Here is an 84,488-nt window from a genome sequence, read left to right as displayed (position 1 = left end):
AGTTCTTCCTGGCCATAGTTCTCGGATCATCTCGCTTCCCCAGCACCAGGTGCTGGATTCAGCGTGTCCAAGAACCGGGGTCAGGCCCCACCATCGCCGACCTGCAGGCCGGACTCGATGAGTACCGCGTCGCGAACAACACCCGCCGACGTGTCTACCTCCAGGGCCTCACACCCCAGCAGCGCTACGAGCTGGGACCCCTGGACAGCCCCACCGGAGCAGGCTTCACCATGCCGCTGATCGTGACCGACAAGCCCTCCACCGATAGCGGCAACATCACGGTCAACAACCACCTCGTCGGACTGGGGCGAGCCTGGGCCAGAAAGACCATGACCGTATTCCAACAGAACAACCAGGTCACGGTGTTCCATGGCAACCAGCTCGTTGTCGAGTTCGAAGCAACAACCCAACGACGCGTCTATCAATCAGCCAACCCAAGTGGCACAGTGTCCGCGAAGTCCTGAGCCGAATGTGTCCGCGATGTCCTGAGACATCACAGCGGCCCCGGCGCCCCGCTGACACTCACAACTCCAGGCACTACCGTCGGACCATGGCACGCGCGCTGATCGTGGTCGACGTCCAGAACGACTTCTGCGAGGGCGGGTCGCTGCCTGTCGCGGGTGGGGCTCAGATCGCCCACGACATCGCAGAGCTGCTGCGGGCCCGCAGCCAGGCGCTGCCAGGGGCGTCCAGCTACGACCGCGTGGTCGCGACGAAGGACCACCACGTCAACCCCGGGCACCATTTCGGCAACCCGCCGGACTTCGTCGACACCTGGCCGGCACACTGCGTGGTGGGCACCGACGGTGAGGCCTTCCACCCCAACCTGGACCCGGAGCCGTTCGACCAGATCTTCCGCAAGGGCGAGCACCAGGCCGCCTACTCCGGCTTCGAGGGCACCACCCCGGACGGCATCGCTCTTGGCGCCTGGCTGCGCGCGAAGGGCATCACCGAGGTTGACGTGTGCGGCCTGGCCACGGACTACTGCGTGCGTGCCACCGCTCTCGACGCCCAGCGTCAGGGGTTCGGCACGCGCGTGCTGACCGCGCTCAGCGCTGGCGTCGCGCCCGAGACCACCCAGCGGGCGCTGGCAGAGATGGCCGCGGCCGGCGTGGCGGTCGTCTGAGCCAGGCCCCTTCGCCGGCACCGCGTACGACCCTTGCGAGATAGATAGGCAAGGTATATAGTTTCTCAATGTGACTGACTCGAGTGGTGAGCTCGTCCTCCTGGCCGGCAAGCTGATCCGGCAACTGCGCCGTGACGTCAACATGCCGGCCGCCTACCGCGTGCTCGCCACGCTCGACGACCTGGGCTCGGCCGGCATCAGCCAGCTCGCCGCCGCCGACGGCATCTCACAGCCGACGATGAGCACCCAGGTCGCGGCCCTCGTCCAGGAGGGGTACGTCGCCAAGGCGCCCCACCCGACCGACGCCCGCGCGCAGGTGCTGAGCCTCACCGACTCCGGCCGCGCGTACCTGCGGGAGAACCGCCAGCGTCTCGCCGAGAGCATCCGCGGCCGTCTCAGCACACACACGGAGAGCGACGTCGCGACCGCGATCGCCGTCCTCAAGAGCCTCACCGAGAAAGGAAACGCGTGAACTCCCCCGCTATGCAGCCCGCGACATCCACGGGCTCGCTCCTCCACCAACCGCGCGCCGTGTGGGCCGTCGCCTTCGCGTGCGTCGTCTCCTTCATGGGCCTCGGCCTGGTCGACCCGATCCTGGCCTCTCTGAAGGAGAGCCTCGGCGCCACCACCGGCCAGATCTCGCTGCTGTTCACCTCCTACCTGGTCGTGACGGCGGTGGCGATGCTGATCACCGGCTTCGTCTCCAGCCGGATCGGGGTGAAGCACACCCTGCTGCTGGGCCTGGCGATCATCGTCGTCTTCTCCGCCATCGGCGGCTGCATGAACAGCGTCGGCGGCATCGTCATCGCCCGTGCCTTCTGGGGCCTGGGCAACGCCCTGTTCATCGCCACCTCGCTGGCCACGATCGTCTCGCTGTCCGCCGGCTCCCTGAAGCAGGCCGTGCTGCTCTACGAGTCCGCGCTCGGCATCGGCATCGGCCTGGGCCCGATCGTGGGCGGCCAGCTCGGCCAGCACATCAGCTGGCGCGGCCCGTTCTTCGGCGTGGCGGTCCTGATGTTCATCGGCCTCGTCGCCACCTTCTTCCTGCTGCCGGCCACCCCGAAGCCGGAGGCCAGGACCTCGATCGCCGACCCGATCAGGGCGCTGCGCTACCCCGGCCTGCTGGTGGTCTCGCTGGTCTCGCTGCTCTACAACTTCGGCTTCTTCACCCTGATGGCGGTGGCTCCCTACCCGCTGCAGATGTCACCGGCCGGCGTCGGCTGGGTCTTCTTCGGCTGGGGCGCCGCACTGGCGTTCACCTCGATCTGGGGCGCGCCGTGGCTGGAGAGCAAGATCGGCACCATCGCCGCGATCGTGTCCGCCCTGCTCGGCTTCGCGATCATCCTGGCCGCGATGGGCCTCTTCTCGGCGCACCACACCGTGCTGATCGTCTGCATCGTGCTCGCCGGTCTGTGCCTGGGCATCAACAACACCGTCATCACCACGCTGGTGATGGGTGCGGCACCGGTCCCGCGGCCGGTCGCGTCCGCGGCGTACTCCTTCGTCCGGTTCTTCGGCGGTGCCGTCGGCGCGTACGTCGCCGGCAAGCTCGCCGAGCACAGCTTCCACACGCCGTTCTACCTCGGTGCCGGCGTCACGCTGGTCGCGCTGGTGCTCCTGCTCTCCTTCCGCCACCTCATCCCGACCTCCAGCGCACCGAGCCACGGCTCGGAGCAGGAGGCCGAGGTCCTGGAGACGGCCGACATCGACTGAGACGTCGAAAGGTCACCTTCGGCGGCTCGAGAGGTCCCCTTCGGCGGGTTGAGTGTCCACTTCGACATTCGGCCCGCCGAAACTGACCTCTCGGCCCGCCGAAACTGACCTCTCGGCCCGCCGAAGGTGACCTCTCGGCCCGCCGAAACTGACCTCTCGGCCCGCCGAAGGTGACCTCTCGGCCTAGGAAGAACGGCGCTCGGCCGCCCACTCCCGGATCCGTTCGATCCGCGAGCGCAGCTGGTCGCTGGTGGCCACCGCAGCGGCCGGACCTCCGCACTCCCGCCGCAGGGCGGCGTGCGTGATGCCGTGCGCCTGCCCGGTGCGGTGGTGCCAGGCCGCTACCAGCCCGTTGAGCTCGCGGCGCAGCACCGCCAACTGCTCATGGGTGGAGGTCTCCGCCAGTCCATCGGCGGCTGCCCGCCGTCGGGCCTCCTCCAGCCCGTCACCGCGCGCCTTCTGCTGCTTGGCCCGGTCGCTCTGCCGCTGCTGGAGCAGCTGCCGCATCTGGTCCGGCTCAAGCAGCCCCGGAATGCCGAGGAAGTCCATCTCCTCCTCCGATCCGACGTGCACCTCACCGGCGTGGCCGAACTCACCGCCGTCGAAGAGCACCCGGTCGAAGCGGGCCTCCGAACCGAGCGCCTCCCAGGGGCCCATGGCCTCGTCGGACGAGGCCGCCTCCGACGCGTTGGCCTGGGCCATCAGCGCGTCCTCGGCGGCGAAGATGTCGCCGTCGTCGTTGATCTTCTTGCCCAGCACGTGGTCGCGGGCGACCTCCATCTCGGAGGCGAAGCCGAGCAGGTTCGGCACCGACGGCAGGAAGACCGACGCCGTCTCCCCCCGCGTGCGGGCACGCACGAAGCGGCCGATGGCCTGGGCGAAGAACAGTGGCGTCGACGTGGTGGTGGCGTAGACGCCGACCGCCAGCCGAGGTACGTCGACGCCTTCGGAGACCATCCTGACCGCGACCATCCAGCGGTCCTCGCTCGTGGAGAAGGCAGCGATCTTCTTCGAGGCGTCCTTCTCGTCGGAGAGCACCACAGTGGGCGACTCGCCGGTGATGCCCTTGATCGTCTTGGCATAGGCCCGCGCCGAGTCCTGGTCGGTCGCGATCACCAGCGCACCCGCGTCGGGCACGTGCCGCCGGACCTCGGAGAGTCGCTTGTCCGCCGCCTCGAGGACGGCCGGCATCCACGACCCCTTGGGGTCGAGCGCGGTGCGCAGCGCCTGCTGGGTCAGGTCCTTGGTGAGTGGTTCGCCCAGGTGAGCGGCGATCTCGTCGCCCGCACGGGTCCGCCAGGTCATCTGCCCGGAGTAGGCCATGAACAGCACCGGTCGCACGACGTGGTCGGCGAGGGCCTCGGCGTACCCGTAGGTGAAGTCGGCCACCGAGCGCGGGATGCCGTCCTCGCCGGGCGCGTAGGTGACGAACGGGATCGGGTTGATGTCGGAGCGGAACGGCGTGCCGGTCAGGCACAGCCGCCGGGTGGCCTCCTCGAAGGCCTCGCGGACGCCCTCGCCCCACGAGAGTGCATCGCCGGCGTGGTGCACCTCGTCGAGGATCACCAACGTCTTGAAGCGCTCGGTGCGGATCCGCATCGCGAGCGGGTTGACCGCCACACCGGCGTAGGTGACGGCCACGCCGACGAACTCACCCGAGGTCCTGCCCTGGCCCGCGGAGTAGTTGGGGTCGATCGGGATGCCGGCACGACCGGCCGCCTCGGCCCACTGGGTCTTGAGGTGCTCGGTGGGAGCGACGATGATCACCCGGTCAACGATGCGCCGGCCGAGAAGCTCGGCGGCGACCGTCAGCGCGAAGGTCGTCTTGCCGGCCCCCGGCGTCGCCACCGCGAGGAAGTCGCGCGGCTGCTCGTCGACGTACTGCTGCATGGCAGCGGCCTGCCAGGCACGCAGGGACGGAGCTGTCCCCCACGCGGCCTTGTTGGGCCACGCCGGACTGAGGTTGTTCACTCGTCTCCCTCGGGAGGTAGCGACTCCCAGATCTCCTTGCAGTCCGGGCACACGGGGAACTTCGTACCGTCCCGGCTGGGCACCCAGACCTTGCCGCACAGGGCGATGACGGGCGTGCCCATCACCATCGCCTCGGTGAGCTTGTCCTTCTCGACGAAGTGCGAGAAGCGGTCGTGGTCGCCGTCCTCGGTCGGGATCGTCTCCTCGAGCTCTCCCACCTTCTCCTTGACGGCGGTGTCAGTGCCGCCCGAGTTACCGAAGCCGAGGAATCCCATGCCAGCGAGTTTACGCGAGATCTCAGTTCGACTCGGGGTCGGCGGGCCGCGTCGACTGCCAGGCGAGCTCCCCCGGCTGGCGCCGTAGCACGTCGCTCCACAGCGACTCGACGGAGGGCCTGAAGACGTCCTCCCGCCGCGCAGGTACGACGAACCAGCTGCCCTCGGCGATCTCGTCCGCAAGCTGCTCGGCGCCCCATCCGGCGTACCCCGCGAAGATCCTCAGCCCACTGAGGCTGCCCTCGACCAGCTCCGGCGGCGTGTCGAGGTCAAGCAGGCCCAGGCGGCCGTGGATGGCATGGAAGCCGACCGGTACGTCGCCGACGTCGCGCAGCAGCCCGACCGCCAGAGCTGCCTCGGTCCGCACCGGGCCGCCCTCGAAGAGCACCGGCGGCGCGGCGACACCGTCCTCCCACGGCTCGAGAACCTCGCCCACACCCAGCTCACCGGGCCGGTTGAGCACCACCCCGACCGCACCCTCGTCGTCGATGTCGACCATCAGCACCACCGTGCGGAAGAAGTTGGGGTCGCGCAGCGCCGGCGTGGCAACGAGGAGGTGACCCGGCGCGATCTCCATGTCCGTCATCATCGCACCGGTCTCCAGCCGGGCCGAGACACATCGACCCCGGCCCCGCGCGTGGGAGGAGGGAGGGGGCCGCGGCCGAAGCAGCGGTGGTGCGCCAGCACCGAGGTCGACGTGGGATGAATGCCCGATCAGGCGGCGAGGGCCGCCCGGATCCGGCCGAGCAGCGTGGGCCGCTCCGAGGCGCGGCGCGGAGCCGGGACGTACGACGCTCGCGCCGCGGCCTCGATCCGCGCTCCGGCCGGGGCGGTGAGCTGGTCCTGCGGAGCGCCGCGCCCGGCCATGGCGGCCATGAACATCCGCTCCTTGGCGACCGCCTTGCCGAAGGCCTGCGCCATCCGCTCGTCGGCCGGGTTCTGCATGTAGTGATCCAGCACGGCGCGCACGCCGGGCAGCTCGTCGCACACGGCATGCCAGGCGGCGATGACGGCGCCCTCCAGGTCCATCGGCTGGAGGTCGAGCTCGCGCTCGATCCGGCCGGAGAAGGTGGTGTGCCACCTCAGCTGCAGCGCGCCGAGCAGGTCCAGCTCGTTGGCGAACGTGTCGCTCACGCCGTCGACATCCATCGGGAGGCGGCCGTCGCGACGTTCGTCGACCGCCGCGATGACAGCGCGGAGAACCTCTCCGCGGTTGTGGTAGCTCGTCCAGGTCATGGTTCAGCCCCTACGTTGATTGAGTACTCACATACCGTGAGTACGTAACGACGGTACGGTTCATACCGACGGTATGCCAATCTCGCCGCGGGTGATCCTGACCACTTCCGCAGCGACCGAGTGACTAAAGTGACCCGGTGGCCAAGTCCGTCAGCAAGTTCGTGCCGAAAGTGCCGCCGCTGCCGGGCGTGCCCGGGGTGACGCGCCGGCAGCAGTACTCCGCGTCCACCAAGAAGGCGCTCCTGGAGGTGGCCACGCGCCTCTTCGCCGAGAACGGGTACGCCGGAGCCTCGCTGGACGCGATCGTGGCCGGCGCCAAGGTCACCAAGGGCGCGCTGTACCACCACTTCAGCGGCAAGCAGGCGCTCTTCGACGCCGTCTTCGTCGAGGTCGAGACCGGCACCACCAAGTGGATCCGTCAGCAGATCAAGGGCGTCAAGGACCCGTGGGAGCAGGCGCTGATCGGCCTGCGCGCCTTCCTCACCGCTGTGCAGCAGCCGGCGTACCGACGCATCGTCATCCAGGACGGTCCGGCTGTGCTCGGCTACGAGCGCTACCGCGAACAGGAGGAGCGCTCGGCCTTCACGGTCGTCGAGGACATCGTCAAGACCGTGCTGCGCGCCGCCGGGCAGGTCGTGGACGAGGAGATGAACGCGACCTTCGCCAGGATCTTCTTCGGTGCCCTCTCCTCAGTGGGCGACACCGTCGCCGATGCCACCGACCGGGCTGCCGCGGCGCGCCGGGTCGAGGAGGCGATCAGCTACATCCTGGCCGGCATCCAGGCGCTGTCGGCGCAGGGCGTGCACCTGGGCAGCACGGCAGCCGAGGGCAGCGAGACTCCTGACGACGACTGAATCGTCCGTTCACGTCCGCCTAGCCTGTCGAGGCACCTCGACAGGCTCGGCGGACGTTTCTGCAGTCTCGGCGGACGTTTCTGCAGTCTCGGCGAACGGGGTTGGTCAGAGCGTCACTTGGACCAGCTGACGGAGCCGGCCGAGACCGCCTCGCCGCCCTTGGGCACCAGTGCGATCCACACGTGGCCGGCCGGGACCTTGACGGGCGTGCCGTCCTTGGCGGTGAAGGTCGGCAGACCCTCGACGCCGTCCTTGCTCCACTTGACCTTCTCGAGCTTGCCGCCGTGGAAGATCACGGCCTTGCCGTGGCCCTCGAAGTGGGTCACGGGGACGGGGTTGCCCGCAGGATCCTTGTACGGCGCGAGGCTCGTCTTGACCGTGATCGCGACGACGGTGTCAGGGTTGTAGACGCTGGCGCGGTCCATGTAGCTGTTCTGCAGGACGTACTTGCCGGCGGTGTACTTCCACACGTCGTTGCTGCCCGGCGCGTTGCCGATCTTGGTGTTGACGGTGGTGGCGTTGCCGGTGCCCTGGAAGTCCGCGTCGGTGCCCCACTGGAAGAAGTCCTGCGGGCGGGCCGCCTGCTTCTGGGTGCTGCTCGTAGCCAGCTTGCTCAGGTTGGCCTGCACGCTGTGCAGGGTGTCGTGGGTGCCGTCGAGCACGCGACGCACGTTCGGGTTGTTCATGTCGATGAACTTCACGCCCGCCTTGGCCAGGCCGTTGAGCGTCACCGCGGCGGCGCCCGAGGTGACCAGCTTCGCGTTGAGCGGCTTGGCCACACCGATGTCGGTCAGACGCATCGAGCGGATCGGCCCGACCTTGTCGGGCAGCTTGGAGTAGAAGAACACCGCGAGACGGGTGATCCCGCCCTCGACCAGCTCCTGGGTGACCATGTCAGCCTGGCCGATGCCGTACTGCGGCTTGCTGTCGTAGGTGTTGTCGATCTTGGCGATGTAGACAGAGTGCTTGGTCTCCGAGGCACCGTTGGGGGCCGAGAGGCCGGTCAGCGGCCAGGTCGTGGGCGTCGGAGCCGCCGTCGACGACGACGCACCCGAGGAGGCGGCCGGGGACGCCGGGTCGGCGCTGTCCTTGCTGCCGCTGCCGCAGCCGGTCAGCACGACGCTGCCCAGAGCAAGCGGAACGATGGCACGCACGAGGGCGCGGGAAGTGCGCATGGGAAGACTCCAAACGATTCGACACGGGGAATGCGGCACCAGTGTCGCTGATGGACCGACCAGGTGACGAAGGCGCGCCAGCGGCCGCGTCACCTGGTCAGGTCGGAGCACTGCCCGTGACAGGGCCCCACGGGGCGATCAGCCGAGGGTGACGCCGCCGTCGACGTACAGGGTCTGGCCGGTGATGTACGACGACTCGTCGCTGGCCAGGAACGCGGCGGCAGCGGCGATGTCCTCGGGGAATCCGACCCGGCGGACCGGGTTGTGCTCGGCGGCGGCCTTGCGGAAGTCCTCGACCGACATGCCGAGGCGAGCGGCGGTCTGGTCGGTCATCTCGGTGGCGATGAAGCCCGGCGCGATCGCGTTGACGTTGATGCCGAAGGGGCCGAGCTCGATGCCGAGGGTGCGGGTGAAGCCCTGCAGACCCATCTTGGCCGCGGAGTAGTTGGCCTGGCCGCGGTTGCCCAGCGCCGAGGTCGAGGAGACGTTGATGATCTTGCCGTACTTCTGCGCCACGAAGTGCTTCTGAGCGGCCTTGGTCATCAGGAACGAGCCCTTGAGGTGCACGTTCATGACCAGGTCCCAGTCATCCTCGGACATCTTGAACAGCAGGTTGTCGCGGGTGATGCCGGCGTTGTTCATCAGGATGTGGATCCCGCCGAGCTCGGCCACGACGCGCTCGATGGCGGCCTCGACCGAGGCGCCGTCGCCGACGTTGGCACCGATGCCGACGTGCTTGGCGCTGGATCCCTCGGGTGTCGGGAGCTTCGCGGCGGCCTCGGCTGCGGCGGACTCGTCGAGGTCGACGACCGCGACCGACGCGCCCTCCTCGGCGAAGCGGGTGGCTACCCCGAAGCCGATGCCGCGCGCAGCACCGGTGATCACGGCTACCCGTCCGTCGAAACGACCCATGGTGAGACTCCTTCTGCTGTGGTGTCCGGCTGTCTTGTGGTTACCAGCGTCACTGTAACGATGCCCGCAGACGCTCGGCGTACGTCGTCGCCTCGTGATCATCGGCGTAGGTCTGTCGGGGCCAGAAGAACCCGCGCAGGCCGTCGCCCTTGGTACGCGGGACCACGTGCAGGTGCAGGTGCGCGACCGACTGACTGACCGTGTTGTTGTTGGCCACGAAGCTGCCCTGCGCGTCCAGGCCCTCGACCATCGCGGTGGCCAGCCGCTGGGCGTGGGCGAGGAAGCCGTCGCGCAGCCGAGCCGGCAGATCGGGCAGTGTGACGACGTGCTCGCGCGGCATCAGCAGCACGTGACCCTTGAAGACCGGGCGCTTGTCCAGGAACGCCACGAAGTCGTCGTCCTCGATCACCAGCTGAGCCGCGAGCTGGCCCGTGGCGATGTCGCAGAAGACGCAGTCGGGCCGGTCCGATGAGGGCATGGCGCCACCGTAACCTGGGTCACATGACCGCAGACCCGACGCCGGCCTACCTCGCCGATGCCGCACTCGCCGATCGCGAGGACGTGCTCCGCGACCTGTCCCAGTACCTCGCCACCGCCTGGGACTCCTTCGACCGTCCCCGACTCGACGAACCGCACGCCGACCCCGACCTGATCGCCCGGCTGGGCACCGCGCTGCCGGCCGAGCCGTCCGAGCTGCACGCCGCGTTGAGCGACGCGGTCCGGGTGCTCGACGCGAGCCACTCCCCCTCCCGGCCGCTGTTCGTCGCCTACGTCGGCTCCAGCGGGCTGCACACCGGCGTACTGGCCTCCGCGCTGTCGGCGGCGTACGACGCGAACCTCGCCATCTCGGCCGGGGCCGCGGACCTGCTCGACCGGCAGGCGCTGCGCTGGCTGGCCGAGTTCGTCGGGTATCCCGTCGCCGAGGGGCACTTCACCTCTGGCGGCCAGACCTCGAACCTGACCGCGCTGCTCGCCGCCCGCGAGGCCGCCCTGCCAGGCACCCGGGAGAACGGCGTGGACGGGGCTCGCGCGACCGTCTACTGCTCGGACGAGGCCCACCACTCGATCGTGCGCGCCATCGAGGCGGCCGGGCTGGGCAGCCGGGCGCTGCGCCGGATCCCGCTCGACGAGCAGCGCCGGATGTCGGTGCCCGCCCTGACCGACGCCATCTCCCGGGACCGGGCCGCCGGCTTCACCCCGGTCGCCGTCGTCGCCACCGCCGGTACGACGCTGACCGGCGCGGTCGATCCGATGGACACCATCGCTGCCGTCTGCGCCACCGAGGACGTGTGGCTGCACGTCGACGGCGCCTACGGGCTGCCGGCCGCGGCGACCGCCACCGCCGGGCACTGGTTCGCCGGGCTGGTGCAGGCCGACTCGGTCACCGTCGACGCGCACAAGTGGCTGGGGCTGCCGAAGAGCTGCAGCGCCGTCCTGCTGCGCCGGCCCGGCGCCCTGCGGGCGGCGTTCGGCCACGAGGAGCGCTACATGCTGCACGAAGGTGACGTCGCCAACCCGGTCGACACGACCTTCGAGTACTCCCGGCCGTTCCGGTCGCTGCGGCTGTGGCTGTCGATGCGCGTGCACGGGGCCGACCAGTTCCGCGCGTGGCTCGAGGGATCGCTGCACCTGGCGCGGGTGCTGGCCGGCGCCGTACGGGAGGATCCCGAGTTCGAGCTGCTGCACGACCCGATGCTGTCCACGGTCTGCTTCCGGCACCTGGTGCCGGGGCTGACCGAGGAGGAGCTGAACACCCACAACGACCAGCTGGCGCGCACGATGCAGGCGGACGGACGGGTCTTCATCGCCCCCGCCGACGTCGATGGCCGCACGTGCCTGCGGGCCTGCTTCGTGAACTTCCGGACCACGCCCGATGACGTCGGTTTTCTGCTGGAGGTGGCGCGTGAGCTGGGCCAACGATCCTGAGGACGATACGGTGCATCCCGAAGAGCAACCTGTTCAGGAGAGATCGATGACGGACATCAGCAGCAACGAGCAGCACTTCGGCGGCTTCGAGCACAACGCTTACCAGGCGAACATGCACACGCTCGCGATGATCTCGCTGTGGCTGATCATCATCGCCGGCGTGGCCTGCGGCATCTTCGGCTTCTTCTGGGGCCTGTCTCACTGAGCTCCGCGCGGCGCCCATCGGGCAGCCGCGACCCTGATGCCGTCAGGCATTCTCGCCGCCCTGACGTGCGCTGCGTCGTCAGCATGGAGCGGCCCGCGATCGTCGTTGGCCCGCGCCTTGCTGACGCCCAGCCCGGCACGGGCTCGAGGCTGTCCGCGTCGAGCGCCTGAGGTGCGGGAGTCCGAACGTTCACGGCCCGACCTGACAGCGGCCACGATCCTTCTCCGAGACGACCCAGCGCCTATCGCGTCATGACTCGGGCCCGACATCGTCCCTGATCGGGGACGGTTGAAGGGTCCTGCGCATGGAGCACCTGCCGGAGCGCCGAGCGCGGGACAACACATCGGTCTCCCATGCCCTCGACACGGGTGGCCCTGTCCGGAACGGGATATCCGTGTAGCACCGAACGGAGATCCCTCATGTCCGCACCATGCCTCCCCAACACCGGAGCCCCTGGCAACCTGTTGCTGCTGACAGCGCTCGGCATCCTCCTGCTCCTCGCGGGGGTAGCCCTGCTCGTCAAGGCCCGTTCCCGAGCGCAGGTGATCACCACGCTGGTGCTGCTCGTCATGGTCGGAGGCGTCGTGATGTCCGTGGTCGCCACGAACGGTCCGGCCTCGGCCGTGACCGACTCGGCCTGCTCGACCGGGCAGCGCGACCCGTCCGATGGTCACGGCAGCAGCGGTAGCCACACGCCGAAGGCGAGCCCGACGTCCGCGTCGTCTCAGAGCTCGTCTCCGGTGGCGAGCCCGATGTCCACCTCGTCGCCGACCGCGGGCCCGACAGGCTCGCCCACCGCAAGTCCCTCGCCGACCGATACCGGAAGCCCCAGCACCACCTCGTCACCGACCGGCGCCCCGACTGATGGCGGCGGCGCGACTGCGACCGTCACCCCCTCGCCGAGCGACACACCCACGGACGGTGGCGACGACGGCAGCGGCGGAGGCGGCAACAACGGAGGCGGCAACGGCGGCGGCAGCAGCGGTGGGAACAGCTGAGTCCATGCTCGACCGAGAACCCACGCCAGCACCATCGCATATCGGCGTCCGTGTCGAAGAGGGCACCGAATGATTGAGAAGCACGTCGCCATGGCAAACCGTTCTGGCCGATCTGTCGCAACGGCAGGCGCCATCATGGCCGTACTTGCCCTCGCCGGCTGCGGTGGCGGCGCCACGGGCAAGGACCACGCCGACACCTCGAGCAGCGGCTCGACCTCGTCCGTCTCGTCCTCCAGCGTCACCTCGCCCGCTCCGGGCGCGGACGCGTCGACCGATGCCGGGAGCGGTACCGGCAGCCTCGTCGACGCCATGGCGAAGACGATGAACGACGGCAAGAGCGCGCACGTCACCATCACCGTGGGCAGTGCCGGATCCGGCGAGGGCGACATCGTCTTCAGCGGCAAGGACACGGCCATGCAGATGAAGATCAAGACCGCCGGCCAGGACGTCGAGATGCGGTTCGTGGACGGCGCCCTCTATGTCGGTGCGCCGGGCCAGCCGGGCAAATGGATGAAGATGGACGCCGCCCAGATCGGGTCGACGCTCAGCGTCGATCCCGCCCAGACGCTCAAGCAGATCGAGAGCTCAGACGGTGCCGCGAAGAGTCGCGGCAACGGACACTGGCAGATCAGCACGGCAGGTGTGACCACCGACGTCCAGGTCGGCACCGACGGCTACTTGGACAAGGTCAACGTCGCGGGCGGCGCCACCGGAACAATCAGCATGACCTACTCCGACTGGGGCGAGCGGGTGTCCGTCGAGGCTCCGCCCACGTCGGACATCATCGCCACCCCCAGCTCATGACGAGTGCCGAGAGCGCGCGCTGACACTGCACGAGCGAACGCCGCACAGAGCTGGCTCGGGTCGGTCTGTGCGGCGTCGGTCCAAGAGGACGACGCGCGCGGTGCGATGGTGAGGTGATTCTCCTTCGCGGTCGGCCGGCTGCGTCTTCTAGGGACCGACTGGGGCGCCGGGGGCGTCGCCACGGACCCGCTTGCGCATCTCACGCCTTCGCCGGAGCCGCAGGGTCTCGATCGGCATCGCCGCCTCGGTCGCCGAGTCAGCCAGCAACTCGTCGACACGCTCCCACAGCACTCTCGGCGTCAGGCCGAAGCGCTCGAGCGCCAGCTCCTCACGGCGTGCCGGGTAGCGGATCACCGCAGCAGCGAGAGCGAGCACCTCGCGATCTGCGACGGGAAAGGGACGAGCGCCCGCCCCGGCGTGGCCGAGGGGGTGGGGTGCGGCGACCGCGTCGGGCTCCACGTAGGTCTCCTTCCGGCGGGATAGGCACCCGACCGTGGTGGAGACGCGGAGTGACGCAGATCATGACGCGAACAGCACGCCCCGGCGGCGCCGCGCTGGGCGGCGCAGGCGGAGCGTACGTCGTGACGTCCGACTCGCGAGTGCGGCAGCGCCTCAGCGAGGCTCGAGGGGAAGCACGCTGCGGATGAGCTTCTTGTTGATGAACTCCTCGATCCCGAGAGCGCCCATCTCACGTCCGAACCCGGAGCGCTTGATGCCGCCGAACGGCAGCTCGGCACCGTCGAGCAGGACGCCGTTGACGAAGACCATGCCGGCCTCGATCCGGTCGGCCACCCGGATCGCCTGTGCCGGGTCGGTGGTGAAGACGTAGGAGCCGAGCCCGTAGGGAGTGTCGTTGGCGAGCTCTACGGCCTCCTCCTCCGAGTCGACCCGGAAGACCATCGCGACCGGACCGAACAGCTCCTGGTAGTAGACCGCGTTGTCGCGATCGACGTCGGTCAGGACACCGGCCGGAACGTAGGCACCGTGCCGCTCCCCCGCAGCGGCGTACGACGCCCCGTCCGCGACGGCCTGCTCGATCTGGGCCTGGAGGCGGTCGGCGGCGGCGACCGAGGAGAGCGGCGTCAGCCCCTCCGCATGCGCGAGCACCGCCGCGGTGAACTTCTGCACGAACGGCTCGTAGAGGTCCGCGGCGACGATGAACCGCTTGGCGGCGTTGCAGGACTGCCCGGTGTTGTCCATCCGGGCAGCCAGGCCGCGCTCGACGGCGGCATCCAGGTCGTCGGTCGAGAGCAGGATGAACGGATCCGAGCCGCCCAGCTCCAGCACCACCTTCTTCAGGTTGCGGCCCGCGATCTCGGCCACTGCCGCCCCGGCCCGCTCCGACCCGGTCAGCGACACCCCTGCCACCCGCGGGTCGGCGATCAGCGTCGCGACCTGGTCGTTGGTGGCGTAGATGTTGGCGTAGGCACCGGGCTCGAGCCCGGCGTCGTCGAAGATCCGCTGGATCGCCTCGGCCGACTCCGGGCACTGCGGCGCGTGCTTGAGCAGCACCGTGTTGCCCACGCACAGGTTCGGGCCGGCGAAGCGGGCGACCTGGTAGTAGGGGAAGTTCCACGGCATGATCCCCAGCAGCACACCGTAGGGGCTCTTCCGTACGAACGCCGTGCCCTCCCCCGCCAGCAGCTCGATCGGCGCGTCGGCCAGCAGCCGCACGGCGTTGTCGGCGTAGTAGCGGAAGATGGCCGCGGCGAAGTCCACCTCGCCGAGCGCATCGGCCAGCGGCTTGCCCATCTCCCGCACGATGATCGCCGCCAGCTCCTCGCGACGCTCCTCGTGCAGGTCCGCCACCCGCGCCACCACCGCGGCGCGCTCGGCGACGGTCGTCCGACGTGCCCAGCCCTTGCTCGCCGCGGTCGCCGAGGCCAGCGCGGCCTCCAGCTCGCCGTCGGTGGCGGTCGGGTACTTCTGGACGATCTCGCCCGTCGCCGGGTCGGTCACCGCATACTCGGTCACTGCATCGCTCACGTCGCTCATCCTTCTTCAGGGACTCGGCTCGGGGGTCGGCTCGGGCTGGTGCTCAGGCCGAGGCGCTGGCCTCGGCGATCGCCTCGCCGAGGGTGCCGATGGCCTCCTCGACGAGCTCCGCGGCGGTGTTGAGCGGTGGCACGAGGTGGATCCGGTTGTAGTTGACGAACGGGAGAAGCCCGCGCTTCTTGCAGCCCGCGACGATGCTGTTCATCGCGTCGCTCGACCCGCCGTACGGCGCCAGCGGCTCCCGGGTGCTCGGGTCCGAGACGAGCTCGATCGCCCAGAACGCGCCGGTGCCGCGCACCTCGCCGATCCAATCGTGTGCGCCGGCGAGCTCGGCCAGCCTCGGGGCGAAGACGTCCTCGCCGAGGGCCGCGGCGTGCTCGACGACCGACTCGTCCTCCATCGCCCGGATGGTGGCGACCGCGGCCGCGGAGGCGAGCGGGTGACCGGAGTAGGTCAGGCCGCCGGGGTAGACCCGGTCATCGAAGGTGGCCGCGATCTCCTCGTTGATCGCGACGCCGCCCATCGGGACGTAGCCGGAGTTGACGCCCTTGGCGAAGGTCAGCAGGTCAGGTACGACGCCCTCGGCGTGCTCGATCGCGAACCACTTGCCGGCGCGGCCGAAGCCGGCCATCACCTCGTCGGCGATCAGCACGATGCCGTGCTGGTCGCACAGGGCCCGCACGCCGGCGAGGTAGCCCGGCGGCGGGATCATGATGCCGGCGGTGCCGGGGATCGACTCGAGCACGATGGCGGCGATCGTGCCCGGACCCTCCAGCGTCACCACCTGCTCGAGGTGGGCCAGCGCGCGCTCGCACTCCTCGGCCTCGGTGGTGGCGTGGAACGCGCTGCGGTAGAGGAAGGGCCCGAAGAAGTGCACGGTGCCGGTCGAGCCGTTGTCACTGGCCCAGCGGCGCGGGTCGCCGGTCACGTTGACGGCGAGATGGGTGCCCCCGTGATACGAGCGGTACGTCGAGAGCACCTTCGTCCGGCCGGTGTGCAGCCGGGCCATCCGGATGGCGTGCTCGTTGGCGTCGGCGCCGCCGTTGGTGAAGAACACCTTGTCCAGGCCGTCCGGCGTGTGGCTGGCGATCAGCCGGGCCGCCTCGGAGCGGGCCGCGTTGACGTAGCCGGGCGCGACGGTGCACAGCTCGGCGGCCTGCTCCTGGATCGCCCGCACGATCCGCGGATGCTGGTGACCCATGTTGGTGAAGACCAGCTGGGAGGTGAAGTCCAGCAGCCGGTTGCCATCGCCGTCCCAGACGTAGGAGCCCTCGGCGCGGGTGACCACCATCGGCTTGATCTGCGCCTGGGCGGACCAGGAGTGGAAGACGTGCCGGCGGTCGAGCTCGTAGGCGCGCTCGGCCGACGGGTCGACCAGCTCGCTGAGGGACGGGACGGCGAGAGTCGTGTCAGTCATTGCGCGGGAACCCCAGCTCGAGGCCACCCTCGGGGCGGTTGGCCGGATCGATCCACCGGGTGGTGACCACCTTGCGGCGGGTGAAGAAGTGCACGCCCTCGGCGCCGTACGCGTGCGTGTCCCCGAACAGCGAGCGCTTCCAGCCGCCGAAGGAGTAGTAGGCCACCGGCACCGGGATCGGCACGTTGACGCCGATCATGCCGACCTCCACGTCCGCCTCGAAGCGCCGGGCGGCGCCACCGTCGTTGGTGAAGACGGCCGTGCCGTTGCCGTAGGGGTTCGCGTTGATCAGCTCGACAGCGTCGGCGTAGGTCTCGACCCGCACCACCGAGAGCACCGGCCCGAAGATCTCTTCGCGGTAGATCTCCATCTCGGGGCTGACGTGGTCGAACAGCGTCGGCCCGAGCCAGAAGCCGTCCTGACCGCCCCGCGCCTGGACGTCGCGGCCATCGACGACGACCTTGGCACCCTCGCGCTCGCCGGAGTCGATGAAGGAGGCCACCTTGTCGCGGTGGGCCTGCGTGACCAGCGGCCCCATGTCGGCCTCGCGACCGTCGGCACCCTCGGAGGTCGCTGCCACCGAGCCGTCACCGATCAGCAGCGTCCGGGTGCGGTCCGCGATCCGCGCGACCAACTCGTCGGCCACCGCGCCGACCGCCACCAGCACGCTGATCGCCATGCAGCGCTCGCCCGCGCTGCCGTAGCCGGCGTTGACAGCGGCGTCGGCGGCCAGGTCGAGGTCGGCATCGGGCAGCACGACCATGTGGTTCTTCGCGCCACCGAGGGCCTGCACGCGCTTGCCGGCCTTCGAGGCGCGCTCGTAGACGTACTCGGCGATGGGGGTCGACCCGACGAAGCTGATCGCCTGCACCCGGGGACTGTCGAGCAGTGCGTCGACCGCCTCCTTGTCACCCTGCAGCACGTTGAAGACGCCGTCCGGCAGACCGGCCTCGCGCCACAGCTCGGCGAGCCACAGCGAGGAGGAGGGATCCTTCTCGCTCGGCTTGACCACTACGGTGTTGCCCGCGGCGATCGCGACGGGGAAGAACCACATCGGGACCATCGCCGGGAAGTTGAACGGGCTGATGATGCCCACCACGCCCAGCGGCTCGAGCTTGGAGTGCACGTCGACCCCGGTCGAGGCCTGCTCCGAGTGGCCGCCCTTGAGCAGGTGCCCGATGCCACACGCGAACTCCACGACCTCCAGGCCGCGGGCGATCTCACCGAGGGCATCGGAGTGCACCTTGCCGTGCTCGGCCGTGATGATCTCGGCCAGCTCCTCGCGACGCGCGTGGAGCAGCTCGCGGAAGGCGAAAAGCACCTGCGTACGGCGGGCGAGCGACGTAGTGCCCCACGCCTTGGCCGCCGCCGCGGCGACGTCGATGACGTGCTGGGCATCAGCGGCGGAGGCGAGCGCCACCTCGCCGGTGACGGCGCCGGTCGCGGGATTGGTGACGGGAGCGGTGCGTTCGCTCGCGCCCTCGAAGCTGCGGCCTGCGGCCCAGTGGGCAATGGTGCGCGACATGGTGTCCTCTCAAGACGGGTCGCCTCCGATCATCGTCTGGCCGAGTCGGATCAAGGCCCGTCGTTCTGTAGGATTCGACTCTCTTGACCGACGCTTTGACGGGACATCCAGATGGCGATCACAGTGGCAGATGTGCTGCGGATGCCCGCAGTGCGCGGGGCGGACCCAGAGATGCTGGGCGGCGCGGGCGGCCTCGACCGACCGGTGCGCTGGGTGCACACCACCGAGCTGCCCGACATCGCCGAGCTGCTCCGCGATGGCGACCTCGTGCTCACCACGGGCATCGCACTGCCCGAGGGTGTCGCGCAGCTGGCATCCTTCGCCACCAGCCTGGCGGAGTCCGGCGCGGCCGGGCTCTTCATCGAGCTCGGCCGACGGTGGCAGCAGGTCCCCGGATCGCTGGTCGAGGCCTGCGAGCACGCCGGCCTGCCACTCGTCGCGCTGCGGCGCGAGGTGCGCTTCGCCAGCGTGGCCCAGAGCATCGGCGAGCGGATCGTCGACCAGCAGCTCACCGAGCTGCGGGAGGCCCAGCAGGTGCACGACACCTTCACCACCCTCAGCGTCGCCGAGGCGGGCCCGGGCGAGATCCTCTCCGCCGTGGCCACGCTGGCCGCCACGACCGCCGTGCTCGAGAGCGAGGACCGCCGGGTTCTCGACTATGTCGCCGGGCCGCGCGATGCCGCCGCGTTCCTGGAGGACTGGCAGCGCCGTTCGCTGGCGGTACGGCCGCGGACACGCACCGAGTGGGACGCCAGCAGTGGCTGGCTGATCGCCAGGATCGGCAAGCCCGAGCGCGGCTGGGGCAGGCTCGTGATCGACTGTCCCGCTCCCCCGACCCAGCGCCTGGTCGCCGTCGCCGAGCGCGGCGCGGCAGCGCTGGCGATGCACATGCTGCACGACCGACAGCGGGTCAACCGCGACCGGCAGCTGCACCACGAGCTGCTCGTCGCACTGCTCGCCGACCCGTCGGCGCCCGACGTGGAGCGGCGGTGCCGGCTGGCCGGCCTGCCGACCGCCAACCGGAGCTTCGTGGCGCTCGCGCTGCGGACGGCCGGGCGGCCGACCGCGACCGAGGAGCTGGTCGCGGCGCTGGTGCACGCGACGGCGACGCGGCGTACTCCTGCCTTGATCGCCGCCGTGGGCGGGATCGTGCAGGTGCTGCTCTCACTTCCGCGCCGCGCCGCCACCCGAGCGATCGACGACCTGGTCGCGGCGATCCCGCCGCGACTCGGGTTCGTCGCTGCCGCCGGCACCGCCGTCACCGACTTCGCCGCCGTCGACCGCACCATGCGCGAGGCCCATCAGGTGATGTCCGCGCTGGCCGACGGGGCGGTCGAGCGTCGGGTGCACCACCTGGAGGACGTGCACCTGCGCGGGCTGCTGACGCTGCTGGCCGATGACGAGCGGCTCTCGACCTTCAGCGACCGCGAGCTGCATGCACTCCGGTCCGCCGACGAGGACGGTCGCCTCGAGGCCGCCCTGCGTGCGGTGCTGCGCCACCCGACCAGCAAGTCGACGGCCGCGGCGAGCCTGGCGGTGTCGCGTCCGGTGCTCTACGAGCGCCTCGCGCGCGTCGCGGCGGTGCTGGGCGCCGACCTCGACGACGGCGAGACCCGGGCGTCGCTGCACGTGGCCCTGCTCAGCGCCGACCTTCGCGCCGCAGCTCAGCCGGGATCGCTCACCCCACCGTGATCGCGGGCGCCTCGGGCTGCGCCTCCTCGATCACCGCGGTCGGTACGGCGAGGGCGCGGCGCAGCCGCCGCTGGCTCGACACGGCCAGCACGACGGCGACCGCCATCGCGCTCACCGTCACCGCGAAGGCCGCGGTGTGACCGTGCTCGTCGGCGAGCCGGCCGGCCAGGCTGGAGCCGGATGCGTAGCCGAGGCCGGTCGCGCTGGCGAGCAACGTCATCGCCGTCGCCACCCGGCTCGGTGCGACCACCCGCTCGGCGGTGCTGAACACGGCGATCATGAACGGCGCCACGGCACAGCCGAGGATCGCCACCACCGGTACCAGGGTGGGCAGGCCACCGACCAGCAGCAGGGGCAGCGAGAGCACGAACAGGGCGCTGGCGGCCGCCAGCATCCGGCGCTCGGGGCCGATCCGCTCGGGGATGAACGCGGTGCCGACGCCGGCGAGCGCGCTGCCGACGCCGAGAGTGGCGTGCACCAGACCTGCCACGCCGGGCGTGCCCGCCTCGGTGGCCAGCACCGTCGTACCGGTCTGGGTGGCGCCGAACAGCATGCCGATGAGCAGCTGGGCGAGGAGCAGGACCAGCAGCACGGGCGTCAGCAGCCGCCCAGCGTGCCCGGCGCCGCCCACATGGCGCTCGGTGCGCGCGGTGCGATGCAGCGCGAACCCGGTCCCGAAGACGGCCAGCATCGCCGCGGCCAGGATCAGCGCACCGCCGGGCGAGATCGCGACCGCGCCGAGGCCGACCAGTGCCGGGCCGACCGCGAACGACGCCTCGTCGGCGGCACCCTCGTAGGCGAACGCGACGTCGACGAGTCGACGCTGGTCGGCGCCGCAGCCAGCGGTGATCGGCCGCCAGCGCACCCGCGCGAGCGGGCCCACCTGCGGCATCGTCAGCCCGGCGAGCGCCGCGACGGCGACCACGGCCGGGTCCGGGGCACCGGCATGCACCAGCATCACCAGCAGGACGAGCGAGACGGCGCCGGCCAGCGACTGGGCCAGCACCACGTGGCGCTGCCCCAGCCGATCGGCGAGCGCTCCGGCATACGGCGCTCCGAGGGCGTTGCCGACGGCGAGCGCACCGGCGGCGAGGCCGCCGAGGCCGTAGCTGCCGGTCGCGTTGGAGACCAGGAGCAGGGCGCCGAGCTGGCTCATGGCCAGCGGGAGTCTGGCCAGGAACGCGATCACGACGTACGGCGTCCCGGCCAGCTGGAAGAGCCGGCCGTACCAGGCGAAGGGTGACACGAGAGGGGCCTTTCGGGTGCGTCGAACGACGCGCCGAACCCACCTCCAAGACGCGTGAAACCCTCTACATGTTCAGGCCTCGATTGTGCCTGTGCCCGGCGGCACGGAGCAACTGCTCAGGCCAGGGCCGCGTCCAGCAGCGCCTCCGCCGTCTTGCGTGCGGTCGCAGCGACCGTCGCCTCGTGGTCCATCCGGGCCGTCTGCTGGGCGCCGTCGTAGACCAGGTGCAGCTGGAGGGAGAGCGTGTCCGGATCCGCCACCCCGGCCTGCGCGGCGAGGTCGCGGAAGATCTCGCGGACATAGCTGCGGTAGAGCCGGCTCTTCTCCTCGGTCGGCGAGCCCGCCGGCCCCTCGGCGGTCGCGGCGGCGAACGCGCAGCCCCGGAAGTCGGGGGACGCGAACAGCGCCGCCTGGGAGTCGAAGATCGCCAGGATCTGCTCGCGCGGGTCGTCTGCCGAGGCCAGTGCCCGGCTGATCCGGGCGACCTGGCGATCGTGCCGTTGGTCGAGGTAGGCAGCGATCAGCGCGTCCTTGCTGCCGAACGTCTTGTAGAGCGACGCCTTGGCGACGCCTGCCTCCTCGATGATCCGGTCGATGCCGACGGTGTGGACGCCCTCGGCGTAGAACAGTCGGCTCGCCGTCTCGAGGATGCGTTCACGCGCGCCCTGCTTGGCCGTGCTGGTGGGCATCGCCCCTCCTGGTAGACAGATCTGTACAGCACAACCCCCCACGGAGCCGAATTGTTCCGAATCTTCGCGTTCCCGGAATAGTAGACAGGTCTGTCCACCTTGATAGGTGTACAGACCTGTCTACCTACCGTCGGAGGCCCCGATGAGCACCAACGCAGCACCTGTGCAGCACATGCCGGTCCAGGCAGAGGGCTCGGTCGCTCGGCTGGCCCTGCTGGCCTCGATCGTCATCTCCTTCCTCGCGGCCTCGGCTGCTCCGACTCCGCTCTACCAGCACTACGACCTGGTGTGGCACGGCACCGCCCTCACCACCACCGAGGCGTTCGGCGTCTACGCCTTCGCCGTCCTGGCCGGCCTGCTGATCCTCGGCGAGCTCTCGAACCACGTCGGGCGTCGGCCCGTCCTGCTCACCGCCATCGCCCTGCAGGTCGTCTCGGTGCTCCTCTTCGCGACCGCCGGATCCTTCGAGCCGCTCTTCGCCGGCCGAATCCTGCAGGGCGTCGCCGCGGGAGCGGCGCTCGGCACCCTCGGCGCCGCGATGATCGAGGCGCACCGCGAGCACGGGACCGTCGCCAGCTCGGCCGCACCGGGTGCCGGCACCGGCTTCGGTGCCCTGGCCGCCGGTCTGACGGTCTCCTTCCTGCCGTGGCCCACCCACCTGATCTACGTCGCGCTGGTCGCGGTCTTTGCTGCCCAGGCGGTGGGCGTGCTGCTGCTGATCGAGGCCAACCAGACCCGGCCCGGACTGGTCGCCAGCCTGCGCCCGACACTCTCGGTCCCTCCAGCGGCCCGCAGCACGTTCGCCGCCGCAGCACCCGCACTGTTCGCGGTCTGGGCACTCGCCGGGCTCTACGGCTCGCTGGGCCCCGCACTGGTGCGCCAGCTCTCCTCGAACGGCTCGGCCGCGCTCGGCGGTCTCGCCCTGTTCGTCCTGGCCGGCGCGGCCTCGGCGACGACGGTCGTACGGCGCCAGCACGAGGCGCGGGCCCAGCTCACCGGGGGCATCGTCGCGCTGGTGGCAGGCGTCGCCGTCACCCTGGTCGCGGTCGGCACCCACAGCCTGTGGGTCTTCCTGCTGGGCACGCTCCTGGCCGGGATCGGGTTCGGCAGCGGGCTGCAGGGCGCCGTACGCGGGACGGTGGGTCTGGTGACCCCGGAGGAGCGGCCTGGCCTGCTCTCGGCGGTCTACCTGGTCTCCTACGCCGGGATGGGCGCACCCGCTGTCGTCGCCGGCTTCCTGGTCAGCCGGGGCCTGGGCCTGACCGAGGTCACGGTCGGGTACGGCGTGGCGCTCGTGGCGCTCGCGTTGGTGGCCCTGGTCCAGCTCGTCCGGACCGCACCGAGTCGCTAGGCGGGCGCGCCCTCGGCCAGGAGCTCGGCGGCGAAGAACTCCAGCGCCGTCTTGGTCTTGGTCTGCTGCTCTCCGCCCACCGGGATGCCGTGGGAGTCCAGGAAGGCTCGGCTGGCGACGGCGACCTTGATGACATCGTCCGGGAGGCACTTGGTCGAGAGCTCGACCACCCGGGAGCCGTCGGGATAGGTCCACAGCTCCACCACGAGACGCTGGCCGAAGCCCTCGGCCTGGAACTTCACCTTGAGCACCAGGATCGGCCCCAGCACCGACAGGTCGTCGAGAGCGACACCATCCGGAGCATGCGCCGCGTAGAACGCCCGCTGCTCCTTGGAGAACAGCTTGCGCAGCGGCTGCCGGCCCGCCGTGGCGTCCAGGACGGCACGGGGTGTGACGACGCGCTTCATCGATCCCGAGCAGACGTAGCCGCCCGGCATCGTGTCGACCTCGACGTTGAACTGTGCCGAAGTGCGGAACGCCTTGGCCACGTCGCTCGGCACGAGCGGCCGCAGCTTGACGACCGAGTCCCCGTCACGCCCCTGGATGCGCCGGGCCCGCACCACGAGGCCTGCTCGGTTGAGGGCCAGATCCGGCGTGTCGAAGAAGTACACCTGTCGGATCTGTGCCGCCAGCGGGTCGAACGCGAGCGCCTTCGCGGCCGGGCGGTAGGAGCCGGGCGGAACTGTCAGCTTGAGCTCGATGCTGTCGGACTCCGCGGCCAGCGCCAGGATCTGCAGCAGCTCCTTCGGGAGGAGCGCGGGTGAGGTGGTCATTCCAAGGTTCCTTTCAAGCGGTTCCGAGCGCGCCGAAGCGCTCGGCGAGCACGCCGTAGCGCAGCCCTCGGTCGCTCACGGTGAGCGAGTCGGCCCCGAGCTTGTCGAGCACCGTGCGCACGACGCAGGCACCGGCGAGGATGACCTCGGCCCGTGCCGGCTGCAGCCCGACGATGTCGCGCCGTTCCTCGGCCGTGCGGGAGCGGAAGAGCTCGATCTGCCGATGGATCTCGTCGCGGTCAAGCACGCTGCCCTGGACGACGTCGGCGTCGTACTCGACGAGGCCGTGCTTGATCGCGGTGAGGTTGGTGACGGCGCCGCCCATGCCCAGCACGCTGTCGGGGACCGGCCTGCCGTCCAGCCGCTCGAGATCGGCGGCGGCCGCGGCCAGCGCCTGCGCGAGTGTCTCCTCGGACACCACGCCGTCGAGGCCGAACTGCTCGGTCAGCCGCACCGCGCCCAGGCCGATGCTGAACCGCTCGTCCACGCGGGCGCCGTACCCGAACGTGAACTGGGAGCTGCCGCCGCCAGTGTCGAAGACGACGCGTGTGCCCTCCCCGGGCAGCGCTGCGATCGCCGCGCGATAGGCCAGCCGCGCCTCGTCCTCGCCGGAGATCACTTCGATCCGGACGCCGCTACTCGCCCGGACGGCGTGGATGAAGTCAGCTGCGTTCGAGGCGACCCGCAGGCCGGCTGTCCCGACCGCGGCGATGGCCGCGACCTGGTGCTCGTGGGCGTCGTCGGCCATCCGGGCGATCGCGGCGGTGGTCCGGGTCATCGCCTCCTCGCTCAGCCGGCCCGTCTGCTGCAGCCCATCGCCGAGCCGGACCACATCGGAGCGGTCGAGGAGGGTGCGCCACTCCCCGGCCGGGCTCCGTTCGGCGACGTGCAGCTTCACCGAGTTCGTGCCCACGTCGATGACGGCGAAGCGCTCGGCGCTCGACCGGTCCATGACCTTCAGGCCGACGTCGTAGTTGAGGTTCGGTCGCCCGGCGAGCCCGTGCCTGTCGAGTACGGCGAGGACCTGCGCCGGATCGGCCGACTCCACAGCGATCGTGTCGGTCCGTACGCCGTCGGCGCTGACGACCGTCACCTCGGCCAGGCAGCCGTCGATCTGACGGCGCACCCGGTGCTTGTGCACCGGGACCGCACGGAGTCCGGGGTGGGTCGCGACGACGTCCGCCAGGAGTGCTTCGAGGGTGAGACCGGCCTCGTCGACCGACGGCGCCGGGATCCCCCAGGCCTCGGCGACGCGGCCGAGTGCCGTCGCATCGAGCGGGAAGGAGGCCTTGAGCACCGGCGCCCACTGCTCGAGACCATCGTCTCCCACCTGCTCGAGCCGCTTGACGTCCATCAGGCCGTCGCGCACCTTGACCAGACCGTCGCCGGCGGACGAGAGCACGTAGACCTCGTCACTGTCCACGATCTGCTGGACCGGGAGGCGGCCGAACGCGGTCGCGACGTCGGTCAGGTCGTCACCGAAGGTCCGCCACTCCCAGCGGGGCACCACCGTCGCCATGGGATCCTCCCGGCGAGGGACCCGGCACACACCCGGTCGACCCCGCTCTCCCGATGCTGCTCCCTGCCTCGGGACGTGTCCAGCGCCTGCTCCCGGTGCCGGCGGATCTCACCCGTTACGGGCTACCCCAGTGTCCGGGCGGCGCCCGAGGACACCCCGAGCAGACCCCGAGCAGACCCCGAGCAGACCCCGAGCAGACCCCGAGCAGACCCGAGCAGACCCGAGCAGACCCGAGCAGACCCGAGCAGACACAGCGTTGGCCCGAAACCGGTGAGCCGATGCGCCGTCAGGCAGGTGAGCCTGGGGGCACCATCCACGGGACAGCAGGAGGCAGGCGACATGAGCACTGGTGCCAATCGGCGTTGGCGCGCCGACGACAACGAGACGGCATGGGCGCAGGGCATCGCGCTGTTCGCGGGTGTCTCCCTCGCCATCCTGGGCCTGTTCCAGTTCCTCGAGGGCCTCGTCGCGGCGTTGAAGGACGACGTCTTCGTCTCCACGCCCAACTACGTGGTGAAGTTCAACCTCACCACCTGGGGCTGGATCCACATGGTCGTCGGAGCGATCGCCGTCGCCGTCGGCATCCTGATCATCGCCGCGAAGCGCTGGGGCTACGGACTCGGGATAGCTGTCGCCGGCCTCTCCGCGATCGTCAGCTTCGCGTTCATGCCCTACTACCCGTGGTGGTCGCTGGTCGTGATCCTCTTCGACGTCGCCGTCGTCTGGTCGCTGTGCACGCTCTGGAGCCAGGGTGCACGTCACCGGTGAGGTGGCGTTCGTCGTCAGACTTCTCCCGATCCGAGGACGCTGAGGCCGATCAGGCCCGAGCATGGGCCGGTGATCACTCTCAGGACCCTCGGCGAGCGACGCCCTGACCGGTCGACGCGTCACGGCAGCACCCGCCTGACCGGTGCCCTGGTGGCGATCGCCGCGCTCGGCACGCTGGTCGGCACGCTGGTCGGCGCGGTGGCCTCCGATCCGGCCGTGGCGGCGCACGGTGGCAGTGCTGGTGCTGCCGGCAACTACGGCTCAGCGATCAGTACGCCGCGGGTCGACTCCTACTACCCGGCCCACGGCAACGACGTCGTCGACGCGCTGCACTACGGGCTCGACCTGACCTGGCACCCCCACAAGCGGTCGCTGAGCGGCACCGAGAGGTTGGTCTTCCGCGCGGCCAAGGACGCCGATGCCATCCCGCTCGACCTCTCCAACGCCCTCACCGTGACCTCGGCCGCCGTGGATGGCCACGCCGTACGGGCGACGCGGAGCACGGACCACCTGAGTCTCCCTGTCGCGATCACCGCCGGCCAGGTCCACACCGTCACGCTGAGCTACGCCGGCGTACCGCGCCCGGTGGCGGCTCCGGGCACCCGCAGCGACGAGTCGGTGCTCGGATTCATCAGCAAGCGCGACGGCCGCGCCTACGCCATGCAGGAGCCGTACGGCGCGTTCACGTGGTACGCGGTCAACGACCAGCCGGCAGACAAGGCGCTCTACGACTTCAGCCTGCACGTGCCGGCGCCGTACGTCGGCATCGCCAACGGTCGGCTGACGCATCGTCACACCGGCCACGGCGTCACCACCACCCGCTGGCACCTGGCCTCGCCCGCCGCGTCGTACCTGACGACCATCGCGTTCGGCAACTACCAGCAGACCCGGCTCGGCAAGGTGCACGGCACCCCACTGTCCTACTGGACGCCCACCGATCGGCCCGAGCTGGTCTCGTGGCTGCGCTTCATGGCCAAGGACTTCCGCTGGCTCGAGCACCTGCTGGGCCCCTACCCGTTCGACACGCTCTCCCTCGTGGTGGTCCCCAGCAAGAGCGCGATGGAGACCCAGACCATGATCAGCGAGGGCGACACCCGCGGCGCGCTGGACGAGCAGGACGTCGTCCACGAGATGTCGCACCAGTGGTACGGCGACCAGGTGACGCCGAACGACTGGCGCGACGTGTGGATGAGCGAGGGCATGGCGATGTACGTCCAGTACCGCTGGCTCGATCACGTCGGCGGCTACAGGACCGGGACGTGGGTCGACACCGAGACCTCCCGCTACGACGCGACGTACCTGTCCGAGTACGGCCCGATGGGCGCCTACAACCCCGCGGACTTCGCTTCCTCGAACGTCTACCTGCCGCCCGCCCGGATGTGGTGGACGCTGTCCAAGATGCTCGGGAAGGCCCGGTTCGACGATCTGCTCCGCCGCTGGCCCGCGAGCCACCCGCACTCCTCGCAGAGCCGCGAGGCGCTCGAGGACTGGTGGAGTGCGGCGTCGGGACGCGACCTGCACCCGTTCTTCCAGCGCTGGCTGAGCGCGACGCGGGATCCGTCGTAGCGCGCGCCTGCCTGGCGGGGCCGCGCTAGATCCAGCGGCGCCGGCGGAAGACCACGTAGAGCGTGACGTTGACCAGGAGCATCAGCCCGAGGGCGACGAAGTAGCCGTAGTGCCAGTGCAGCTCGGGCATGTTCTCGAAGTTCATGCCGTAGACCGTGCCGACCAGCGTGGGAGCGAACAGGATCGCCGCCCAGCTGGAGATCTTCTTGACCTCGTCGTTCTGCTGCACGCTGAGCTCGCTCAGCGCCTTCATCTCCTCGTTCTGCTGCTGAGCGACGAGGGTGGCGTTGACGGTGAGGATGTCGCGCAGCAGGTGCCGGAACTCGTCGACCTGTTCGACCACCTGGGTGAGGTGGTCCTCCACGTCGCGCAGATAGCGCTGGAGCTCCTCGTCGGTGCGGTACTTCTCGAAGCCGTTCATCAAGGCCCGTACTACCTGGAGCAGCGGACGGGTGGCCCGCTGGAAGTCCACCACCTCGCGGCTGAGCTCGTGGATCCGTCGTGAGACGTGCGTCTGACCGCTGAACATCTCGGTCTCGATCTCGTCGATGTCGTTCGCAAGGCCGGCGACCACCGGGGCGTAGCCGTCGACGACCCGGTCGAGGATGGCGTAGAGGATCGCCTCGGGCCCCAGCCGGAGAAGGTCGGGATTGCTCTCCATCCGCCGGCGTACGGGTGAGATGTCGGGCTGGTCGCCGTGCCGGACGGTGAGCACGAAGTCGCGACCGACGAAGACGTGCAGCTCGCCGAACTCGACATCCTCGGTCTCGTCCACATACCAGGCGGCGCGCAGGACGACGAACAGGGTGTCGTCGTAGCGCTCGATCTTGGGGCGCTGATGGGCCAGGATCGCGTCCTCGACGGCAAGCTCGTGCAGCCCGAACTCATCGGCCAACGAGCCGAGCTCGTGCTGGCTGGGCTTGTACAGCCCGATCCACGCCATCGCCTTCTCGTGGCTGTGCAGCGAGCGATACGTCTCGGCGAGCGTGGTGGGCGATTCGATGCGGTCCCCGTCGAGGTAGATCGCGCTGTCGACCAGGCTCGAGACGGCTGCGGCCGGCTCGACGCCGTGGACGGGAGCGATCGCGCCGGGAGCGATGGCGGAGACCGGCGCGGGCCGGCGCAGCTTGGCCAGCGAACGGAGGGACCTGAAGGTGTGATCAGACATGACGAACCTCCCCCGACGACACGGGGACAGCAGACGGAACGGGACGGGCGCGCGAAGGCGCGATCGATCTGCCTACGAACCCGGTGGGGGTCGCCGTACGCCGTCCGGCGCGTCGAGGCTCGATCGATCAGAGGAGCGAGGAGCGACAACTAGGGGGCTCGCCATCCATGGCTACCACCCCTCTCCCGTCTCGCTCAGCCGCACTCCCGGCTGCTGCCTTGGAGGATAGCCCTCGATCGCGCTCTCGCCTCAACCGACGTGTCCGCCTCACTGCACCACGGTGAGCACGCCGGCGACGAGGAACCCGAAGACGGTGAGCAGCCCGACCGAGCGGCCGCCGTGCTCGAACGCCTCGGGCATCATCGAGTCGGAGAGCATGACGAGCACCGCTCCCCCGGCGAACGCCTCCGCATCGAGGCCCGGCGTGGGCAGCTGGTCGGAGAGCAGGTAGCCGGCGAGCGAGACGATCGCGCAGGCCACGGTGAGAGCACCCCACATCACGGTGATCCGGCCGTTCGTGTAGCCGGCTTCGCGGAGACTGGTGGTGCCCGCCAGCCCCTGCGGCACGTTCGAGACGAAGATCGCGGCGAGGAAGGCGAGGTTGATGGTCCCGCCGGCGGCCAGCGTGATGCCCAGGATCAGTGCCTCCGGTACGCCGTCGAGCAGCGCGCCGATGAACATCGCAGCGCCCGAGCCGCTGGGCGGAGCCCCGTCGATCGCCTGTCGATCGGCACCTCCACCCTGGTCGACGAGACGATCACCGACGTAGTAGGCGAGCGCCCCGATCAGGCAGCTGACGCCGACCGACAGGCCGTGCTTGAGGTTGGACTCCGGGATCAGCTCGTAGGCGACGGCACTGAGCATCGTGCCGGCCCCGAAGCCCATCATCAGCCCGACCCGACGAGGCGAGCGGCCCAGCGGGCCGGCCAGCCACTGCCCGATGAAGAGCGACGCCGACGACAGCGCTCCCCACCCGAGTGCGGCCCACGCGGTCGACACCTGCCACCGCCTACGTCGGCCCGGGGCTGCGCACGTCAGGCCCGCAAGACATATCCGGAGGCTGGCGGACCCAGCGGCGGGCGTGCTCCCCCGAACCAGGTGACCGAGCGATTCCGTCCGAGTGCTCGACCAGCCCGCACGCTCTCGCCGTCATCATCTACGTGTGGTAATACTTAGATAACAATACTAGTCAGGTGATCTGCCGGAAGCTGGACGCCCGAGACACGCGCCCGGCCCTGGACGATCACAACCGCAACCGGGGGGATGCGTGGGCATGAAGAAGTGGATCGGACTCATCATGGCGACGACAGGAGCAGTCGCCACGATGCTCAGTTCGGGAGGGGCGGCACAGGCACGTCCCGTCCCGCATTCGATCTGGGTCGTGACGAGCGTCGGCAGCCCCTATACGACATATGGGGCATGGCACGCTTGTTATGTGGTCACGCCTAGAAAGAGCAAGCACGTGGCGACATGTACGGTCAGTCGGACGGTCTCGAACACTGTTTCCGGCGACGTCAACGTCAGTTACGCAGTCTTGAATTCCCACGTCGGCTTCAACACGACGCGGAGCACGACCGCCACCGGTGGCGCCCAATACACGATCCCCGCCAACGCAGGCGGCACGATCTACTGGCGTGCCGTCTACTCGACCAAGACTGTCCACGAGACGCACTATCACTACGACATGGTCGGACACCGAACCACGATCGGCACGGCAACGGTCAAGGCGTCGAAGTACGTGACGATCACCACGATGTACTCCAAGTGAAGCCATGATGCGGAGCCGACACCCACAAGCACTGGCATCCGTCGTCGGGCTGGCCATGGCAGGCCTTGCGCTGTCGGCTTGCGGCTCGGGGGCGGATCAGCAAGGAGAGCTGGCCGCGGTCACGACATCGGGGACACCCATCGTGCCGGCCGCACATGGCACCGGGAACCGCGATCTAGGCACATTCTCCGGGACCGGACGCGTGAGCGTCACCGTCAGCTGCGTCGGGCCGGGGGTCGTGCACGTGACCTTGAGCGGGATCGACCTGACGGTCGGCGCGCCATGTGTTCCAGCACGATCGGACAGCGGAGGGTCGCAGAGCGCAACCGCTCGTGTCGCCGTTCCTCCGAACTCGACATTCAGGGTGCGGGTCGCCGGAGGATCTGCCGACCACTGGGTGGTCGCGGTTTCGGAAGATGAAGCGTCGCCTGCCTCATAGCCCTGATCGACACGGATTCGGCGTGCTCCGAACGACCTTCACAGCATCTCACGACGATTGACCCGAGATTGACGTAGAACGAGAACTGCCCCTGACTCGCGCTGTTTGCGCAGGTCAGAGGCAGTCTACGAGAGTGGAGCTGCGGGGAATCGAACCCCGGTCCTCGAGCGTCGATCCAGGTCTTCTCCGGGTGCAGTCTGCGCTATCGCTTTTCTCGGCCCCGATGCTCGCACAGACACGTCATCGACAGGCTCAGTCAGCTAAATGTCCCTAGCGGCCCGCTGACGCAGCGCGCGAGGTGAGTCTTCTAGTCGACGCCTGGATCCGGGCCGAAGACGGATACCCGGTCAGACGCTTCGATCACCGCTCAGGCGGCGAGAGCGAAGGAACTGCGCTTAGCGTTGGCAGTTATAGGTTTCCAGCGATCGTTTACGAGATGACGCTGGCTTCTCGACCCGCTTCCCCTGGAACTAACGTCCCAAGTCGAAACCGATCAGCCCCTCTTGAGTTGTAGCGACCAGTCTACCGGTCGCGCGGTGGCGTTGCCGACCGGGTTTCACCGAACAGTTTCGCACCGTTGTCCCAACACACCGACCGCAGCCATTGTTCCCCGAGGTCGAGGCCCTCCAGCGCCTCGAGCTGGTGCAGGTAGGGGTAGGGGATCGTCGGGAAGTCGGTGCCGAGCAGCACCCTGTCGCCCAGGTCGTGCAGCCGCGGCAGCAGCTCCGAGGGGTACGCCGCAGAGGCCTCGCTGAAGAACTCCGTGAAGACCATCGTGGTGTCCAGCCGCACCTCGGGGTAGCGCTCGGCGAGCTCCAGGAACTCGAGATACTCCGGCGCGCCCATGTGCGCCACGATCACCCGCAGCCGCGGGTAGCTGGCCAGCACCCGGCGCAGCGGCTCCGGCCCGGTGAAGGCGTTCGCGACCGGACCGGAGCCGACGTGGATCACCACCGGCGTACCGGCGTCCTCGAGCAGCCCCCAGACCGGGTCGAGCAGCGGATCGTTCAGGTGGAAGTCGCCGACCTGCACGTGCACCTTGAAGATCTCGACGCCGGCCGCGATCAGCTCACCGACATAGCCCGGAGCTGACTCCTCGGGGTAGAGCGTCGCGGACCACAGCGACTCGGGCACCCGCGCGGCGAAGTCCCGCGCCCAGTCGTTGAGGAACTCAGCGACCCCCGGCTTGTGCGCATACGACAGTGCCGAGAACCGCCGTACGCCCATCGTCCGCAGGAGTTCGACCCGATCCTCGTCGGCGAGGCGATAGCGGATCGGCCACGGGCGCCCGACCTTCGGCCCGGCGCTGTCGAACACCTCCCACACCGCCCGCTGAACGCGCGGAGCCATGAAGTGCACGTGTACGTCGAACAGCCCCGGCAAACCGTGTCGCTGCCACCACGAGGCGACGTCGGCGGCATCGGAGGTCAGGTCACGAGGCTCGGCCATGCGCCCATCATGCCGGTCGCGGGTCCACGGTCAGACGGCCGACCAGCCCGACCAGCGCCGCACCTCGATGAGGATGAACGGCCCCGCGGGCACATGGTCGGCGTACTGCGGGTAGCGCCCGGCCAACGCATCGACCAGCTCGGGGGCGACCGAGTCCGCCGACACCACCGCTGCGTCGCCGTCGGCGCGGGCCCACCACAGCTGCGACCAGTCCTCGTCGTACTCGTCGACGAGGACCGACACGGCGGGCGAGGACTCGATGTTGGCCAGCCGGCGCAGCCTGGTCGTGGACTTCGGCTTGTGGTCGACGGCCGTGACGATCACCGAGCCGACGACGGCGAAGACGACGGGCACCAGGTGCGGCTCCCCCGCCGCCGAGACGGTGGCCAGTCGCGCCACCCGCGCGCCCGCGAACCGCGCGCGGGCCCACGGGGCCGACCGGCTCGCCATCGGGCGTCAGTCCTGCATGCCCTTGAGGTGTCGCCCGAGTGCCTGCTCCTTCTCCCGGTCCGCGGTGCGCTCGGCGATGGCCTGGCGCTTATCCCAGGACTTCTTGCCCTTGGCCAGCGCGATCTCGATCTTGGCGCGGCCGTCGTTGAAGTAGAGCGCGAGCGGCACGATCGTCAGGCCGCGCTCGGAGACCCGGCGTTCGATCTTCTCGATCTCGGCGCGGTGCAGCAGCAGCTTGCGCTTGCGGCGGGCGGCGTGGTTGGTCCAGGAGCCGTTGAGGTATTCCGGGATGTAGACGGCGTGCAGCCAAGCCTCGCCGCCGTCGATGTCGACGAAGCCGTCGACGAGGGAGGCACGTCCCTCACGCAGCGACTTGACCTCGGTGCCCTGGAGCACGAGTCCGGCCTCGTAGGTGTCCTCGAGGTGGTAGTCGTGCCGCGCCTTCTTGTTCTGCGCGATCATCTTGCGGCCCTGCTCCTTCGGCATCCCACCATCATCCCAAAGCCGGGCAAGGGGTTATGACTCGCCGTGCCGTCCTTCGCCCGCGGCGAACCTCGCCGCTCCCCCGACGCCGTCGGCGGTGAGCGACTCCAGCCCGATCGCGAACTCGTAGGCCATCGCCTCACGCGTGGTCCGGCCCTCGGCGTGGCGCACCGAGAGACGGTCGTTGCGCAAGCACGTCTGCGGCAGCGCGGCGAGCTCGGCGGCCAACACCTCGGCCGCCGCCCGCGCGGTCCCGGGCTCGACCAGCCGGTTGACCAGGCCCATGTCGTAGGCCTCGTCGGCGCGCACTCCACGGCCGGTCAGGATCATGTCCATCGCCCGCGAGGTGCCGATCAGTGCCGGCAGCCGAACGGTGCCACCGTCGATGAGGGGTACGCCGAAGCGCCGGCAGAACACACCGAGCACGGCATCATCGGCGGCCACGCGGAGGTCGCACCAGAGAGCCAGCTCCAGGCCACCCGCGACGGCATGGCCCTCGATCGCGGCGATCACCGGCTTGCCGAGCTCAAGCCGGGACAGGCCCATCGGCGCGTCGGCATCGGGGTCGAGGAGGTTCTGCCGCGGCGTACCGAACGCCTTGAGGTCGGCGCCGGCACAGAACGTGCCGCCGGCGCCGTACAGGACGGCGACGCAAGCCGACTCATCGGCGTCGAACGCGCGGAACGCCTCCGCGAGTGCTTCGGCTGTGGGGCGGTCGACGGCGTTGCGCGCCTCGGGCCGATCCAGGATCACCGTGGTGACCGGGCCGGACCGCTCGACGCGAACGCTCACCGGCTCAGCCCAGGACCGTCATCGGGTCGATGGCCGTGCCGTTCTTCATGATCGTGAAGTGCAGGTGGCAGGCCGTCGACCATCCGGTCGTGCCGGCCAGCGCGATCGTCTGACCCTGATCCACGACCTGGCCGACCCGGGCCTTGTACTCCCCGTCCTCGATGTGGTTGTAGATCGCGGTGTACTGGGCGCCGTTGATGGTGCCGAGATCGAGGTAGAGCCGGTTGCCCCAGACGCTGGAGTAGTACTCCGAGACGACCCGACCGGTGCCGACCGCCACCTCATGGGTGCCACACGGCGCGTGGAAGTCGTCGCCGTCGTGCAGGCCCCAGTAATGGTAGATCGGGTGGATCCGCCAGCCGTAGGGCGAGGTGATGTAGGTGTTCGCCACCGGCTTCTGGAACATCCCGCTGGTGGAGGAGACGTGACGCATGTTCCCGTGCTTCGCCGCGTCGGCCAGGATCTGCTGGGTGATCTTCTGCTCCTGGGACTTCGCCTGCTGGAGCTGCTTCTCGTCGTCCTTCCTCGTCTGCCGGGCGGCCGCCTTGGCTGTCGCGGCCTGGGCGACGAGGCCCGCGACCGAGGTCTCCGCGGCGGTGGCCTGCTGCTGCAGGTCCTGCACCTCGGTGAGGTGCTCGGCAGCGACCTGCTCCTGCTCGGCGACCTTCTCCTTGGCCGCAGCCAGGTTCTGCTTCTTGACCTTGAGCACGACCTCGGCCGACTGCAGCGCCTTGTAGGTGTTGGTCTCGGCCGTGGACACGACCTGGCCGTACGACAGCTGCCGGACGATGTCGGAGGGCGAGGTCGCGTCGAGCAGCTGCCCGACCTCCAGCAGGGCCGGATCGCCGGCGGTGTACGTCGATAGCACGGTCTGCTTGACCTCGTCCCGCTGCGTGTCGACGGCCTGCTGGCCGGCGTCGAGGTCCGCGCTCGCCTGGGTCAGCGCCGCCTGAGCCTGGGTCAGCGCGGCCTGGGCCTGGGCCTCCACCTGCTTCGCCGTGGCCAGCTGACCGTTGACGTCGGCGAGGTGCGCCTGGGCCTTGACCAGCTGAGCCTTCGCGTCGGCCAGCTGCTTGGTGGCCTTCTGCAGGGCGGCACTGGAGTCGTCCAGGTCGTTCTGCACCGTGGCGACGTGCTGCTGGGCCTGCTTCTGCTGCTGCTTGAGGTGCCGGCTGTGATCGCTGGCGTAGGCGACGGGGACGGTCAGCCCACCGACGGCGGTCGCGGCAAGGGTTGCCGCGAGCACGCGTCGGCGGACGGTACGGGGGAAGATGCGCACCGGTTCTGCCTTACGAGTCGTTCGGGGAAGTGAACTCCTCGACCGTACGTGACGCGGATCAGACTTTGAGGTATTTGCGGGTCAGCAGGAGTGTCGGCAGCAAGGTGAGCGCCACGCCGAGGACCGCGATCACGCCGGCAGCGACCCAATAGTCGTGCCAGCCGATCCAGGCGTCGAACTTCACCCTCGCCAGCCGATCGTTGACGCCGAACTGCATGACCGCCGCCAACGCCCCGGCGGAGAGCACGACGCCGACCACCGCGGTGACCAACGCCTCGAGCAGGAACGGCAGCGCGATGTAGAGCGTGGAGGCACCCACCAACCGCATGATCGCGATCTCGCGCCGACGGGCGAACGCCGCCAGCCGGATGGTGTTGGCGACCATCAGCAGCGCGGCCACCACGAGCAGCACCGCTGCCACAATCGCGCCGTTGCGCAGCCCGTCGATGGTGCCGAGGATCTTGCCCATCAGGTTGTGCAGGTCCTGCACGCTCTCGACGCCGTCGAGACCCTGCACGGACTCCTTGATCGATGCCGCCTGGTGCGGGTCCTTCATCGTGATCCAGTAGGACTCCGGCATGTCGGAGACCTTGATCGCCGGGTCCGGGCCCTTGAAGCTGCTGGCCGGCACGTTGAGGTGCTGGATGCGGTCGTAGGCCTCCTGCTGGCTCTCGAGCCGGAAGGAGTCGACGTCCTTGTTCTCGGTGAGGACCTTCTCGATCGCCTGCTTCTGGGCGTCGGTCACCGGACCGACGCACGACGGGGAGGTGTCAGTGGTGCCGTTGCACAGGAAGACGGTGATCTGGAGCTGGCTGCCCCACTGCTTGGCGGTCTTGTCGGCCTCCTGGTGCAGGAGGACGCCGACGCCGACCAGCGTCAGCGAGACGAGGAGGGTGAGCACCACCGCGAGGTGCATCGACAGGTTGCGGCGCAGGCCCTGGCGGAGCTCGGTGAAGACATAACGAAGCTGCATGCTCGGCTCTCTTGTGGGGAGTCGGAGGGATGGATCAGTGCTGGAAGCCGTAGACGCCCTGGGCCTGGTCGCGCACGACCCGACCGCCGTCCAGCTCCACGACGCGCTTGCGCATCTGGTCGACGATGCTGGCGTCGTGGGTCGCCATGACCACCGTCGTCCCGGTCCGGTTGATCCGGTCGAGCAGCTTCATGATCCCGACACTGGTGGTCGGGTCGAGGTTTCCGGTGGGCTCGTCGGCGATCAGGATCATCGGCCGGTTGACGAAGGCGCGCGCGATCGCGACGCGCTGCTGCTCGCCACCGGAGAGCTCGTCGGGCATGCGCTCGGCCTTGCCCTCCAAGCCGACCAGCTCGAGGGTCTCGGGCACCCGCTCGGTGATCTCGCCGCGGGAGTGGCCGGTCACCTGCAGCGCGAACGCCACGTTCTCGGCGACGGTCTTGTTCTGCAGCAGGCGGAAGTCCTGGAAGACGGTGCCGATCTGGCGACGCAGTCGGGGAACCTTCCAGCCGGCGAGCCGATTGATCTCCTTGCCGGCGACGTAGACCCGGCCACTGGAAGGGCGGGTCTCACGCAGGATCAGGCGCAGCGCGGTGGACTTGCCCGAGCCCGACTGGCCGACGAGGAAGACGAACTCGCCCTTCTCCACGTCCACGGAGACCTGGTCGAGGGCGGGCTTCCCGATGCCGGGGTAGGTCTTGGTGACCTTCTCGAAGCGAATCACCCGGTCGAGGTTAGTCGACGCAGTGAACCGTTAGGGTCTCCGCGTGCCGTCGCCGATCCAGTCTTTGCCCTTCAAGGCGCTTCTCGCTGTGATATTGACGGCCGTCTGCGTCGGGATCGGCGTGGCGAGGACCACACCGGCGAAGCACGCACCGACCAATCCCCTGGCCACCCGACTCGCGTCGGTGGACACCACCGCCCTGACCGTACGACGCGCCGCGTTCTGCACAGCGCTCCCCGACGCCACGGCCGCAGCCGCCCTCGGCGGCCCGGTGACGCAGAAGGCCTCCTGGCGGCCCGGCCAGACGGTGCAGCTGAGCGAGAAGGTCAAGGACGTGGCCGACGAGTACGGCTGCTCGTGGACCTCGGCAGCCGGCGGCCTCGCCCGAGCCTGGGTCTTCGCTCCCCCGGTCACGGCAGCCCGGGCCGCGAAGCTGGCCGGCGACAAGCCGACGGGCTGCACGCCTCTGACGAGCACGCCGCCGCCCGCCTACGGCTCGCCGACCGATGCGCTGACCTGTGGCGACAGCACGCTGCTGCGCGGGCTGTTCGGCGACGCGTGGCTCAGCTGCGAGTTGTCGAGCCACGACCTCGACCTGGTCGGTCGCTGGTGCGTGGCGGTGGCGCGGGCCGCAGGCTGATCGGCGTGCACTGCGCCGTCTTGTGAGGCTCGGCGTGATCCTTAGCTCACGCTCGGCCTCACAAGTCAGTTGCGCATTTGTCGATCTTTGTCTAGTATTTCAATTGTCTTACATAGCAATGAGCGTGAGGAGGCGGCATGACGCAGCAGCACGACGCCCTCGGCGGCGTCACCCAGCACCCGACGTACGACCCAGCGGCCAGTGTGGTCCGGGCGTGCGGGCTGTGCCGCAGCCTCACCCCCGACGGCGGCATCCTCGACAACCTCGACCTCGACCTCCGCGGCGGCGAGGTGGTCGCCGTGGCGGGGCGCCGTGGCAGCGGCAAGACCACCCTGCTGCGGGCGCTCGCCCGGATCGACCGGGAGGTCGTGTCCGCCGGCTACCTGCGCACCCCCGAGCGGATCGCTCTGCTCGGCGACCCTGGTCTGCGGCCGTGGAAGCGGGTGCTCGACGAGGTCGCCCTCGGCATCACGGCCAGCGCGGGTGGTGCGAGCATCGCCGACGTCCGCCCGCGGGCCCGACGTGCGCTGGCCGAGGTCGGCCTGATCGACCTCGAGGACAGCTGGTCCGGGGACCTCTCCGACGCCGACCAGCATCGGGTCGCCCTCGCCCGCTCGCTCGCCGGCGAGCCCGAGCTGCTGCTGGCCGACGAGCCCTACCGGGCGCTCGACGCGCTCGACCAGCGCATCCTGCACCGCCTGCTGCGCACCGTCACCGCCCGGCGCGGCCTGGCCACCCTGGTGGTCACCAACGACCCGCACGAGGCCCTGGTGCTGGCCGACCGGCTGGTCGGGCTGGCCGACGGCCGGGTCCACCTCGACATCGCGGTGCGCAACAGTGCGGATGAGGCACCGGTCGGCGACGCCTACGGCGTGCTGCACGAGCAGCTGCTGCAGCTGATCGGCATCGGCGCGCGGCGCGCTCCACTCACGGCGCGGGATGCGCCGCGCCGACGGACGGCAGACGTACGCCGGGAGACCGCCTAGCGGCCCGAGATCACGGCGTCACGCACGCCGATGCCGCGGCTGGGTCAGAGCAGCCCGCGGTCCGGCACTCACCCGCTTCAAGGGGCGGTGAGTGCCACAGGGCCGCGACCCTTTGGGATGGGGGTCGCGGCTCTGTTGCGTGGTCGAAGGGATAGTCCGGGGCGGAAATCAGGGACTACTGGCCAGTAGGCGTGATTTGCGCCCCGGACTATCCCAAAAATCAGTTGGCCGACGCTCGGTCCGCACCCCGGCGCCAGCGGATGCCGGCCTCCAGGAACGGGTCCAGGTCGCCGTCGAAGACCGAGGTCGGGTTGCCGGTCTCGTAGCCGGTCCGCAGGTCCTTGACGATCTGGTAGGGGTTGAGCACGTAGTTGCGCATCTGGTCGCCCCAGCTCGCGGCCACGTCGCCCTTGAGGTCCTTCTTGAGCGCGGCCTCCTCGGCCTTCTTCCTCGCCAAGAGCTTGGCCTTGAGGACGACCATCGCGGAGGCCTTGTTCTGCAGCTGCGACTTCTCGTTCTGGCAGCTGACCACGATGCCGGTCGGGATGTGGGTCAGGCGGACAGCGGAGTCGGTCGTGTTGACCGACTGGCCGCCGGGACCACCGGAGCGGAAGACGTCGGTGCGGACGTCGTTCTCGTCGATCTCGATCTCGTCGGTCTGCTCCAGCACCGGCACCACCTCGACAGCCGCGAACGACGTCTGCCGGCGACCCTGGTTGTCGAACGGGCTGATCCGGACGAGCCGGTGGGTGCCGGCCTCGACCGAGAGCGTGCCGTAGGCGTAGGGCGCGTGGATCGCGAACTCGGCGGACTTGATGCCCGCCTCCTCCGCGTAGGAGACGTCGAAGACCTCGACGGGGTACTTGTGCTGCTCGGCCCAGCGCGTGTACATCCGCATCAGCGTCTCGGCGAAGTCCGCCGCGTCGACACCACCGGCGCCGGAGCGGATCGTCATGATCGCCTCGCGGGCGTCGTACTCGCCGGAGAGCAGGGTGCGGACCTCGAGTGCCTCGACGTCCTTCTTGACCCGGCCGAGCTCGGACTCGGCCTCGGCCAGGGTGTCGGCGTCGGCCTCCTCCTGGGCGAGCTCGGCGAGTACGCCGAGGTCCTCGACCCGGCTCGCCAGCTGCTCGAAGCGCTCGACCTCGCCCTGCAGGAGGGAGAGCCGGCCGGTGACCTTCTGCGCGTTGGCCTGGTCGTCCCAGAGGTCGGGAGCGGCCACCTGGTTCTCGAGGTCGGCGACCTCGGTCTTCATCGCGGGCAGGTCGAGGACCTGCTCGATCGTGTGGAGGGTCGCCTGGAGCTGCTTGATCTCGGCGTCGAAGTCGGTGGCTGCCACGGGGACCAAGGTTAGTGCGTCCCCGTGGCGCCGCCTCAATCCACGCTCGATCAGCGGCTAGCGGATCGGCTTGCTCACCTTCAGCGTCTTCACCACCGGAGCCTGACCCGGCACCCGCACCACGACCTTGACCCGGATCAACTTGTGCTTCAGAGCCTTGGTCAGCTTCAGCGAGCTCTTGGTGGCGTGCTTGATCTTCTTGCCGCCGGCGTACCACTGGTAGGTGACGGTCGCACCGCGGGGCACCGAGACGGTGACCTTCAGCTTCTTGCCGACCTTGGACTTGCCGCTGACCGGGTGGATCACGACCGGCTTGGTCGGCTTTGTCGGCGTGGTCCCGCCGGTGGACGACTTGGCCACCACCGAGAAGGCGTGCTCCACCGGGGCGCTGACGTTGCCGGCCTGGTCGACCGCCTCCACCTCGAGGGTGTAGGGGCCCACCGCCAGACCGCTCCTGGCGTACGCCGAGCAGGCGACGAAGCCGGCGTCGGTGCCCTCGAGCTTGCAGCGGTAGGACACCACGTCGGCCTCGGAGGAGCCGAAGGTGAAGCTCACCGCGCCGCTGTCGACCGTCGAAGGCCCGGAGACCGTGATGGCCGAGGCACTGGGCGCGACGGTGTCGATCTTCGCCGTGTAACTCGCGGCGGCGCTGTTGCCCGCCAGGTCCACACACGTCGCGGTCGCGGTGCCGCTCGTGGTGAGCACGTCGGAGGCGAGGTCACTGGCGGCGGTGTCGACACCCGATCCCGCGTCGGTGCACGTATAGCTCACGGTCACGGTCGTGTTGTTCCAGCCGGCCGTGTTCGGAGCCGGGTCCGCGTGGGCGACGATCACCGGCTTGGTCGCGTCGTACCCCTGGGCGCCGAGGTTCAGGTCGACGTTCATGAGGCCGGTCCACAGCGAGTGGCCGCCGTCGGCGGCGAGCGTCGCGACACCTGTGCTGCTGGTGCCGAAGTTGCCGTCGTCCGACCACACCGCCTCGCGCTGGCCGTTCACCGCCGTCGAGACCGGCGCGACCGCGAAGCCCTCGAGGTTGTTGTCCGGCAGCCCGGCCGGGCGGGCGAAGTGCTTCTCCGGCGTGAAGTGCCCGTCGAACCCGACCTTGAGCAGTGTCAGGGACACCCCGCAGGTGTTGTCGCACTGCGCCCAGATCCGGTGCAGGTCGGCGTCGTAGGACACGTCCATCACCCCGGCCATGCCGGTCGCGATGTCGGCCACCCGGGTGAACGTGTGGTCGCTGTTGAGCGCGTAGGCCTCCAGGTGCCCCGTCTTCTCGACCGCCGCGAAGAAGAGCCCGGCGGTCTTCTTCGTCGGGTACGTCGACGGGTCGTAGGCGGCGTGGGTGTGGTCGTCGATGAAACCGTTGGCCGTCAGGTAGCTGTCCGGCACGTAGGTGACGCCCTCGAAGCCGAGGTTGGCGTCGGCGGAGTCATCGGCCGCGAAGAGGTCGGAGGTGAGGTTCCACTCGTCGGTGGCGGTCAGCGTCGTACCCGAGCCGGTCGGGTCGAAGCGCAGGACGGTGTCGAGCGGGACGCTGTTGTTCGCGTTGTCACGCTCGGTGGTGACGTAGAGCGCGCCGTCGGGGCCGACCGTCATGCCCTCGGAGTCGGGCAGCCCCGTGCCGCCGGGGAAGGTGATGTTCTTGCCGTTCGCCCACCCGTCCGTGGTGACCTTCTGCCAGATGCCGTCGGCCTTGGTCAGCTTGTAGACGACGCTCTTGTTCTTCACCGCCCACAGGGTGTTCGGGTCCGTCGGGTCGAAGACCAGGCCGGAGAGGTCCTGCTGGGTGCCGCCGCCATCCCAGGCGCAGACGCCATCGGCGACGGCGACGTCCTGGCTGCCCGGCCAGGCGACCGCACCGGTGACCGGATCGGTGGTCGCGCTGGGTGCCTCGGTCGTGCACGGTACGTCGCTGGTCGGGCCGGTGGAGTCGCCCAGCGCGACGCCGGTGGCGCACGCGGCGGTGTTGCTGGCGCCGAAGCTGTAGGAGGTCACCTTGAGGTAGGTGTGACTGCCGTCGGGGCAGGCCGCCACGGACCTGACCGTGTTGTCGGGGTCCGCGGCCTCGTCGATCCCGGCCTCGCCGGCGCCGTAGGTGAGGCTGTCGACGAGCGTGCCGTCGGGCAGGTAGAGCTTGACGCCGTCCCCGCCGCTGCTCAGGCCGGCCTTCGAGGAGAAGACGGCGTAGCTGTGCGCCGGGATCGTCATGGTGCTGGCGGCTGTGGTCGAGCCGTTGACGTAGATCGGTCCGAACGTCGTGGCCGCGCTGGCCGCACCGCTGTCGATCTGCTTCCAGCCGGTCAGGTCGACTGCCGCGTCGCCCTTGTTGTAGAGCTCGATGGCATCCCCCATCGGATCGCCCGCGGTCACCTGGGCCGCGGTCGCGTTGTCCGAGGAGACCTCGTTGATGGTCACGTCCGCCCAGTTGGGGTCGGCGTTCCAGGCGCTCGAGTCGACCAGGGTCGTGCCGTCGTACAGCTTGGCGGTGTCGGTGCCCACGTCGAACGTGTTGGTCGTCGCGGTGAAGGTCTGCGACGCGCCGGCGGTCAGGGTGCTGCCGGCCGGGATGGTGACGACGGTCCCGGCGGCGTCCTGGATCGTCCAGCCGGAGATGTCGTGGTCACTGGTGCCGGTGTTGTGCAGCGTGACGGCGCCTGCGGTCGCGTCCACGGCGCTGATCTTCAGCACGCTGTGCGGGTCCTCGACGACGGTGGCGGTGCGCACGCTCGCCGGCGTGCTGGTCCCGTACGTCGAGGCGCCCGGTGAGCCGACCGCGCCGCTGGCACTGGTCCACGAGCCCTCGGCGTCGCCGACGGTCTCGTCGGTCCACCCGGTGGCCAGGTCCTGCGAGCTCGTCGCCGCAGCCGTGGTCTTGGCGGAGCCCTTGCCGCCCGCGAAGGCTCCGCTGAGGTAGGCGACCTGATCGGCCACCGTGCCGCCGGCGTCGAACACGTAGGCGCCGTTCGGGCCGCCGTTGAGGGTGTGGGTCTTGTTGTTGGAGATGACCTGGACCGACGACTTCAAGCCCCACTCGGCACGGAACTCAGCCGCGGTCACGTCGGTCACGATCAGCGACTGACCGGGCGCCAACGTGCCGGAGAGCGCGATGCCCGCCCCGGCCGTCGGCTGGGTGGCGCCGGTGTCGTAGGTCCAGCCCGTCAGGTCCTGGGAGCCCTTGCCCTCGTTGGTGATCTCGACGTACTCGCCATCGGCGCCGGTGTTGGCCGAGCTGGCGACCTTGCCACCGTAGGCGATCTCGGTGATCTGCAGATCGGAGGCCCGCACGCTCGCAGGCGTGCCGGTGCCGTACGTCGAGGCACCCGGCGAGCCCACTGCGCCGCTGGCGCTGGTCCACGAGCCCTCGGAGTCGCCCACCGCGGCGTTGACCCAGCCGGTCGACAGATCCTGGCTGCTCGTCGCGCTGGTCGCGTCCTTGGCCACGCCCTTGCCCGCGAAACCGTTCTTGACGTAGGTGACGTCATCGATCACGGCGTTGCTGCCGTCGAGCACCCACGCCGCGCTCGGCCCGCTGTTCAGCGTTGCCGCCTTGGCGTTGTCGAGCACCTGGACCGAGGACTTGAGGCCCCACTCCGCGCGGAACTCCGCCGCACTGAGGTCGGTGATGATGGCCGACGCGCCCGGGGCGAGCGTGCCCAGCCCGGCAAGGCTGACAGCACCACCGGTCGCCGGCGCCGCCGTGCCCGTGGCGTAGGACCAACCCGTCAGGTCCTGTGCGGTGTCGCCCTCGTTGGTGATCTCGACGTACTCACCGTCCCCACCGTTGGCACCGGCCGCGAGACCGCCGTAGGCGATCTCGGTGATCTGGATGTCTGCTCCCGCGGCATGGGCCGGCGGCGCGATGGCCGCGGCTCCAGCGAGACCGAGACAGGCGGCCGGTACGACGGCCAGGACACGACGAAGCGATTTCACATCGATCCTTGAGATGGGCGGCCCGAGATGGACCTCCGCATCCTGGTGGCGGTCGGCAAAGTCCAGGTGACGCCTTCTCGAACTCCACCTGAAGACGCGGCATCAGCGATCGACCACCACGGACGCCTCGCCCTCGGCACCGACACTCGGATGCGCGGGCGAGCCGGGCATGCTGAGCGGTAGGTGCAACGGGGCGTGCAGGTGGACGCGCACCCGCTGACCGGCCGCGTCGATCGTGACCGAGGCGATCAGGCCGGGATAGCGCCCATAGGCGCCGACATCGTCGAGATAGGCATCGATGGCTTGCTGCGCAGCGGCCGTGGTGAGGTGGAGGTCGGTGCTGCCGAGGCCGCCGGCGTACACGTCCGTGCCGGCCGCCCCGAGATCCGCGCCCTGCAGCGCCGCACCGTCGGCAAGGGTGTCCAGGGCCTGGCGACGGAGGTAGGCAGCCGTGGCATCGACGACGAACGCCACCATCAGTGCCAGCACGAGTGCGAAGCCGATGATCAGCGGGATCGTCGAGCCGCGCTCGTCTCGTCGCTCACCCGGCGCCATCGGAGACCTCCTGGTACTGCCCCACCGGCACCACCTGGGTGGCGTCCAGCGCGAACCGGGGCGACCCGCCGCCGAGCACCAGCGGCAGCAGCGGGATCCGGATGCTGCTGGCGATGCGCACGGTGACCACCGAGGTCCCGCTGTGACAGGCCTGCGGGTACGGCGTACAGCTCACGGTGATGTCCAGCGGAGCGTCCTCGATCCCCTGGTCGGCGAGCACCTGCTCCGCCGCCACCCGGGCCCGCTGGACACCGATGTCGTCGCTGGGTGCGAGGACATAGGCGCGGCCCGCCGCACGGGCCGCCCCGCTGACGGCGAATGCCCCGCGCTGGACAGCGAAGATCGACAGCAGGATCCACACGAGGGGGACCAGCAGCAGGATGCCGAGCCAGGTCAGCTCGATCAGACCGCTGCCGCGCTCCCCCTTGCCGCGCTCCCCCTTGCCACGCTCCCATCTCTGCCCGAGCCGCCACCTCATCGCGTCTCCCGGATCGCGTGCCCGGTGACGGTGAGTCTCACGGCCGGCCCACCGAGCCCCAGCGCCGGCACGTGAGCGCGCACCGTGATCCGCACCGCCGGTGCGCCGTCGATGGACGCCGCGGAGGCGGTGACGTCCGCGGCGTACTGGTCCGAGACGGCACCGCGCAACTGCGCCCTGGTCCGTGCGACGCCGTCGGCGTCGGTGTGACCGAGGGTGGCGGCGTAGCGCGCGCCCTCGGAAGCCGCCGAGGCCAGCGTGTTGCGGACATAGAGCACGAGCGCGACCTGCATCGCACCGAGGACCAGCGGCACCAGCACGAGCAGGACCAGCACGAGGTCCACGACGGCCGCGCCGCGCTCCCGGCGGCTCATTTCACTTGGTTGAGCGCGTTGGTGAGCATGGTGTTGAGCTGGTCCTTCGCCACGCCGTAGAGGGCGGCACACAAGCCTGCCGTCATGACGACCACCAGCACCCAACCGGGCACGTCGCCGCGATCATCACGCTCTCGCAGCAGGTGATGCCGCAGTCGGAGCAGGGCGAGAAGGAGTGTGTCCATTGGTGTTCCTTTCCGAGATTTCAGGACATGCCCAGATGCAGGCCGAGGACGCCTGGGAAGAACGCAAAGACCACCGTCGTGGGCATCACGAAGAAGACGATCGGGACCATCATCAGGACCTCCTTTCGTGCCGCCACCTCGATCAGCTCGCGGCGGCCGGCCTCACGCACGTCGGCAGCCTGCGCGTGCAGTACGTCGGCCAGTGGGGTGCCGCGTTCGACGGCCACGGCGATGCCTGCGGCGAACCGAGCGACCAGCGGCAGGCCGGTGCGCGCCGCCAGGTCGTCGAAGGCTGCCGCCACCGGCTGACCGGTCCGGACGGCGGCGAGCACGCGCGCGAGGTCGTGTGACAGCTCGCCCTGGCTGCGGCGTACGACTCGATCCAGGGCGACGACCGGGGCCTCGCCCGCCGCGACGGACAGCGCCAGCAGCTCGGCGACGGCCGGGAACTCGGCGACGATCCGCCGCTCGCGATCGCGCACCTGCGTGGTCAACCAGGAGTCACGGGCGAGCACACCGAAGACGAACGCCACCAGGCACACCACCAGCGCCGGAAGGGCATGGCTCGGATCCCTCAGGCCACGGAGCAAGCCGTAGAGCGCGGCGACGGTGAAGCACACCAGACCCCACAGAACCTGCTCGACGCGGAAGTCGTGCACCGTGCGGTCCAGGGCGGCCCGATCCAGCCTCCGCTGCACCGAGACTGCCCCGCCGAGAACGCGCTCGACAGCATCAGCAGCAGCGCGCAGCGCCGGCCCGAAGACTGCTCCCACGACGGGCGGTAGCGGCCCGGAGGGCGTCGCCGCCCGCTTCGCCACGGGGCCGGCCGACAGGTCACGGATGTAGGGCAGCACCCGCACCTCGAACTGTGGACGGCGGATCGCCCCGATCCGAGCGATCACGAGTAGGAGCGCCCCGCCGACGATCGCTCCGAGAACTGCGCCGACGAGCACGCCGCTCATCGGAGGATCCTCTGCTCGGTGGGCAGCCGGGCGATGCGCTGCATGATCCGATAGGCCACCAGGCAGGCCGCCGCACCGCCGGCGAGGACCACCGTCCCGGCCGCCGAGGAGTAGCGTTGGATCACGTCCGGCTGGAAGGACAGGAAGACCAGTACAAGCCACGGCGCCGCCACCGCCAGCCGGGCGCCGTTGACCGCCCAGGCCTGGCGGGACTCGAGCTCGGCACGGGTGCGGGCCTCCGCCCGTAGGTAGGACGACAGGTTGCGCAGCAGCCGGCCGAGCTCTCCGCCGCCCACCTCACGGGCGACGCGCAGCCCCTCCACCACGCGATCGCCGACCGGATCGGCGAGCCTGTCCTTGAGCCGGTCGAGGCAGTCGCCGAACCGACCCGACACCTGATAGTCGAGCTCGAACTGCGCGAACGGCTCCCGCAGCGCCTCCGGCCCGCGCACCGCCAGCCCGGCCAAGGCCTCGGGCAGCGAGAGTCCTGCCCGCACGGCCGAGGCGAGGTTGTCGACCGCCTCGGGCCAGACCTCGGCGAACTCGCGCTGTCGTCGCCGAGCCCGCCCGATCAGCACCGCGACCGGCAGGTATCCGGCGATGGCGGCGAAGACGACGGCGATCGGCGGCGTATGGGTGATGACCTCGGTGACAAGCAGGGCGACTCCCGCACACGCGACGCACAGCGCCCACAGGCTCGTCGACGACACCGCGCCGAGCCCGGCCCGCGCCAGGAGCGCATCGGTGCGCTCGGCCTTGCGGGGACGGCGATGCGTCCGCGGCAGCACGAAGGCAGACCAGCACAGCAGGAGCCCGATGCCGATGCCCAACCCGAGCACCGCACCCATCAGCGCGCTCCGGCGAGAAGGACGTGCAGGTCGACGCCAGCACGCTCATACCGCTCGGGGCGCGGCGGCATCCCACTGGCACGGCGGAGCTCGGTGCCGTGTCGTTCGAAGATCGGCGCCGTCTCGATCACGTCGTTCTCGACCCGACCCGGTACGGCGACGATCTCGTTGACCCTGCGCACGCCCCGCGCATCCATGCCGAGGTGCACCACGAGATCGACACTCGCCGCGACCGTCGGGATGACGAAACGGGGACTGATGTTCTCCCCGGCCAGCAGCGGCAACGTGCACATCTTGACCAACGCCTCGCGCCCGCTGTTGGCGTGCAGGGTGCACATCCCGGGGATGCCGCTGTTGAGCGCCAACAGCAGATCGAGGCACTCCTCGGCCCTCACCTCGCCCACGATGATGCGGCTGGGTCGCATCCGCAGGGACTCCTTCACCAGATCGCGAAGCTTGACCTCGCCGGTGCCCTCGAGACCGGCCTGTCGGGTCTGCAACGCCACCCAGTCCGGGTGCGGGAAGCGCAACACAAACCCAGATGAACCACAGACTGAGTCGGCGTGTCTCTCGCGAACTTTGAGGCAGTCGGCGCACCCTCGAAATGAGAACGGCCTCGACTGGTCATGCAGGACCAGCGAGGCCGAGGAACCACGTCAGGAAGGACGTAGAACCATGACAGCAGTATCTCTGGTCGGTGGCCGGGAAGCCACCGAGGAGGCCGGGGAGGCCGGGGAGCCTTGCCTGCACCGCGTCGAGGACGACCACGTGAGCGGGCTGCCGTTCGTGTGCACGCTGGACAAGGGCCACGACGGCGACCACAGCGACAGAGACGGGGAGATTGGTTGCGAGGAGGCCACCGAGCAGAACCTGGAATCCGTCGGCACAAGACCGATGTCGAGTCGGGAGTGGCAAGAGGCTCAACTACGAGAGGCCCGCGCAAACCTGGCTGCGCGCGGCTCCCTATGTCCGCCATGGTGCACCGTCAGCAACCACCGCCCCGGTGAGCGTGGAGGCCTTCCGTTTGTTCATGCCGCACGGTCCGGTTCTTTGGAGATCACGGGCGAGGACTACGGGCCGGTCAGCGAGCTGGTACTCAAGCCCCTCCTTCGCGCAGCGGACTATGAAGGCGTCGGCGGCCTAAGGCGACTGGCCACAGACGCGCTCCGACTCGCCGAGTGGCTGGAGGCGCAGCGATGAGGATCAAGCAGGTATCCGACTTCGTGCTGGCGGATGAGGCCGACGATCGAGGCGTCGCCTATCGCGTGGCGCCGACAGGACTCGCAATGCGCCAGATGCTCAACGAGCCGGTCGGCCGCGACCTGCCTCAGGTCATCGCGGTCCGACTGGATATCGATGGCTGGTTCGACCAGGTACTGATCGACGAGAACCTGCCCAACGACCCTCGCCTAGAGCTTGACCGGGCAATCGACGTTCTAACTGCGACGAGAGCAGCGCTCGACGCGCTGGCGGGCGCAAGCGCCGCCATGAACGAAGTAGAGGCGACGCGATGACACTCCGCGGCGACATCTGCCCGCCGTGGTGCGGCGCCGAGCACCACGACGACCGCGCTTACCAAGGCCGCCCCCTGCATCCCGACGACCAGGGCGTTATGCATCGGCGTTCGGTCGATCGCTGGAGGCCGCGGTACGACGGCGACCGTGATGCCGAGGAGATCGACGTCTGGATCGAGGCGAAGCGGTACGACTTCGACGCAGACGGCGATTGGCTCGAGATCTATGCAGACAATGTGCACCCTGGGTTCGTCTGCGATCTGGGCCTGCAGGTGGAGGACGCGAGGCGCCTCGGCGAGGCCTTGATCCGGGCTTGCGACATCGTCGACTCCGGCAACCGAATGTCGGAACAACCCGTCGCGACACGAAGCCGACCCGCTGAAAGACGCACGAGTACCGGGGTAGCACGATGACCGCCCAGGTGTTCGAGCTGCGCCCAGCTGTCAAGAAGTTGACAGTTGACCCAGGCGTCCGCGTGCGCTGGGTCGACGACCTCGAGGAGCGCATGATGTTGGTCCCGAGACCCGGACGGCCGCTACTCCTCCTGGACCGCGGCCTCACGCCGGCCGAGATCCGGCGCCTTCCTCACCTTCTCCGCCAAGAACTACCCCGCCTCAAGGGTGGTCGTCGATGACCCGCTACCTCCTCCCTGCCCGCGACCCACCAACGCGCCCGCCCCGTGTCTGGGCGGGCGCTGCCCGTGCCTCCCGGAAGTGCAGAACTGCACTTCCGGGACCTCTGCCCGACCTACAGAACGGACGAACTATGGCCACCAACACCGCCACTCCCCCGAGCGTCGAGATCATCGATGTCACTCCCACGCTCGCGCAGACCTGGCTCTACCGGAACCCGAACAACCGCAACCTGCGCAAAGGCATGGTCGACGCCTACGCCCGCGACATGCTCGCCGGCCGCTGGCTCCTCAACGGCGAGTCCGTCAAGATCGACGACACCGGCCACCTGCTCGACGGACAACACAGGCTCTCCGCCGTCATCGCAGCAGACGTCACCGTGCCCATGATCGTGATCAAAGGCCTGCCCGCCGGCGTCATGGCCACCGTGGACGCCGGCACGAAGCGCAGCTACGCCGACGCACTCAAGCTCCAGGGCGAGGACAACAGCCCCACTCTGGCCGCTGTCACGCGACGCGCGGCCATGTGGGTCCGCGGCGTGCGCACGAACACCGGATCCCTGCGCCCCACTCCCCTGGAGATGAACATCTTCATCAACGAGAACCCGCGCATCCGGACGTCGGCAGAGATCGCCTCCAAGCTCGCCAGCCGGTCACTGCTACCGGCGTCCGTGATCGGCCTGTGCCACTGGCTGTTCAGCGATCTGGACCCCGACGACGCCGAGTGGTTCCTTGCTCGAGCAGCCGATGGTGATGGCCTAAGCGCCGATGATCCCATCGCAGCCCTGCGCAACCGCATCGTCAAGATGCGCGTCGGCGGAGGACGCGTCAACGAGACCGATGCGCTCGCACTCGCGATCTACGCCTGGAACGCCCACCGTGCCGACGAGCGTCGCAGCAAGCTCCAGTTGCCCAAGGGCGGCCTGACGCCCGAGAACTTCCCGGAGCCTCGGTGACGCAGGCGGCGGGTTTCAGCCGCCGATCGTTGAGCTAAGCGCAGTTGGACTCAAAGCGACTCCATGTAGGCCTTCATGGCGCTCTTCGCGTAGGCATAGAAATCAGCCCGGTTCGTGTCTCGCCATTCAGCATCGAGAGAATACAGATGCTTCAGCTCGGGGATCACATGGAAAGCCGCATCCTGAAGGAGGCGCAGGCGCTGCTCTTCCTCCGGCAGGTCGAACATATCCGGGTCATCGTAGTAACTGTCGCCGCGATAGATGCTGAACTCGCCCGACTTCTTGATCTGTAGATACAAGGTCAGTTGAAGATCTTCGGACCACACCACGAAGCGCACCGGCCCGAATCTGTTCGACTGGTCAGAAATCAGAGTGACCAATTCGGGACGGGAAAGATCGACGCCCTTACCCATGGAAGTTATTCTCGATCGAATACTCTCGTTGCTCAGCGAGCGTATCTCGACGAGAGCCAAGTTGCCGTTCAGGGCGGCGTCGTGTGTCGCACGATACAAAACCCACAAGAAGAAGTCGTCATCCCCGAAGGAAAGCGGATTGTCATCTTGATTCATGAAAACGGCGTCCGACACAGCCTCGATCGTGTCGGTGAGGCCGTCGAGGACCCGCTTCAGCCGGCGAGGCTGACTCTCGCTCAGCAGCACGAAGTACTCGCCCTCGTTTCCAGTATCCGCCAAGGTGACGTCACACGCTCGGAGACGATGGAACAGGCTGGCCTCTCCTTGAGCGTCGTACTCCAGCTGAGAACCGTCGAACTCGTTCCAGTAGTAGCGAGCCCGAACCTGGTCGGGATACGACTCGAGGGCAGTCAGTAGCTCCGCCTTGCCGCCGGCCGGGCGTTGGCGCGTGATCTTACCCAGGATGGCGTCCGTGTCGTCGTAAACAGACCCCCACCCTTCGCCGGCCGGGTCACGGTCATACCGCTGCGACCGCATCGCGGTCGAGATCAGTTCGAGGCTAGCGGTGGTCCGCAGCAGCAGTGGCGTGTACGAACTCTGCCCAGAGGTGGTAACCATCTATGTCCCTCGAATCAACTCAATCGCATCAACGTTGCGGTCAAGTCTTACCAGGGATCTGGCCCAGCGGGGCGAAGTTTGAGAAGTTACGAGCTCGTAGGCGAGCGCGCACATGATACGTGGAGGGTTCCCTCGGGGTTGCCAGTCCATCTCCGCCGTGACCGTTGGGCCGGCCGCGTCCAGACCTTCGAGCGGGACGGTGACGCCGCCCGGGTCTGCCGTGGCGTTCGCAACTCCGGTGCTGTACTCCGGCGTTATGTAGAAGACATTCGAAGGCTTCACGCTGACCCGCAGGGCGCACTGGGAAACCGCAAGCCTTTTCATCGCAACGATACCGAGCAACGACGGCGGCGAGCGCACTACTTCTATGGACCAGAGGCGCTCGTCGCGAGTTGCTCCCGTGGCTATGCGAACCGACGGACCGATATGGGGCACGTCGCGCGCTTTCCAAGTTATCTTCAGCGATGGGCGACGCCACAGCCATCGACTCAGGGCCGCCGATACTGCCACGCTGACCACCGCGGTCACCGGGAACTCAATCCAGCTAGGAACGTGGCTAGACTGCAGCTTCTGAAGAAGAAAGAAAGCGAGAAGGGCGGCGAGCGTGCGCGCGAGCTCATCGACCTCGCCGAGGAGGTTCTTCACGCGATCGCGCCGTGCTTCCAGACCTCTCGCAGATCGCCGAGGTACGTGTCATCGAATCCTTGCGGCTGTGGCTGGACCTCGCCGCCGCGGCGAATAGTCAGCCGGAATGGCGACGAAGGTCGCCGAACACTGAGGCCGACAACAACTACCTCTCGAACCAACGATTCGAGGAATTGCGGGTCCGAAGCGATGTGCTGGCGAATGGCCTTAAGAATCTGATCGTTCCAGAAGTCCTCTGACTCCTCATCAAGCGCCGACAACCGCATATCACGAACATCGACTGACGTGACCTTATAACCGAGATCCTCAAGTTCGATCCCCACGGCCAGAAGGTCTTGGGTCCCAAGCCGAGGCACATGCGTGCCCGCCTCGTCGTCCTCATAGTCCCAAGGATGGTCGCCGAGTGTGCGGTCGACGGCATCGAGGGTCCTCGATCCGTCTGACCGCTCCGTGACAACGAGCTGCTTGGCGCCCACGCCGCCATGATGCCAGTGCGGACGCTGAATTTCAGGTTCCCGCGAACTATGCTTCTGCTGCCCTGCCACCTCCCTCACGCTCCTTCCGCTGAGAGATCAACGCTAGACCAGGGGTCTGACAAGCTTCGACCAACCACCGAAGGCGAGCCTTCGGGCCCCACAGGAGTCATGACTCGGGCAATAGACAGTGGCATGCGGCGTAGCGGACCAATCATCACGTCAGCTCATCTCGCCCGGATCGGTTCGGCGTTGAAGTTGGTCCAGGTGGAGGCGATCACAGCCTCGGGGTCGCCGAACGTGAAGCTGCTGTCGGTCAGCGCCTGGATCCGGTAGCCGCTCGCTGGTACCGGAGAGTCCTCGGTGAAGTCGAAGACCTGGTCGACGCCGAAGGTCAGGGAGGCATCGCTCACTTGTGGGTCCTCTTCTTCTGGCCGCCCGAGGCAGCGCCGTTGACGCCCTTGGTGACGCTGTCTGCGGCCTTCTGGCGCGAGGCGTGGTCGATCTTGGTCTTGAGCGCGATCGCCTTCTTGATGTCCGTAAGGTTCTTGTCCATCGACTTCGTGACCTTCTCCAGGCGGTCGATCTGCTTGCCGTAGATCGCCTTGCCGGCCGCAGTGGAGTCCTGGCCGATGACCTTCTGCAGGCCGGTGAAGCCCTTCTGGAACGTCTGTGCCTGAGCGTTGGACGCGTTGGCCCAGATCCGCAGGCCGTCGATCCCGCCGTCGGTCAAGATCTCTTCCAGCGCCGGCCCGGAGATGCCCTTGCCCTGGACCTTCTTGAGCAGCGTCCCGAACTCCCTGGCCTGCGCCGTCGCCTTCGAGATCGTGGCGTTGATCGAGCCGGGTGTGTTGATGGCTGCCGACTGACCCGAGAACGGGTTCGTCGAGGTGGTCGATGACTGGTACAGCGTCGGCATCAAGCCAGAGGCCACGGTCGATGCCAGCGAGTCACGGTTCGACTTCGCGGTGTCGAGCGCGGACTTCTGGGCGGTGTACGACTTGGTGAGCAGCTTCGAGGCCTTGTTCAGATCCTTGAGCGAGTCCCCGGTGAGCCGCAGGTCCTTCCCGACCAGGTCATGCAACCCCGAGCGGAGATCCTTGAACTCCTTGCCCTGCAGGTTCGACAGGTTCAGCCGCAGGTGCGATAGCTCGCCAGACGCCTTCTTGGCGGCTGCTGCGGCCTCCTGCTGGGACTTGGTCAGCTTCTTCGTGGCGGCATCGGCCTGGGCCGTCGTCTTCGAGCTCGACGAGGATGCCGTTGAGGTGCTGGAGACGTTGTAGTTGAAGTCATTGCCGATGAGGCCAGCCGTGCCACCGTTCGCTAGCCGGCCGGCGTTGATCGCCTTGAGGAGACCACGGTGCCGGTCGGCCTGGCCGTAGCGGTTGGAGATGACCTCTTCGCCGGGCGCAAGCAGGTAGGGGTAGCGGTCGCCGTAGGGGCCGCTGTCCTTCGGGACGGTCGACCCCTCAGCCGATCCAGGCATGTGGACCTGGGGCTTATTGATCCGGTTCGTCTGCGTGACGATGTACTCAGTCCGCAGCACCCTCGGGACCGATGCGGCCTCTGCCTTGATCTTCGCGATCGCATCCATCGCCTGCCCGATGTCTGCGTTGACGACAAACTTGCGCGGCTTGTTCATTGCCGCAGTCAGGTCCGCGATCTGCAGCTTGGTCGCACCCATCTTCGAGGCGAACTCGGCCAGCTTCTCCTTCGCTGCGTTGTACTGGCCGACGTTGTTGCGGATGCTCTTCGGCTGCGCATTCCAGGCCGCGATCATCCCGGACAGCGCCTGCCGGTTCGCTGCGCCGGCAGCGGTGTACTGGTTCAGGCCCTTCGCCCCAGACGCCGCCTGCTTCGCCGCAGCCTGGACTGCCTGACCGTAGGCCGTGACCGAGTCGAAGTTCGCCAGCATCTGCGAGTGCTGCTGCTCGGCCGCTGCGATCATGTTGCGGATCGAGGCGGTCGCTGAGTCGTTCGAGGTGGCAAGGGTCCCGTTTGCGTCGGCAGATGCCTTCACCGCGGCGGTGTAGCTCGGGAACTGCTTCGACACCTCCGAGACGGCGGCGCCCTGCTTCTTAGCCGAGGCTGTGATCTTGTCGAAGATCGCGGCAGCCTGGTCCCCTTGACCGTTCGACACCATGCTCGTGAGCGCCTGGTCAGCGGTGCCGACGTTGCTCTGAGCAACCTGGAATCCGTCCTTGCCGGGGAAGGCGTCCTGGATCTTGCCGCCAAGGCCGCCGAACCAGCCACGGCTGGTAGTCGTCAACGACAGATCCCGGCCAAGTTTGTTTACCTGTGAGCTCGACCCGAGCTGGTTGGCATCAACGTTCGCGTGGAAGAGCTTTCCCATCAGAGACTGTGATCCCCAGCTCGCCAGGCCAGCGGTCGCCAGAAGGCGGCCCGTGCCCGAGCCCAAAAGGCCAGCGGCGCCAGCACCCTTGCCACCTGCCGCTGCAGCAGCAGCCCCCTCCGCTTCGGCTGCGGTACCTGCCGCCGCAGTGACCCCGCCCCAGGCAGCGGCGAGCTTGCCGACGGCGAGAGTCGCGAGCGAGATGGCCGAGTTGATCGAGACGAACGTGACGATCAGCGGACCGAGGGGCGAGTCGGCGATCTTCGCGATCAGGTTGACCATGTCGGTCAGCAGCGGCAGTGTCACCGAGCCGATCGGGGCCGCGGCCTTCGCGATGGCGACGAACGCGGTCGCGACGGCTTCAAGCAGGTGCGCGACCTCGGGACCGGACTGCTGGACGTAGGAGATGAAGTCTCGGAAGCCCTGCGTCTGGTTCAGGCCCGCAGCCCACTTGTCGAAGGACTCGGCGGCGTGCTCCAGGCCACCCGAGAAGTCGCGGGTCAGGGGCGCCATGTCGACGGTAAGCGAGGCTAGACCAGACGCGACGTGGCCGGTCGCCTTGGCGAACGCGTCCATGGTCGGGGCGGCGTCGGTCTCCAGGTAGTTGAAGAACCGCTGGAAGCTCGCGTCGCCCGTGAGTCCCTTGCCCGCCTGCGCAGACAGCTTGCCCATCTCGGTAGCGATCCCCGAGACCACGCGCTGCACCTGAGGCAGCAGCGGCAACAGTGCGGTGATGCCCTGCTCCATGCCGGGGAACAGGCCCTCGCGGGCAGCGTTCTGGAGGGAGTGGATCTGCGGCTCGAGACCGTCGATGAACTTCGCGAACTGCGCACCGGCCGGACCGAGCGCATCCATCGCCTGCTGCATCTTCTGCAGGTTCTGGGTGGTCGGGTCCAGCTGGTAGGCGTCCATCGCCTTGAGCGCGTCGCCAACACCGTGGAAGGCGAGCAACGCGACACCAGCAGCACCTGCAGCAGCACCCAAGCCAGCGGTCAGGCCTGTGACAGCAGGAATCAGGCCAGCGGTCAGCGGGACGAGCGTGGGGCCGATGGCGGCGGCGGTCCGGGTGAGCAGCGACAGCCGGCCGGAGTACTTGTCGATGTCGGCGCCCGCCGAGCGGGCCTGCTTGCCGGACTTCGCGATCCCGCCGTTGTCGGAACCGAGGTCGCCGACTGACTTGTTGGTCTTCGTCGAGGTGCCGTCGAGCTCGGACAGTGTCTTGTCGAACAGGGCGGTAGAGGTAACGACCTTGGCCATCTTCGACGTGAACTGATCGTCGAGGGAAAGTACGACCTTCTCTTCGCGGACACCCATTAGTGGTCACCCCTCGCGCCGGCCGCCTGCTCCTCGCGCTCAGCGAAGACGAGCAGGTCGAGGAGCCGCTCGCTCAGGCACATCACCTCGTATTGCTCACGCAGTGCACCCAAGGTCTGAACGATGTCGTTCTGGAGATGCGCGGCGATGCAGCGGTGCTCAGTCGTCATCAGCTCAACCAACCCGAGGATCTCGAGCATGGTCTGCTGGACGTCGTGCGGCAGCGCGGTGAACTCGGCTACGCACTCCTCAGGGCTGATCTCCGGGGTCGGTGAGGTCATGTTTAGCCCGCTTTCTGGCCGCTCGGCCGTCTGTGAGGCCACCCGGCCGCCAACCTTCTGAACCTGACCGACTCCCCAGAGCCCTTCCCAACGGTGACCTGGAGGGCTCCAGGTCGGCCCCACCCCCTGGGTCATGAAAGTCCCTGCGGCAGGCCGAGCCAGCCGTAGTTGCCGTCGGACTGCGTCGGCGCGCTGGGGTCGGTCGTATCAGCGAGGATCTGGAGTCGGTAGTCGGTGAGGTTTCCAAACTCAGCAGGCCTGGCGAGGGAGAACGTGAAGGCAGCGGTGAGGCTGGCGTCGAGGTTGGCGCGGGTGGCGGCGGCGAGGTCGGTCAGCTTCTGGGCAACCTCGGGCCGGCGTGAGGCGAATGCGTCAACGACATCGGTCCAGCCGCTACCGAAGACAACACCTTGCTGGTCATAGGCGTACTGAGCGACGGCACGGGCCAGGATCTCGTCCCCGGTTCGCTCGGCCTGCTGGAGCAGCCGCATGCCGTCCTCGGGGCTCTCGACACGCGAGGCACGGTCGGCTGCATCGCGACTCGAGATCGCATCGGCGCCGACAACATTCGGCGCACCGAAGACATCGCGATCAATCGTCTCGGCGTTGATAGCGGAAGTACCAGCCCAGGAGGTCTGCAGCTCGTCCATCTGCGCCTTCGCGCTCAAGTAGGCGATCGCAAGCCGTCGGATGCGACCATCGGGGGTCAGGTCAGCATTGTTGCGATGGAGCTCAGCGTCGGCGTTGAAGGCGACTTGGATGTCGGCTGCCTTGGTTGCGACGTCTTCGGGAATGTCCGGCATCGTCTGGTCCTTTCACGCCGCGCGAGCGGCCTTGAACTGTTCGAGGTCTTCTCGGCTGATTCGGTACCGGCCGCCGATCTCTGTTGCCTGGAGTCGGCCACCTTCGATTGCTTTCCTGATGGCCCGCGAGGTGACTCCTGCGAGATCGGCGGCCTCTCCCGTGCTCAGCCACTGGTTCGAGTCTTGTGCCGGTTCCGGCTTCGGCGCGCCCTCGGTTCCGGTCGCGGAACCACGCCAAGTCATGGCGGCAACACGGAGGGCTTCGAGGACAGCAGACGCCTCCGGATCGACCCCTCTCGTGCGGACGCGGAGGGCCGTGAGGTCGGCATGACGCTCGAGGATGGCCGCGATGCGCGCGGGGACGAGGACGGCTGGCCCGTCCACGCCGATCAGGTGCGGAGATCGCTGTGTCATCGGCCGCCTCGCTGCAGCAGGTGTGTCAGATGCGGCCGACAGATGAGGCATGGGATCGGACGTCCGTGATCGTCTTCTCCGAGCCAGCCGTGGTCGCAGCGGTGCTGTTCGCCGAGGGTGTCAGCAGTAGTGACGTCCTTCTCGCCGCCAAGGGTGTGCACAGTGTGCAGGCCCCCGAGGGTGCGGACAGCCTCCGCACCCTCCTCGTCCTCGATCGGGTCGCCCCAACGGTCGTACCTCACTAGGCACGCTCCTCGTAGCGCGCGAGCCTGGTCCGAAGAGCGTCGATCTCGCGGAGCTGCTCGATCAGCATCTTGTTCGTCTCGGCCGCGAACCGCGCGTGCTTGGCCTTGAGTCGATTGAGCGCCATCGACGTCCGCAGGCAGGCAGGGCAGCTCATGACGCCTCCTGGGCGCGACCCTGAGCCTGGGCGATCCAGTCGGCGACTTCTGGGTCTTCGGCGTACTCGGCGATCAGAGCGAACGTGCGCTCGTCGTGGATCGGGTTCCTACGCGGCGCCTTGCAGCAGTCCTTCGGCTCGGAGGTCCACTTGTGCGCCGGCAAGCCGTAGTTCGTCTCCGCCTGGACAAGCGCAGAGATCTTGACGGCTTCGAGGCGGGTGATGCTGTTCGGCCAGGTGTACTCAGGAGGGCAATCCCGCTCCCCCAAGTCCTGCTCGATGGCGTCCGCAGGCGCTGCGGAGCAGTGCGGCTGCTGGTCGCTGATCGAGTCCACGTCCCCCGATCCCCTCCCCAAACCCCCTTCGGGGGTTGGGTCGGGTCGGGTCGAGTCGGGTCGGGTCGGATCGTCCACTTGTCCACCAGTGGACACGTCCACAGTTCCACTAGTGGACGTCTGCGCCTTGCACTTCTCGCTCGAGCACAGCTGATGGTTGCCAATGCGGTGAAGACGCTGACGGCGCTTGTCCTCGGCCCACTTCGCCCGCGTCGAGGCCTGCTCCGATGCTGCGATGCCGTGAGCGGTGAACTCCAGGCAGTAGTAGCCCGACTCCGTCGCCTCCCAGACATCAATCTGAACGAGCTCGTCCCAGGCCGCCGCAAGCTCGGCCGGCATGACGGGGCACGTCAGGCGCAGTGCCATCTTCTTGGAGATGTGGCCGTCGGTTGCCTGCTCATTGCAGTAGTCCAGCGCCCACGTGTGCACCACGAACGCCGACGGCGAGACATCGAGCCAACGATCTTCACCAAGGTGACGATGCTCGAACTTGATGTAGCTCACGCCGCCACCTCGATCCGCGACGGATGGCACGGCCCGAACACAGTCAGCCGCATCGGACGCCGACGATTCAACGTCGTGCAAGCGACCCCGGCATCGGCGCCGCAGTACGGACACGGAGAACCTGGCGGGCGCACGCGGTCGAGCGGCGACGGGACGGCCGAAAGCTGGCACTCTGGCCCGCAGGTGGCCCCATGGGTGGCACTCATGAGACCACCCGCAACTTCGGCCGCTGCGGGGCCCTGGTCATGACCTCGAACCGGGTCATCTGGTCGCGCGCCGCCATCCACTGGGTATGAGCGCGGCCTACCTCGGGGAGCAATGCGATGTTGTCGAGGACCGAATTCGCGTCAATCCGACCGTTCGCGACCAGGTCTCGGAACTTGCCTCGCTGACGGAAGGGCACGCACGACTCCAGCCAGAATCGCTCCTGCGCCGGGAGTCCGTCGATAGCGGCGAGTGCTTCGGCGCGGGCACTCATGACGCGCTCCCCGAGTCAACAACCAGGCCGCGGCAGCGCGGGCCGATACCCAGACGAACGCTCAGGTCCGCGGTCAGCGGCCGACGACACCGCGTGCAACGGCAGCAGCTCTCGGCGTGAGCCGTTACGATGGAGTAGTCGTCGTGGTCGATGTCATTCGAGGCCGTCCCGTTGCCCGCGGGGCGGCTTCGGTCACCCTCAGGCAGCATCCGAGCCGCCTGCCGTCACGGTGGGACGTAGTAGAGCAGCGAGGCGGTCCTGCTGCTCGCTCGTCAGGGCCGGCGCCTGAGAGATCGTGCGCTGAATGAAGGCTGCGAGACGCTCGGCAGCGAGCTCTCGGGCTAGATCATCCGAGTCGGGCCGGCTCCATCGCCGTGCGGCTGCAGCCTTTCCTTGAAGGCTACGGATAGAAGATGTTGCTTCTGTTGCGGGCACAACGAACCCCTTTGGGGTTCGGCGCCCTGCACGCTTCCGAAGGCCTTCACAGGCCGGGCAACAACCTAACAATGCCGATGCTACGGCATCCGCACCTCAGAGGATTGTAGGCGCGCCAGGGTGCCCGGGGAGCTTGTTCCTAGTCGTCGTCTGTCCCGTTCGCGGGAACGGAAGAGACCTTGACGCCCCTCAGAGGATTGTAGGCGCGCCAGGGTGCCCGGGGAGCTTGTTCCTAGTCGTCGCCAGAACCTCGCGCGCCGCGACCGTGGTCGTTTGGTGGCGACAATGCACGTCGAAACCGACGCCTTCGCCCCATTCCGCCAGCTCATCCACGTCGAACGTGTGACCGGGCCAGTGACGCTCTCCGTCGAGAGTGTTGCTCGCGCGCGCTGCTGGGACCGAACGCGCATCATTCAGGCCGCGGCCGTACTTGTAGTCCTTCGTGCGCGCCAGTGTGTGAGTGCCCACGCGAATGACCGTGGCCAGCGGACCGCACCTGGCGCAGATGTACCGATGCACGGTGAGCCTGCTCAGCACGCCCGCGTTCTCGAGGTGTTGGTAAGCCTCATGGGTCGCTTCGGAGTGGTTCTCGTGAGCCGCCAATAGATTCGACAACCACGCCGCCAGGTCGTCGTCCCTCACGACCGACCATCCTTCCAGGCGATCTGCACCGACTCTGGTTCGAATGCTCGTCGACCGCGCGGAGGCGGCAGCAGAGTGACGATCATCAACGTGTCGATCACTGCACGCCGCTGCCTGAGGTCGCACTTCGACCACGCTTCTTCGACGTCGGCCGCATGCACAAGGGGACCCAGAACGTCGGCAGTCGTTGCCTGCTGAAGTCTTCTCTCGATCGAGTCGAGTTCGGCTCGGAGGCGTTCGCTTGCCTTCCGAGCTGACGCGAGCGTCAAGATGCCTTCCTCGAGTCCGGTGGCCAGGTTGTCGATCCGCTCACGAATGGCTTCAGCCTTCGCCTTGAGGTCATCGATCTCAGGCGCGTGGCAGCTCGTCAACAAGGAGCTCGCGTCGGGCCGTGAAAGCCGCTCAACGACGACGCCCCGAACGTGTACGCCGTCGATCTCACCCCCGCCAATGAGAGCGTCCACAGGCTCAGCGGCGCGGGACAGATGCTTCGTCGCGCGACAGTTGTAAGTCCGCTTATTGTGGCGCGTCCGCCCTGTTGTGACGTCTGAGCCGCACCAGCAGAGCGCAAGACCGGGCAGCAGGTACTTGCGAGCATTCCCGGTCGTCACCAGACGTTCCGGCATTCGCAGCAAGGCGTCAGCGGCATCGAACGTGTCCTGATCGATGAGCGGCTCCCATACGGCAGGCCCGACGACCTCCCCGCGGTATGTCCGAACGCCGGCGTAGCGAGGATTGAGCAGCGTCTCCCGCACGGTGCTGTGGATCCAGCGGTTGCCAACTGTCGTCAGCATCTCGGCGTCGTTCCAGCGCTTCGCGATGCTCTTGAGCGAGGCGCCTTGGAGAAGATCGACGTATGCAGCCTTCACGAGCTCGGCCTCGTCGTCCCTGATGGTCAAGCCGTCTGACTCGTACCCGAACGCCCGCCGACCACCTGCAGGGCGGCCCTCCTGGGCGGCCTGCTGCTGTGCACGCTTCTGCCGGGCGCCCTTGCGCTCGACCTCCCCGCGCGCGACTGACGCGAGGATGCGTCCGACGAGGCGGCCGGCGTCATTCGACAGGTCGATGTCGCCCGTGACTGTGACGATCCGCAGGCCGGTGTCCTGGGAGATTTCGATCAGATGCTCGAGCTCCGTGAGCCGCCGAGTCAGCCGATCGATGTGCCAGGCAACGAGCACATCGACCTCGCCACGGCCGATCGCCGCGAGCATCTCGATGTACTGCGGACGCGGCTTCTTCGATGACGCAGACGTGTCGTTGTCGACGTACTCACGCAGCACGTCCCACCCGCGGTCAGCGCAGAGCTTGAGGCAGTCGTTGCGCTGCCGCTCGACCGCCGCACCATCGCCGGTTCGGTCAAGACTTTGTCGAAGGTAGACAACTGCCCGCATGTCTGTAGTCTAATAGGGAAGCGCAACTCCCAGACCTCCTCGGCGCTGATCACCCGATCGCCGCCAGGGATCGCGGCGGCCAGGCAGTTGAGCATGGTGGTCTTCCCTGCCTGCGTACCGCCGGCGACCAGCAGATTGAGCCCGGCCCGGACGCTGGCCTCCAGGAACGCTGCGGCAGCGGCGGAGAGGCTGCCCAGCTCGACCAGGTTGGCGAGCCGGGCGGCGCGCAACGAGAACTTCCGGATGTTGACCGCGGCGAACCCTCGTGAGATGCCGTCCAGCACCACGTGCAACCGATGACCGCCCGGCATCGTCGCATCGACGAATGGCGTGGACCGGTCCAGCCGACGACCCGAAGCCTTGAGCATCCGCTCCACCAGCTCGGTCACCTGCTGCGGATCCAGCACGAGGTTGGTCAGCTCGTGCCGGCCGTGACGTGCGACGAAGACTCGTGAGGGGTCGTTGATCCATACCTCCTCGATCTCCGGGTCGTCGAGGTAGGGCTGCAGCGGCCCGAATCCCGACAGCCGCGCGACGAGCTCGGCCACCACCTCGTGCGGATCCCCGACCGGCAGCACTGCCCCGGTCAGCGACCGCTCGTCGTGCGCTCGCACTACCGACTCCGCGAGGCGACGGACCACGGCGGCATCGCGCTGCGGGTCGACGCCTTCGCGACGGACCAGCTCTCGAACGCGAGCGTCGAGCATCTCGACGACCTGAACCTCGGCGGTGGCAGCGCGCGCACCGTCGACAAAAGATGACAACTCCATGTCCGGATTCCGTTCCCGAGTGAGGACTCCAGCCAGAGCACCGTACGTCGGGGAGAGTTGCCTGAAAAGATCCCACCGAGACATCTGTGGATAACTTTTGACGAGCCCGGATGCGAGCGCGCTCGAGCATTCCCGGGACGAGCTCGGCACCCGCAGCGGACGCGATACCGGACGAAAATGCCGCTCGCGATTGCCGTTACTGCCACCGGAAGGGCGTCTCTCCTGCCACTATGGCGCGGTGACTCCCAGGACATCCAGCTCTCGTTCGCGGATGGCGGCTCCGGAACCCCGATCCTCTGCCGATGAGAACGCTATGCAGTCCCCTGACGTCAATCAGCCGGTCCTGCTCCACGGCGAGCATGGGGACTTCGCCAGCCGCGTGGAGGGGATCGCTGACGGCGCGCTGATCCTTGCCCGGCCCTTCGGGTTGCCGCTGGACACCGACCTGGACATCGGCCGACCGTTCGAGGTGCAGTGGACCTCCGCCTTCGGCCTCTACGCGCTGTCGGTGCGGGTCACCGAGCGCGCCGTCGACGGCAAGATCCGGATCTGGCATGCGCAGCCGATCGGCAAGGTCCGGATGACCAACCGCCGCGCGCACGTACGCGTCTCGGTGGCGCTGTCGCTGATCCTGGAGTACGGCGGGGAGAAGTTCGAGGCGTCACTGCTCGACGTCAGCGAAGCGGCGCTGCGCTGCCAGATGCCCGAGCCACTCCCCAAGCCGGAGGAGGGCGAGGAGCCCAGCCTGCGTGCCTACTTCAACCTCGGCGGTGCGGAGTTCGCCCTGGACGGCAACCTCTTCCGCAGTACGCCGAAGCGCGACTTCACCGAGCTGGTGATCACGCTGCCGACCGACGAGCGGACCCGGTCGGCCCTGCGTCGGGCGGTGTTCGCCGAGCAGATCCGGGCGCGCCAGCTCTCTCGCTGACGCACCCGGACGCAGTTCGGCCACACCGGCGCGCCCGAGCACCCGCCTCGGCTCAGGAGAGCCGCAGGGTGCCGGGGAACCAGCTGTTGGTCCAGATGGCTTCCTTGCGCACGTCCGCGCCGGTGTGCGGGGCGTGGATGATGATCCGGCGACCGTGGCTCCAGCCGTCGAAGATGCCGACGTGGTAGACGTGGCCGCCGCTGGTGAAGAACACCAGGTCGCCACGACGCATGTGAGCGCGGGAGATGTGGCGCACCGCGCCGGACTGCGCCGCCGCCGTACGCGGGAGGTTGAGGCCGGCCGCGTGGAACGAGTACAGCATCAGACCCGAGCAGTCGAAGGACGTCGGCCCGGTGGCGCCCCAGCGGTAAGGGTCGCCCTGCTGGCGCGCGGCCACATGCAGCGCCCTGGAGACGCGATGGTGGCGGCGGACCTTGCGGCGGTGCTCGACACGGAGCTTGCGCTGGTGCTTGGTCAGCCGGGGCTTGACGCTGGGAGCGATGGCCGCAGCGTTGGTCGCTGTCGTGGTTGTGGTGGTGGCGCCCGTCGTCGTTGACGGCGCTACCGCAGGAGCCGCGGACGGCATCGTGTAGCTCGAGAGTGTGGTGGTCGGGGAGCCGACGGCGTGGGCGCCGACAGCCGGGATGGCAAGGAGGCCGGCAGAGGCTGTCGCGGCCATGGCGGTACGAATGAAGTTGGGCATGCGTGGGTGTCCTTCCCACGCCTGCGAGGTCAGCTGTCGGGTTCGGGCGAGAAGGTGCCCGGCCTGGTGCCCTGACGGTGCAGGACGTTCGGCTTCACCCCGAGCGGCACACCGGAGTCCGGTGCGGCCGCGAAGAACGTTGGGTCCCCCGCTCCTGCCCCTGGGTGTTCGTGCTGCGGATCGGCTCCGGAAGGGGCAGGACTCGGCGTGTCCGGAGGCCGGTGCTTGCTGGCGCAAACAACAAAGACGGTAGGCATACGAATCCGCCGAAATCCAAACAAGACTCGGTAAAGTGAGTGCGCTAAGTCACACGCTGAGCGTGAAAGATCAACTTGAACGCGATTCAAATCACATGCGTTCAAGTCGACAGCGCGCCCAGATCCGCGGTATCAGGACTCGGTTGGCGGGTGCACCAGAGGGATCAGATCCTTCACCGAGTCGACCACCTTGGTCGGCCGGTAGGGGAACCCCTCGACCTGTTCGGCGCGGGTGGATCCGGTGAGGACGAGGAAGGTCTGCAGGCCCGCCTCCAGGCCGCTGATGACGTCGGTGTCCATCCGGTCACCGATCATCGCGGTGGTCTCGGAGTGGGCCTCGATCCGGTTCAACGCGGTGCGCATCATCAGCGGGTTCGGCTTGCCGATGAAGTAGGGCGTGCGCCCGGTCGCGGTCGAGATCAGTGCCGCCACCGAACCGGTCGCCGGCAGGGTGCCGTGCTGTGAGGGTCCCGACGGATCAGGGTTGGTCGCGATGAACCGCGCACCGCCCTCGATCAGCCGGATCGCGCGGGTGATCGCCTCGAAGGAGTAGGTCCGGGTCTCCCCCAGCACCACGTAGTCAGGTCTGCGGTCGGTCATCACGTAGCCCACGTCGTGCAGTGCGGTGGTCAGGCCCGCCTCGCCGACGACGTACGCCGAACCGCCGGGGCGCTGGTCGGCCAGGAACTTCGCGGTGGCGAGCGCCGAGGTCCAGATCGCCTCCTCGGGCACGTCGATGCCGCTGCCCAGCAGGCGGGCACGCAGGTCGCGCTGGGTGAAGATCGAGTTGTTGGTCAGCACCAGGAAGCGCCGGCCGGTGGCCTTCAGGGCCTCGATGAACTCGGCGGCGCCAGGAAGCGGCACCTCCTCGTGGACGAGCACCCCGTCCATGTCGGTCAGCCACGTCTCGATCGGCCGGTGTGCAGCGCTCGTCATGGTCCTATCCTGTCGCATCGGCTGCGGATTCAGCGTCGGGGTAGCACGATCTCCACGCCACCGGCGGCGTACTCGCCCTCCAGTCGGCCGCCGAGCGCCGTCGCAACGGTCCTGGCCCGCAGCAGCGGCGTGGTCGCGCTCTTGCGCGCCGCGACGATGGACTCCGCCGTCACTGTTATCCGCAGGTGAGCGTCGGTGCCGACCGCGAAGACCAGCCGAACCGCCCCCTCGCTGCGGTGCGTCACGTCGATCAGGAGCAGCTCCAGGATCTGCTCCACCGGTCCCGGCGTGTACGTCGTAGCGCCGTCCCCCTCGATCGCCGCGGTCAAGGTGCGGTGCCGAGCGTCGAGCTCGTCGGTCCAGTGCTGCGCGACCTGCCGCGCGAGCACCTCGAGCGGGACGGTGGCCTGAGCCGCCAGTGCCCGCCGCCGGGACGCCGCGATCAGCTCGCCGGTGACGGCGTCGAGCTGGTCGACCCGCTGAAGCGAACGGGTCAGTGCGGCCGCCGCGTCCTCGGGCAGGTCGTCGAGCAGCGCCGCCTCCTCCAGCTCCCATCGCAGCCCGGTCAGCGGCGTACGTAACGCGTGCGAAGCCCGGCGGGCGAACTCGTCCTCGCCCGCCAGCCGGTCCTGCAGCTGGCGCGCGCTGGCGTCGAGCGCCTCGGCGATCGCGCTCACCTCGGGCGTCCCGCCGCGCGGCAGGTCGAGCTGGAACCGGCCCCTGCCCAGCGCCGCGGCCGCGCCTGCCAGCCTGCGGAAGGGCCGGACGTACCAGCTGGACAGGAGCGCGCCCACCAGCGCCGCCACGACGGCCGTCATCAGCAGCAGGAGCAGCATCTGCGACCTGCTCTGCCAGGCAGCATCGTGCACCACGGCGGCGTCCTCGCTGAGCAGGATGTAGCCCTTGTCGGCGGTGGGCGCCGTGGCCCAGACGTCAGCGCTGCCGGCATCGGTGTCCAGCGGCCCGGTGAATCCTGCCCCGCGGACCTCCACCTCCCGGCCGTTCCCTGGGTGGAACAGGACACCAAGGTCCTGGCTCACCAGCGGACGCAGCAGCGCATCGTCGACCGCACCGCCTGCGTCGATGCGCTCGTCGGCCAGTGTGGCGAGCACCAGCACGGTGCGGTGCACGACCTGGTCGTCGTGCGCCCGCACCGAGCGCTGCACCGACCACGTGCGCAGCAGGTATCCCGCCGATGCGAGGACCAGGACCAGGGCGACGAAGAGAAGGACGGCCCTGCTACGCATCCGTGGGGCCGCCCTCCAGGCGGAACCCCACGCCGCGCACGGCGACCACCTTGTCGGCCGCTCCGGCCGCCTCCAACTTGTTGCGCAGTCGGCCGATGGTGACATCGAGCGTCTTGGTCGAGCCGAACCAGTTCTCGTCCCACACCTCGGCCATCAGCCGCTCGCGCGGGACGACCTTGTCACGGGCGCCGGCGAGCACCGTCAGCACCTCGAACTCCTTGCCGGTCAGCGGCACCTCACGGTCGTCGCTGTAGACGCGATGAGCGGCGACGTCGATCCGCAGGCCACCTTCGACGGCCGGTGCCGCCCGACCACCGGTACGCCGCAGCAACGCCCGGACGCGGGCCTGCAGCTCGGCCAGCCCGAACGGCTTGGCGAGGTAGTCGTCGGCGCCGTAGTCGAGCCCGACCACCCGGTCGAGCTCGCCGGCGCGCGCGGTGACGATCATGATGCCGCCCTCGTAGCCGGCCGATCGGGCCGAGCGGCACACGTCAAGGCCGTCCATGTCGCCCAGCCCGAGGTCGAGGATGACCACGTCGGGCATGGTCTCGGCGTGCGGGTCGAGCACGTCCAGAGCGGCCGCACCGGTCTGGACCCACGTGACGTCGTAGCCCTCGCGCTCGAGGGTGCGCACGAGGGGGAAGGCGATGTCTTCCTCGTCCTCGACGACAAGCACATGGTGGGCCACGGGAGAAGGATAGTGGTCATTCGTCGACCGATCAGGACCTGGTCGACACGGCTCGGCGTGATCGGTGCCGACGCCAGCGCCGTTCGGCGACGAGGAGCGCCGATGCCGCCAGGATCGCCAGCGGCACAGCCACCCACAGCATCCGCTCGACGAGTGGGACCGATCCCAGGAACGGATAGCCCAGATAGGCCACCCGCGCCATCGCCAGCTCGACATCCGGCCCCGCCGTGGACAGCTTCCACGGGTCGGAGCCGTCGTCGGTGCCGGTGCGAACTCCGAGCACATCGCGTGCCTCGACCTCGCGGGTCACGCGCCCCCCGTCGCCGTACGGCGCGGGCGGGCGGAACGTGATCACATCGCCGATGTGCAGCCGGCCGACCGCGGCCTGCGTCGAGAACAGCAGCGTGCCTCGGTCCGCCTTCCCCGCGAGCGCATGGCTCGGGACTGCGACGCGCTGCACGCCGAGGAGCGCCTGCACTCCGAAGAACAGCACCACCGGCACCAGCACCGCACCGACGACCACCAGGCACGCGCGACCGAGCGCGGGCCGGCGATGCGGCACGGTGGGGATCTCCACATCCCCGACGCTATGGACCTGGCGCGCCCGCCGCCACCACGACGGGGCCACGCAGGTACCACGAGGTCCCTACGCCCTGGTAACAGTCCCAACAGGCCGGCGCCGTACTCACCCGTCGCCGAACAGGTCGCCGTGCTCCTGCACGCGCTCGAGCACTTCCTCGAAGCGCAGCTGCTCCAGCCCGAGCGGGTCCTCCGCACCGGACTCGACTTCGGCCCAGCTGACCGGCGCCGCAACCGTTGGCCGCTCGCGGCCACGCAGCGAGTAGGGGCACACGGTGGTCTTGGAGCCGGCGTTCTGCGACCAGTCCAAGAACACCTTCCCGGTACGCCGGCTCTTGGTCATGGTGGCGGTGACCAGCCCCGGGTGCTGCCGCTGCAGCTCCTCGGCGACCTCCTTGGCCAACGCCGACGACTCCTCACTCGGCAGCGGGGCCGGTAGCTGGGCGTAGAGGTGCAGCCCCTTGCTGCCGCTGAGCACCGGCGTACTGGTCAGCCCGCGCCCGGCCAGGAGCTCACGTGCCAGCAGCGCCACCTGGCAGCACTCGTGCAACCCGGCCGGCTCGCCCGGATCCAGGTCGATCACGATCCGGTCCGCGCCGAGTGGATCGCCCTCGGCCGAGACCCGCCACTGGTGCACGTGCAGCTCCAGCGCGGCCAGATTGACCAGCCAGGTCAGCGTGGCCAGGTCGTTGACGATCGGGAAGGTGAGCAGGCCGTCCTTGCCGCTGGCCGTGCGCGAGCCCGTGGTCGGGACGGTGACCGTGCGCACCCAGCTCGGCGTACCGGCCGGGGCGTTCTTCTCGAAGAAGCTCCCTTCGGCCACGCCATGCGGCCAGCGCACCCGGGTCACCGCGCGATCGCGCAGCTGCGGCAGCAGCACCGGCGCGATGCTGGCGTAGTAGTGCAGCACCTCGCCCTTGGTGGTGCCGGTGCGCGGGTAGAGGACCTTGTCGAGGTTGCTCACCGCAAGGGTGCGGCCCTCGACCTCGACGCGGATCTCGGCGTCCGCCACCGCTACCTCCCGATCGCTATCACCGGCACCCGGGCCGGGTCTAGACGGTGCATCAGCTTCTTCAGCATCCAGCGCGGAGCACTGACGCAGCCCGCAGTGGCGCCGCTGCCGTTGACGTGCAGGAAGATCCCGGCGCCGCGGTGGCGCACCTGCTCGCGGTTGTAGTCGAGCACCATCGCGAACTCGTACTGCTTCGGGTAGGCCGCCAGCCGTTCCGACCCGTTCTCGGCGCTCAACGGCAGCCACCAGCGGAAGCCGCCCCGCGCCTTGTTGCGGTAGCGGTTGTAGTAGGGCGAGGCGTTGTCCTCCACCCAGTAGTCGCCCGATCTGATCCGTCGATAGGGCAGGTCCCAGCCGGTCGCGGCCGGGTGCGTGCCGAAGGCGGAGATCAGACCGTAGGTCCCCAGCGGGGTGGCACCGGTGCCCTGATGCCGACGGCTGCCGGCGACCAGGCCGCCGTACCCGATGTGGCCGTCCGAGGTGGTCAGCCGACGCGTCCAGACGCCATCGCGCAGCACCCAGTAGGAGACCCGAGCCAGGCTTCCGTGGGTGTGGTTGACGGTGATGACCTGGGTGGTGCCTGCTCGCAGGTGGACGGCGACGCCGCCCAGCGTGACCTTGGCGGCCGAGGCGTGTGCCGGCGCTCCCGGGAGCAGCAGCGCGGTGGTGGCGACCAGCGCGAGCAGGAACCGCCTCATGGCAGGTCCTGCGGCGAGAGGTCGGTGCGCACACCCTGATACGAGGGCTGGCGCAGCCGACCGCCCGAGGCCAGCCCGGTGCCGACGCCGTGGGTCTCCACCTCGACCACCACCAGCGGCTCCACCCACCGGGTCCCCCGGATGTCCTCCCGGGGCACCTCGTCGGTGAACGGGCTGCTCCCCCGTTCGGTCAGCAGGTCCCGCAGCTGCCCACTGTGCCGTCCTGTGATCCCACTGCCCACCCGCCCACGGTAGAGCAGTCCCTGCGCCGTCGGCTCGCCCACCAGCAGCGCCGCGAGCCGGTCCGCGGTGCCCTCCTGCGGCCGCCAGCCACCGACGACGTAGGAGGCGCGGAAACGGTGCGGGAACTTCAGCCATGCCCTGCTCCGTACCCCGGGCTCGTAGCGCGCAGTCCGCCGCTTGCTGACGATGCCCTCCAGCCCCTGCGCGAGGGTGGCGCCGTGGAGCAGGCGCCCGTCGTCGTACACGCCGGGAACCTGCCAGCTGCCCAGCACGCCCTCCTGCGAGAGCGCCTCCAGCCGGGCACGTCGCTCGGTCCACGACAGGCCGGTCAGGTCTTCGCCGTCCAGACGGAGCATGTCGAAGACCATGTACGTCGCCGGCCGGGCAGCGGCGAACCGCGCCACCTTGCGCGGATCGCGGACGTGCATCCGCTCCCCCAGCACCCGGAAGTCGGGCAGGCCGCGGTCGTTGAGCGCGATCACCTCGCCGTCGACGACGAGGTCGCGACCCGGGTCGTGCGCGAGCTCGGGCCATCCTGCGGTGGCATCGTTCTCGTTGCGGGTGGTCAGTCGAAGGCGGCCCGCGGCGTACTCACCGAGCAGCCGGATGCCGTCCCACTTCACCTCGTGCACCCAGTCCTCACCGGCCGGGACTCCGTCGATGCCTGGCGGGATACCGGCGGTGGCGAGCATCGGACGCATAGGGCCCATCCTGCACGGTGTGGCAATCCGGCGGCGGGCCAGGAAGGATGGTGAGCATGCGAGCGATCTGGAAGGGCGCTGTCTCCTTCGGCCTGGTCAACGTGCCGGTGAAGCTGTACGCCGCGACCGAGTCCCACGACGTGTCGTTCCGACAGGTGCACGTCAAGGACGGGGGCCGGATCCGCTACCAGCGGATCTGCAGCGTCGACGGCGAGGAGGTCCCCTACTCCGAGATCGCCAAGGGCTATGAGACCGAGGACGGCGAGATGGTCGTCCTCACCGACGACGACATGGCCGAGCTGCCGTCGTCGTCCTCGCGCGAGATCGCGGTGGAGAAGTTCGTGCCCAGCGAGCAGATCGACCCGCTGCTGTTCGAGAAGTCCTACTACCTCGAGCCCGAGGCGAGCGGCGCCAAGCCGTATGCACTGCTGCGCCAGGCGCTGCTCGACGCCGACCGGATGGCCGTGGTCACGGTCGCCCTGCGCCAGCGCACCACCGTCGCGGTGCTGCGGGTCCGGTCCACGGAGAACGGCGACGTGATCGTGCTGCAGACCATGATGTGGCCCGACGAGGTCCGCACGCCGGACTTCAACGTCGAGGTCGGCGAGGTCAAGGACGCCGAGGTCAAGATGGCGCACATGCTGGTCGAGACGCTCTCGGGTGACTTCGACGCGGCCGAGTTCGAGGACGACTACGCCGAGGCCGTCGAGGCGTTGGTCAAGACGAAGGTCGAGGGCGGAGACGTGACCCGCACCGAGACCTCCACCCCGACCTCGGGAGAGGTCGTCGACCTGCTCGCCGCCCTGCAGCGCTCCGTCGCCGCGGCCAAGCAGGCCCGTGGCGAGGACGTCCCCGACGAGGCAGACGGCGAGACCGCCACCAAGCCGAAGAAGAAGGCCGCCGCCAAGAAGAGCACGACCAAGAAGGCCGCGACGAAGAAGACCAACGCCAAGAAGGCCGCCGCCAAGAAGAGCGCCTGAGACCTGCCCCTCTTACCGAATGAACAGTCATTCGGTAGCGGAGGAGGCGGGGGCGCCGGAAGAGGCGCTGCGGACCGGGCGGGGTGGCTGACGGCGGGGCGCCGGAAGGGGCGCTGCCGGACGACGCGCCGGCGAGGAACGAGCCGCGCGCGGCGGTAGGCCTGCCCCTGGCGCCTCGCCGCCAGCCGCCCCGCCCCAGCCCGCCCAGCCCCGAGACCCGCAGACCCCGAGGACCGAGGACCGAGGACCGCGGACCGCGGACCGCTACAACAACGTCCGCAACGCCCGCACAGCCACCGACAGCCTGGCCAGATCCGCACCCTCGTCCAGCCCGATCTCGGACAGCATCGCCGTCGCCCGGCCCAGCCGCTCCTCGAAGTCCTCGGGCGTGCCGTCGAGCTGTTGCGCGGTCAGCGCCGCGTGCACAGCGTGCAGGTCCTCGCGCAGCGAGGCCCGCGCCATCGACTGCCAGCGGTCGGCTCGCGGCAGCGCCACGATGCAGCTCAACAGCTTCGGCAGGCCCAGTCGCTCGCCGAGCTCGAGGTGCGTGCGGATCACCGTGGCCGGGTCGTGGCCACCTGCCAGTGCCACCTCGACCACGCCGAGCAGCATCGAGGCCGGCTCCAGGACAGCGACCTGCGCGGCCAGCTTCGCTGGCACACCGGCTTCGGTGAGCCGGTCGCGGCGAGCGACGAAGCTCTCCTGCTCGATGCCGGTGAGCAGTGCTGGCAGCGCGGCCAGCATGTCGCCGAACGGCTGCTGATAACGCGCGACCGCAGCACTGCCGTCGGTGATCCGGTGAGCGACCAGCCAGCGGGTCAGCCGCTCGGCCAGGGTGCGCAGGTCGATCCGCATCCGGGTCTGAACGGCCGCGTCGACCTGGTGGTCGAGTCCTGCGATCCGCTCGCGCAGGGCCGTCCAGCCGACCAGGTCGCGGGCGACCAGGTTCGCGCGGACCAGCTCGGTGACCGTCGCACCGGTCTCGGCGCTCAGCCGCGGCCAGAACGTCGAACCGGCGCCGTTGACCAGCTCGTTGACCAGCTGCGTGACGATGATCTCGCGGCGCAGCGGGTGCTCCTCGATGGCCCCCGCGAACCGCTCCTGCACCAGCGAGGGGAAGTACGCCGCGAGCAGCGGGGCGACGTACTCCTCGTCGGGGAGCGTCGTGTCGATCAGCTCACGGGCGAGCTCGATCTTGGTCCAGCTCATCAGCACGGCAGCCTCGGGGCTGGTCAGCGCGCCACCGATGTCGAGCCGGTGCCGCACCTCCCCGACCGCCGGCAGTCCCTCGACCTCGCGGCTGAGCACCCCGCGCCTCTCGAGCTCGGCCATCCACTCCTCCTGCACGTGCAGGAGGGAGACACCGTTGGCGGCGGCGTTGGCCAGGGCGAGGTTCTGCTGGTCGTTGTCACGCAGCACGAGCGCGGCGACCTCGTCGGTCATGGAGGCGAGCACCTCGTTGCGCTCCTCGCGGCCGAGCTCGCCGGTGCGCACCAGCCGGTCGAGCAGGATCTTGAGGTTGACCTCGTGGTCGGAGGTGTCGACGCCGGCGGAGTTGTCGATCGCGTCGGTGTTGATCCGGCCGCCCGCAGCACCGGCACCGCCGTGCTGTGCGTACTCGACCCGGCCGGCCTGGGTGAGTCCGAGGTTCCCGCCCTCACCGATCACCCGCGCCCGGACCTCCGAGCCGTTGACGCGGACCGCGTCGTTGGCCTTGTCGCCGGCGGCCGCGTGCGGCTCGTCGCTGGCCTTGACGTAGGTGCCGATGCCGCCGTTCCACAGCAGGTCGACCGGGGCGCGCAGGATCGCGCTGACCAGCTCTGCGGGCGTGAGGGTGCGCACGCGCTCGCCCAGCCCGAGCGCAGCTCTCACCTCGGGACTGATCGGGACCGCCTTGAGAGTGCGGGAGAAGACCCCGCCGCCGCGGGAGATCAACGACCGGTCGTAGTCCTGCCAGCTCGACCGGGGTAGGCCGAAGAGCCGCTTGCGCTCGGCGAACGAGCCAGCCGCGTCGGGCCTCGGGTCCAGGAAGATGTCGCGGTGGTCGAAGGCGGCCACCAGCCGCAGGTGGGGCGAGAGCAGCATCCCGTTACCGAAGACGTCGCCGGACATGTCGCCGATGCCGACGCCGGTGAAGTCCTCGCTCTGCACGTCCACGCCGAGCTCACGGAAGTGTCGCTGCACCGAGACCCATGCACCGCGAGCGGTGATGCCCATCGCCTTGTGGTCATAACCCACCGACCCGCCGGAGGCAAACGCGTCGCCGAGCCAGAAGCCGTACTCGCCGGCGACCTCGTTGGCCAGGTCGGAGAAGGTCGCGGTGCCCTTGTCGGCGGCGACCACCAGGTAGGAGTCGGGGCCGTCGTGGCTGACCACGTGCGGCGGCGAGACGGTCTCCTGGTTGCCGTCGGCGCCATCGACCAGGTTGTCGGTCAGGTCGAGCAGACCCGAGATGAAGGCGCGGTAAGCCGTCGGCCCGTCTCCGCGCTTGGCGACGAAGCCGCCCTTGGCACCCACCGGCACGATGACCGTGTTCTTCACCATCTGTGCCTTCACCAGGCCGAGGATCTCGGTGCGGTAGTCATCGGTGCGGTCCGACCAACGCAGGCCGCCGCGGGCCACAGGGCCGAAGCGCAGGTGCACGCCCTCGACCGAGGGCGAGTAGACGAAGATCTCGAACTCCGGCCGCGGCAGCGGCAGGTCCGGCAGCAGCGTCGGCTCCAGCTTGAGGCTCAGCGCCGCGCCGGCCCGCTCCTCCGACGCCGGCACGAACCAGTTGGTGCGCAGCGTCGCGGTGATGTGCGTGAGGTAGGAGCGCAGGATCCGGTCCTGGTCGAGGCTGGCCACGTCGTCGAGCGCCGCCTCGATCCGTGCGGTCAGCTCCTCCTGCCGCTGGCCCCGCTCACCGTCGGCTCCGGAGGCGAGCGCGGGGTCGAACCGCACCCGGAACAGCTCCACCAGCAACCGCGTGATGGTCACGTTCGTCCGCAGCGCGCCGGCGATCGTGCGCTGGGAGAACGGCGTGCCGCCCTGCTGCAGGTAGCGGGCGTAGGCGCGCAGCACCATCACCTCACGGTGGTCGAGCCCGGCGGCCAGGACCAGCGTGTTGAAGGAGTCCACCTCGCCGGCGCCATCCCACATCGCCCGCAGCGCCGCGCGGAACCGGTCGTGATCGGCCACCTCGCCCAGCCCACCGTCGCCGGCGTAGCGCAGGCCGAAGTCGTAGATGTGCGTCGGCTGCCCGGTGCCGAGCAGCCCGTAGGGGCGTTCGTCGGTGACCTCCACGCCGAGCGAGGTGAGCATCGGGAGCACGTGCGAGAGCGAGAGCGGCGCTCCGACGCGGTAGATCTTCAGCCGTGCCTCGTCGTCCGCGGCCCGCTCCGGGCGGTAGACGCCCAGGTCGATGCCGTCCTCGCCGAGCCCGTCGAGGACCGCCAGGTCGGCCGCTCCCGTGGCGGCGTCGAAGTCCTCCTCGTAGGCGGCCGGATAGGCGTCCAACCAGCGCCGCAGGCCTGCGTCGTACCCGTTGCTGATGGCCGTGGCGAGGTCGTCGCGCCAGCTCCGCGCAGCCGCGGCGAGGCGGCGCTCGAGGTCGGGTACGTCGACCTCCACGGGGTGGCTCAGGTGCACCACGAACTGCACGCGCGCGGTGGTGGATTGTCCGATCCGGACGAAGTACTCGATGTCGACGGCGTCGTACTGCTCGGTCAGGATTCGCGCGAAGCGCTCCCGCACCGCGGTGGTGTAGCGATCGCGCGGCAGCCAGACCAGGACCGAGATGTAGCGGCCGTAGGTGTCAGGCCGTGCGACCACCCGCAGGGTGCGCCGCTCGCGCGCGGCCAGGCCGGTGGCCGCCAGCGCCGCCAGCTCGTCGATGCCGGCATAGAACAGCTCGTCGTGCGGATAGGTGTCGAGCGTGTCGAACAGGCTCTGACCGACGTGACTCTGCGGGGTGAAGCCGCTGCGCGCCAGCACCTCCTTGGCCTTGCGACGCAGCACCGGCACCCGACTGATCGGCTCGGTGTAGGCGGTGGAGGTGAACATGCCGAGGAAGAGCCGCTCCCCGACCACCTCGCCGGCCTCATCGAACGTCTTGACGCCGACGTGGTCGAGATAGCCGGGGTGTCCGACGGTCGAGCGCGAGTTGGCCTTGGCCAGCACGAGAACGGTCTTCTCCCTCGCCTTGACCCGGACCGCCTCCGGCATCCGGCCCGCCTCCGCCTCCCGCGAGGGATCGTTGCGCAGGATGCCCAGACCGGTGCCCGCGACGCCGCGCAGGAACTCCGGGGAGCCGGGCGTGCCCTCGAGCCGGTAGTCGCGCGCACCCAGGAAGGTGAAGCGACCCTCGGCCAGCCACTCCAGCAGCGCCGCGGCCTCCTCGGCCTCGCTTGCCGAGATCCCGGCCGGAGCATTGCCGCGCAGCTCGGCGGCGGTGGTGGTGACCCGCTCAAGGATCTTCTCGGTGTCCTCGACAGCCTCTCGCACGTCCTCCAGCACCCGCTCCAGGTCGGCGACCAGTTCGTCGACCTCGCCGTCGGGGACCCGGTCGATCTCGACGTGCATCCACGACTCCCGGACCGCTCCTTCGGCCGGCTCGGTCGCCGCGTCGGTGACCGGCTCGATCTCCTTCAGCGCACCGGCCACGTCGCGGACGACGTCGAAGACCGGATGGATGACGAGGTGGACGTCGCGGCGCTGCCGGCTGAGCTCCATCGTGACTGAGTCCACCAGGTAGGGCATGTCGTCGACCACCATCTCCACGACGGTGCGGCCGGCGGCGCTCCAGCCCTGGCCGTCCTCGGAGGGGGTGCACACCCGCACGCGGGCGGTTCCTTGCGGTCTCTCGGCAGCGAGATCCAGGTGGGACTCGAGCGCACCCTGCAGATCAGCGGGACTGCGCGCATCGACATCCTCGCGGGCGACGTGGCGGACATAGGCATCCAGGAGCTGCGTCGTCTTTGACACGCTCCCGACACTAGACCCGGCCACGAGACGTATCTCGCATGGGGCCGACACGACCCAGCCGGGCAGGCATGATGACGCCATGAGCACCACCGTGACGTTCGACATGACCTACGACGCCCCGCTCGCGACCGTGACCGCGATGCTCGCGGACCAGTCCTTCCGGGAGCAGGTGTGCGCCGCCCAGCACGCCATCTCCCGGACGGTGTCGATCAGTGGCATTCCCGGCACCGTGGACATCGCCTACACGCAGGAGACCGCGGGCGTCCCGTCGTTCGCGAAGAAGTTCGTCGGCCACACGATCTCGATCAAGCAGCACGAGACGTGGTCCACCCCGAACGCCGCCACCCTCGACATCGATGCCGGCGTACCGATCGCTGTCGTCAAGGGCTCGGTCGCGCTCGACGCCCGCGGCTCGCAGACGCTGCAGACCTTCACCCTGCAGGTCACCGTGAAGGTGCCGCTGGTCGGCGGCAAGCTCGAGGCGCTGATCGCTGACATGATCCGCAAGGCGCTGACCAAGGAGCAGGTGGTCGGCAAGGCCTATCTCGCCCGTTGAGAGGTCACCTTCTACGGCTCGAGAGGTCACCTTCTACGGCTCGAGAGGTCACCTTCTACGGCTCGAGAGGTCACGTTCTGCGGGTTGAGTGTCCCGACCTGGACACTCGACCCGCGAAAGGTGACCTCTCAACGCAGCAGGTCGGGGACTTCCTGGGTCGCGAACCAACCGAGGTCCTCCTCCGAGTCGGCGTCGGGGTCTCGGTCGGCGACGTCGGCGTGTACGGCGACCACGTCGGCCCAGTCGGCGGGCGCATAGGCCGACTCGACCACCACCACGAACCGGCGCCCCGGGCCGTCCAGCAGGTCCGCGGATGCGTCGGCCGCCGACATGAGGGCGGCGTACTCGCCCTCCTCGGTGTCGTCGGGAGCCTCGAACGCCTCGGCGAGCGCGGTGGCGGGGATGAGCCCGTCTGCGTGCCACGCGGCGAGCGAGGCGGCGGTGGCGGGGACATAGATGCGCGTCATGAGTCGCTCTTCTTCCTGCGGCCGCGCGGCACCTGGTGGCGGCCGCCGTTGACGGTGTCGAGCAGCTCGTCGAGTGCCTCGAGGAGGCATTGGCCGAACACGTCGGCGTCCGGGACGAGATCGCGGTCGGCGGTGATCCCGAAGAACACCCGACCGTCGTAGGAGGTCACGCCGATGGCCAGCGCCTGGCCCGGCAGCAGCGGGTTGACCGGATAGCTGGCGAGCAGGGTGGCACCGGCCGCGTAGCGCGGCGTCTGCGGTCCGGGCACGTTGGTCACGCTGACCTGGAAGCCGTGCGGATCGGCCTCCGCCGCCACCCGCGCACCCACCGCGTGGAACGTCGTCGGCGCGAAGCCGGTGATCCCGGTCAGGTGCTCGGCCGGGATCGCGCGGCCGGTCTGCTTGTGCGTCTCGAACGAGTAGGAGACCTGGTGCAGCCGGACGACTGCGCTGGGCTCCCCCACCGGCAGGTCGACGTAGTGCGCGGTGACCGGCGCGCCGAGCGAGGTGTTCTCCAGCAGGTCGTCGTTGACACTGATCGGCACCAGCGCGCGCACCTGCCGCAACCCTGACAGGGACTCCGCCCTGGTCATCAGCCAACCGCGCAGGCCACCGGTGACGACGGCGAGGATGACGTCGTTGACGGTGCCCCCGTGGGTGTCACGGACCTTGCGAAAGTCGCCCAGCGAGGTCTCCAGCGTCACGATCAGCCGCTGCTGGGAGAGGCTCCCGGACAGCGGGGTGGCTCGATCCTGCCGTCGGCCGGTGATCGCCTCGACGACGTCCAGGGCACGGCCCGCGGTGTCGGCAGCGACCCGCAGCAGCGAACCGCCGGTGCGGCGTGCGGTGGAGGAGAGCGTGTCGACGTCGGTCAGGGAGTCCCTGACCGCACCGATGACCAGCGCGGCGTTGCTCTCCCGGCGCGGGTTCCAGGCGTCCTCCGCGAGCGGCTTGGGGTCACGACCGACGTCGAGCAGCAGCTGGTTGAGGTCGACGGTGTGCACGCCGTCCACCAGCGCCTGGTGGACCTTGGTCAGCAGGGCGACCCGGCCTTCGGCGAGCCCCTCGACGTAGTAGATCTCCCACAACGGCCGACCACGGTCGAGCGGGCGGGAGATGATCCGCCCCACCAGGTCGCGCAGCTGGTCCAGGGAGCCCGGACGAGGTACGGCGGAACGGCGCACGTGGTACTCGATGTCGAAGCGTTCGTCGTCGACCCACACCGGGTTGGCCAGCCGACCTGGGATGAGCTGCACCCGCTGGCGGTAGCGCGGAACGAAGGAGAGCCGGTCGGCCACCAGGTTGAGCAGGGTGTCGTAGTCGAACCCGCTCTCCCCCGGCTCGAGGATCTCGATGCTGGCGAGATGGTGCTGCGTGGTCAGGGTCTCGCGGGTCAGGAAGGCCAGATCGCGTGCGGACAGGCGGTCACCCATCACCCACCCCCCTCTCAGCCGGCTCTTTGGCCAGCATGGGATTCTGACAGACATGCGACGACTGATGGCGATCTCGGTTGTGCTCCTGGGCACCACCGGCCTGCTTGCCGGCTGCGGCTCCTCGAACGCCAACGATGCGAACGGTACCGGCGCTACGTCCAGCAAGCCGCTTGTCATCGACATCACGTTCAGCGGTGAGACCGTGACGCCCAACGGGGAGCGGGTCAAGGTCGGGGTCGGCCAGGAGGTCGACTTCCGGGTCAAGTCCGACGCGGCCGGCGAGATCCACGTGCACTCGACCCCGGAGAAGCAGCTCGCCTACAGCGCCGGCACCACCGAGATCAAGGTCGGCTCGTTCGAGCAGCCCGGCCTGATCGAGGTCGAGTCGCACGCGCTCGACAAGACCATCGTCCAGCTCCAGGTGCAGTAGACCGTGAGCGGTGACGTCACGCCGCTCGCGCACGGCATCGGCGGTCGTCAGGACCTGCCGGTACCGCTCGAGACGGCCATCATCGCCGCGGTCGCGGCCCTGGTGATCAGCTTCGTGGTTCTCGCCTGGACCGTACGCCGCCGAGACGGCGTGACCGCCCCCGAACCGGCCGGCGTGGCAGCCGGGGTCGGCGTCGGGGTCGGCGTCGGAACAACGGCGGCGGCCGAGGTCGCTGCCGGGGCCGCTGCCGATGGCACGCCGGCGCCCGCCGCGCCGCGACGTACGGGGCGATCGGCCGGGCTCGTCGCCCAGATCGGTGCGATCGTCGACTCGCGCGGCTGGCGCGTCGGGCTCCGCGTGGTCGGGATGCTGCTGTTCGCCTACACCGTGATGGTGTCGGTCTTCGGCCAGGACCTGGAGATCAATCCGGTCTTCGGCATCTTCTACATCTGGTGGTGGGTCGGCCTGGTGCCGCTCTCGCTGCTCTTCGGTCCGGTCTGGAAGGCGATCAGCCCGGTCCGCACGATCAACGCCGGCATCAACTGGTTGCGTCGCGACGACGAGGGCCTCTACGACTACGACGAGGCCCGGTTCGGCTACTGGCCGGCGGTTCTCGGCGTGCTCGCCTTCACCTGGATGGAGCTGATCTACCCGCACAACTCCTACCTCGGCCCGGTCCGGCTGTGGATGGCGCTCTACCTGGCGGCGATGCTGATCGGTGGCCAGCTGTGGGGACGGCGGTTCTACGAGAACGCGGACCCGTTCGAGGTCTACTCCTCGATCGTCGCCAAGCTCTCGATCTGGGGACGTGACGCTGAAGGCCGGCTGGAGGTCCGCAGCCCGCTGGCCAACCTCGACACCCTGATGCCGCGCGCCGGTCTGGTCGCGGTGGTCTCGGTGCTGTTCGGGACGATCGTCTTCGACTCCTTCCGCGACTCGGTGCCCTGGCTGAAGTTCACCCAGGGCGACAACGTCGTGGCCCGGCACGCCTACCTCGCCGACAACATCGCGCTCGTGCTCTTCCCGCTCGCTGTGGGCGCCTTCTTCTGCATCGGGACGATGCTCACCGGCGTCGGCGACGACCTGGATCGCCGCCAGCTGCCTGGCCTGCTGGCACCGTCGCTGGTGCCGATCGTGGTCGGCTACGTGGTGGCCCACTACATGAGCTACTGGTGGGAGGGTGGCCAAGCGACCCTGGTGCAGGTCAGCGACCCGTTCAGCAACGGCGCCAACTGGTTCGGTACGGCGAACCTCAAGGTCAACTACTTCTTCGCCTACCATCCGACGCTCCTGGCCAACCTGAAGGTGCTCGCGGTGGTGATCGGCCACATCCTCGGCGTGATCTCCTCGCACAGACGCGCCGTCGCGGTGCTGCCGCGCCGTCACATGGTCACCGGGCAGATCCCACTCCTCGTCACGATGATCGGGTTCACCGTCGGCGGGCTCTACCTGCTCTTCGCCGCGTAGCTCTCCGTCTGACCGGCTCGGTGTCGGTCGAGCCGACGTCGGGGAGCATCTGCCCGGCCACGGTGGCGATCGCCTTGGCCAGCGGTGACTCCGGAGCAGCCTCGGTCAGCGTGCGGCCGAGGACCAGCGCCTTGTCCACGGCGACGCGGTCCTCGGGCAGGAAGTGCAGCCCGACGGGCCGGACCAGGCCTGTGACCATGCCTGCGATGTCGCTCTCGTTCCAACCTAGGCCGGGCCGCATCCGGTTGACCACCACCCGCACCGCAGCTCCCGGCAGCCGCTCGCCCAGGTCCACCAGGCCGCGCGCGAGCCGGCCGAGCCCGACCGGGTCGGCGGAGCCGACGACGAGCAGCTCGTCGGCGGCCTCCAGAGCCTCCAGGGTGAGCTGGTTGCGGCCGACACGCGCTGTGGGGTCGATGGGCTCCTCCAGGCTGAACCCGGTGTCGACCACCACCTCCCCGACCTGCTGGGCCTGACGCAGCAGCTCGGTCAGCACCCCGGCGCGGATCTCGGTCCAGCGGTCGGGCCGAGGCAGGCCGGTCAGCACCGCCAGGTGGGAGCCGAGCAGTCGGGCGGCGGGCCCCAGACCGGTGCGGGACGCCGCCAGCAGGCCGGAGACCTCGTCGAGGATGCCGAGTTGCGGGGCGATCGCTCCGCCGTACGGATCGGCGTCCACCAGCAGCACCGGCCTCGAGCGATGCGCGACGGCGGCCGCCACCGCGGCCGCGACGGTGCTCCTGCCTGGTGCGCCGGCCGGCCCCCAGACCACGATCAGCCGTCCGGCGGCGAGGCCTGCGGCGAGCCCACCCGAAGGCTCGGCACCAGGGGTCTGCATGGAGGCGGGCCCGATCATTCCGGGCGATGGCGGGTCGGGGGCGACGACGACCACCGGCAGCGTCGCCAGATCATCCTCGGCCACCACCCGGCCGATGCCGGCCCGACCGGCAGCGCTACGAGCTGCGTCCTGGGCGCCGCTGGCAGCGGGAAGGACGCCGACGATCCGCACACCGTGATGCCGCAGCAGGTCGACGATCCGCACGTCGAGGCCTGGCGCATCCATCGCCACCACCGCCGCCTCCGCTTGGCCAGCCGATGCGGCGGCGGCGAGGTCGTCGACATCGACGCAACGACGGAGCACCACCAGGCCGGGCGCGCGCTCCAGGATGCCGAGCGCCACCGGCTCCCAGACGGCGCCCGCGGCGAGGATCAGGACCGGAGTCATCGCTGCCTCATCCAGCCGGCCGGAGCACGACGGTGATGGTGGGGTCGGTGAGCCCGGCAAGAAGGCCGAAGAACTCCTGGGCGCGCTTCTCCGGCATCGCCAGGATCAGCTGGCGCTTGCTCTGACCGCTGCCGAAGGCGTCGTCGGGTCGCGGCGCCGAGACCACCGTCACCGCGCTCAGCACGGGGGTGGTGACGTCAGCGTCACTGCCCCCGTCACCACCCACGTCGCGCCCGGCATGGCCGCTCGCCGCCGCACCGGACCCGTCAGAACGGGAGCTGTCCGCCGCGGCATCCGGGCCGGCGGCGGCATCGACACCGCTCGCGCCGACGACGTACACATCGATCACCGAGCCGCTGGCCACCGCCGGCGGAACCTGGGCAGGATCGACCGCGAGCGGGACCTGGACGGTGTCACTCGCCGCTCCGACGGAGACGGCCGATCGGGGCAGCAGCTCTCCATGCCCGACCGCGCGAGCGAGCAGGACCTGGGTGGGCATCTCCGCGTCGGCCCGGTAGTAGCCGGCGAGGTCGGACGCTGCGGCGAAGTGCACCCGATGCACCTCCAGGTCGGCCCTGCTGAGCGTCGCCCCGGCCCCGGCGTCGGCCTTGACCGACCAGACCGCGACGGTGTCGTCCGCCGCTCCGAGGACGCGGACGCCGACGACGACGCAGGCCGCGATGATGGCGATGCCGATCCACAGGCGCGGATCGCGCCAGCCCGGCCGGGTCGCCCTCACAGCGGACGGAGGCGAGGTGGTGGCGCCGCCGACGGATGCCGTCGCCGCGGCCGAGCTCCCGAGAATGCTTGTCACATCCGGATCATGACCTCTAGGTAATTCCAGTAAACCTGCGATCTCGTTATCCACAGGTCGCGCGTCCGTGCCCCGCACGGCTAGGTCGGGATGGGATCATTGCTGCATGCCAGGGACCCCACGCTTCCTGACCCTTGCCGACGTGGCGGAGACGCTGAACACCTCCTCGGCGCAGGTCTATGCGCTCGTGCGCCGCGGCGACCTGCCCGCCATCAAGATCGGCGGCCGAGGCCAATGGCGGGTCGAGGCGAGCGCGCTGGAGGAATACATCCAGCAGCTCTACGTCGACACCAAGGCGTTCGTGGCCGAGCACCCGTTCCTCGAGGCGACGGACAGCGCCGAGCTCTGACCCGCCCTCGACCGCCCGGTCGCGGCGATCAGGGCCGATCAAGGGCCGCTCAGGGGGCAGGCTGGCGCAGCGTCGCCACGATGGGGGCGGGCGCGACAGAGTTGACCGACGCAGCCGGAAGCGGCGTGGTCGGAGCCGATGCGGGCGCGGCACCGAAGGCGAGCACACCCATCACCGCAGCGCCAACGGCGCTGCCGCCGAGCGCGGCCAGGCCGACCGTACGTCGGTGGGAGCGCGATTCGATGTACTCTCCGTGGAAGCCGAAGAAGACATCTCCCGGAGCCCCGAGCAGGGTGCCCTTGAGCGAGTCCGGCACTGCTCGTGCGGTGGGGTCGTGACTCAGCCCGGCGAGTCGGTTCTTGAGCCAGCCCTCGCGCTCCACCCGGTCACGGCAGATGTGACACGTCTGCACGTGCTCCCAGGCCCGCTCCTCGTCCTCCACGCAGAGCTGGCCATCGAGCAGCGCACTGGTGCGGTCTCCGAGGTGACCTCCGCCCCAGCCCGCGATCACGAGGCTCCGCCCCAGAGGACCTTCGGACCGGAGTAGCGCAGCCGGCCGGCGCGCGGGGCGCGGTGGGCGAGCGCATTGCGGAGCATGGCGCGTCCGCGGTGGATGCGGGAGCGGACGGTGCCGAGCTTCGCGTCGAGGATGTCAGCGATCTCCTCGTAGGAGAGGCCCTCGACGTCACACAGCACCACGGCCGCCCGGAAGTCCGGCGGCAGGGTGGCGAGCGCGCGCTCGATGTCGTCGTCGAACCGCTGGTCGGTGTAGGCGACGTCCGGCGTCGGGGCGGCGCTGGTCAGGCGCTGCGCACGCTCATCGGAGAGCGCGTCGAAGCGGATCCGCTGCTTGCGCCGCGCCTGGTCCAGGAACAGGTTGGTCGT

The 84,488-nt window shown here is 69.2% G+C and carries 90 protein-coding genes, 1 other RNA gene, 1 pseudogene and 1 riboswitch (1 of these 93 only partly in view); of the genes and pseudogenes, 27 read left to right on the top strand and 65 right to left on the bottom strand.

Annotated elements, in window-relative coordinates:
• The 4 genes from H036_RS26005 to H036_RS0117550 all read left to right on the top strand — a co-directional run.
• Positions 1 to 464, top strand: a 464-nt coding sequence (locus H036_RS26005; protein ID WP_026146141.1) for a hypothetical protein, incomplete at its 5' end; no start/stop codon positions are given.
• A gap of 86 nt (positions 465 to 550) precedes the next feature.
• Positions 551 to 1,126: a nicotinamidase gene (locus tag H036_RS0117560; protein ID WP_017936119.1), complete on the top strand. Its 576-nt coding sequence runs from the start codon at positions 551 to 553 to the stop codon at positions 1,124 to 1,126.
• A gap of 70 nt (positions 1,127 to 1,196) precedes the next feature.
• Complete coding sequence (locus H036_RS23460) at positions 1,197 to 1,598, top strand: MarR family winged helix-turn-helix transcriptional regulator (RefSeq protein ID WP_017936118.1); 402 nt, start codon at positions 1,197 to 1,199, stop codon at positions 1,596 to 1,598.
• On the top strand, positions 1,595 to 2,839 hold the full coding sequence (locus H036_RS0117550) for an MFS transporter (RefSeq protein ID WP_232421898.1): 1,245 nt from the start codon (positions 1,595 to 1,597) through the stop codon (positions 2,837 to 2,839). The genes H036_RS23460 and H036_RS0117550 overlap by 4 nt, the downstream gene beginning before the upstream one ends.
• Before the next feature lie 183 nt (positions 2,840 to 3,022).
• Here the strand turns inward: H036_RS0117550 and H036_RS0117545 are convergent, their stop codons facing one another.
• From H036_RS0117545 to H036_RS0117530, 4 genes are all read right to left on the bottom strand, one after another.
• On the bottom strand, positions 3,023 to 4,810 hold the full coding sequence (locus H036_RS0117545; protein ID WP_017936116.1) for a DEAD/DEAH box helicase: 1,788 nt from the start codon (positions 4,808 to 4,810) through the stop codon (positions 3,023 to 3,025).
• Entirely contained in the window at positions 4,807 to 5,085 is a 279-nt protein-coding gene (locus tag H036_RS0117540) for a DUF3039 domain-containing protein (protein ID WP_017936115.1), read from the bottom strand. The genes H036_RS0117545 and H036_RS0117540 overlap by 4 nt, the downstream gene beginning before the upstream one ends.
• A 22-nt stretch (positions 5,086 to 5,107) precedes the next feature.
• Entirely contained in the window at positions 5,108 to 5,662 is a 555-nt protein-coding gene (locus H036_RS0117535; RefSeq protein ID WP_232421897.1) for a YqgE/AlgH family protein, read from the bottom strand.
• Between the two features lie 137 nt (positions 5,663 to 5,799).
• A complete protein-coding gene (locus H036_RS0117530; protein WP_017936113.1) occupies positions 5,800 to 6,321 on the bottom strand; it encodes a hypothetical protein in 522 nt (173 codons plus the stop codon).
• Positions 6,322 to 6,458: 137 nt separating this feature from the next.
• Here H036_RS0117530 and H036_RS0117525 point away from each other — a divergent pair, with 137 nt between their 5' ends.
• Positions 6,459 to 7,175, top strand: coding sequence for a TetR/AcrR family transcriptional regulator (locus H036_RS0117525; RefSeq protein WP_017936112.1), 717 nt, complete (start codon positions 6,459 to 6,461; stop codon positions 7,173 to 7,175).
• Between the two features lie 113 nt (positions 7,176 to 7,288).
• On the opposite strand, the gene H036_RS0117520 is transcribed toward H036_RS0117525, so the two are convergent.
• The 3 genes from H036_RS0117520 to H036_RS0117510 all read right to left on the bottom strand — a co-directional run bounded on the left by H036_RS0117520 (position 7,289) and on the right by H036_RS0117510 (position 9,740).
• Complete coding sequence (locus H036_RS0117520; RefSeq protein ID WP_017936111.1) at positions 7,289 to 8,350, bottom strand: DUF3048 domain-containing protein; 1,062 nt, start codon at positions 8,348 to 8,350, stop codon at positions 7,289 to 7,291.
• Positions 8,351 to 8,488: 138 nt separating this feature from the next.
• Positions 8,489 to 9,262, bottom strand: coding sequence for an SDR family NAD(P)-dependent oxidoreductase (locus H036_RS0117515; protein ID WP_017936110.1), 774 nt, complete (start codon positions 9,260 to 9,262; stop codon positions 8,489 to 8,491).
• Positions 9,263 to 9,311: 49 nt separating this feature from the next.
• The gene (locus H036_RS0117510) at positions 9,312 to 9,740 is read right to left on the bottom strand and encodes an HIT family protein (RefSeq protein WP_017936109.1); all 429 of its coding nucleotides are present in this window, start codon (positions 9,738 to 9,740) and stop codon (positions 9,312 to 9,314) included.
• A gap of 23 nt (positions 9,741 to 9,763) precedes the next feature.
• On the opposite strand from H036_RS0117510, the gene H036_RS0117505 reads away from it, so the two are divergent.
• The 4 genes from H036_RS0117505 to H036_RS0117490 all read left to right on the top strand — a co-directional run bounded on the left by H036_RS0117505 (position 9,764) and on the right by H036_RS0117490 (position 13,195).
• Positions 9,764 to 11,188 (top strand): pyridoxal phosphate-dependent decarboxylase family protein, encoded by a 1,425-nt coding sequence (locus tag H036_RS0117505; RefSeq protein ID WP_017936108.1) that lies wholly within the window; start codon positions 9,764 to 9,766, stop codon positions 11,186 to 11,188.
• 46 nt (positions 11,189 to 11,234) lie between these two features.
• Positions 11,235 to 11,393: a hypothetical protein gene (locus H036_RS25525; RefSeq protein ID WP_017936107.1), complete on the top strand. Its 159-nt coding sequence runs from the start codon at positions 11,235 to 11,237 to the stop codon at positions 11,391 to 11,393.
• A gap of 419 nt (positions 11,394 to 11,812) precedes the next feature.
• Entirely contained in the window at positions 11,813 to 12,391 is a 579-nt protein-coding gene (locus tag H036_RS0117495; protein ID WP_026146139.1) for an LPXTG cell wall anchor domain-containing protein, read from the top strand.
• Positions 12,392 to 12,526: 135 nt separating this feature from the next.
• Complete coding sequence (locus H036_RS0117490) at positions 12,527 to 13,195, top strand: hypothetical protein (protein ID WP_017936106.1); 669 nt, start codon at positions 12,527 to 12,529, stop codon at positions 13,193 to 13,195.
• Between the two features lie 147 nt (positions 13,196 to 13,342).
• On the opposite strand, the gene H036_RS24585 is transcribed toward H036_RS0117490, so the two are convergent.
• The 4 genes from H036_RS24585 to H036_RS0117470 all read right to left on the bottom strand — a co-directional run bounded on the left by H036_RS24585 (position 13,343) and on the right by H036_RS0117470 (position 18,132).
• Positions 13,343 to 13,654 carry a DUF3263 domain-containing protein gene (locus tag H036_RS24585; protein ID WP_017936105.1) on the bottom strand — a complete coding sequence of 104 codons (312 nt, stop codon included), beginning with the start codon at positions 13,652 to 13,654 and terminating at the stop codon, positions 13,343 to 13,345.
• A 153-nt stretch (positions 13,655 to 13,807) separates the two neighbouring features.
• The gene (locus tag H036_RS0117480) at positions 13,808 to 15,190 is read right to left on the bottom strand and encodes an NAD-dependent succinate-semialdehyde dehydrogenase (protein ID WP_442852447.1); all 1,383 of its coding nucleotides are present in this window, start codon (positions 15,188 to 15,190) and stop codon (positions 13,808 to 13,810) included.
• 43 nt (positions 15,191 to 15,233) lie between these two features.
• Positions 15,234 to 16,607: an aspartate aminotransferase family protein gene (locus tag H036_RS0117475; RefSeq protein WP_017936103.1), complete on the bottom strand. Its 1,374-nt coding sequence runs from the start codon at positions 16,605 to 16,607 to the stop codon at positions 15,234 to 15,236.
• The gene (locus H036_RS0117470) at positions 16,600 to 18,132 is read right to left on the bottom strand and encodes a CoA-acylating methylmalonate-semialdehyde dehydrogenase (RefSeq protein ID WP_017936102.1); all 1,533 of its coding nucleotides are present in this window, start codon (positions 18,130 to 18,132) and stop codon (positions 16,600 to 16,602) included. The genes H036_RS0117475 and H036_RS0117470 overlap by 8 nt, the downstream gene beginning before the upstream one ends.
• Before the next feature lie 111 nt (positions 18,133 to 18,243).
• Between H036_RS0117470 and H036_RS0117465 the strand changes: the two genes are divergently transcribed.
• Positions 18,244 to 19,824, top strand: a complete 1,581-nt coding sequence (locus H036_RS0117465; protein ID WP_026146137.1) for a PucR family transcriptional regulator — start codon at positions 18,244 to 18,246, stop codon at positions 19,822 to 19,824.
• Here the strand turns inward: H036_RS0117465 and H036_RS0117460 are convergent.
• Complete coding sequence (locus H036_RS0117460; protein WP_017936100.1) at positions 19,811 to 21,070, bottom strand: MFS transporter; 1,260 nt, start codon at positions 21,068 to 21,070, stop codon at positions 19,811 to 19,813. The genes H036_RS0117465 and H036_RS0117460 overlap by 14 nt on opposite strands.
• Positions 21,071 to 21,186: 116 nt before the next feature.
• On the bottom strand, positions 21,187 to 21,759 hold the full coding sequence (locus H036_RS26120) for a TetR/AcrR family transcriptional regulator (protein ID WP_017936099.1): 573 nt from the start codon (positions 21,757 to 21,759) through the stop codon (positions 21,187 to 21,189).
• 142 nt (positions 21,760 to 21,901) lie between these two features.
• Here H036_RS26120 and H036_RS0117450 point away from each other — a divergent pair, with 142 nt between their 5' ends.
• The gene (locus H036_RS0117450; RefSeq protein WP_017936098.1) at positions 21,902 to 23,110 is read left to right on the top strand and encodes an MFS transporter; all 1,209 of its coding nucleotides are present in this window, start codon (positions 21,902 to 21,904) and stop codon (positions 23,108 to 23,110) included.
• Here H036_RS0117450 and H036_RS23450 read toward each other — a convergent pair.
• Together H036_RS23450 and H036_RS0117440 are read right to left on the bottom strand one after the other, a co-directional pair.
• A complete protein-coding gene (locus tag H036_RS23450) occupies positions 23,107 to 23,883 on the bottom strand; it encodes a hypothetical protein (protein ID WP_017936097.1) in 777 nt (258 codons plus the stop codon). The genes H036_RS0117450 and H036_RS23450 overlap by 4 nt on opposite strands.
• Before the next feature lie 13 nt (positions 23,884 to 23,896).
• The gene (locus H036_RS0117440; RefSeq protein ID WP_017936096.1) at positions 23,897 to 25,402 is read right to left on the bottom strand and encodes a Ppx/GppA phosphatase family protein; all 1,506 of its coding nucleotides are present in this window, start codon (positions 25,400 to 25,402) and stop codon (positions 23,897 to 23,899) included.
• Positions 25,403 to 25,741: 339 nt separating this feature from the next.
• On the opposite strand from H036_RS0117440, the gene H036_RS0117435 reads away from it, so the two are divergent.
• Together H036_RS0117435 and H036_RS23445 are read left to right on the top strand one after the other, a co-directional pair.
• Positions 25,742 to 26,170, top strand: coding sequence for a DUF7144 family membrane protein (locus tag H036_RS0117435; protein ID WP_017936095.1), 429 nt, complete (start codon positions 25,742 to 25,744; stop codon positions 26,168 to 26,170).
• Positions 26,171 to 26,239: 69 nt separating this feature from the next.
• Positions 26,240 to 27,736: a M1 family metallopeptidase gene (locus tag H036_RS23445; RefSeq protein WP_017936094.1), complete on the top strand. Its 1,497-nt coding sequence runs from the start codon at positions 26,240 to 26,242 to the stop codon at positions 27,734 to 27,736.
• A gap of 25 nt (positions 27,737 to 27,761) precedes the next feature.
• Here the strand turns inward: H036_RS23445 and corA are convergent, their stop codons facing one another.
• A complete protein-coding gene (gene corA, locus H036_RS0117425) occupies positions 27,762 to 28,904 on the bottom strand; it encodes a magnesium/cobalt transporter CorA (protein WP_017936093.1) in 1,143 nt (380 codons plus the stop codon).
• Between the two features lie 267 nt (positions 28,905 to 29,171).
• Positions 29,172 to 29,903, bottom strand: a complete 732-nt coding sequence (locus tag H036_RS0117420) for a ZIP family metal transporter (RefSeq protein WP_017936092.1) — start codon at positions 29,901 to 29,903, stop codon at positions 29,172 to 29,174.
• A 274-nt stretch (positions 29,904 to 30,177) separates the two neighbouring features.
• Between H036_RS0117420 and H036_RS25520 the strand changes: the two genes are divergently transcribed.
• Positions 30,178 to 30,672, top strand: coding sequence for a hypothetical protein (locus H036_RS25520; protein WP_157417554.1), 495 nt, complete (start codon positions 30,178 to 30,180; stop codon positions 30,670 to 30,672).
• 570 nt (positions 30,673 to 31,242) lie between these two features.
• On the opposite strand, the gene ssrA is transcribed toward H036_RS25520, so the two are convergent.
• The 8 genes from ssrA to ftsE all read right to left on the bottom strand — a co-directional run bounded on the left by ssrA (position 31,243) and on the right by ftsE (position 37,261).
• Positions 31,243 to 31,612, bottom strand: a transfer-messenger RNA (tmRNA) gene (gene ssrA, locus H036_RS25015).
• 21 nt (positions 31,613 to 31,633) lie between these two features.
• Positions 31,634 to 32,560: an amidohydrolase family protein gene (locus H036_RS0117410; RefSeq protein WP_017936090.1), complete on the bottom strand. Its 927-nt coding sequence runs from the start codon at positions 32,558 to 32,560 to the stop codon at positions 31,634 to 31,636.
• Between the two features lie 30 nt (positions 32,561 to 32,590).
• Positions 32,591 to 33,010 carry a TIGR03668 family PPOX class F420-dependent oxidoreductase gene (locus tag H036_RS0117405; RefSeq protein ID WP_017936089.1) on the bottom strand — a complete coding sequence of 140 codons (420 nt, stop codon included), beginning with the start codon at positions 33,008 to 33,010 and terminating at the stop codon, positions 32,591 to 32,593.
• Between the two features lie 6 nt (positions 33,011 to 33,016).
• Positions 33,017 to 33,496 (bottom strand): SsrA-binding protein SmpB, encoded by a 480-nt coding sequence (gene smpB, locus H036_RS0117400; protein WP_017936088.1) that lies wholly within the window; start codon positions 33,494 to 33,496, stop codon positions 33,017 to 33,019.
• A gap of 30 nt (positions 33,497 to 33,526) precedes the next feature.
• Positions 33,527 to 34,285, bottom strand: coding sequence for a crotonase/enoyl-CoA hydratase family protein (locus tag H036_RS0117395; RefSeq protein WP_017936087.1), 759 nt, complete (start codon positions 34,283 to 34,285; stop codon positions 33,527 to 33,529).
• A 4-nt stretch (positions 34,286 to 34,289) separates the two neighbouring features.
• Entirely contained in the window at positions 34,290 to 35,564 is a 1,275-nt protein-coding gene (locus H036_RS0117390) for a peptidoglycan DD-metalloendopeptidase family protein (RefSeq protein WP_017936086.1), read from the bottom strand.
• A gap of 58 nt (positions 35,565 to 35,622) precedes the next feature.
• Positions 35,623 to 36,537 carry a permease-like cell division protein FtsX gene (gene ftsX / locus H036_RS0117385; protein ID WP_017936085.1) on the bottom strand — a complete coding sequence of 305 codons (915 nt, stop codon included), beginning with the start codon at positions 36,535 to 36,537 and terminating at the stop codon, positions 35,623 to 35,625.
• 34 nt (positions 36,538 to 36,571) lie between these two features.
• Positions 36,572 to 37,261 carry a cell division ATP-binding protein FtsE gene (ftsE, locus tag H036_RS0117380; protein WP_017936084.1) on the bottom strand — a complete coding sequence of 230 codons (690 nt, stop codon included), beginning with the start codon at positions 37,259 to 37,261 and terminating at the stop codon, positions 36,572 to 36,574.
• Positions 37,262 to 37,382: 121 nt separating this feature from the next.
• On the opposite strand from ftsE, the gene H036_RS0117375 reads away from it, so the two are divergent.
• Both H036_RS0117375 and H036_RS23440 read left to right on the top strand, forming a co-directional pair.
• Entirely contained in the window at positions 37,383 to 37,901 is a 519-nt protein-coding gene (locus H036_RS0117375; protein ID WP_157417552.1) for a hypothetical protein, read from the top strand.
• A gap of 137 nt (positions 37,902 to 38,038) precedes the next feature.
• Positions 38,039 to 38,887: an ATP-binding cassette domain-containing protein gene (locus H036_RS23440; protein ID WP_017936082.1), complete on the top strand. Its 849-nt coding sequence runs from the start codon at positions 38,039 to 38,041 to the stop codon at positions 38,885 to 38,887.
• 220 nt (positions 38,888 to 39,107) lie between these two features.
• Here the strand turns inward: H036_RS23440 and prfB are convergent, their stop codons facing one another.
• From prfB to H036_RS0117325, 9 genes are all read right to left on the bottom strand, one after another.
• Positions 39,108 to 40,226 carry a peptide chain release factor 2 gene (gene prfB, locus H036_RS0117365; RefSeq protein WP_017936081.1) on the bottom strand — a complete coding sequence of 373 codons (1,119 nt, stop codon included), beginning with the start codon at positions 40,224 to 40,226 and terminating at the stop codon, positions 39,108 to 39,110.
• Between the two features lie 57 nt (positions 40,227 to 40,283).
• Entirely contained in the window at positions 40,284 to 44,156 is a 3,873-nt protein-coding gene (locus H036_RS25010) for a lamin tail domain-containing protein (RefSeq protein ID WP_017936080.1), read from the bottom strand.
• A 102-nt stretch (positions 44,157 to 44,258) separates the two neighbouring features.
• Complete coding sequence (locus tag H036_RS0117355) at positions 44,259 to 44,711, bottom strand: pilus assembly protein TadG-related protein (RefSeq protein WP_017936079.1); 453 nt, start codon at positions 44,709 to 44,711, stop codon at positions 44,259 to 44,261.
• Positions 44,698 to 45,189, bottom strand: a complete 492-nt coding sequence (locus H036_RS23430) for a hypothetical protein (protein WP_017936078.1) — start codon at positions 45,187 to 45,189, stop codon at positions 44,698 to 44,700. Before H036_RS23430 ends, H036_RS0117355 begins: the two co-directional genes overlap by 14 nt.
• Positions 45,186 to 45,563 (bottom strand): TadE/TadG family type IV pilus assembly protein, encoded by a 378-nt coding sequence (locus tag H036_RS0117345; protein ID WP_017936077.1) that lies wholly within the window; start codon positions 45,561 to 45,563, stop codon positions 45,186 to 45,188. The genes H036_RS23430 and H036_RS0117345 overlap by 4 nt, the downstream gene beginning before the upstream one ends.
• A complete protein-coding gene (locus tag H036_RS0117340; protein ID WP_017936076.1) occupies positions 45,560 to 45,748 on the bottom strand; it encodes a hypothetical protein in 189 nt (62 codons plus the stop codon). Before H036_RS0117340 ends, H036_RS0117345 begins: the two co-directional genes overlap by 4 nt.
• A 20-nt stretch (positions 45,749 to 45,768) precedes the next feature.
• Positions 45,769 to 46,710, bottom strand: coding sequence for a type II secretion system F family protein (locus H036_RS0117335; protein ID WP_017936075.1), 942 nt, complete (start codon positions 46,708 to 46,710; stop codon positions 45,769 to 45,771).
• A complete protein-coding gene (locus H036_RS0117330) occupies positions 46,707 to 47,558 on the bottom strand; it encodes a type II secretion system F family protein (RefSeq protein WP_017936074.1) in 852 nt (283 codons plus the stop codon). Before H036_RS0117330 ends, H036_RS0117335 begins: the two co-directional genes overlap by 4 nt.
• Complete coding sequence (locus H036_RS0117325) at positions 47,558 to 48,091, bottom strand: ATPase, T2SS/T4P/T4SS family (protein ID WP_017936073.1); 534 nt, start codon at positions 48,089 to 48,091, stop codon at positions 47,558 to 47,560. Before H036_RS0117325 ends, H036_RS0117330 begins: the two co-directional genes overlap by 1 nt.
• Positions 48,092 to 48,233: 142 nt before the next feature.
• Between H036_RS0117325 and H036_RS0117320 the strand changes: the two genes are divergently transcribed.
• The 4 genes from H036_RS0117320 (at position 48,234) to H036_RS24580 (ending at position 50,659) form a co-directional block, all read left to right on the top strand.
• The gene (locus tag H036_RS0117320) at positions 48,234 to 48,758 is read left to right on the top strand and encodes a hypothetical protein (RefSeq protein WP_017936072.1); all 525 of its coding nucleotides are present in this window, start codon (positions 48,234 to 48,236) and stop codon (positions 48,756 to 48,758) included.
• On the top strand, positions 48,755 to 49,072 hold the full coding sequence (locus H036_RS0117315; RefSeq protein WP_017936071.1) for a hypothetical protein: 318 nt from the start codon (positions 48,755 to 48,757) through the stop codon (positions 49,070 to 49,072). The genes H036_RS0117320 and H036_RS0117315 overlap by 4 nt, the downstream gene beginning before the upstream one ends.
• Entirely contained in the window at positions 49,069 to 49,485 is a 417-nt protein-coding gene (locus H036_RS0117310) for a hypothetical protein (protein ID WP_017936070.1), read from the top strand. The genes H036_RS0117315 and H036_RS0117310 overlap by 4 nt, the downstream gene beginning before the upstream one ends.
• A 352-nt stretch (positions 49,486 to 49,837) precedes the next feature.
• On the top strand, positions 49,838 to 50,659 hold the full coding sequence (locus H036_RS24580; RefSeq protein ID WP_017936069.1) for a hypothetical protein: 822 nt from the start codon (positions 49,838 to 49,840) through the stop codon (positions 50,657 to 50,659).
• A 50-nt stretch (positions 50,660 to 50,709) separates the two neighbouring features.
• Here H036_RS24580 and H036_RS0117295 read toward each other — a convergent pair whose 3' ends face one another.
• The 8 genes from H036_RS0117295 to H036_RS25005 form a co-directional block, all read right to left on the bottom strand.
• Positions 50,710 to 51,690 (bottom strand): hypothetical protein, encoded by a 981-nt coding sequence (locus H036_RS0117295; protein ID WP_017936068.1) that lies wholly within the window; start codon positions 51,688 to 51,690, stop codon positions 50,710 to 50,712.
• Positions 51,691 to 52,335, bottom strand: coding sequence for a hypothetical protein (locus H036_RS25515; RefSeq protein ID WP_157417550.1), 645 nt, complete (start codon positions 52,333 to 52,335; stop codon positions 51,691 to 51,693).
• The gene (locus H036_RS0117290; protein WP_017936067.1) at positions 52,332 to 52,811 is read right to left on the bottom strand and encodes a hypothetical protein; all 480 of its coding nucleotides are present in this window, start codon (positions 52,809 to 52,811) and stop codon (positions 52,332 to 52,334) included. The genes H036_RS25515 and H036_RS0117290 overlap by 4 nt, the downstream gene beginning before the upstream one ends.
• A gap of 224 nt (positions 52,812 to 53,035) precedes the next feature.
• Positions 53,036 to 53,221: a hypothetical protein gene (locus tag H036_RS0117285; protein ID WP_017936066.1), complete on the bottom strand. Its 186-nt coding sequence runs from the start codon at positions 53,219 to 53,221 to the stop codon at positions 53,036 to 53,038.
• Entirely contained in the window at positions 53,218 to 56,475 is a 3,258-nt protein-coding gene (locus H036_RS0117280; protein ID WP_017936065.1) for a hypothetical protein, read from the bottom strand. Before H036_RS0117280 ends, H036_RS0117285 begins: the two co-directional genes overlap by 4 nt.
• Positions 56,475 to 56,756, bottom strand: a complete 282-nt coding sequence (locus H036_RS0117275; RefSeq protein WP_157417548.1) for a hypothetical protein — start codon at positions 56,754 to 56,756, stop codon at positions 56,475 to 56,477. The genes H036_RS0117280 and H036_RS0117275 overlap by 1 nt, the downstream gene beginning before the upstream one ends.
• A gap of 131 nt (positions 56,757 to 56,887) precedes the next feature.
• Positions 56,888 to 57,559, bottom strand: coding sequence for a hypothetical protein (locus tag H036_RS0117270; RefSeq protein ID WP_017936063.1), 672 nt, complete (start codon positions 57,557 to 57,559; stop codon positions 56,888 to 56,890).
• Between the two features lie 12 nt (positions 57,560 to 57,571).
• Positions 57,572 to 57,973: a helix-turn-helix domain-containing protein gene (locus H036_RS25005; protein WP_157417546.1), complete on the bottom strand. Its 402-nt coding sequence runs from the start codon at positions 57,971 to 57,973 to the stop codon at positions 57,572 to 57,574.
• A gap of 29 nt (positions 57,974 to 58,002) precedes the next feature.
• On the opposite strand from H036_RS25005, the gene H036_RS0117265 reads away from it, so the two are divergent.
• Positions 58,003 to 58,218, top strand: coding sequence for a hypothetical protein (locus H036_RS0117265; RefSeq protein WP_157417544.1), 216 nt, complete (start codon positions 58,003 to 58,005; stop codon positions 58,216 to 58,218).
• Here the strand turns inward: H036_RS0117265 and H036_RS25510 are convergent.
• From H036_RS25510 to H036_RS23415, 8 genes and pseudogenes are all read right to left on the bottom strand, one after another.
• Positions 58,215 to 58,373: a hypothetical protein gene (locus H036_RS25510; RefSeq protein ID WP_017936061.1), complete on the bottom strand. Its 159-nt coding sequence runs from the start codon at positions 58,371 to 58,373 to the stop codon at positions 58,215 to 58,217. The genes H036_RS0117265 and H036_RS25510 overlap by 4 nt on opposite strands.
• Positions 58,370 to 59,212: a hypothetical protein gene (locus tag H036_RS0117255; RefSeq protein WP_017936060.1), complete on the bottom strand. Its 843-nt coding sequence runs from the start codon at positions 59,210 to 59,212 to the stop codon at positions 58,370 to 58,372. Before H036_RS0117255 ends, H036_RS25510 begins: the two co-directional genes overlap by 4 nt.
• Positions 59,209 to 59,418, bottom strand: a complete 210-nt coding sequence (locus tag H036_RS26205; RefSeq protein WP_442852446.1) for a zinc finger domain-containing protein — start codon at positions 59,416 to 59,418, stop codon at positions 59,209 to 59,211. The genes H036_RS0117255 and H036_RS26205 overlap by 4 nt, the downstream gene beginning before the upstream one ends.
• Positions 59,415 to 59,690, bottom strand: coding sequence for a hypothetical protein (locus tag H036_RS0117250; protein WP_017936059.1), 276 nt, complete (start codon positions 59,688 to 59,690; stop codon positions 59,415 to 59,417). Before H036_RS0117250 ends, H036_RS26205 begins: the two co-directional genes overlap by 4 nt.
• Entirely contained in the window at positions 59,687 to 59,899 is a 213-nt protein-coding gene (locus tag H036_RS26200; RefSeq protein WP_442852445.1) for a DUF6011 domain-containing protein, read from the bottom strand. The genes H036_RS0117250 and H036_RS26200 overlap by 4 nt, the downstream gene beginning before the upstream one ends.
• A 415-nt stretch (positions 59,900 to 60,314) precedes the next feature.
• Complete coding sequence (locus H036_RS0117245) at positions 60,315 to 60,767, bottom strand: hypothetical protein (RefSeq protein ID WP_017936058.1); 453 nt, start codon at positions 60,765 to 60,767, stop codon at positions 60,315 to 60,317.
• Positions 60,764 to 62,158, bottom strand: a complete 1,395-nt coding sequence (locus H036_RS23420) for a recombinase family protein (protein ID WP_036488984.1) — start codon at positions 62,156 to 62,158, stop codon at positions 60,764 to 60,766. The genes H036_RS0117245 and H036_RS23420 overlap by 4 nt, the downstream gene beginning before the upstream one ends.
• A 29-nt stretch (positions 62,159 to 62,187) precedes the next feature.
• Positions 62,188 to 62,865, bottom strand: a pseudogene (locus H036_RS23415) (ATPase, T2SS/T4P/T4SS family); the annotation flags it as partial.
• A gap of 376 nt (positions 62,866 to 63,241) precedes the next feature.
• Here H036_RS23415 and H036_RS0117235 point away from each other — a divergent pair.
• A complete protein-coding gene (locus tag H036_RS0117235; protein ID WP_017936054.1) occupies positions 63,242 to 63,856 on the top strand; it encodes a PilZ domain-containing protein in 615 nt (204 codons plus the stop codon).
• Between the two features lie 52 nt (positions 63,857 to 63,908).
• Here H036_RS0117235 and H036_RS23410 read toward each other — a convergent pair whose 3' ends face one another.
• The 8 genes from H036_RS23410 to H036_RS0117195 all read right to left on the bottom strand — a co-directional run bounded on the left by H036_RS23410 (position 63,909) and on the right by H036_RS0117195 (position 70,920).
• The gene (locus H036_RS23410) at positions 63,909 to 64,559 is read right to left on the bottom strand and encodes a C40 family peptidase (protein WP_017936053.1); all 651 of its coding nucleotides are present in this window, start codon (positions 64,557 to 64,559) and stop codon (positions 63,909 to 63,911) included.
• Between the two features lie 6 nt (positions 64,560 to 64,565).
• A riboswitch (cyclic di-AMP (ydaO/yuaA leader) is annotated at positions 64,566 to 64,736 on the bottom strand.
• A gap of 212 nt (positions 64,737 to 64,948) precedes the next feature.
• Positions 64,949 to 65,752, bottom strand: coding sequence for an HAD-IIA family hydrolase (locus H036_RS0117225; RefSeq protein WP_017936052.1), 804 nt, complete (start codon positions 65,750 to 65,752; stop codon positions 64,949 to 64,951).
• A gap of 29 nt (positions 65,753 to 65,781) precedes the next feature.
• Positions 65,782 to 66,999 carry a histidine kinase dimerization/phospho-acceptor domain-containing protein gene (locus H036_RS0117220; protein WP_017936051.1) on the bottom strand — a complete coding sequence of 406 codons (1,218 nt, stop codon included), beginning with the start codon at positions 66,997 to 66,999 and terminating at the stop codon, positions 65,782 to 65,784.
• Positions 66,992 to 67,687: a response regulator transcription factor gene (locus H036_RS0117215; protein ID WP_232421896.1), complete on the bottom strand. Its 696-nt coding sequence runs from the start codon at positions 67,685 to 67,687 to the stop codon at positions 66,992 to 66,994. The genes H036_RS0117220 and H036_RS0117215 overlap by 8 nt, the downstream gene beginning before the upstream one ends.
• Positions 67,688 to 67,718: 31 nt before the next feature.
• Positions 67,719 to 68,264 (bottom strand): hypothetical protein, encoded by a 546-nt coding sequence (locus H036_RS25995; RefSeq protein ID WP_017936049.1) that lies wholly within the window; start codon positions 68,262 to 68,264, stop codon positions 67,719 to 67,721.
• A 108-nt stretch (positions 68,265 to 68,372) separates the two neighbouring features.
• The gene (ligD, locus tag H036_RS0117205; RefSeq protein ID WP_017936048.1) at positions 68,373 to 69,278 is read right to left on the bottom strand and encodes a non-homologous end-joining DNA ligase; all 906 of its coding nucleotides are present in this window, start codon (positions 69,276 to 69,278) and stop codon (positions 68,373 to 68,375) included.
• A gap of 2 nt (positions 69,279 to 69,280) precedes the next feature.
• On the bottom strand, positions 69,281 to 69,976 hold the full coding sequence (locus H036_RS0117200) for a L,D-transpeptidase family protein (RefSeq protein ID WP_017936047.1): 696 nt from the start codon (positions 69,974 to 69,976) through the stop codon (positions 69,281 to 69,283).
• Positions 69,973 to 70,920 carry an ATP-dependent DNA ligase gene (locus tag H036_RS0117195; RefSeq protein WP_017936046.1) on the bottom strand — a complete coding sequence of 316 codons (948 nt, stop codon included), beginning with the start codon at positions 70,918 to 70,920 and terminating at the stop codon, positions 69,973 to 69,975. Before H036_RS0117195 ends, H036_RS0117200 begins: the two co-directional genes overlap by 4 nt.
• A 56-nt stretch (positions 70,921 to 70,976) precedes the next feature.
• Between H036_RS0117195 and ku the strand changes: the two genes are divergently transcribed.
• Positions 70,977 to 71,900, top strand: coding sequence for a non-homologous end joining protein Ku (gene ku / locus H036_RS0117190; protein WP_017936045.1), 924 nt, complete (start codon positions 70,977 to 70,979; stop codon positions 71,898 to 71,900).
• A gap of 264 nt (positions 71,901 to 72,164) precedes the next feature.
• Here the strand turns inward: ku and H036_RS0117185 are convergent, their stop codons facing one another.
• Entirely contained in the window at positions 72,165 to 76,865 is a 4,701-nt protein-coding gene (locus H036_RS0117185) for an NAD-glutamate dehydrogenase (protein WP_232421895.1), read from the bottom strand.
• 79 nt (positions 76,866 to 76,944) lie between these two features.
• Here H036_RS0117185 and H036_RS0117175 point away from each other — a divergent pair, with 79 nt between their 5' ends.
• Entirely contained in the window at positions 76,945 to 77,421 is a 477-nt protein-coding gene (locus tag H036_RS0117175) for a DUF2505 domain-containing protein (protein WP_017936042.1), read from the top strand.
• A gap of 128 nt (positions 77,422 to 77,549) precedes the next feature.
• Here the strand turns inward: H036_RS0117175 and H036_RS0117170 are convergent, their stop codons facing one another.
• Together H036_RS0117170 and H036_RS0117165 are read right to left on the bottom strand one after the other, a co-directional pair.
• Positions 77,550 to 77,888, bottom strand: a complete 339-nt coding sequence (locus H036_RS0117170; RefSeq protein WP_017936041.1) for a DUF6912 family protein — start codon at positions 77,886 to 77,888, stop codon at positions 77,550 to 77,552.
• A complete protein-coding gene (locus H036_RS0117165; RefSeq protein WP_017936040.1) occupies positions 77,885 to 79,321 on the bottom strand; it encodes a WS/DGAT/MGAT family O-acyltransferase in 1,437 nt (478 codons plus the stop codon). The genes H036_RS0117170 and H036_RS0117165 overlap by 4 nt, the downstream gene beginning before the upstream one ends.
• Before the next feature lie 52 nt (positions 79,322 to 79,373).
• Between H036_RS0117165 and H036_RS0117160 the strand changes: the two genes are divergently transcribed.
• Both H036_RS0117160 and H036_RS0117155 read left to right on the top strand, forming a co-directional pair.
• Positions 79,374 to 79,751: a hypothetical protein gene (locus H036_RS0117160; RefSeq protein WP_157417536.1), complete on the top strand. Its 378-nt coding sequence runs from the start codon at positions 79,374 to 79,376 to the stop codon at positions 79,749 to 79,751.
• A 3-nt stretch (positions 79,752 to 79,754) separates the two neighbouring features.
• Positions 79,755 to 81,218 (top strand): hypothetical protein, encoded by a 1,464-nt coding sequence (locus H036_RS0117155; protein ID WP_017936038.1) that lies wholly within the window; start codon positions 79,755 to 79,757, stop codon positions 81,216 to 81,218.
• Here the strand turns inward: H036_RS0117155 and H036_RS23405 are convergent.
• Both H036_RS23405 and H036_RS24575 read right to left on the bottom strand, forming a co-directional pair.
• Entirely contained in the window at positions 81,181 to 82,440 is a 1,260-nt protein-coding gene (locus H036_RS23405) for an AAA family ATPase (protein ID WP_017936037.1), read from the bottom strand. The genes H036_RS0117155 and H036_RS23405 overlap by 38 nt on opposite strands.
• Before the next feature lie 7 nt (positions 82,441 to 82,447).
• Entirely contained in the window at positions 82,448 to 83,254 is an 807-nt protein-coding gene (locus H036_RS24575) for a hypothetical protein (protein WP_017936036.1), read from the bottom strand.
• Between the two features lie 106 nt (positions 83,255 to 83,360).
• Here H036_RS24575 and H036_RS0117140 point away from each other — a divergent pair, with 106 nt between their 5' ends.
• Positions 83,361 to 83,603, top strand: coding sequence for a helix-turn-helix domain-containing protein (locus H036_RS0117140; RefSeq protein ID WP_017936035.1), 243 nt, complete (start codon positions 83,361 to 83,363; stop codon positions 83,601 to 83,603).
• A gap of 49 nt (positions 83,604 to 83,652) precedes the next feature.
• Here the strand turns inward: H036_RS0117140 and H036_RS0117135 are convergent, their stop codons facing one another.
• On the bottom strand, positions 83,653 to 84,114 hold the full coding sequence (locus H036_RS0117135; protein ID WP_017936034.1) for a hypothetical protein: 462 nt from the start codon (positions 84,112 to 84,114) through the stop codon (positions 83,653 to 83,655).
• Positions 84,111 to 84,488: the 3' portion of an RNA polymerase sigma factor SigE gene (gene sigE / locus H036_RS23395; RefSeq protein ID WP_017936033.1), read on the bottom strand. It continues 210 nt past the right edge of the window; the window shows 378 of its 588 coding nt (coding positions 211–588); the start codon falls outside the window, past its right edge; the stop codon is at positions 84,111 to 84,113. Before sigE ends, H036_RS0117135 begins: the two co-directional genes overlap by 4 nt.

It is taken from the genome of Nocardioides sp. Iso805N (assembly GCF_000364605.1).
Lineage (GTDB): Bacteria > Actinomycetota > Actinomycetes > Propionibacteriales > Nocardioidaceae > Nocardioides.
This window is presented reverse-complemented; position numbering and strand designations above follow the sequence as displayed.

Coding starts and splice junctions, on each gene's coding strand:
- H036_RS0117335 (WP_017936075.1), bottom strand. CDS start 46,710: ATGAGCGGCGTGCTCGTCGGCGCAGTTCTCGGAGCGATCGTCGGCGGG.
- H036_RS0117160 (WP_157417536.1), top strand. CDS start 79,374: ATGCGACGACTGATGGCGATCTCGGTTGTGCTCCTGGGCACCACCGGC.
- H036_RS26200 (WP_442852445.1), bottom strand. CDS start 59,899: ATGCTGCCTGAGGGTGACCGAAGCCGCCCCGCGGGCAACGGGACGGCC.
- H036_RS23410 (WP_017936053.1), bottom strand. CDS start 64,559: ATGCCCAACTTCATTCGTACCGCCATGGCCGCGACAGCCTCTGCCGGC.
- H036_RS0117295 (WP_017936068.1), bottom strand. CDS start 51,690: ATGGTTACCACCTCTGGGCAGAGTTCGTACACGCCACTGCTGCTGCGG.
- H036_RS0117235 (WP_017936054.1), top strand. CDS start 63,242: ATGCAGTCCCCTGACGTCAATCAGCCGGTCCTGCTCCACGGCGAGCAT.
- H036_RS23440 (WP_017936082.1), top strand. CDS start 38,039: ATGACGCAGCAGCACGACGCCCTCGGCGGCGTCACCCAGCACCCGACG.
- H036_RS0117165 (WP_017936040.1), bottom strand. CDS start 79,321: ATGGGTGACCGCCTGTCCGCACGCGATCTGGCCTTCCTGACCCGCGAG.
- H036_RS23405 (WP_017936037.1), bottom strand. CDS start 82,440: ATGACTCCGGTCCTGATCCTCGCCGCGGGCGCCGTCTGGGAGCCGGTG.
- H036_RS0117320 (WP_017936072.1), top strand. CDS start 48,234: ATGACAGCAGTATCTCTGGTCGGTGGCCGGGAAGCCACCGAGGAGGCC.
- H036_RS25525 (WP_017936107.1), top strand. CDS start 11,235: ATGACGGACATCAGCAGCAACGAGCAGCACTTCGGCGGCTTCGAGCAC.
- smpB (WP_017936088.1), bottom strand. CDS start 33,496: ATGCCGAAGGAGCAGGGCCGCAAGATGATCGCGCAGAACAAGAAGGCG.
- H036_RS0117330 (WP_017936074.1), bottom strand. CDS start 47,558: ATGGGTGCGGTGCTCGGGTTGGGCATCGGCATCGGGCTCCTGCTGTGC.
- H036_RS0117355 (WP_017936079.1), bottom strand. CDS start 44,711: ATGGCGCCGGGTGAGCGACGAGACGAGCGCGGCTCGACGATCCCGCTG.
- H036_RS0117250 (WP_017936059.1), bottom strand. CDS start 59,690: ATGAGTGCCCGCGCCGAAGCACTCGCCGCTATCGACGGACTCCCGGCG.
- H036_RS0117490 (WP_017936106.1), top strand. CDS start 12,527: ATGGCCGTACTTGCCCTCGCCGGCTGCGGTGGCGGCGCCACGGGCAAG.
- H036_RS0117315 (WP_017936071.1), top strand. CDS start 48,755: ATGAGGATCAAGCAGGTATCCGACTTCGTGCTGGCGGATGAGGCCGAC.
- H036_RS0117450 (WP_017936098.1), top strand. CDS start 21,902: ATGAGCACCAACGCAGCACCTGTGCAGCACATGCCGGTCCAGGCAGAG.
- H036_RS0117225 (WP_017936052.1), bottom strand. CDS start 65,752: ATGACGAGCGCTGCACACCGGCCGATCGAGACGTGGCTGACCGACATG.
- ftsX (WP_017936085.1), bottom strand. CDS start 36,537: ATGCAGCTTCGTTATGTCTTCACCGAGCTCCGCCAGGGCCTGCGCCGC.
- H036_RS0117340 (WP_017936076.1), bottom strand. CDS start 45,748: ATGGACACACTCCTTCTCGCCCTGCTCCGACTGCGGCATCACCTGCTG.
- H036_RS25520 (WP_157417554.1), top strand. CDS start 30,178: ATGAAGAAGTGGATCGGACTCATCATGGCGACGACAGGAGCAGTCGCC.
- H036_RS0117535 (WP_232421897.1), bottom strand. CDS start 5,662: ATGGAGATCGCGCCGGGTCACCTCCTCGTTGCCACGCCGGCGCTGCGC.
- H036_RS0117345 (WP_017936077.1), bottom strand. CDS start 45,563: ATGAGCCGCCGGGAGCGCGGCGCGGCCGTCGTGGACCTCGTGCTGGTC.
- H036_RS25510 (WP_017936061.1), bottom strand. CDS start 58,373: ATGAGCTGCCCTGCCTGCCTGCGGACGTCGATGGCGCTCAATCGACTC.
- H036_RS0117530 (WP_017936113.1), bottom strand. CDS start 6,321: ATGACCTGGACGAGCTACCACAACCGCGGAGAGGTTCTCCGCGCTGTC.
- H036_RS0117475 (WP_017936103.1), bottom strand. CDS start 16,607: ATGACTGACACGACTCTCGCCGTCCCGTCCCTCAGCGAGCTGGTCGAC.
- H036_RS0117265 (WP_157417544.1), top strand. CDS start 58,003: ATGCGGCCGACAGATGAGGCATGGGATCGGACGTCCGTGATCGTCTTC.
- H036_RS0117270 (WP_017936063.1), bottom strand. CDS start 57,559: ATGCCGGACATTCCCGAAGACGTCGCAACCAAGGCAGCCGACATCCAA.
- H036_RS0117505 (WP_017936108.1), top strand. CDS start 9,764: ATGACCGCAGACCCGACGCCGGCCTACCTCGCCGATGCCGCACTCGCC.
- H036_RS0117480 (WP_442852447.1), bottom strand. CDS start 15,190: ATGAGCGACGTGAGCGATGCAGTGACCGAGTATGCGGTGACCGACCCG.
- H036_RS0117515 (WP_017936110.1), bottom strand. CDS start 9,262: ATGGGTCGTTTCGACGGACGGGTAGCCGTGATCACCGGTGCTGCGCGC.
- H036_RS24580 (WP_017936069.1), top strand. CDS start 49,838: ATGGCCACCAACACCGCCACTCCCCCGAGCGTCGAGATCATCGATGTC.
- H036_RS0117140 (WP_017936035.1), top strand. CDS start 83,361: ATGCCAGGGACCCCACGCTTCCTGACCCTTGCCGACGTGGCGGAGACG.
- H036_RS26120 (WP_017936099.1), bottom strand. CDS start 21,759: ATGCCCACCAGCACGGCCAAGCAGGGCGCGCGTGAACGCATCCTCGAG.
- H036_RS23450 (WP_017936097.1), bottom strand. CDS start 23,883: ATGACCACCTCACCCGCGCTCCTCCCGAAGGAGCTGCTGCAGATCCTG.
- H036_RS0117200 (WP_017936047.1), bottom strand. CDS start 69,976: ATGAGGCGGTTCCTGCTCGCGCTGGTCGCCACCACCGCGCTGCTGCTC.
- H036_RS25005 (WP_157417546.1), bottom strand. CDS start 57,973: ATGACACAGCGATCTCCGCACCTGATCGGCGTGGACGGGCCAGCCGTC.
- H036_RS0117520 (WP_017936111.1), bottom strand. CDS start 8,350: ATGCGCACTTCCCGCGCCCTCGTGCGTGCCATCGTTCCGCTTGCTCTG.
- H036_RS23430 (WP_017936078.1), bottom strand. CDS start 45,189: ATGAGGTGGCGGCTCGGGCAGAGATGGGAGCGTGGCAAGGGGGAGCGC.
- H036_RS0117465 (WP_026146137.1), top strand. CDS start 18,244: ATGGCGATCACAGTGGCAGATGTGCTGCGGATGCCCGCAGTGCGCGGG.
- H036_RS0117220 (WP_017936051.1), bottom strand. CDS start 66,999: ATGCGTAGCAGGGCCGTCCTTCTCTTCGTCGCCCTGGTCCTGGTCCTC.
- H036_RS26205 (WP_442852446.1), bottom strand. CDS start 59,418: ATGAGTGCCACCCATGGGGCCACCTGCGGGCCAGAGTGCCAGCTTTCG.
- H036_RS0117170 (WP_017936041.1), bottom strand. CDS start 77,888: ATGACGCGCATCTATGTCCCCGCCACCGCCGCCTCGCTCGCCGCGTGG.
- H036_RS0117275 (WP_157417548.1), bottom strand. CDS start 56,756: ATGACCTCACCGACCCCGGAGATCAGCCCTGAGGAGTGCGTAGCCGAG.
- H036_RS0117440 (WP_017936096.1), bottom strand. CDS start 25,402: ATGGCGACGGTGGTGCCCCGCTGGGAGTGGCGGACCTTCGGTGACGAC.
- H036_RS0117175 (WP_017936042.1), top strand. CDS start 76,945: ATGAGCACCACCGTGACGTTCGACATGACCTACGACGCCCCGCTCGCG.
- ku (WP_017936045.1), top strand. CDS start 70,977: ATGCGAGCGATCTGGAAGGGCGCTGTCTCCTTCGGCCTGGTCAACGTG.
- H036_RS0117195 (WP_017936046.1), bottom strand. CDS start 70,920: ATGCGTCCGATGCTCGCCACCGCCGGTATCCCGCCAGGCATCGACGGA.
- H036_RS0117510 (WP_017936109.1), bottom strand. CDS start 9,740: ATGCCCTCATCGGACCGGCCCGACTGCGTCTTCTGCGACATCGCCACG.
- H036_RS0117310 (WP_017936070.1), top strand. CDS start 49,069: ATGACACTCCGCGGCGACATCTGCCCGCCGTGGTGCGGCGCCGAGCAC.
- H036_RS0117435 (WP_017936095.1), top strand. CDS start 25,742: ATGAGCACTGGTGCCAATCGGCGTTGGCGCGCCGACGACAACGAGACG.
- H036_RS0117280 (WP_017936065.1), bottom strand. CDS start 56,475: ATGGGTGTCCGCGAAGAGAAGGTCGTACTTTCCCTCGACGATCAGTTC.
- H036_RS0117495 (WP_026146139.1), top strand. CDS start 11,813: ATGTCCGCACCATGCCTCCCCAACACCGGAGCCCCTGGCAACCTGTTG.
- H036_RS0117410 (WP_017936090.1), bottom strand. CDS start 32,560: ATGGCCGAGCCTCGTGACCTGACCTCCGATGCCGCCGACGTCGCCTCG.
- H036_RS23420 (WP_036488984.1), bottom strand. CDS start 62,158: ATGCGGGCAGTTGTCTACCTTCGACAAAGTCTTGACCGAACCGGCGAT.
- corA (WP_017936093.1), bottom strand. CDS start 28,904: ATGTCTGATCACACCTTCAGGTCCCTCCGTTCGCTGGCCAAGCTGCGC.
- H036_RS0117560 (WP_017936119.1), top strand. CDS start 551: ATGGCACGCGCGCTGATCGTGGTCGACGTCCAGAACGACTTCTGCGAG.
- H036_RS0117405 (WP_017936089.1), bottom strand. CDS start 33,010: ATGGCGAGCCGGTCGGCCCCGTGGGCCCGCGCGCGGTTCGCGGGCGCG.
- H036_RS0117540 (WP_017936115.1), bottom strand. CDS start 5,085: ATGGGATTCCTCGGCTTCGGTAACTCGGGCGGCACTGACACCGCCGTC.
- H036_RS0117470 (WP_017936102.1), bottom strand. CDS start 18,132: ATGTCGCGCACCATTGCCCACTGGGCCGCAGGCCGCAGCTTCGAGGGC.